The 113,954-nt window shown below is 67.7% G+C and carries 107 protein-coding genes, 2 tRNA genes and 1 riboswitch (1 of these 110 running past the window's edge); of the genes, 61 read left to right on the top strand and 48 right to left on the bottom strand.

Translation table 11 applies throughout. The annotated features are described in order from the left end of the window. Together ABZ004_RS19885 and ABZ004_RS19880 are read right to left on the bottom strand one after the other, a co-directional pair. Window positions 1–364 carry the 5' end (the start) of an ABC transporter ATP-binding protein gene (locus ABZ004_RS19885; RefSeq protein ID WP_355681449.1) on the bottom strand. The gene continues 1,400 nt to the left of window position 1, outside the view, so 364 of the gene's 1,764 nt are visible here — the first part of the coding sequence; it begins with the start codon at window positions 362–364; its stop codon lies off the left edge, out of view. Window positions 365–476: 112 nt separating this feature from the next. Further along, window positions 477–1,442 carry a helix-turn-helix domain-containing protein gene (locus ABZ004_RS19880; RefSeq protein ID WP_355681447.1) on the bottom strand — a complete coding sequence of 322 codons (966 nt, stop codon included), beginning with the start codon at window positions 1,440–1,442 and terminating at the stop codon, window positions 477–479. A gap of 274 nt (window positions 1,443–1,716) precedes the next feature. On the opposite strand from ABZ004_RS19880, the gene ABZ004_RS19875 reads away from it, so the two are divergent. The 3 genes from ABZ004_RS19875 to ABZ004_RS19865 all read left to right on the top strand — a co-directional run bounded on the left by ABZ004_RS19875 (window position 1,717) and on the right by ABZ004_RS19865 (window position 7,995). After that, on the top strand, window positions 1,717–5,469 hold the full coding sequence (locus tag ABZ004_RS19875; protein ID WP_355681445.1) for a S8 family peptidase: 3,753 nt from the start codon (window positions 1,717–1,719) through the stop codon (window positions 5,467–5,469). A gap of 69 nt (window positions 5,470–5,538) precedes the next feature. Beyond that, window positions 5,539–6,951, top strand: coding sequence for an MFS transporter (locus ABZ004_RS19870; RefSeq protein WP_355681443.1), 1,413 nt, complete (start codon window positions 5,539–5,541; stop codon window positions 6,949–6,951). A gap of 60 nt (window positions 6,952–7,011) precedes the next feature. Beyond that, entirely contained in the window at window positions 7,012–7,995 is a 984-nt protein-coding gene (locus ABZ004_RS19865; protein WP_355681441.1) for a winged helix-turn-helix domain-containing protein, read from the top strand. Here ABZ004_RS19865 and ABZ004_RS19860 read toward each other — a convergent pair. Next, a complete protein-coding gene (locus ABZ004_RS19860; protein ID WP_355681439.1) occupies window positions 7,992–9,023 on the bottom strand; it encodes a (p)ppGpp synthetase in 1,032 nt (343 codons plus the stop codon). The genes ABZ004_RS19865 and ABZ004_RS19860 overlap by 4 nt on opposite strands. 51 nt (window positions 9,024–9,074) lie before the next feature. Between ABZ004_RS19860 and ABZ004_RS19855 the strand changes: the two genes are divergently transcribed. Both ABZ004_RS19855 and ABZ004_RS19850 read left to right on the top strand, forming a co-directional pair. After that, window positions 9,075–9,488, top strand: a complete 414-nt coding sequence (locus ABZ004_RS19855; protein ID WP_355681437.1) for a class I SAM-dependent methyltransferase — start codon at window positions 9,075–9,077, stop codon at window positions 9,486–9,488. A gap of 127 nt (window positions 9,489–9,615) precedes the next feature. Continuing rightward, on the top strand, window positions 9,616–10,809 hold the full coding sequence (locus ABZ004_RS19850; RefSeq protein WP_355681435.1) for an ATP-binding protein: 1,194 nt from the start codon (window positions 9,616–9,618) through the stop codon (window positions 10,807–10,809). A 4-nt stretch (window positions 10,810–10,813) separates the two neighbouring features. On the opposite strand, the gene ABZ004_RS19845 is transcribed toward ABZ004_RS19850, so the two are convergent. Further along, window positions 10,814–11,788, bottom strand: coding sequence for a hypothetical protein (locus ABZ004_RS19845; RefSeq protein ID WP_355681434.1), 975 nt, complete (start codon window positions 11,786–11,788; stop codon window positions 10,814–10,816). 299 nt (window positions 11,789–12,087) lie between these two features. Between ABZ004_RS19845 and ABZ004_RS19840 the strand changes: the two genes are divergently transcribed. The 5 genes from ABZ004_RS19840 to ABZ004_RS19820 all read left to right on the top strand — a co-directional run bounded on the left by ABZ004_RS19840 (window position 12,088) and on the right by ABZ004_RS19820 (window position 16,681). Further along, window positions 12,088–12,882 carry a DUF3152 domain-containing protein gene (locus ABZ004_RS19840; RefSeq protein WP_355681432.1) on the top strand — a complete coding sequence of 265 codons (795 nt, stop codon included), beginning with the start codon at window positions 12,088–12,090 and terminating at the stop codon, window positions 12,880–12,882. A 59-nt stretch (window positions 12,883–12,941) separates the two neighbouring features. After that, window positions 12,942–13,814, top strand: a complete 873-nt coding sequence (locus ABZ004_RS19835; protein WP_355681430.1) for a hypothetical protein — start codon at window positions 12,942–12,944, stop codon at window positions 13,812–13,814. A gap of 59 nt (window positions 13,815–13,873) precedes the next feature. After that, window positions 13,874–14,467, top strand: coding sequence for an alpha/beta hydrolase (locus tag ABZ004_RS19830; protein WP_355681428.1), 594 nt, complete (start codon window positions 13,874–13,876; stop codon window positions 14,465–14,467). A 21-nt stretch (window positions 14,468–14,488) separates the two neighbouring features. Then, window positions 14,489–14,604, top strand: a riboswitch (TPP riboswitch). Continuing rightward, window positions 14,598–15,962, top strand: a complete 1,365-nt coding sequence (locus ABZ004_RS19825; protein WP_355681427.1) for a cytosine permease — start codon at window positions 14,598–14,600, stop codon at window positions 15,960–15,962. (Overlaps the previous riboswitch by 7 nt.) Before the next feature lie 38 nt (window positions 15,963–16,000). Next, window positions 16,001–16,681 carry a class I SAM-dependent methyltransferase gene (locus tag ABZ004_RS19820; protein WP_355681425.1) on the top strand — a complete coding sequence of 227 codons (681 nt, stop codon included), beginning with the start codon at window positions 16,001–16,003 and terminating at the stop codon, window positions 16,679–16,681. Between the two features lie 251 nt (window positions 16,682–16,932). On the opposite strand, the gene ABZ004_RS19815 is transcribed toward ABZ004_RS19820, so the two are convergent. Together ABZ004_RS19815 and ABZ004_RS19810 are read right to left on the bottom strand one after the other, a co-directional pair. Then, window positions 16,933–17,502, bottom strand: coding sequence for a methylated-DNA--[protein]-cysteine S-methyltransferase (locus ABZ004_RS19815; protein WP_355681423.1), 570 nt, complete (start codon window positions 17,500–17,502; stop codon window positions 16,933–16,935). Further along, window positions 17,495–17,989 carry a sigma-70 family RNA polymerase sigma factor gene (locus ABZ004_RS19810; RefSeq protein WP_355681421.1) on the bottom strand — a complete coding sequence of 165 codons (495 nt, stop codon included), beginning with the start codon at window positions 17,987–17,989 and terminating at the stop codon, window positions 17,495–17,497. The genes ABZ004_RS19815 and ABZ004_RS19810 overlap by 8 nt, the downstream gene beginning before the upstream one ends. 675 nt (window positions 17,990–18,664) lie before the next feature. On the opposite strand from ABZ004_RS19810, the gene ABZ004_RS19805 reads away from it, so the two are divergent. The 5 genes from ABZ004_RS19805 to ABZ004_RS19785 all read left to right on the top strand — a co-directional run bounded on the left by ABZ004_RS19805 (window position 18,665) and on the right by ABZ004_RS19785 (window position 23,463). Continuing rightward, complete coding sequence (locus ABZ004_RS19805) at window positions 18,665–19,219, top strand: flavin reductase family protein (protein WP_355681419.1); 555 nt, start codon at window positions 18,665–18,667, stop codon at window positions 19,217–19,219. Between the two features lie 97 nt (window positions 19,220–19,316). After that, entirely contained in the window at window positions 19,317–20,393 is a 1,077-nt protein-coding gene (locus ABZ004_RS19800; RefSeq protein WP_355681417.1) for an ABC transporter substrate-binding protein, read from the top strand. Beyond that, window positions 20,390–21,241 (top strand): ABC transporter permease, encoded by an 852-nt coding sequence (locus ABZ004_RS19795; protein WP_355681415.1) that lies wholly within the window; start codon window positions 20,390–20,392, stop codon window positions 21,239–21,241. Before ABZ004_RS19800 ends, ABZ004_RS19795 begins: the two co-directional genes overlap by 4 nt. Next, the gene (locus ABZ004_RS19790) at window positions 21,217–21,957 is read left to right on the top strand and encodes an ABC transporter ATP-binding protein (protein ID WP_355681413.1); all 741 of its coding nucleotides are present in this window, start codon (window positions 21,217–21,219) and stop codon (window positions 21,955–21,957) included. Before ABZ004_RS19795 ends, ABZ004_RS19790 begins: the two co-directional genes overlap by 25 nt. Window positions 21,958–22,122: 165 nt before the next feature. Continuing rightward, on the top strand, window positions 22,123–23,463 hold the full coding sequence (locus tag ABZ004_RS19785) for an LLM class flavin-dependent oxidoreductase (protein WP_355681411.1): 1,341 nt from the start codon (window positions 22,123–22,125) through the stop codon (window positions 23,461–23,463). A 156-nt stretch (window positions 23,464–23,619) separates the two neighbouring features. Here ABZ004_RS19785 and ABZ004_RS19780 read toward each other — a convergent pair whose 3' ends face one another. Beyond that, window positions 23,620–24,597 (bottom strand): zinc-binding alcohol dehydrogenase family protein, encoded by a 978-nt coding sequence (locus ABZ004_RS19780; RefSeq protein ID WP_355681409.1) that lies wholly within the window; start codon window positions 24,595–24,597, stop codon window positions 23,620–23,622. 768 nt (window positions 24,598–25,365) lie between these two features. On the opposite strand from ABZ004_RS19780, the gene ABZ004_RS19775 reads away from it, so the two are divergent. The 3 genes from ABZ004_RS19775 to ABZ004_RS19765 all read left to right on the top strand — a co-directional run bounded on the left by ABZ004_RS19775 (window position 25,366) and on the right by ABZ004_RS19765 (window position 27,879). After that, window positions 25,366–26,217 (top strand): glycerophosphodiester phosphodiesterase family protein, encoded by an 852-nt coding sequence (locus tag ABZ004_RS19775; RefSeq protein ID WP_355681407.1) that lies wholly within the window; start codon window positions 25,366–25,368, stop codon window positions 26,215–26,217. Window positions 26,218–26,442: 225 nt separating this feature from the next. Then, window positions 26,443–26,859, top strand: a complete 417-nt coding sequence (locus ABZ004_RS19770; protein ID WP_355681405.1) for an ATP-binding protein — start codon at window positions 26,443–26,445, stop codon at window positions 26,857–26,859. A 51-nt stretch (window positions 26,860–26,910) separates the two neighbouring features. Then, on the top strand, window positions 26,911–27,879 hold the full coding sequence (locus ABZ004_RS19765; protein ID WP_355681403.1) for a DUF5926 family protein: 969 nt from the start codon (window positions 26,911–26,913) through the stop codon (window positions 27,877–27,879). A gap of 226 nt (window positions 27,880–28,105) precedes the next feature. Here ABZ004_RS19765 and ABZ004_RS19760 read toward each other — a convergent pair whose 3' ends face one another. Continuing rightward, the gene (locus tag ABZ004_RS19760) at window positions 28,106–29,305 is read right to left on the bottom strand and encodes an arginine deiminase (protein ID WP_355681402.1); all 1,200 of its coding nucleotides are present in this window, start codon (window positions 29,303–29,305) and stop codon (window positions 28,106–28,108) included. Between the two features lie 224 nt (window positions 29,306–29,529). Between ABZ004_RS19760 and ABZ004_RS19755 the strand changes: the two genes are divergently transcribed. From ABZ004_RS19755 to ABZ004_RS19735, 5 genes are all read left to right on the top strand, one after another. Beyond that, window positions 29,530–30,132, top strand: coding sequence for a dihydrofolate reductase family protein (locus tag ABZ004_RS19755; RefSeq protein WP_355681400.1), 603 nt, complete (start codon window positions 29,530–29,532; stop codon window positions 30,130–30,132). 449 nt (window positions 30,133–30,581) lie between these two features. Beyond that, the gene (locus ABZ004_RS19750; RefSeq protein ID WP_355681398.1) at window positions 30,582–31,259 is read left to right on the top strand and encodes a DUF559 domain-containing protein; all 678 of its coding nucleotides are present in this window, start codon (window positions 30,582–30,584) and stop codon (window positions 31,257–31,259) included. A gap of 91 nt (window positions 31,260–31,350) precedes the next feature. Continuing rightward, a complete protein-coding gene (locus ABZ004_RS19745; RefSeq protein WP_355681396.1) occupies window positions 31,351–32,109 on the top strand; it encodes a glycosyltransferase in 759 nt (252 codons plus the stop codon). Then, window positions 32,106–33,674 (top strand): DUF2029 domain-containing protein, encoded by a 1,569-nt coding sequence (locus ABZ004_RS19740; protein WP_355681395.1) that lies wholly within the window; start codon window positions 32,106–32,108, stop codon window positions 33,672–33,674. Before ABZ004_RS19745 ends, ABZ004_RS19740 begins: the two co-directional genes overlap by 4 nt. 10 nt (window positions 33,675–33,684) lie before the next feature. Continuing rightward, window positions 33,685–33,999: a cupin gene (locus ABZ004_RS19735; protein WP_355681393.1), complete on the top strand. Its 315-nt coding sequence runs from the start codon at window positions 33,685–33,687 to the stop codon at window positions 33,997–33,999. Window positions 34,000–34,003: 4 nt separating this feature from the next. Here the strand turns inward: ABZ004_RS19735 and larC are convergent, their stop codons facing one another. Beyond that, on the bottom strand, window positions 34,004–35,278 hold the full coding sequence (larC, locus tag ABZ004_RS19730) for a nickel pincer cofactor biosynthesis protein LarC (RefSeq protein WP_355681391.1): 1,275 nt from the start codon (window positions 35,276–35,278) through the stop codon (window positions 34,004–34,006). Then, complete coding sequence (gene larB, locus ABZ004_RS19725) at window positions 35,275–35,991, bottom strand: nickel pincer cofactor biosynthesis protein LarB (RefSeq protein ID WP_355681389.1); 717 nt, start codon at window positions 35,989–35,991, stop codon at window positions 35,275–35,277. The genes larC and larB overlap by 4 nt, the downstream gene beginning before the upstream one ends. 98 nt (window positions 35,992–36,089) lie before the next feature. Here larB and ABZ004_RS19720 point away from each other — a divergent pair, with 98 nt between their 5' ends. After that, a complete protein-coding gene (locus tag ABZ004_RS19720) occupies window positions 36,090–36,605 on the top strand; it encodes a DUF4446 family protein (protein WP_355681387.1) in 516 nt (171 codons plus the stop codon). 63 nt (window positions 36,606–36,668) lie between these two features. Here ABZ004_RS19720 and ABZ004_RS19715 read toward each other — a convergent pair whose 3' ends face one another. Continuing rightward, window positions 36,669–38,255 carry a diacylglycerol kinase family protein gene (locus ABZ004_RS19715; RefSeq protein WP_355681385.1) on the bottom strand — a complete coding sequence of 529 codons (1,587 nt, stop codon included), beginning with the start codon at window positions 38,253–38,255 and terminating at the stop codon, window positions 36,669–36,671. 105 nt (window positions 38,256–38,360) lie between these two features. On the opposite strand from ABZ004_RS19715, the gene serS reads away from it, so the two are divergent. Together serS and ABZ004_RS19705 are read left to right on the top strand one after the other, a co-directional pair. Continuing rightward, on the top strand, window positions 38,361–39,635 hold the full coding sequence (serS, locus tag ABZ004_RS19710; protein ID WP_355681383.1) for a serine--tRNA ligase: 1,275 nt from the start codon (window positions 38,361–38,363) through the stop codon (window positions 39,633–39,635). Continuing rightward, the gene (locus tag ABZ004_RS19705; RefSeq protein ID WP_355681381.1) at window positions 39,632–40,432 is read left to right on the top strand and encodes an HAD family hydrolase; all 801 of its coding nucleotides are present in this window, start codon (window positions 39,632–39,634) and stop codon (window positions 40,430–40,432) included. The genes serS and ABZ004_RS19705 overlap by 4 nt, the downstream gene beginning before the upstream one ends. A 158-nt stretch (window positions 40,433–40,590) precedes the next feature. Here ABZ004_RS19705 and ABZ004_RS19700 read toward each other — a convergent pair whose 3' ends face one another. Further along, complete coding sequence (locus ABZ004_RS19700; protein ID WP_355681379.1) at window positions 40,591–41,145, bottom strand: WhiB family transcriptional regulator; 555 nt, start codon at window positions 41,143–41,145, stop codon at window positions 40,591–40,593. A gap of 555 nt (window positions 41,146–41,700) precedes the next feature. Here ABZ004_RS19700 and ABZ004_RS19695 point away from each other — a divergent pair. After that, window positions 41,701–42,507, top strand: coding sequence for an HAD family hydrolase (locus tag ABZ004_RS19695; RefSeq protein WP_355681377.1), 807 nt, complete (start codon window positions 41,701–41,703; stop codon window positions 42,505–42,507). 57 nt (window positions 42,508–42,564) lie between these two features. On the opposite strand, the gene ABZ004_RS19690 is transcribed toward ABZ004_RS19695, so the two are convergent. Continuing rightward, a complete protein-coding gene (locus ABZ004_RS19690) occupies window positions 42,565–43,173 on the bottom strand; it encodes a bacterial proteasome activator family protein (protein ID WP_355681375.1) in 609 nt (202 codons plus the stop codon). 39 nt (window positions 43,174–43,212) lie between these two features. Further along, a complete protein-coding gene (locus ABZ004_RS19685; protein WP_355681373.1) occupies window positions 43,213–43,740 on the bottom strand; it encodes a CGNR zinc finger domain-containing protein in 528 nt (175 codons plus the stop codon). 25 nt (window positions 43,741–43,765) lie between these two features. On the opposite strand from ABZ004_RS19685, the gene ABZ004_RS19680 reads away from it, so the two are divergent. Continuing rightward, a complete protein-coding gene (locus ABZ004_RS19680) occupies window positions 43,766–43,933 on the top strand; it encodes a hypothetical protein (RefSeq protein WP_355681371.1) in 168 nt (55 codons plus the stop codon). Window positions 43,934–43,942: 9 nt separating this feature from the next. Here ABZ004_RS19680 and ABZ004_RS19675 read toward each other — a convergent pair whose 3' ends face one another. The 4 genes from ABZ004_RS19675 to ABZ004_RS19660 form a co-directional block, all read right to left on the bottom strand. Continuing rightward, the gene (locus ABZ004_RS19675; RefSeq protein WP_355681369.1) at window positions 43,943–46,636 is read right to left on the bottom strand and encodes an FtsX-like permease family protein; all 2,694 of its coding nucleotides are present in this window, start codon (window positions 46,634–46,636) and stop codon (window positions 43,943–43,945) included. Window positions 46,637–46,649: 13 nt separating this feature from the next. Beyond that, a complete protein-coding gene (locus ABZ004_RS19670; protein ID WP_355681367.1) occupies window positions 46,650–47,369 on the bottom strand; it encodes an ABC transporter ATP-binding protein in 720 nt (239 codons plus the stop codon). Beyond that, window positions 47,366–47,938, bottom strand: a complete 573-nt coding sequence (locus ABZ004_RS19665; protein WP_355681365.1) for a PadR family transcriptional regulator — start codon at window positions 47,936–47,938, stop codon at window positions 47,366–47,368. Before ABZ004_RS19665 ends, ABZ004_RS19670 begins: the two co-directional genes overlap by 4 nt. A gap of 74 nt (window positions 47,939–48,012) precedes the next feature. Then, a complete protein-coding gene (locus tag ABZ004_RS19660; RefSeq protein WP_355681364.1) occupies window positions 48,013–48,585 on the bottom strand; it encodes a TetR/AcrR family transcriptional regulator in 573 nt (190 codons plus the stop codon). A gap of 80 nt (window positions 48,586–48,665) precedes the next feature. Here ABZ004_RS19660 and ABZ004_RS19655 point away from each other — a divergent pair, with 80 nt between their 5' ends. Beyond that, complete coding sequence (locus tag ABZ004_RS19655) at window positions 48,666–49,082, top strand: VOC family protein (RefSeq protein WP_355681362.1); 417 nt, start codon at window positions 48,666–48,668, stop codon at window positions 49,080–49,082. A 303-nt stretch (window positions 49,083–49,385) separates the two neighbouring features. Here the strand turns inward: ABZ004_RS19655 and ABZ004_RS19650 are convergent, their stop codons facing one another. The 3 genes from ABZ004_RS19650 to ABZ004_RS19640 all read right to left on the bottom strand — a co-directional run bounded on the left by ABZ004_RS19650 (window position 49,386) and on the right by ABZ004_RS19640 (window position 51,477). Continuing rightward, on the bottom strand, window positions 49,386–50,363 hold the full coding sequence (locus ABZ004_RS19650; protein WP_355681360.1) for an NAD(P)H-quinone oxidoreductase: 978 nt from the start codon (window positions 50,361–50,363) through the stop codon (window positions 49,386–49,388). A gap of 287 nt (window positions 50,364–50,650) precedes the next feature. Beyond that, window positions 50,651–51,193, bottom strand: a complete 543-nt coding sequence (locus ABZ004_RS19645) for an NTP transferase domain-containing protein (protein ID WP_355681358.1) — start codon at window positions 51,191–51,193, stop codon at window positions 50,651–50,653. A 35-nt stretch (window positions 51,194–51,228) separates the two neighbouring features. Beyond that, entirely contained in the window at window positions 51,229–51,477 is a 249-nt protein-coding gene (locus ABZ004_RS19640; protein ID WP_355681356.1) for a MerR family DNA-binding transcriptional regulator, read from the bottom strand. 47 nt (window positions 51,478–51,524) lie between these two features. Between ABZ004_RS19640 and ABZ004_RS19635 the strand changes: the two genes are divergently transcribed. The 6 genes from ABZ004_RS19635 to ABZ004_RS19610 all read left to right on the top strand — a co-directional run bounded on the left by ABZ004_RS19635 (window position 51,525) and on the right by ABZ004_RS19610 (window position 57,506). Continuing rightward, window positions 51,525–52,316 carry a carbon-nitrogen hydrolase family protein gene (locus ABZ004_RS19635; RefSeq protein WP_355681354.1) on the top strand — a complete coding sequence of 264 codons (792 nt, stop codon included), beginning with the start codon at window positions 51,525–51,527 and terminating at the stop codon, window positions 52,314–52,316. 57 nt (window positions 52,317–52,373) lie between these two features. Continuing rightward, entirely contained in the window at window positions 52,374–53,435 is a 1,062-nt protein-coding gene (cobC, locus tag ABZ004_RS19630) for an Rv2231c family pyridoxal phosphate-dependent protein CobC (RefSeq protein ID WP_355681353.1), read from the top strand. A gap of 105 nt (window positions 53,436–53,540) precedes the next feature. Then, the gene (locus ABZ004_RS19625; RefSeq protein WP_355681351.1) at window positions 53,541–54,095 is read left to right on the top strand and encodes a BatC protein; all 555 of its coding nucleotides are present in this window, start codon (window positions 53,541–53,543) and stop codon (window positions 54,093–54,095) included. Beyond that, complete coding sequence (locus tag ABZ004_RS19620) at window positions 54,092–55,345, top strand: cupin domain-containing protein (RefSeq protein WP_355681349.1); 1,254 nt, start codon at window positions 54,092–54,094, stop codon at window positions 55,343–55,345. The genes ABZ004_RS19625 and ABZ004_RS19620 overlap by 4 nt, the downstream gene beginning before the upstream one ends. A 536-nt stretch (window positions 55,346–55,881) precedes the next feature. After that, window positions 55,882–56,634 (top strand): sucrase ferredoxin, encoded by a 753-nt coding sequence (locus ABZ004_RS19615; protein WP_355681347.1) that lies wholly within the window; start codon window positions 55,882–55,884, stop codon window positions 56,632–56,634. A gap of 80 nt (window positions 56,635–56,714) precedes the next feature. Continuing rightward, entirely contained in the window at window positions 56,715–57,506 is a 792-nt protein-coding gene (locus ABZ004_RS19610; protein WP_355681345.1) for a RibD family protein, read from the top strand. Window positions 57,507–57,857: 351 nt separating this feature from the next. On the opposite strand, the gene ABZ004_RS19605 is transcribed toward ABZ004_RS19610, so the two are convergent. The 4 genes from ABZ004_RS19605 to ABZ004_RS19590 all read right to left on the bottom strand — a co-directional run bounded on the left by ABZ004_RS19605 (window position 57,858) and on the right by ABZ004_RS19590 (window position 62,333). Continuing rightward, window positions 57,858–58,451 carry a gamma carbonic anhydrase family protein gene (locus tag ABZ004_RS19605; RefSeq protein ID WP_355681343.1) on the bottom strand — a complete coding sequence of 198 codons (594 nt, stop codon included), beginning with the start codon at window positions 58,449–58,451 and terminating at the stop codon, window positions 57,858–57,860. Between the two features lie 284 nt (window positions 58,452–58,735). Further along, entirely contained in the window at window positions 58,736–59,959 is a 1,224-nt protein-coding gene (locus tag ABZ004_RS19600) for an MFS transporter (protein ID WP_355681341.1), read from the bottom strand. 40 nt (window positions 59,960–59,999) lie between these two features. Further along, entirely contained in the window at window positions 60,000–61,223 is a 1,224-nt protein-coding gene (locus tag ABZ004_RS19595) for an MFS transporter (RefSeq protein ID WP_355681339.1), read from the bottom strand. A gap of 189 nt (window positions 61,224–61,412) precedes the next feature. Next, on the bottom strand, window positions 61,413–62,333 hold the full coding sequence (locus tag ABZ004_RS19590) for an AEC family transporter (RefSeq protein WP_355681337.1): 921 nt from the start codon (window positions 62,331–62,333) through the stop codon (window positions 61,413–61,415). A gap of 175 nt (window positions 62,334–62,508) precedes the next feature. Here ABZ004_RS19590 and ABZ004_RS19585 point away from each other — a divergent pair. Next, window positions 62,509–62,597, top strand: a tRNA-Ser gene (locus tag ABZ004_RS19585). Window positions 62,598–62,787: 190 nt separating this feature from the next. Then, window positions 62,788–62,940, top strand: coding sequence for a hypothetical protein (locus ABZ004_RS19580; RefSeq protein WP_355681335.1), 153 nt, complete (start codon window positions 62,788–62,790; stop codon window positions 62,938–62,940). An 84-nt stretch (window positions 62,941–63,024) separates the two neighbouring features. Here ABZ004_RS19580 and ABZ004_RS19575 read toward each other — a convergent pair whose 3' ends face one another. From ABZ004_RS19575 to argG, 6 genes are all read right to left on the bottom strand, one after another. Continuing rightward, window positions 63,025–64,005, bottom strand: a complete 981-nt coding sequence (locus ABZ004_RS19575) for a hypothetical protein (RefSeq protein WP_355681333.1) — start codon at window positions 64,003–64,005, stop codon at window positions 63,025–63,027. Window positions 64,006–64,934: 929 nt separating this feature from the next. Further along, window positions 64,935–66,158, bottom strand: coding sequence for a serine hydrolase domain-containing protein (locus ABZ004_RS19570; protein WP_355681332.1), 1,224 nt, complete (start codon window positions 66,156–66,158; stop codon window positions 64,935–64,937). Between the two features lie 86 nt (window positions 66,159–66,244). Beyond that, window positions 66,245–66,658 carry a VOC family protein gene (locus ABZ004_RS19565; RefSeq protein ID WP_355681330.1) on the bottom strand — a complete coding sequence of 138 codons (414 nt, stop codon included), beginning with the start codon at window positions 66,656–66,658 and terminating at the stop codon, window positions 66,245–66,247. Between the two features lie 5 nt (window positions 66,659–66,663). Beyond that, complete coding sequence (locus tag ABZ004_RS19560; protein ID WP_355681328.1) at window positions 66,664–67,110, bottom strand: helix-turn-helix transcriptional regulator; 447 nt, start codon at window positions 67,108–67,110, stop codon at window positions 66,664–66,666. Between the two features lie 25 nt (window positions 67,111–67,135). Then, window positions 67,136–67,345 (bottom strand): HTH domain-containing protein, encoded by a 210-nt coding sequence (locus tag ABZ004_RS19555; RefSeq protein ID WP_355681326.1) that lies wholly within the window; start codon window positions 67,343–67,345, stop codon window positions 67,136–67,138. 54 nt (window positions 67,346–67,399) lie between these two features. Beyond that, window positions 67,400–68,833 (bottom strand): argininosuccinate synthase, encoded by a 1,434-nt coding sequence (gene argG / locus ABZ004_RS19550; protein ID WP_355681324.1) that lies wholly within the window; start codon window positions 68,831–68,833, stop codon window positions 67,400–67,402. A 53-nt stretch (window positions 68,834–68,886) separates the two neighbouring features. On the opposite strand from argG, the gene ABZ004_RS19545 reads away from it, so the two are divergent. Further along, window positions 68,887–69,381, top strand: coding sequence for an NUDIX domain-containing protein (locus tag ABZ004_RS19545; RefSeq protein WP_355681322.1), 495 nt, complete (start codon window positions 68,887–68,889; stop codon window positions 69,379–69,381). Here the strand turns inward: ABZ004_RS19545 and ABZ004_RS19540 are convergent. After that, window positions 69,378–70,403 (bottom strand): LLM class flavin-dependent oxidoreductase, encoded by a 1,026-nt coding sequence (locus tag ABZ004_RS19540; protein WP_355681321.1) that lies wholly within the window; start codon window positions 70,401–70,403, stop codon window positions 69,378–69,380. The two genes, ABZ004_RS19545 and ABZ004_RS19540, sit on opposite strands and share 4 nt — an antisense overlap. A gap of 49 nt (window positions 70,404–70,452) precedes the next feature. Continuing rightward, window positions 70,453–71,508, bottom strand: a complete 1,056-nt coding sequence (gene trpD, locus ABZ004_RS19535; protein WP_355681319.1) for an anthranilate phosphoribosyltransferase — start codon at window positions 71,506–71,508, stop codon at window positions 70,453–70,455. Window positions 71,509–71,706: 198 nt separating this feature from the next. On the opposite strand from trpD, the gene ABZ004_RS19530 reads away from it, so the two are divergent. Then, window positions 71,707–72,312, top strand: a complete 606-nt coding sequence (locus ABZ004_RS19530; RefSeq protein ID WP_355681317.1) for a TetR/AcrR family transcriptional regulator — start codon at window positions 71,707–71,709, stop codon at window positions 72,310–72,312. Next, entirely contained in the window at window positions 72,309–73,523 is a 1,215-nt protein-coding gene (locus tag ABZ004_RS19525) for a cytochrome P450 (protein WP_355681315.1), read from the top strand. The genes ABZ004_RS19530 and ABZ004_RS19525 overlap by 4 nt, the downstream gene beginning before the upstream one ends. On the opposite strand, the gene ABZ004_RS19520 is transcribed toward ABZ004_RS19525, so the two are convergent. After that, complete coding sequence (locus ABZ004_RS19520) at window positions 73,476–74,270, bottom strand: glycoside hydrolase family 16 protein (RefSeq protein WP_355681314.1); 795 nt, start codon at window positions 74,268–74,270, stop codon at window positions 73,476–73,478. The genes ABZ004_RS19525 and ABZ004_RS19520 overlap by 48 nt on opposite strands. Before the next feature lie 91 nt (window positions 74,271–74,361). Between ABZ004_RS19520 and sigJ the strand changes: the two genes are divergently transcribed. After that, entirely contained in the window at window positions 74,362–75,234 is an 873-nt protein-coding gene (gene sigJ, locus ABZ004_RS19515) for an RNA polymerase sigma factor SigJ (RefSeq protein WP_355681312.1), read from the top strand. A gap of 3 nt (window positions 75,235–75,237) precedes the next feature. Here sigJ and ABZ004_RS19510 read toward each other — a convergent pair whose 3' ends face one another. Continuing rightward, window positions 75,238–76,032 (bottom strand): aminoglycoside phosphotransferase family protein, encoded by a 795-nt coding sequence (locus ABZ004_RS19510; RefSeq protein ID WP_355681310.1) that lies wholly within the window; start codon window positions 76,030–76,032, stop codon window positions 75,238–75,240. 102 nt (window positions 76,033–76,134) lie between these two features. On the opposite strand from ABZ004_RS19510, the gene ABZ004_RS19505 reads away from it, so the two are divergent. Further along, window positions 76,135–77,421 (top strand): FAD-binding oxidoreductase, encoded by a 1,287-nt coding sequence (locus ABZ004_RS19505; RefSeq protein ID WP_355681308.1) that lies wholly within the window; start codon window positions 76,135–76,137, stop codon window positions 77,419–77,421. Window positions 77,422–77,570: 149 nt separating this feature from the next. On the opposite strand, the gene ABZ004_RS19500 is transcribed toward ABZ004_RS19505, so the two are convergent. After that, window positions 77,571–78,518, bottom strand: a complete 948-nt coding sequence (locus tag ABZ004_RS19500; protein WP_355681306.1) for an SH3 domain-containing protein — start codon at window positions 78,516–78,518, stop codon at window positions 77,571–77,573. Between the two features lie 378 nt (window positions 78,519–78,896). Here ABZ004_RS19500 and ABZ004_RS19495 point away from each other — a divergent pair, with 378 nt between their 5' ends. Together ABZ004_RS19495 and ABZ004_RS19490 are read left to right on the top strand one after the other, a co-directional pair. Further along, complete coding sequence (locus ABZ004_RS19495) at window positions 78,897–79,052, top strand: DUF6131 family protein (RefSeq protein WP_355681304.1); 156 nt, start codon at window positions 78,897–78,899, stop codon at window positions 79,050–79,052. Window positions 79,053–79,222: 170 nt separating this feature from the next. Beyond that, on the top strand, window positions 79,223–79,558 hold the full coding sequence (locus ABZ004_RS19490; protein ID WP_355681302.1) for a YciI family protein: 336 nt from the start codon (window positions 79,223–79,225) through the stop codon (window positions 79,556–79,558). Here ABZ004_RS19490 and ABZ004_RS19485 read toward each other — a convergent pair. Next, on the bottom strand, window positions 79,532–80,947 hold the full coding sequence (locus ABZ004_RS19485) for an MFS transporter (RefSeq protein ID WP_355681300.1): 1,416 nt from the start codon (window positions 80,945–80,947) through the stop codon (window positions 79,532–79,534). The genes ABZ004_RS19490 and ABZ004_RS19485 overlap by 27 nt on opposite strands. A gap of 164 nt (window positions 80,948–81,111) precedes the next feature. Between ABZ004_RS19485 and ABZ004_RS19480 the strand changes: the two genes are divergently transcribed. From ABZ004_RS19480 to ABZ004_RS19470, 3 genes are all read left to right on the top strand, one after another. Then, on the top strand, window positions 81,112–81,480 hold the full coding sequence (locus ABZ004_RS19480) for a YciI family protein (protein ID WP_355681298.1): 369 nt from the start codon (window positions 81,112–81,114) through the stop codon (window positions 81,478–81,480). Continuing rightward, entirely contained in the window at window positions 81,477–82,712 is a 1,236-nt protein-coding gene (locus ABZ004_RS19475; RefSeq protein WP_355681296.1) for an RNA polymerase sigma factor, read from the top strand. Before ABZ004_RS19480 ends, ABZ004_RS19475 begins: the two co-directional genes overlap by 4 nt. Window positions 82,713–82,811: 99 nt before the next feature. Continuing rightward, the gene (locus ABZ004_RS19470) at window positions 82,812–83,516 is read left to right on the top strand and encodes a hypothetical protein (protein WP_355681294.1); all 705 of its coding nucleotides are present in this window, start codon (window positions 82,812–82,814) and stop codon (window positions 83,514–83,516) included. Window positions 83,517–83,575: 59 nt separating this feature from the next. On the opposite strand, the gene ABZ004_RS19465 is transcribed toward ABZ004_RS19470, so the two are convergent. The 3 genes from ABZ004_RS19465 to ABZ004_RS19455 all read right to left on the bottom strand — a co-directional run bounded on the left by ABZ004_RS19465 (window position 83,576) and on the right by ABZ004_RS19455 (window position 86,239). Continuing rightward, window positions 83,576–84,118 (bottom strand): DUF4240 domain-containing protein, encoded by a 543-nt coding sequence (locus tag ABZ004_RS19465; RefSeq protein WP_355681292.1) that lies wholly within the window; start codon window positions 84,116–84,118, stop codon window positions 83,576–83,578. A gap of 50 nt (window positions 84,119–84,168) precedes the next feature. After that, the gene (locus ABZ004_RS19460; protein WP_355681290.1) at window positions 84,169–85,116 is read right to left on the bottom strand and encodes an aldo/keto reductase; all 948 of its coding nucleotides are present in this window, start codon (window positions 85,114–85,116) and stop codon (window positions 84,169–84,171) included. Between the two features lie 133 nt (window positions 85,117–85,249). Then, complete coding sequence (locus ABZ004_RS19455; protein ID WP_355681288.1) at window positions 85,250–86,239, bottom strand: LacI family DNA-binding transcriptional regulator; 990 nt, start codon at window positions 86,237–86,239, stop codon at window positions 85,250–85,252. 333 nt (window positions 86,240–86,572) lie between these two features. Between ABZ004_RS19455 and ABZ004_RS19450 the strand changes: the two genes are divergently transcribed. From ABZ004_RS19450 to ABZ004_RS19400, 11 genes are all read left to right on the top strand, one after another. Beyond that, complete coding sequence (locus ABZ004_RS19450) at window positions 86,573–88,078, top strand: sugar ABC transporter ATP-binding protein (protein WP_355681286.1); 1,506 nt, start codon at window positions 86,573–86,575, stop codon at window positions 88,076–88,078. Next, on the top strand, window positions 88,075–89,103 hold the full coding sequence (locus ABZ004_RS19445) for an ABC transporter permease (protein ID WP_355681284.1): 1,029 nt from the start codon (window positions 88,075–88,077) through the stop codon (window positions 89,101–89,103). Before ABZ004_RS19450 ends, ABZ004_RS19445 begins: the two co-directional genes overlap by 4 nt. Beyond that, window positions 89,093–90,079 carry an ABC transporter permease gene (locus ABZ004_RS19440; protein WP_355681282.1) on the top strand — a complete coding sequence of 329 codons (987 nt, stop codon included), beginning with the start codon at window positions 89,093–89,095 and terminating at the stop codon, window positions 90,077–90,079. Before ABZ004_RS19445 ends, ABZ004_RS19440 begins: the two co-directional genes overlap by 11 nt. After that, window positions 90,076–91,164: a rhamnose ABC transporter substrate-binding protein gene (gene rhaS, locus ABZ004_RS19435; protein WP_355681280.1), complete on the top strand. Its 1,089-nt coding sequence runs from the start codon at window positions 90,076–90,078 to the stop codon at window positions 91,162–91,164. The genes ABZ004_RS19440 and rhaS overlap by 4 nt, the downstream gene beginning before the upstream one ends. A 7-nt stretch (window positions 91,165–91,171) precedes the next feature. Beyond that, window positions 91,172–91,507 carry an L-rhamnose mutarotase gene (locus tag ABZ004_RS19430; protein ID WP_355681278.1) on the top strand — a complete coding sequence of 112 codons (336 nt, stop codon included), beginning with the start codon at window positions 91,172–91,174 and terminating at the stop codon, window positions 91,505–91,507. A gap of 1 nt (window position 91,508) precedes the next feature. Next, the gene (rhaI, locus tag ABZ004_RS19425) at window positions 91,509–92,666 is read left to right on the top strand and encodes an L-rhamnose isomerase (protein ID WP_355681276.1); all 1,158 of its coding nucleotides are present in this window, start codon (window positions 91,509–91,511) and stop codon (window positions 92,664–92,666) included. Then, window positions 92,663–94,693 carry a bifunctional aldolase/short-chain dehydrogenase gene (locus tag ABZ004_RS19420; RefSeq protein ID WP_355681274.1) on the top strand — a complete coding sequence of 677 codons (2,031 nt, stop codon included), beginning with the start codon at window positions 92,663–92,665 and terminating at the stop codon, window positions 94,691–94,693. Before rhaI ends, ABZ004_RS19420 begins: the two co-directional genes overlap by 4 nt. Window positions 94,694–94,705: 12 nt before the next feature. After that, complete coding sequence (locus ABZ004_RS19415; protein ID WP_355681273.1) at window positions 94,706–96,169, top strand: L-fucose/L-arabinose isomerase family protein; 1,464 nt, start codon at window positions 94,706–94,708, stop codon at window positions 96,167–96,169. A gap of 29 nt (window positions 96,170–96,198) precedes the next feature. Beyond that, window positions 96,199–97,977 carry an FGGY-family carbohydrate kinase gene (locus ABZ004_RS19410; RefSeq protein ID WP_355681271.1) on the top strand — a complete coding sequence of 593 codons (1,779 nt, stop codon included), beginning with the start codon at window positions 96,199–96,201 and terminating at the stop codon, window positions 97,975–97,977. Beyond that, window positions 97,974–98,213, top strand: coding sequence for a LuxR C-terminal-related transcriptional regulator (locus ABZ004_RS19405; protein WP_355681269.1), 240 nt, complete (start codon window positions 97,974–97,976; stop codon window positions 98,211–98,213). The genes ABZ004_RS19410 and ABZ004_RS19405 overlap by 4 nt, the downstream gene beginning before the upstream one ends. Before the next feature lie 153 nt (window positions 98,214–98,366). Then, window positions 98,367–102,299, top strand: coding sequence for a family 78 glycoside hydrolase catalytic domain (locus ABZ004_RS19400; protein ID WP_355681267.1), 3,933 nt, complete (start codon window positions 98,367–98,369; stop codon window positions 102,297–102,299). A 6-nt stretch (window positions 102,300–102,305) separates the two neighbouring features. Here the strand turns inward: ABZ004_RS19400 and ilvA are convergent, their stop codons facing one another. Beyond that, on the bottom strand, window positions 102,306–103,598 hold the full coding sequence (gene ilvA / locus ABZ004_RS19395; RefSeq protein WP_355681266.1) for a threonine ammonia-lyase IlvA: 1,293 nt from the start codon (window positions 103,596–103,598) through the stop codon (window positions 102,306–102,308). 231 nt (window positions 103,599–103,829) lie between these two features. Between ilvA and ABZ004_RS19390 the strand changes: the two genes are divergently transcribed. Then, entirely contained in the window at window positions 103,830–104,693 is an 864-nt protein-coding gene (locus tag ABZ004_RS19390; protein WP_355681264.1) for a hypothetical protein, read from the top strand. 115 nt (window positions 104,694–104,808) lie between these two features. On the opposite strand, the gene ABZ004_RS19385 is transcribed toward ABZ004_RS19390, so the two are convergent. The 3 genes from ABZ004_RS19385 to ABZ004_RS19375 form a co-directional block, all read right to left on the bottom strand. After that, window positions 104,809–105,768, bottom strand: coding sequence for an alpha/beta fold hydrolase (locus ABZ004_RS19385; RefSeq protein ID WP_355681263.1), 960 nt, complete (start codon window positions 105,766–105,768; stop codon window positions 104,809–104,811). A 37-nt stretch (window positions 105,769–105,805) separates the two neighbouring features. Beyond that, complete coding sequence (locus ABZ004_RS19380) at window positions 105,806–106,264, bottom strand: hypothetical protein (protein ID WP_355681262.1); 459 nt, start codon at window positions 106,262–106,264, stop codon at window positions 105,806–105,808. Between the two features lie 188 nt (window positions 106,265–106,452). Further along, window positions 106,453–108,012 (bottom strand): LCP family protein, encoded by a 1,560-nt coding sequence (locus ABZ004_RS19375; protein ID WP_355681261.1) that lies wholly within the window; start codon window positions 108,010–108,012, stop codon window positions 106,453–106,455. 233 nt (window positions 108,013–108,245) lie between these two features. Between ABZ004_RS19375 and ABZ004_RS19370 the strand changes: the two genes are divergently transcribed. Next, window positions 108,246–108,335 (top strand) — tRNA-Ser (locus tag ABZ004_RS19370). 45 nt (window positions 108,336–108,380) lie between these two features. On the opposite strand, the gene ABZ004_RS19365 is transcribed toward ABZ004_RS19370, so the two are convergent. From ABZ004_RS19365 to ABZ004_RS19350, 4 genes are all read right to left on the bottom strand, one after another. Further along, window positions 108,381–109,277 carry an LLM class flavin-dependent oxidoreductase gene (locus tag ABZ004_RS19365; RefSeq protein WP_355681260.1) on the bottom strand — a complete coding sequence of 299 codons (897 nt, stop codon included), beginning with the start codon at window positions 109,275–109,277 and terminating at the stop codon, window positions 108,381–108,383. Then, window positions 109,274–109,696 (bottom strand): PPOX class F420-dependent oxidoreductase, encoded by a 423-nt coding sequence (locus tag ABZ004_RS19360; protein ID WP_355681259.1) that lies wholly within the window; start codon window positions 109,694–109,696, stop codon window positions 109,274–109,276. Before ABZ004_RS19360 ends, ABZ004_RS19365 begins: the two co-directional genes overlap by 4 nt. Before the next feature lie 77 nt (window positions 109,697–109,773). Continuing rightward, window positions 109,774–109,977 carry a hypothetical protein gene (locus tag ABZ004_RS19355; protein WP_355681258.1) on the bottom strand — a complete coding sequence of 68 codons (204 nt, stop codon included), beginning with the start codon at window positions 109,975–109,977 and terminating at the stop codon, window positions 109,774–109,776. A 34-nt stretch (window positions 109,978–110,011) separates the two neighbouring features. Further along, entirely contained in the window at window positions 110,012–112,573 is a 2,562-nt protein-coding gene (locus tag ABZ004_RS19350; protein ID WP_355681257.1) for a beta-L-arabinofuranosidase domain-containing protein, read from the bottom strand. 193 nt (window positions 112,574–112,766) lie between these two features. Between ABZ004_RS19350 and ABZ004_RS19345 the strand changes: the two genes are divergently transcribed. Continuing rightward, entirely contained in the window at window positions 112,767–113,780 is a 1,014-nt protein-coding gene (locus tag ABZ004_RS19345; protein WP_355681256.1) for a LacI family DNA-binding transcriptional regulator, read from the top strand. Window positions 113,781–113,954: the final 174 nt, after the last annotated feature.

The raw sequence follows: 113,954 nt of genomic DNA, 5'->3' as shown, positions 1-113,954 counted from the left end.
TCAGCATCGAGCCGAGTTCGGCGGCCTTCCGCGAGATCAGCTGCTGGATGCGGGACGCCGTACAGATCCAGTTGGTCACCACTGCCCGGTGGAAGAACGAGTCGGCGCCGGCCTTGGCCGCGCCCATCCCGAGCAGCAGCAGGCCGGCCAGCAGCAGGTGGGACCAGGACTTGTCGATCACGGCCTGGACGGCGAGGCCGACCGCGACCGGCGCGGCGGCGATGCCGCCGAAGTAGAGCAGGCCCCAGCAGACCGCGACGGCCTGTCCGCGCAATTGCTGATGCTCGAGCCAGAGGATGAGTCGGAGACCGGACCGGGTATCGGGAACACCCGGGTCGGCAAAGGGAATGAGGCGCAGCGACATGACGTCCCAAAGAAGGCATAGATTAAGGGCTTTTGAAAAGGACAGAGCAGCGTTTGAGTGAGCACCTGACCAGGCGTATCCAGCAAGCCTAGGCTCGTCGCGGAGGGGCCCGTCAAACCCTTTTCGGCCCTTGGATACGGCCCTGTTCCACCAGCTGGATCCCGACCGCGACGCCGGCCTGGAACCGGGTCGCGGCCTGCAGTTCGTTCTGCACCCGCTGGATCCGCCGGCCGACCGTCCGCAGGCTGACCCCGAGCTGCCGCGCGATCGCCTGATCCCCCATCCCGGCGGCCAGCAGCGCGATCAGGGTCCGCTCGTCGTCGGGATCGCCGTCGGCGGTCGTCGTCTCGTCCAGGATCAGCGGCAGCGCGCTCTCCCAGACCCGCTCGAACAACGCGATCAATGCATCCAGCAGGCTGCTTTGCGACACCACGAGCAGTCCTGCGGTCTGGGCACGGCCGGTCTGCACCGGCAGGGCGGCGCAGCGGTCGTCGAAGATCGACAGCCGCAGCGGCACGTCGCCGACCACCCGGGCCTCCTCGCCGGCCGCCAGCGACGGGTGCATGGTCGCCAGCCCCTGCTCCTCGACCGCGGCACGGTTGTAGACGATCCGCTGCCGCACCCCCCGCGCCATCGACAGCACCGCGGGCTGGGCGTCGACCGGCTCCAGCGCCTTCCCGTACGGCGGGGTGTCGAGCGCGCGCAGTTCGTACCGGGTCGCGGCGAGCAGCTGGCTCAGCCGCTCGTGCGCCTCGTCGCCCGGCACCACCTCGACCGGCGCGCGGCGGGCCGGATCGGCAGTTGCCCTGTGCAACTGATCGAGCTCGCGGATCCGGGCGGCGGACCGTTCGAGTTCCAGCCGCCGGGCGTCCAGCGCGGTCTGCAGGACCAGGGCCGGCGGGACCGCCGAGAACAGGCCGCCGTCCTCGCGGATCAGCCGGCCGGCCCGCAGCGCAGCCAGCACCTCGGGGAGATCCGGGTGCCGGCCGGCCAACTCGCCGGCCGTGCTGCCGGGGTTGGCGAGCAGATCGGCGTACAGCTCCTCCTCGGCGGGCCCGATCCCCAGACTCTCCAGCATCGGGCCAGGCTATGACCGATTACGGTCAATGGCCTAGACCGGTCTTGCGAACTTCTTTACAGCGTTGGAGGTGCTCGGGGAGTCTCGGCTGGAGCCGGGCCGCCGTTCCACCCAGCCGGCTCGTCGTCGAGAGGAGCCGCCCATGCCTCGTAGCGCCGTCACGATCGTCCTCTGTACCGCATTGATAGCAGTCGCTGGCTCGACAACGTCTGCAGCTTTGCCGCCAGTCAGCTCTGCAGTGGACGGACTCCCTGTCGTCACCAGGCCTACGACAGTGACGCTGGTAACCGGCGACAAAGTGCGGCTGAGCCCAGGTGACAATGGCACGCAGCTCGCGGCCGAACCTGCGACCAGGGCTGATGGCAGCCGGGGCTACGTCCGCGTGACCGAGACCCGCGGGCGCACCCTCGCAGTACCGCGGGATGCGACTCCCTACCTGGCAGCAGGCGTGCTGGACCCAACGCTGTTCGACGTCGGCTACCTGGTGGCGAACGGATACACCGACGGCGAAACTGACAAGCTGCCGTTGATCACCCAGCTCGCGGGGTCAGTACCTGCCGCCAAGGTCCGCAATACTGCAGATGCTGTGCCTGGCGTGGCGCCCACGGCTGAGCTGGGCAGCCTGCACGCGACCGCGGCCGAGGTACCCAAGGACCAGGCCGGATCCTTCTGGGCCGCGATCAGCCAAGGCACCCGGATCACCGCTGCTCGTTCACTGCAACGTGGAGTGAGCAAAGTCTGGCTCGACCGCAAGGTGCACGCTGTGCTCGACCAGAGCGTGCCGATGATCGGCGCACCGCAGGCCTGGGCCGCCGGGTACGACGGGAGTGGCGTCAAGCTGGCTGTCCTCGACACCGGCATCGACCAGAACCACCCTGATCTCAAGGGCCGGGTGACGCTGTCGAAGAACTTCACGCCCGACTCGGATCTCGCGGACGGGTACGGCCACGGCACGCACGTCGCGTCGATCCTCACCGGATCCGGCGCGGCCTCGGGCGGCAAGTACAAGGGCGTCGCGCCAGGCATCCAGCTGATGGTCGGCAAGGTGCTCGACCACACCGGCAACGGCCTGGAGTCCGACGTGATCGCCGGGATGGAGTGGGCCGCGGCAGCAGGAGCCAAGGTGATCAGCCTCAGCCTGGGCGGCCAGGCGCCGGTGGACGAGGCGCAGGACCCAGGTGCGCTCGCGATCGAACGGCTGACCGCACAGACCGGCGCACTCTTTGTAGTGGCCGCAGGCAACGAGGGTAAGGACTCCAGCATCTCCAGTCCTGGCGTCGCCGCTGCTGCCCTGACTGTGGCTTCAGTGGACAAGCAGGACCACCTGGCGTCGTACTCGAGCCGGGGTCCGCTCCCGTACGCCGACCGCGTGGACAAGCCCGACATCGCCGGACCCGGCTCCGACATCGTCGCGGCCCGCGCTGCCGGTACGTCGATGGGCAGCCCGCTGGACGACTACTACACAGCGGCTTCCGGTACGTCGATGGCAACTCCCCACGTTGCCGGGGCTGCCGCGATCCTGGTCCAAGAGCATCCGGACTGGTCGGCCACGCAGCTCAAGGCAGCTCTGATGAGCACCAGCAAGGACGACGGCTACAACGCCTTCCAGCAAGGCGCCGGCCGTGTAGACCTCGCTCGGGCGATCAGCCAGCAGGTGGCCGCGACGAATCCTGCGGTGGACTTCGGCAGGTTGCTGGACTCCGATCAGGCGGCCGTCACTCGACAGGTCGGCTACCGCAACGACTCGGCCGGCCCGGTGACCCTTCGGCTGGAGACCTCGCTGCGTGCCACGACGGGGGCTGATCTCGGTCCCGCGGTGAGCGCTCCGACGCAACTCGTCGTACCGGCTCATCGCACGGCGACTGCCGACGTGGCGCTGGATCCCGCCAAGGCTGGGTCCGGATTGGCGACGGGCGTCGTACTGGCTACTGCTGACGGTCTTCAGGTGCGGACGCCGATCGCGTTGCGGCGCAGTGGCAGGACGTTCCCGGTCCAGGTGACGGTCCGGTCCGGTGCACCGATCCAGTTGGGCGCGACCCTGCATGCGCTGAACGTGGACGACTCGACGATCAGCGAGGTGCCGGGGATGGAGCTGAGTGTCGCTCCCGACCGGCTGAGCGCCACGGTCCGCCTCGAGCTGGCCCCGGGACACTGGTCGATCAACGTCGCCCACGACCGGCTGCTGCCGAACCAGCGGTTGCAGGAGTTCTACCTGACCGAGCCCGAGGTAGACGTGAGCGGGCCGATCGAGGTCGTCCTGGACGACGCGAAGGCGGTGCCGTTCGGGATGACCGTCGACCGGCCGACGCAGCCGCTGAGCGGTGGCATGGTGCTGGACCGGACCACGTCCGACGGCGGAAACTGGCTGATCGAGAATGTCCCGGCCGGTGAGTACACCGATCAGGACCTGTTCGTCACGCCGACCGCCCCCGTGACCCGGGGCAGCCTGGTCACTCGGTTCGACTCCAACCGCGGCACCCCGCGGATCAGGGTGACGGTCGACTCGAAGAATGGCCGGGGCGAGACGATGACGCCGAACTACCGGAGGTATCCGACCGGCGGACTGCACCGGTTCGAGGGGGTCCGGACGAAGCTCGGCATGGTGGACGTGGGCTGGTCCGTCGAACCGGCCGAACTCCAGCGGGTCCGCGGCAAGCTGGTGCTGATGTCGTTCACTTGGATGCACGGCGGCTACAGCTGCGAACTGGATCCGGCGGAGTTGCAGGCGCTGGCCAAGGCCGGTGCCGTCGGAGTGCTCCAGGAGATGGGTGACTGCGCGGGGTATCCGGGGTTCACTCCGCTGGACGACCTGCCGGTGGCCGGTATCGACGCGTCGGAGGGTGTCCGGCTGCGGGAGTTGCTGGCCGCTGGTCCGGTGACGGTGACGCTCGCGGGGACACCGGCCACGCCGACGGCGTACCACTTGGCGGTGGTGCGGACGGGGAGCATTCCGGCCGACCTGAACTTCCGGATCCCGCAGAGCCGGCTGGCTCGCGTCACGAGCAGCTTCACTCCGGACCAGGGACCACGGAACCCACTGGACGGTCAGCTGTGGGTCGGTGCGCGACTGACACCGCAGGAGAGGCACCTGTTCAGCTGGGTGACGTACGTCGAGATGCCGCAGACGCGGCAGGACGTGTACGGACCGATCGAGTCCGGTCAGCAATGGATCCGGCAGGTGTCGTCCGACTACTCGCTGATCTCGATGGAGGACCGACGGACGATCCTGCGGCCGGGCCGGATGCCGGACGAACGCTGGCTCGATGCGCCGCGTGGGATCGGACCGGCCGACGTCCCGGCGAGCGCGACGAACGCCACCGTCATCGGCTGGTGCTTCGCCTGCCGCGACGAGGATCGCCTCACCCTGGTTCCGTCGTACGCCGGTGCCGATCGGTTGCGATCCACGTTGCTCGGGATCCAAGGTGCTTCGGTGCGGCTGTATCGCGATGGCCAGGAGGTTCCCGCCGGCCCACCGGTCGACGGGCAGCCGTCGTACCGGTTGGCGCCCGGCAGAGCGCAGTACAGGCTGACTGTGGACTCTGATCTGGCTACTGGTCCGCAGGCGCGCTTGAACTGGTACACGCACTCTGCCCGGCAGCACAGCGAGTGGACGTTCCAGTCGGGGCATGTGTCCAGTGGTGACATGGGCGGCACCACCTGCATCGCGAACTACGTGGCGAAGACCGACAACCCCTGTGCTCCGCAGAAGCTGCTGTATCTGCGCTACAACCTGCCGACCGACCAGAACAACCAGATACCCCGTGGCGTGGTCCCACTACGCATCACGCCGTACTACGAGCGCTCTGCGCATCCGACCGCTGCTGCGTTCAAGGCGGTCACAGTGCGCGTCAGCTACGACGACGGGAAGACGTGGAGCTGGGTGCCGGGGGCGAACCTGCGTACGGCGTACCAGGGGTTGCTCGTGCTTCCGCGTACTGCGAAGAGCGTCGCGCTACGGGTGGAGGCGACCGACCTGAGTGGCAACGCGATCTCACAGACGCTGCACGATGTCGTGGGTATTCAGTGAACTCCTGAATTCAAGGCCCGGTTGTACAGTCTTCAACGTTTGAACCGGAGACTGTGAAGCGGAGGCTGAGTGGGTGAGCTGACTCGCCGGCGGCGGCTGCTGGTGCTCGGGATCTGCTGTCTGAGCCTGTTCATCGTCGGGCTCGACTCGACCATCGTGAACCTGGCGCTGCCGTCGATCCGGTCCGACCTGACCGCCTCGGTCGCCAAGCTGCAGTGGACCATCGACGCCTACACGCTGGTGATCGCCAGTCTGCTGATGGTGTCGGGGTCGACCGCCGACCGGGTCGGCCGGCGGCGGACGTTCCAGGTCGGACTGGTGCTGTTCGGAGTCGGGTCGTTGCTCTGCGGGTTCGCCCAGAGCGTCGACCAGCTGATCGTCTTCCGGATGCTGCAGGCGATCGGCGGCTCGATGCTCAACCCGGTCGCGATGTCGATCATCACCAACACTTTCACCGTCCCGCGTGAGCGCGCCCAGGCGATCGGGATCTGGGGTGGCGTCGTCGGGCTGAGCATGGCGGTCGGCCCGGTGGTCGGCGGCGTACTGGTCGACTCGGCGGGCTGGCGATCGATCTTCTGGATCAACGTGCCGGTCGCGCTGGTCGCAGTACTGCTCACTGCTTTGTTCGTCCCGGAGTCGCGGGCCGCGGTGGCGCGGCGGATCGATCCTGTCGGGCAGTTGCTGGTGATCTTGTTCCTGGTCGGGCTGACCTACGGAATCATCGAGGGGCGGTCCGCGGGGTGGACGTCGCCGTTGATCCTCGGCTGTTTCGTTGTCGTCCTGGTGGCTGCGGTGTCGCTGGTGCTTTATGAGCGACAGCGTCGGGAGCCGTTGCTCGATCCGCGATTCTTCCGGAGCCTGCCGTTCTCGGGTGCGACGGTGATCGCCGTGTCCGGATTTGCTGCGTTGTCGGGTTTCCTGTTCCTGAATTCGCTTTATTTACAAGAGGCTCGAGGGTTCACCGCGCTGCATGCGGGGTTGCTGACCTTGCCGATGGCGGCGATGACGGTGGTCTTCGCGCCGTTGTCCGGGCGGATCGTGGGCAGTCGCGGGTCGCGGATCCCGCTGGTGATCGCCGGGTGTGCGCTGACGGTGAGCGGGCTGGTGCTGTCGCGGTTGACGGTCGGTACGACGACGCCGGTGCTACTCGTCGGGTACCTGATCTTCGGGCTCGGCTTCGGGATGCTGAATGCGCCGATCACCAATGCGGCGGTGTCCGGGATGCCGCGCGCTCAGGCGGGTGTCGCGGCCGCGATCGCCTCGACCAGCCGGCAGGTCGGTGCGTCGCTCGGCGTCGCGATCGTCGGTACTGTCCTGAACGCCCGGCTGACGAGTGCCTTCGAGACCAGCTTCGTCCCGGCGGCCCGGCTGTGCTGGTTCATCATCGCCGGCTGCGGTTTGCTGGTCCTGGTTCTCGGCCTGATCACCACCACCGCCCGGGCCCGGGCCACGGCCGCCAAAGTTGCCATCGAACTCTCTTGACATGCTGTTACCGTCCGGGCTTCCATCGGCCTGACGTCGACACGCAGGACTGGGGACTGGATGCTTCGGATCATCTTCACCGAGCGCGACCTGACCAAGGTGCGGCTGGCGGCAACTCCTGACCCGCTCTGGGAGATCACCAACAGCCTCGACCGTCTACAGACCCGTCGCGGCCGCTGGGCCTACGCGAACTGGTACCGCTCCACCCAGGAAGCCCTGACCGAGGACCGCGACCTCCACGCGATGGTCACCGACCTGCTTCTCCCGCTCTTCCCCCGCGCCGCGTACTTTCCCGACTTCCTCACACCGCCGGCGGCCCTCGACGGACTCGACGCCGGCATCGAGGCGATCCTCGCCACTCCCCAGGAGCGAGTCACCAGCGAACTCAAGACTCTGGCTCTTGTGCATCGCGCTCCTGTGTTCGGCAAGCGCCTGGCTTCCGGGGAGATGCGTGGTGAGCTTGGCGCCGCTCTGCGGACCTACTACCAGAAGGTGATCGAGCCGCAGGACGACAACATCCAGGAAGCCGTCGAGGGCGACAGGCAGCTGCGGTCGCGAGCACTGGTTCGCGGTGGCGTCGATAAGTTGCTCAAGAGCTACTGGCCGCTGATGCGCTGGCACTACCCGGTGCTGGAGGTGCAGTACCCGTACGACCGAACCCTGCACCTCGGCGGCCGCGGCCTGCTCCTCTCCCCGTCGTACTTCTGCTGGCACTACCCAGTAGCGCTGGCCGACGACGACCTGCCGCCAATGCTCAGCTATCCCTTGTTGCACAAGGTGGAGGGCGACGCAGATCCAGAGCGACCGTCAACAGCAGCACTGCTCGGTACTACGCGAGCGGCGGTTCTCCAGGCGACCAGTGAAGGGCTCACGACTGGGGAGATCGCCAAACGCGTGGGGATCGGTGCACCGACCGCCAGTCACCACCTGACCGTGCTGCGCGACAGCGGGCTGATCGCGAGTCAGCGCAAGCAGACCTCGATGCTGCACATCCTGACTCCACTCGGTGCAGCCCTGCTCCGGCAAAAGCCGCGCCCGCGCTAAGGGCCCTCTAGTAAACCGCTGCGGACCAGTGCCTTGTAGCGGCCGCGGAGGATCTTCTGGCGACGCTCTTCCTCCGGGAACAGATCCACGTACTCCGTGCCCTTCGCCGCCAGCAGGTCGTCGTCCAACCGGCGTACCGTGCCTGCGGGGAACCTGTGTGTCATGGCAGCCTGCACTGCAGCACTGTCGATCCCCTGGAGCAGCTCTGTCAGCTGCTCCTCCGTGGTGACTCCCAGCTTGGCCAGGATCCCGAGGATCCATGCGTAGTGGTTCGTCTTCGCGTGGGGCGCGTCGGGGTAGCGCCTGGTCAGGTACGTGGTCAACGTGCTGGTCGTGAGATCCATCGGCGCCGCGTCGGGCTCGGCAGCCGCCAGCTCGCGGTACAGCTTGTCGATCTCGGCGAACTCGTTGTCCGCCAGCTCCATCAACGCGGCCGCTAGCAGGAAGCGCCGGTCGAACTCGGGCTTGCGGTCCGGCGGGATGTCCAGCTTGTACCGGATGTCGTGCTCGAACTCGGCCCACGCGTGCTGGACCGCCGTACGGACCTGGATCTCCATCGTCAGGTTCTTCAGTACGGCGTACTCCGGCAGCTCGCGACGGTGCGCGTTCAGGCGGACCAGGTAGTGCTTGCTCGCATACCCGAAGGCGCCCTGCGCCCGCGTGTGCGCGCCCATGTCGGTGTGCTCGACGATCTCGAACTCGGACTCGATCACCTCGCAGACCCGGTCCACCGCCTCGACCAGGAAGGTGATGATCCGGGCCGCGACCAGATCGGTGATCTGCTCCAGCGGATCGTCGTACTTCGGTTTGCTCGGATCGTCCGGATGCGGCTTCGACGCCTTCGCGAGGAACGACTCGGGATCCTTCGCCCGCGCCGTCGCGCTCAGGTAGTTGATGCCCTCCTCCTCGCCGATCAACTCGTTGATCAGCGCTTCCAGCTTCCGCGCACCCCCGACGTACTGCTGATGCGTCCGCTCGTACTGCGCAGCGGCCTGCACGGTCCACTCCCGCACCTCAACCCCGCCCATGCGCAGACCTTAGTGCGCCCGGAGGCCCTTTCGCGCGGAAGACTCCACCAAATGACACGCTTCTCCGACTGGTCCGGCTACATCGCCCACACCACCGGCAGTCCCCCGAAGCCCCTCTACCACCGCGCCCTCGCCCTCTTCGACCGTCCCGGCACCGCCGTCGACCTAGGCTGCGGTGCTGGCAACGAGACCCTCGACCTCCTCCATAACGGCTGGTCAGTCCACGCCGTCGACTCCAGCGAAGCCGCTATCCGGACAGTCACCGAACGTGCCACGAGCGCAGCCCTTCCTGCTCGGGACACCTGGGCGGAGTTGCCGGAAATCAGCGTTCACCCCGAGTACGCCGTACGGGAGCTGTTTCGGGGGTGGCAGCTGGAGCACTTCGACGAGGTGGAGGAGGACGGCAAGTCTTTCGGCGGACCGAAGCACTGGCATCTGTACGAAGTGATCGCCGCTAGGGCTTGATGTGGGTGTCTAGTGAAATCTAGCAAAAATGCTAGATAGGGGTGATCTTTGAGAGAGAAGCGACACGCTCTGCGGGTGGCTAGCGAAATCTAAGGAAAACGCTAGACGCGCTCATACAGTGGAATGCATGGATCCGATCCGGAATCCCTATGCGCCCGGCGCCGGTCAGCGGCCTCCTGAGCTGGCCGGTCGCGACACCGAGGTCCGGCAGTTCGAGGTGGTGCTCGAACGCGTCGCCGCCGGCCGGCCCGAACGGAGTCTGGTGCTGTCCGGACTCCGCGGCGTCGGCAAGACCGTGCTGCTGAACACTCTGCGAAGTCAGGCGATCAAGCGCGCCTGGGGTACCGGCAAGATCGAGGCTCGCCCCGACCAGAGCATCCGGCTGCCGATCGCGCAGGCGATGCACACCGCGATGCGCGAACTCGGGCACCGGCACCGTGACGACGACCGGGTCGACCAGTTCAGCGCCGTACTGAAGGCCTTCGCGCTCCGCACCGCGCAGAACGACCGCAAGGGCATCCGCTGGCACCCGCCCGTCGACGTCGCCGCCGCGAAGGGCCGCGCCGACTCGGGCGACCTCGAGATGGACCTGATCGAACTCTTCACCGACGCCGCCGACCTCGCCGGTGATCTCAGCGTCGGCGTCGGGCTGTTCATCGACGAGATGCAGGACATCAGCGCCGATGACCTGTCCGCACTCTGCGCCGCCTGCCACGAGATCTCGCAACAGAGTGCCCCGCTCGTCGTCGTCGGAGCCGGCCTGCCACACCTCCCCGCCGTACTGTCCGCCTCGAAGTCGTACTCCGAACGCCTCTTCCGCTACATCCGCGTCGACCGCCTCGCCCGCGAAGCCTGCGACCGCGCGCTGATGGTCCCGGCCGAGAGTGAGGACGTCCGGTACGACGAGGAGGCGCTCGACGAGCTGTATGCGCAGACCGACGGCTACCCGTACTTCGTCCAGGCCTTCGCCCACGCCACCTGGGACCACGCCCCCGCGAGCCCGATCACCATCAAGGACGTCGCCGTCGCCGCCCCCGAAGCCTCCCGCGAACTCACCGTCGGCTTCTTCGGCTCCCGCTACGAACGCGCGACCCCGGCGGAACGCGAGTACATGCGCGCCATGGCCGAACTGGGCATCGGCGTGGACGACGGCCCCGTCCCCACCGCCGAGGTCGCCACCACTCTCTCCCGCAAACCCCAATCCCTGTCCCCAGCCCGGGACGGCCTCATCAAGAAAGGCCTCGTCTTCTCCGCCGAACGCGGCACGGTCGCCTTCACCGTCCCCCACTTCGGCAAATTCCTCCGCACCCGCACGGCTTGATCTGTCAGGCGGGGAACTGCCAGGAGGGCATGCTCAGAGCCCACAGCGTTTCCAGGGGTGCGTCGGCGTACTCGCTGTCCAGGTCGCCGTGCAAGGAGCGTTCCCAGACGAGGGCTCGGGCGACCTTGCCGATCCAGCACGCCAGCTCGAGTTCGGCGAGCAGGTCGGCCGGGTCCCCGAACACCTCGAGGTAGGCGTCGCGCGGACGGCGTACCCGGTCGTCGTCAGGACCGACCTCGAGCAGCTTGGTCAGCCCCACCAGCGGGATCAGCATCGTGCTGAACGCGTGCGCGAGCACGCTGTCGCCCCAGTCGTAGAACCGCACCGGGCCACCAGGACGGCCGAGAATGTTGCTGCTGTGCAGGTCGTTGTGATCGAGGCTCGCCCGGTCCGGCAGGTCGGCGCAGCGTGCAATGAACTCCTGACGCTGCCCTGCCACCCACGCATGCCGCTCCCGCGCCTCCTCGTCGCCCTTCGCGGCGACGTAGCGGCCGGTCGCCTCGAGCGCCTCGTCGAACCGCTGCGGCATCACCGCCGGACGCATGTCGGTGACACCCGCCGCGAGCAGATCCTCGGCATGCGGCATCAGGTCGAGCTGCAGTTCCGCGTACTGCGGAAGTACGCGCGTCATCACCTCGGACAGGTCTTCTTCACCCAGCTGTTCCCGCAGGGTGGGACCGCCGTCCGGCAACAGCACCCAGCCGCGCTCGACGTCGACCGCGATCGGGTCCAGCACGAACTGCGGCACGATCGTCGCCAGCAACCGGTACAGCGGCACCTCGAACACCGTCTCCGGCCCAGGCGCCTTCAACCAAACCGTCCCCGCGCTGGTCTCCGCGCGCAACACGGTCCCCCACGCCCGCACCCGCGGCTGACTCACCTCACCCGTACGCCGCAGCCCCGCAGCCCCCAGCTGCTCATCGAGCCACCCCCCAGCCCGCCCAAGCCATTCCCCAGAAGTCCAAGTAGCAGCATCCACCCCAGGACCATCCCACAGCATCCAACGCAAGCACCTGCGGTTTATGTCCGAACGGGCAATCCAACGAGACCATGGTGCGATGCACAGAGGACCGGAGTTCATGACCGGCGAATAAACCGGGAGCCCCGCCGTCGGCGAGGTCCTCGCATCGATGTACGACAGCCTGGTCGCGGCCCTGCGCCCGGACGCGATAGTTGTCCAGGGTGTGACTGTCGAGGAGACCTGCGAGCTCCTCGTGGCGGCACTCGCCTGAAGCTGCCCTTTTGGGAAAGGGTTTGGAGTGGATAGGGTCGTTGACCATGGCTACCGGGCAGCGGCGCAGGGCCGGTGGGCGGCACAGCCGGCGGCGGTCTTACCGGGCGCAGTGGTTCTCGGTGACAGCGGTGGCGGTGCTCGGAGTGGTGATGGTGCTGCACCCGGAGGCCGGGCGGGAGCAGAATCTGGCGGCTCAGTTCGGGGACCGGGAGGTGGTCGTCGACGTACCGGTGCCGACGGCAACGTTCACGATGCCGGGGCGGCCGGCGCCGACGTTGACCCGGCCGCCGAAGGAGTCGAAGCCGAACGTCACCGTGTCGACCGGGCGGCTCGGCATCGTGGCCGGCTCGAACAAGGCGACCGGCGTACGGGACAAGCTCACCTATCGGGTCGAGATCGAGGAAGGCCTGTCGTTCAATCCCGCGCTCGTCGCGGCCGCGATCCACAAAACGTTGACCGACGCGCGCGGCTGGCAGGCGGTGCACCCGGTCAGCTTCGAGCGGACGGACCAGGCAGACGCCGACCTGCGCGTCATCCTCGCCACGCCGACGCTGACGGACAAGCTGTGCCTACCGCTCGACACCGGCGGTGAGGTCTCCTGCCGGGTCGAGGACCGGGTGGTGCTCAACGCGAAGCGCTGGATGTACGCCGTACCGGCGTACGCCGGCCAGGTCGACCTCTACCGCAGCTACCTCGTCAACCACGAGGTCGGCCACGCACTAGGCCACGGCCACTCCACCTGCGCCGTGAAGAACACTCCGGCGCCGGTGATGATGCAGCAGACCAAGGGCCTCGGTGGTTGCCGGCCGAACGCCTGGCCGACGATCAAGGCCACCTGAAGCCTCCGCCGTGAGAACCTGAGAGCAGCAGCGAGTCAGGCCGAGCCGAGGGAGCAGCGATGTCGTCACCGGAGTTCCCCACCTACGGGCGCGGCGACGACCCGGACGAGCCCGAGTCGAAGCACTACGCCCAGCCCACGCCGTACGGCAGCAACACCCCGTACTCCGCTCCGCCCGGCCAGCAACCGCCTCCCCAGCAGTACCCCGGCCAGCAACCGCCTCCGCAGTACCCGGGCCAGCCGCAGTACCCAGGGCAGCCTGGTCAGCCACAGCAAGGCCCGTACGGCGAGCACCCCGGCTACGTCCAGCCGCCCGGCTACGTGCAGCCACCTGGCTACCGCCCCGGCCACCCGTACGGCACTCCCGCGTACCCGGAGCACCACGAGCTGCCGTCGTACGGACGCGACCAGCTACCCGCAGTACCGCGCGACCCCCGAGCAGCACGCGTAGTCCTGCTCGCCCTGATCATCGCCGCCGTCTACGGACTCCTGGTCATCTCAATCCAGCGCGTGTCCATCCGTGAGATCGCCCAGCTCCCCGGCTCGCCCCTGAACCACCCACTGCGCACAGATGTCATCGACACGATCGGCCAGCTCCTGATCATCCTGATCGGCGGCGTTGCGCTCGGCATGTGGCTGCGCGACCTGATGCACCGCCGCAAGGTTGGCCGCGACCCCGACGCAGTCGAGATCGTCGGCCTCGGTCTGGTTGGCCTGTCGCTGATCCCGCTGTTCATCTGGTTCGTCATGGTGCTGTCCACCGGCATGGGCTCGATCGACGACAACCTGGATCGCCTACCCACGGCGTACGGGTGGGGCGGTCTAGGCCTGCTTATCCTGGCCGTCGGCTTCGCCTTCGGGTACCGCGAGTTGCGGCCCGACGTCTCCAACCCGGTCGTCCAAGCCGCCCCAGACCGCCCGCCCTGGGAATGACAGCACCCGTCGTACTGGTGCCCGGGCTAGGCCTGGGACCGGAGTCCTATGCACCCACAATGGCGCACCTGGACGCGCAGTACGACGTGATCACGCTTCCTGGGTACGGCGAACGCGCAGCGCGAGGTGATGACCTGAGCACCACAGCACTGGCCGAGCGCCTCGCAGTACAGATCAAGGAGACTCCAGCTGTCCTGGTAGGTCACTCTGCGAGCTGCCAGATCGTAGTAGCCGCTGCAGTCGCGCATCCGGAGCTTGCCAAAGCACTGGTACTTGTAGCGCCGAGTGGTGATGTCACTGCGTCGACCTGGGCGACACTGGCTGCCCGGTGGGTGCGCAGTGCCGTCTGGGACTCACCTGGCCTCGTTCCGAGGCTGAGCCGCCAGTACTTCCGCACTGGCTTCCCCACAATGGCACGGGCGATGGAAGCAGCGCGTCACTACGACCTGGCTGCTGCTGTACGGGAGCTCAGTACGCCGACAGTCGTCGTACGGTCGAAGCACGACCACCTGGCGCCGCCGCAGTGGGTGCAGCAGCTCGCCGACAAGGCCCATGGCGAGGCCTGGACCTTGCCAAGTGGGTCACATATGCCGGTGCTGACCAACGGCCGGGACTTGGCAGCGTTCATCGGCAGGTGTATACAAAGCGACTGACGCGTTATCGTTGACGAAGTAACAAACCTCCGCGGGAGCTCGCACCGTATTGCGGGCTGAGAGGGCGACAAGCAGGGTCGCCGACCGCCTGAACCTGACCGGGTAATGCCGGCGTAGGGAGCAGGTCACCATGACCTCTACTGCAGTGCGTGACGTCCAGAACAGCACCGAGGCGCCACTGGTCCTCACTACCGATACCCCGCGCACGCTTGGGTTCCTCGACCAGTTCACTCTCTGGGGCAACTTCGGGATCTCGCTGTTCGGTCCGGTGACGGGTGCGCTCGTCGCGGCGTACACGGGCTCGCTGGTGAAAGGCCTGCTTGCTGTAGTGATCGGCTGCGGCATCGGCGCCCTGGTGGTCGGTGGTGCAGCCGTCTTCGGCTCGCAGACTGGTGCCCCGGCGATGGTCAGCCTGCGCGGACTGTTCGGGCGGCGCGGCTCGGTGGCGCCGACAGTACTCAACATCGCGCAGAACATCGGCTGGGCGACCATGGAGATCATCGTGATCTCACAGGCCGCGGTAGCGGTGACCAGTGAGCGCTGGCGATGGGTGTTCGTCGTACTGGCTGGTGTGATCGCCACTGCGATGGCAGTGCGTCCGCTGGGCAGTGTGAAGCTGCTCCGCAAGTTCATGGTCTGGCTAGTGCTGATCGCGTCTGTCTACTTGTTCGTCGCGGTGCTCAGCAAGCCGGTGCACTCCCTGCCGCAGGAAGAGGTATTCGGCTTCTGGCCCGCTGTTGACCTAGCCGCCGCAGGCGTCGTCTCCTTCGCACCACTCGCCGCTGACTACACGCGCCACTCCCGGACGAACAAGGCAGCCTTCGCCGGATCAGCACTGGGCTACGGCATAGCAGCGATCGTGTACTACGCGTTGGGCGTGCTCGCTGTCGCCACACTGCAGACCAACAGCACCGACGTGATCACCGCACTCGTCACCTTGCCTGCTGGAGCAATCGCGTTGTTCGTCTTGCTCGTGGACGAGGTCGACGAGGCGTACGCGAACGTCTACTCCACCACGATGGCCGCGCACAACCTGATCGGTCACATCGATCGCCGCTGGATCTCGGTCGCCATCGGCGTACTGGCCACCGGGCTTGCCCTGTTGGTTGACCTGGGCAACTACACCCAGTTCCTCTACCTGATCGGCTCGGTCTTCATCCCCTTGTTCGCCGTCGCGATCGCGGACTTCTTTGTGGTCAGGAAGATGCGCTGGGACGTTTCCGACACCGCGCGGTTCCGCTGGCAGCCCACGCTGGCCTGGGTCTTCGGCTTCGTCGCGTACCAGCTGGTGAACCCGGGCACGGTCAAGGGCTGGTCGCCGTTCTGGCTCGACCTGCAGGGCCGGATCTTCAACGGGCACGCGGTTCCGGGCTGGCTCGGCGCCACCTACACGTCGATCGTCGTATCGATGCTGGCGGCAATCGTTTTCGGCCGGCTCGGGCGGCAGTACCGGCCGGCCGAGGAGGGAACTGTCGGGTCTCGATCTGGTACCTGATGCTGACAGTGGCCCGGCGGGCCCGGGATACTTGCGCAATGCTGAATTCTGCACTGCGCAGCCGGGCCGAGTACGAAGAACTCGGGGTCGAGGGGCTCGCCAGTCGCACCACGCCCGAGCGTGACGCCGCCGTCGTCAAGGCCGTCGAGGAGCTCCTCGAGGGTCGCGAATCCGTCCTCGACCTGTGCTGCGGCTACGGCCGGGTCAGCCTGCCGCTCCGCCGCGCCGGCAAGGTCGTCCGTGCCCTCGACATCTCCCCGAACCTGATCCAGGCCGGTCAGGCGAAGGCCGCCGAGGAGGAGCTGTCGATCGATTGGGCGATCGGCTCGATGACGGACCTGCCGTACAAGTCCGACTCCTTCGACGCGGTGATCTGCCTGTGGACCGCCTTCCACGAGCTGTTCGCCGAGGACGAGCAGATGTCCACGATCTGGGAGATCTCCCGCGTACTCCGGCCAGGCGGGCTCGCGATCATCGAGGGACCCATCTGGGGCCCCGCCACCGCCTCGGAGATCGCCAACGGGATCCGCCAGGGTCCCGAGCATCGCATCGTCACCACCGAACACTTCGGCACCAGCAGCGTCCACTTCATCCACGACGAAGCCAGCTACGCCCGCCTCTGCACCGCCGCCGGCATCGAGGACTTCAAGGTCTACAAACGCGAATGGGGCGGCCGTCGCCGGCTCATCCTGGAAATCCGTCAACCCACCAACGCCTAGCCCGTACTACGGGGTCTGGCAAAGGCTGGCCGGACATTTCAAATATCTCCGAAATATCCGGTCTGGGTCAGCAGTTGTCTATTGACTGTTGCTATGGGCAACTGAGGGTTCTGCCAGCGGCCGGGCTCTGGAATCGCTGACACCTCAGCAATTCCGGCGTCGAGCAAGAAGAGGCAGGTCCCCACTCCACACTGGGGGCCTGCCTCCTCAATGGATTCAGTGTAAATCCTCGATCGGCGCCGGAAGAAAACTCAGCTTTTCGATTCGAGATTCAGCAGAAAACGTTTCGCGTCCAGCCCGCCTGCGTATCCGGTCAGGTTTCCGTTCGCGCCGATCACCCGGTGGCAGGGCAGCACGACGCAGAGCGGGTTCGCGCCGAGCGCCGTACCGACTGCCCGGGCTGCCTTCGGCCGGTGGATCTCGCTCGCCACGGTGCCGTACGTCGTCGTACGGCCGTAGCTGGTGTGGAGAGGGAGATCGCTGAGGACGAGTCGCTGGAACGGGGTGGCCAGCGTGAGGTCCACCTCGAGGTCGAACGAGTGCCGCCGGCCGGCCAGGTATTCGTCCAGCTGGCGGCGTACGTCATCCAGTGCGCCGGGCTGCCGCAGTACGCGGGGAGAGATCGCCCGGGCCAACCGGTTCGTCATGGTCTCCTCGTCGCCGAACGAGCTGGCGACGACCTTGCCCGCCGCGACCGCCAGCAGCAGGGTGCCGATCTGGGTGTCGTGCAAGGCGTAGGCGACGTCGGCGGTGGGCAACACCGGCGGACGGGCGGTAGAGGGTGTGGCGAGGCGGCTCAGCCGGCGCTCGAGATCAGTCATTTCGTACTCCGAGGTTCTTGCGCAACGTTGCGAGCGCATCGCTGACGAGTCGGCGGGATGCGGCGGGCGTGGTGTCCAGAGCGGCGGCCACGCCATGGTGGTCCAGGTCGCCGACGTATTTCAGCGTGACAGCGATGCGCTGCCGCTCGGGCAGCTCGTTCACGGCCTGCCAGAGCTCGGGGTCGGGCCATTCGGCGGCGTCCGGCCCGTCCACGGCGATCGGCGGAGCGTCGTCGAGGGGTGTCTGTGGTTTCCGCGCCCGGTGGACATCGGTCGCACACCGCGCGGTGATCGTCAGCAACCAGCTCCGCAGGTTCTTGGCCGACTTCAGCCCGGAATAAGCCGCAAACGCTTTCTCCCACGCCCGCTGCGCCACATCCTCCCCGTCCACCGGCCCCGCCAACGCCCGCGCCAACCGAATCACGTCCCGCCAATGCTCATCCACCAACACCTGAAACGGCGGCAACTCAACCCGCTCCAAAACCATCACCCCAGTACAACGCACCACCCCACCACCTTGTGACCCCCCACCCCACACACCCACCCCGCGCACCCGCCCCGCGCACCCACCCGCAGACACCTCCCGGCGCACCCCACCCGGCACCCCCATCCCGCACACACCTGCCGGGCACGCCCCACCCGGCACTCCTGGCCCCGGACCCCCTCCAGCCCTGCACCCCCAGTCCCCATCCGACCTCCGTTCCCCACCCGCCCCAGCTGGGCCTTGCTGCCTCCGCCTTGGCAAACCCGACTGATGCATCTCCTTTGCCCTCCTCGTTCGTCCTCCGCGGTTGTCTGCAACTGGTGGGTGTGTTGTTTCGGGGAGTGGGCAAATTCGGACAGGTGTTTCGGATGGCGAGATTGTCTAGTTATTCAGTCGACTTAGGTGAGACAGTGATTGACATGACGACGACTTCGGCCTGGAACCCCGGTGGCGCACCGCTGCCGGTGCTGGTCAGTCGTCTGCTCACCCGCCGCCGCGTCATCGACCAGATGCGCACCTCCAGCGCCACCTGTCGCTGACGACCGCAGTACCGGCCGCCGACTAGGCCGTACGCCGAACAGTGGCCCTCCGAAGGCCAGTTGAACCCCACCTCCGCCCGGTCGCGGTGCTCCTGCCTGTCCGCTGCCGGTCGTCCCTGCCCCGTCCAGAGGGAGAGACATGTCCGTCCACGCGCTCGATCCTGCCCAGAACACCCGACTATCCGTGGTCCCCGACCGCCTCGACGAGAAGTCTGTCGACGCAAACGTTTTCCGCTCGGTGTTCCGCCGCCACGCCGCCGGCGTCGTGGTGATCACCGCCGACGCAGGCCACGGTCCCGTGGGATTCACGGCGACCTCGCTCGTCTCGGTCAGCCTGCTGCCGCCGCTGGTGTCGTTCTCGATCGCCACCACTGCGTCCAGCTGGCCGACGATCAACAAGGCCACCAGCTTGGTGATCCATTTCCTGGACGCCGAGCAGCACGAGATCGCCGGCCGGTTCGCCACCAGCGGCATCGACCGGTTCGCCGAACCCACCCGCTGGTCCCGCCTCCGCACCGGCGAACCCGTCCTCGACGACGCCCCGAGCTACCTGCGCGGCCTGGTCGAGCACCGCTTCTCGGTCGGCGACCACCACATCGTCGTGGCCCGCCTGGCCACCCACGCCGAACGCCGCGAACACGACCCTCTGCTCTACCACGACGGCCGCTACGCAACCACCGACCGTCCCAGCTGACCGACCACGCAGTCATCGTCGCCTGCAGCTTCACACCGCCTGCCTCGCCGGGCATCGAACATCTTCTATCAGCGCCTGATCTGAGAGGGACTCCGCCATGTCCACCACCCGAAACATCCGCCGCACCCTGCGAGCCGGCGCGGTCGCGGCGGTCGCCGTGACCGCGGCCCTGCTGCTGGCCGGCTGCGGTGGCGACGCGAAGGCCGGCGCAGGCCCCAAGCTCGCCCTCGACGCCGCGCTGCCGACCACCGTCCCGGACGGCACCAGGATCGTCGTCGGCGATCCGACCACCCAGAAGGCGCTCGAGCTGTCCGGCCAGCTGGACAAGGTCTCGAAGTACGTCCAGTTCGCCAACCTCAGCGGCGGTCCGCAGACCATCGAGGCGTTCCGGGCGCACGCGCTCGACGTCGGCGCGGTCGCCGAGATCCCGTCGATCCACGCGACCTGGACCGGGCTGCACGTGAAGATCGTCGCCTCCAAGTTCCGGCAGGACCCGATCAACCACCCGATTTACGAGTTCGGCATCGCCCCCGGCGTGAACGTCAAGACGCTCGCCGACTTCCGCGGCAAGAAGATCGCCTTCAGCCCAGGCCAGGCCCAGGGCGCCCTGGTACTCAAGGCGCTCAAGAAGGCCGGCCTGACCAAGAACGACGTCAAGCTCATCGAGCTCCCCAGCACCGGCGACGTCTACGTCAACGCGCTGGCGGCCAAGCAGGTCGAGGTCGCCCCGATCGGCGGCGTCTCGATCAAGCGCTACCTCACGAAGTACGGAAGGGACGGCGGTACGACGATCCAGCACGGGCTGCGGGACGACGCCGGTCACCTCTACGTCCAGACCGAGTCGCTGGAGAACGCCGGCAAAGCCGCTGCGATCCGCGCGTACGTCGCCGCCTGGGGTGTCGCCCAGGACTGGATCGACAAGCACCCGAAGGAATGGATCGCCGGGTACTACGTGAAGGACCAAGGCCTGTCCGAAGCCGATGGCCAATGGCTCGTCGACAACGCCGGCCGGCCGGACATCAGCGCCGACTGGAGCGCCGCGATCGCCCGGCACCAGGAGACCATCGATCTGCTCGCCGCCGAACTCGACAAGCCGGTGATCAAGGCCGCCGACCTGTACGACCTGCGCTTCCAGTCCGTGGCGACCGACGCGATCAAGGCGGCCGCGAAATGAGCGGCTCGCTCGCGACGCTGACCGGCGTACGGGCCGGTGAGCGCGAGCAGACGGCAACGCCCGTACGCCGGCGCCGCCGACTCGGTCCGGGGAAGCCGATCAGGTTCGGCGCAGCCATCGGCCCGGTACTCCTGCTGGTGGTGTGGAGCATCGGCTCCGCCGTCGGCTGGCTGGACCCGCGGGTCCTCTCGGCGCCCTGGACCGTCGTCACCACGACCGGCGACCTGATCGCGGACGGCCGGCTCCAGTCGAACCTGCTGACCTCGACCCAGCGCGCCGCGGCCGGTCTCGGTCTCGGCATCGTGCTCGGGGTCGTGCTCGCGCTCCTGTCCGGCCTCAGCCGGATCGGCGAGGCGGTCCTCGACGGACCGATCCAGATCAAGCGAGCGATCCCGTCGCTGGCCCTGCTGCCGCTGCTGATCCTCTGGCTCGGCATCGGCGAATCGATGAAGATCACCACGATCACCCTCGGCGTCTTCGTACCGATCTACCTGCACACCCACAACGGCCTGCGCACGATCGACAGCCGATACGTCGAACTCGCGCAGACCGTCGGCCTGTCCCGCTGGGAGTTCGTACGGAAAGTCGTGTTGCCGGGCGCTTTGCCGGGTTTTCTGCTCGGTCTCCGGTTCGCGGTGACCGCTGCCTGGCTGTCGCTCGTGGTGGTCGAGCAGATCAACTCCACCAGCGGTATCGGCTACATGATGGAGCTGGCCCGCACCTACGGACAGACCGACATCATCATCGTCGGACTGGTGCTCTACGGAGTGCTGGGGCTGCTCTCCGACGGTGCCGTCCGGTTGATTCAGAGGAGGGCGCTGACATGGCGACGCACACTGGCGGACTGACCACCACACTCACCCGCAGCACCCGCGGCCCGGCCGTCGAAGTACAAGGCCTGGTACGCCGGTACGCCGACCGCGTGGTGCTCGACGACCTGGATCTCGAGATCCAGCCTGGTGAATTCGTTGCCCTTCTGGGCAAGAGTGGCTCCGGCAAGAGCACGTTGCTCAGGGCACTGGCCGGGCTCGACCACGGAGTCGCCGGCAGCGGTGACCTCGTCGTACCGGAAAACGTTTCAGTTGTTTTCCAGGACTCGCGATTGTTGCCCTGGGCCCGGGTTCTCGACAACGTCGTACTCGGTCTGCGAGGAGCTGAGGAGCGCGGGCGGAAGAGTCTTGCCGAAGTCGGGCTCGAAGGGCGTGAGAAGGCGTGGCCGAGTGAGCTGTCCGGTGGTGAGCAGCAGCGGGTCGCGCTGGCGCGTTCGCTGGTACGCGAGCCGGAGTTGTTGCTGGCCGACGAGCCGTTCGGTGCGCTGGATGCCCTTACCAGGTTGAAGATGCACGTGTTGCTGCGGAAACTCTGCGCCGCCCACCAACCCGCCGTACTGCTCGTCACGCACGACGTCGACGAGTCGATCGTGCTCGCCGATCGGGTGATCGTGCTCGACGAAGGCCGCATCGTCGCCGAGGAATCGATCGACTTGGCGACTCCTCGCTCGCCCGCAGATCCCGGCTTCGCCGCTGTCCGTTCCCGCCTTCTTGACGCTTTAGGGGTCCTGTGATGGTCGTGCTTTGGCGCTTGCGGCGCCCAGGCACGCACCTCGCGGCACTGGAGGAGCATCCACGATGCTCCGCATCGAGGACCCTCCTCCAGCACCGCGATGCACGCACCTGACCACCGCAATCACTCAAACCACAACCATCACAGGACCCCTGGGAGTATCGCTATGACCCGGCAGTTGCACCTGAACGCGTTCCTGATGAGTACCGGGCACCACGAGGCGTCGTGGCGGCTGCCGGAGAGTAACCCGACCGCGAACACCGATGTCGCGCACTACCAGAACCTGGCGCGGATCGCGGAGCGCGGGAAGTTCGACTCGATCTTCTTCGCCGATTCGCCGGTGTTGTTCGGCAATGTCGGCCGGCGTCCGGCGGGGTCGCTCGAGCCGACCGTGCTGCTGACCGCCATCGCGGCGGTCACCTCGCGACTCGGGGTGATCGCGACCGCCTCCACGACGTACAACGATCCTTTCAACCTGGCCAGGCGATTTGCGAGCGTCGACCACGTCAGCGGCGGCCGGGCCGGGTGGAATGTGGTGACAACGGCCGGGCCGGAGGCGGCGAAGAACTTCAACCTCGCCGACCAGCCCGCGCATGCCGAACGGTACGACCGGGCAGCCGAGTTTCTTGAAGTTGCCTTCAAGCTCTGGGACTCCTGGGAGGACGACGCGACGCTGGCCGACAAGGAGTCCGGCGTCTGGGGCGACAACGACAAGGTGCATCCGATCGACCACGTCGGCCGGCATTTCCAGGTCCGTGGCCCGCTGAACCTGCCCCGGTCGCCGCAGGGCTACCCGCTGATCGTGCAGGCGGGCTCGTCCGAGGACGGCAAGGGTCTGGCTGCTCGGTACGCCGAAGCGGTCTTCACCGCGCAGCAGACGCTGGAGGATGCGCAGGAGTTCTACAAGGATTTGAAAGCCCGTACTGCGGCCGTCGGGCGGGACCCGGAGGGGATCAAGATCCTGCCCGGCATCGTCCCGGTGATCGGCGGGACTGTTGAGGAGGCTTTGCAACTCGAGCGCGAACTGGACGAGCTGATCCGGCCTGAGTACGCACGGGATCAGCTGGCCAAGACGCTCAAGCTCAAGCCGGAGGACCTGCCGCTCGACCAGCAGTTGCCGGCCGACCTGCCGGACGAGGACGAGATCGAGGGCGCGAAGAGCCGCTACACGTTGATCGTCACCCTCGCGCGACGGGAGAAGCTGACCGTCCGCGAGCTGATCGGGCGACTCGGTGGTGGCCGTGGGCATCGAACCTTCAGCGGTACGCCGGAGCAGGTGGCCGACGCGATCCAGGACTGGTTCGACGCCGGCGCCGCCGACGGCTTCAACATCATGCCCGCCGTCCTACCCTCCGGCCTGGAGGCTTTCGCCGACCACGTCGTCCCAATCCTCCAACAGCGCGGCCTCTTCCGCACCGAATACACCGGCACGACATTGCGCGACCACTACGGCCTCCCACGCCCAGCCGGCCGCACGGCGGATTCGTTGCAGGAGGCAACAGCTTGAGGAACGCTCTCGCCGCCTCCTGGGCGACGGGGAGTGCGTCGAGCGGCTCGGCGATCCTGGCCAGCTGAACGGCGAACGTTTGCGTGTTTTCCGCCCCGGCCGATAGCGGTCGGCCGGGGCAACTCAGAGCTTCCGGCGTGCCGGGGCGATGAATTGTCAGTTGACGCGGACGACGAGTTTGCCTACCGCTCGGCCATCCTCCATCACCTGGTGGGCTTCGGCGATCTCTTCCATCGCGAAGACCCGGTCGATGCGGATCGGTAGCCGGCCGTCAGCGACCAGGTCGACGTAGCGCTGGAACGCCTCGGCCGGTAGGTCGCTGCTCTCGCCGCCGTATGCGGTGAGGCGGACACCGTTCGGCAGATAGCCGATCGGGTAGAAGTCGGGGATCGTCCACGCGTCACTCAACATGCCGGTGAAGCAGACGGTTCCGTGAACCGCGGTCGCCTTCAGCGTGTCCGGAAGCACGTTCGTGCCGACGAGCTCCAGCGCCGCGTCCACCCCGTCCGGAAACAGTTTCCGCACGTTTTCCGCGATGTTTCCGTCGTCGAGCAACGGATGGTCGACACCCAGTTCGCGCAGCACGTCCAGCCGGTCCGGATTCCGCGTCGTCGACAGCACGGTCAGCCCGAAGTCCTTCGCGAGAACGGCGGCCGCGACGCCGACCGACGACGTACCGCCACGCACTAAAAACGTTTGCCCTGCTTGGATCCCGAGTCCGGTGTGCAACGACCCATGAGCCGTCTGCAGCATTTCCGGCAGCGCACCAAGCGTCGCCCAGTCCAGGTTGGTCTCCACCGGAATCACCGAGCCGGCCGGCACCACCGTGTACTCCGCATAACCACCGTCGTACTGCCGACCCATCCCGCCCATCATTGCCACCACCTGCTGCCCCGGCGTGAACTCACCACCCGGTGCCAGATCCACCGTCCCGGCAGCCTCGATCCCCGGAATGATCGGAAACTTCGCCCCCGTCGCCAATCCCGCCCGCAGGTGATACTCCGACCGATTCAGCCCGAACGCCTCCACCTTGATCCGAACCCATCCCACCGGCGGCTCCGGCACCCCCACCGTCGAAACCCGCAGTTCCCCCGCCGCCACCGGCCCCCCGAGCACCACCGCACGCATCTCCATCCCCCCATCCTCACCCACCCGGTCAGGCCCCGATGCCTCGCACACCACCCGGGGATCTGGACGAGCACCCGGGGATCTGGACAAGCAACCAGGGGTGCGGAAAACCGGGGTGTGGAAGCAACCGGGGGTGCAGACAAGCAACCGGGGGTGCGGACAAGCAACCGGGGATCTGGACAAGCAACCAGGGGTGCGGAAAACCGGGGCGTGGAAGCAACCGGGGGTGCGGACAAGCAACCGGGGGTGCGGACAAGCAACCGGGGGTGCGGACAAGCAACCGGGGGTGTGGACAGGTAACCGTGCGTCTGGACAGGGCATACCTTGTCCCAGCCCTCGTGATGGTGTCCGCACCTCCGCGATGCTGTTCGGGCCCCCGTGATGCTGTTCGGACCCCCGCGTTGGTATCCCAACCGCACGGGTGTCCGGACCCTGTGGTGGTGGTCGGGGCCCGTGGTGGTGTCCGGACCACTGCGGGGACGTCGGATCCCGGTGTGGTGTTCCGAGTCGGTGGTGGTGTTGGGACCCCTGGTGATCTTCCGAGCCCGTGGTGGTGTGTGGGGCGTGGGTGGTGTGTGTGAGGCGGCGTGGGTGGTGTGTGTGAGGCGGCGTGGGTGGTGTGGGTGGTGTGTGAGGGGGCGTAGGTGGTGTGGGTGGTGTGTGAGGGGGCGTGGGTGGTGTGGCGGGGGGAACTGGTTGGTTGGTGGGAGGCGTGGCTGTGGGGGGTGGGGATGGGGGCGTGCCAGAGTTCTCTGTATGGGGAGACGCCCGAGAGTGGTGGCCCATCGGGGGGCGAGTGAGGTCAGTCCCGAGCACACGCTGGCGGCGTACCGGCGGGCGGTGGAGGCGGGCGCGGACGGGCTCGAGTGCGATATCCGGCTGACCGCGGACGGGCACCTGGTGTGTGTGCACGACCGGCGGATCGAGCGTACCTCCAACGGGCGTGGGGTGTTGTCGACGATGAGCCTCGAGGAGCTCGACAGCTTCGACTGGGGTTCGTGGAAGAACCCCTGGGCCGAGCTGGACGACGAGGCCGACCTGCCCGACGCGGACATGACCAAAGTTCTCACGCTCGAAAAGCTGCTGGCGACCGTTCACGACGCCGGCCGCCCGCTCGAGCTGGCGATCGAGACGAAACACCCCACCCGGTACGCCGGTCTGGTGGAGCGCCGCTTGATCGAGATGCTCGACCGCTTCGGCTGGGCGCACCCCAAGGTCGGCTCCGAGTCCCCGGTCCGGGTGATGAGCTTCTCCTGGCTCTCGCTGCGCCGGATGCGGGTGCTGGCGCCCGGTCTGCGCACGGTCCTGCTGATGGACCGGGTGCCGCTGCGGTTCCGCGACGGCTCGCTGCCGGCCGGCGTCTCGTACGCGGGTCCGAGTCTGGAGATCGTCAGCGCGCACCCGGAGTACGTGGATCGCGCGCACAAGCACGGTCACCAGGTCCACGTCTGGACGGTGAACACCGAGCAGGACGTCCGGCTCTGCCGCGACCTCGGCGTCGACGCCCTGATCAGCGACCACCCCGAAATGGCCCTCAAGACCCTCGCCGAGGACCCCGCGGACGCCCCCGCCTACGCGGCCGAGCACCGCCGCCGGCTGATGGACCGGCTCCGGCGCGGCCGATAGCCGGTTGCGGAGTGTCTCCAACCCGCAAGAGATCGACGTCCAGCTGCGTAATCAGCTGAATGCAGGCGGTTATTGCAACGTTCAATTCGGGACTTTATATCTCGGTTTCTCACCTAAACGTGTGATCTTCGGCGCCGCTATGTAACGGAATACCAAAGGGTGTTTTCACAGCTCCGATCGGGGGCAGAAGTGGTAGTGCTGTTCCTTTGACTGAGGAGACCCTGCTTGTCCTCTGCGACCTTGCCCGCCGACGTGAGTGTTGTGGACGTCGTACTGCCGCACGAAGTGTCTGCGGTAGCAGATGCCCGCCGCCGACTGGCCGGCTATCTGAAGCGGTACCGGGTCGCCGGCAACGCCTGCGACGACGCGCAATTGGTGCTGTCCGAACTGCTGTCGAACGCGATCCGCTACGCCCCCGCACTGCCGGCCGGTGAGGTCCGTGCCACCTGGTGGATCGACAAGGCCGGTATCCACCTCGAGGTGACCGACGGCTGCGGCGAGACCGAACCGCACCGGATCAGCGAACCGCACCCGGAATCGATCGGCGGCCGCGGCCTGGCGATCGTGGACGTGCTCACCTCCGACTGGGGCGTCCGTACGGCGAAGGCCTGGCGGACCGTCTACGCCGTCGTCCCCAGCTGAACCAGGCTGCCGAACTAACCCTCTCCCGGGAGTTGCTGCAAGACTGCGGCCATGGGAAAGAAGTCGCGCGTTCGCGCCAAGAACACCACGACCGTCACGCTGGACCCGGCCGACCTCGTCGACGTCGGCCCGCGCGAGCCCTGCCCGTGCGGTTCCGGCAAGCGGTTCAAGCAGTGCCACGGCCGCGAGCAGGCCCAGGCCGCGGACAGCTTCGTGGTCCGGCCGTTCGAGGGTCTGCCGGCCGAGTGCGACCTGATCGCGTTCCGCGAGATCGTCCCCGCCGGTACTGCGGAGGTCACGCTGACCGGCGAGCACGGCGGCAAGACCGTCAACCTGGTCACCCTGCTGCCGATGGCGATGCCCGGTCTGGTCCGCGACGACGAGACGATCTGGATCGGGATGCAGACGCACGCCTCGTCCGGCGACCCGAGCCGCGACCTCGGCCACGCGATCACCGCCGCGCTGCACACCGAGCCCGGCAACCCGATCCAGCTCGGCGACCTGCTCAAGGACGGCCCGCGGCTGCAGGACCTGATCGACACCTCGAAGCCGATCGAGGTCAAGGTGCACGAGGGCTTCGACTACTGGGTCGGCGAGAACGTCGAGGACCCGACCGGCGAAGTGGCCGCCGGCCTGGAGCGGGCCAACGCGGCCGCTTCGCCGACCGTGCGACTGGAGTCGGCCGAGGCGGCGTACTGGACGCAGATCGGCGACCGCCGGTACCTGCGCTGGGTGCTGCCGCACTCGGAGGACACCCTGCTCGACGCGCTCGCCCGGCTGCACGCGGCCGGCTCGTCGGCGCTGGTCGACGGGAGCCGCCTGATCGGCTCGTTCCGGGCGCTCGGCGTACTGGCTCCGGTCTGGGAATTGCCGGCCGATGCCGAGGCCGCGGACCTGGAGAAGCCGGTCGCGGAGTTCGCGGTGGCGCTCGACAAGGCGCTGGCGACGGAGGCGGCGCTCACGCACGAGGAGCGGGCTGCTCGTGCGGGTCTGGCGAGTCGGCAGTTGACGATCCGTTAGAGAATGAAGTCTTTTCAAAGCTGTGAGTGACAGACAAAGACCCCCTCACCGACTCGGTGAGGGGGTCTTTTCACGTGGACGGCCCAAGTCCTGCTGACGGGGGAGCAACAGGGCCTGGGCCTAGGCATGAAGAGTACTCATAACCCGGCCGGACGACAACCCCCGACTTCACTCCGCGTGTCGGCCACCTCACCAGGCCCTGAAATCGATCTCAGAGCCGGCTTTCTCAGACGTCGGTCAGCGGATCCCGCAGTACCGGACAGGACATGCAGCGCGGGCCGCCGCGGCCCGAACCGAGCTCCGATCCGGAGATCCGGATGACCTCGATACCGGACTCCTCGAGCCGCGCGTTGGTCTCCACGGTCCGCTCGTAGGCGATGCAGACCCGCGGTGCCAGCGCGAGGGTGTTGTTGCCGTCGTCCCACTGTTCGCGTTCTGCGGTGACCGGGTCGAGGCCGGTGTCGATCCGCCGCAGGGTGTCGATCCCGAGCGCCTTCGCCGCGGCGACCAGGAACGGCTCCGACTCGGCGACGTGCAGTTCCTCGCCGTCGGTGGTGACGGCCAGCGCGCGCATCTCCTCGGCCATGTTCGGGTACATCAGGACGGCGTCGACGTCGACCATCGTGCAGACGGTGTCCAGGTGCATCGTCGCGCGCTGCTGCGCGATCGGTACGGCGAGGACGGTGTGCGCCAGATCCTTCGCGAACACCCGCCTGGCCAGCCGCTCGACACCGGCCGGCGTCGTCCGCTCGCCGACACCGACAGCCAGTACGCCGGGGCCGAGGGCAAGCACGTCGCCGCCCTCGACGTGCTCGAGCGTGTGGTCGTAGACCTTGTCAGCACCGGCGAATCGCGGGTGGAACTTGTAGATCAGCTCGGTCAGCTGGGTCTCCCGGACCCGGGCCGGCATCGCGAGCGAGGTGACCGCGACCGAGCTGGAGATCCAGACGCTCGAGTCGCGGGTGAAGAGCAGGTTCGGCAGCGGATCGATCAGGAAGTCCTCGTCGGCGAGCAACGAGGTGACCAGGCCACCGGCCCGTACTTCGTCGTTCCGTACGCCGGCCATCAGCGCCTCGGCCAGGGCCGCCGGGTCGAGCGCGGTCAGCGCGTTGCGGAGGTAATCGCGCAGGGTGTCGCCGAGCCGGAGATCCTCGATCGCGCCGTCGACTGCCGCCGTACGGGCGTCCGGGTGGTTCAGCGCCTCGGTCAGCAGTACGCCGAGGTACAGCACCTCGACGTCGCGGTCGCGGAGGGCGTGCGCGAACGCGTCGTGCTCGTCCTGCGCGCGGCCGACCCACGGGATGCCGTCGAACAGCAGCTTGTCGTTGTTGCGCGGAGTCAGTCGCCGCAGCTCGTTGCCGGGCCGGTGCAGCATCACCGTCCGCAGCGGCCCGACCTCGCTGTCGATGCCATAAGCCTCAGTCATGCCCCTGCCCTCTCGTCGACCCGTCGTCCCACCAAGCTACGGCAGCCCCGCTGGGACCGCCGTGATTCTGTCTGATTGTCCGACAATTTTCGCCGAACGCCAATTCGTCGGCCAAGGGGCGGGGGATATCGGCCAGGTGGCAGATGTTCCGGGGTCTGCCCGCCGACAGGATTGTGGTCAAGAGGACGCCGCGAAGGAGTCCCACTCACCGAAGGAACACCGAGATGAACCAGCAGAACTCCCGCACGGTGACCGGCAACATCACGCTCTCGCTCGACGGCCGGATCAACGGTGCCGGCGGCGACTACGACATGAGCTGGATCGTGCCGCACGCCATCACCGAAGGCGCCCGCGACCACATGACGCGGGTGACCAGCACCGCCACCACGGCCCTGCTCGGCCGGAAGAACTTCGAGGGCTTCGGTGGCTTCTGGCCGGCGGTCGCCGACGACGAGAACGCCGCGCCGCAGGACCGGGCCTTCTCGAAGTGGCTGAACGAGGTCGAGAAGGTCGTCTTCTCGACCACGCTGACCGAGTCGCCCTGGCAGAACTCCCGGATCGTCAACGCCGACCCCGCCTCCGTGGTCAAGCAGCTCCGCGCCGAACCCGGCGGCGACATCATCGTCCTGGCCAGCAGCAGCGTGATCCGCGATCTGCTCGCCGCCGACGAACTCGACCGCCTCAGCATCACCCTCGCCCCCGAACTCGTCGGCGGCGGCGCCCGCCTCTTCGAAGACGGCCTCCCCACCACCTCCTGGCACCTCACCGACTCCACCCCCACCGAGTCCGGCGCCCTCACCCTCCTCTACGACCGCACCCGCTCCTGAGACATTCGAGCCCAAGCTCGACCCATCTCTCCCACAAGCCCTTCGACCCCCGCGACCCCGCTCGCCCAGCTCTCGACAGGCGGCCCGCCCAGTCTCCCCAGGTGAGTTGCCCATATCGCCCAGTCTCCCCAGGCGGCCCGCCCAGTCTCCCCAGGCGACTTGCCCAGATGCTCACGGCGGCCGGTATGTCGAGGGGTGACGGTGAGTCGGGCCGGTATGTCGAGGCGGGCTGGTCTGGGGTGGGGTGGGGGACCGCGAGTCGGGGTGGGTGGTGCTGGGAGTCGGGTGGGAGTGGCGTCAAGCGGCAGGATTACGACCGGGTGCTGAAGCAACGCAACTTGCTGTCGGAGGCTCGGTGTGTGGAGCCGGGGCCGGACGGGGTTATCCACAGTTTGAAGATTGGGTGCCGGAAAAGGCCAGGAAACGGGTTTGTTCTAGGCCATGGAGAAATGGCAGCTGGAGCCTGTGCTGCCGCGTTGCATCGAATGGACTTGCTCGGCGGTCCGCCGTCCCGACCTGTCCTGGTCCGGCCGGTGGAGATCGGTGCCAACGGAAAACATTCCGGTACGACGGCGGTCCGGATCGCCCGGCTGCCAGAGGCGCATCTGACCCGTGTGGACGGTTGGCCGGTCACCACTGTCGCTCGTACTTTGGTCGATGTGGCCCGTCGTCAGGGCGAACGCTGCGCCGTCGTCGCTGGGGATGCGGCACTCAGAATGGGTCTCGATCTCGCCGGCCTCGACCGGGTCCTGGCCGACTGCTCACGCTCGCCGGGCATCCGCGCGGCCCGCGAGATGCTGGCGCTGTGCGACAGTCGAGCCGAAAGTCCGTTGGAGTCGTTGACCCGACTGGTGCTCGACCGGGGCGGCATTCCTCGACCCACCCTGCAGGCCGAGATCGGGGAGTTCCGGGTGGACTTCTGCTGGCCGTCGGCGCGCTTGATCCTCGAGGCGGACGGCAAGTCGAAGTACGCGGAAGCCTCCGATCTGTTCCGTGAGAAACAGCGGGAAGACTGGCTACGGTCAAAGGGATACCGGGTGCTGAGAACAGATTGGCCCGAGGTGTTCAACCGAGAGGCGTCGCTCTGTCGCCGGGTGGCGCACGCGTTGATGGAAGCGGCAGCTTGACGAACCTCCTGATCGTTCGAAAGGAGGAGATATCCACAGGGGGTGGTGCTGAGGCGGAGGATCGGCTGGGGAACAACTAGGCTGCGGTGCTGTGTCCGGTACTGATCTGCCTCCCGTCGAGCCCGTGAACGGTGCTGTCGCCTGTGTGATTCCGGCGAAGGACGAGGTCGAGCGGATCGCCGCGACCGTGGCCGCGGTGCAGAAGATCGCCGGTGTGGACCTGGTCGTCGTGGTCGACGACGGGTCCACCGACGGCACCGCGGCGGCCGCCGAGCAGGCCGGAGCGGTCGTCGTCCGGCACGAACAGAACAAGGGCAAGGCGGCGGCGATGGAGACCGGGGCGGTGGCGGTGGCGGAGCGGGACGGTGCCCGCGCACGGCATCTCCTGTTCCTCGACGCCGACCTGACCGACACCGCGACCGGTGCCGAGCCGCTGATCGAGCCGGTGCTGGCCGGTCGTGCGGACATGACGATCGGTACTCTCCCGGCCCAGATCCGCGCCGATGGCAGCAAGGCCGGCGGTCACGGATTCGTCGTACGGCTTGCCAGGTCCGGGATCGAGCAGGCGACCGGCTGGGCGCCCGAGCAGCCGTTGTCCGGCCAGCGCTGTCTGACCCGGACCGCGTTCGACGCCGCGCTCCCGCTGGCGAGTGGCTTCGGCGTCGAGACCGCGCTGAGCATCGACCTGGGCCGCAAAGGCTTCCGCATCGTCGAGGTCCCGATCGACGTCCGGCACCGCGCCACCGGCACCGACCTGCGCGGCCAGCTGCACCGCGGTCGCCAGTTCCTGCACGTACGCCGGGCGCTCGCCGCCCGCAGCGCGCTGCCATCGAGGAAGCCACTCCCATGAGCACCGAGCCGTTGAGCACCGGGCAAACGGTCGATCCCAAAGCACTGAAGGACGGTCGCCGCGCGGTCGCTCTCTATCTCGCCTCGACCACCCTGATCGTCGCCGCCGGCCTGCTCGGTCCGTCCGTTGTGGTGCTGACGTTGACGAACCGGCACGCCTGGCTCCCGTCGTACTGGTGGAACACCAAGCCGAACGACTGGCTCGTCTCGGTGATGATCTACGTCGCGATCCTGCTCGGCGGGTACGGCGTCTGGCTCGCCGCGAAGGCGCTGAAGAACGGCTGGGCCCCACGCGTCAGCCGATTGGTTGCCCTTGGCATCGGTACGACGGCGGCCATCACCCTGGTGCCGCCGATGGCCTCCGGCGACGTGCTGATCTACGCGGCGTACGGGCGGATCATGTCGCTCGGCGGCAACCCGTACACGACCGCGCCGGCCGACACGATCCGGCTCGGCTACGACCCGGTGATCGCGGCGACCGAGCGGCCCTGGCAGGGCGCGAAGAGCGTCTACGGCCCGATCGCGACCTGGATCCAATGGTTCGCCTCCTGGGTCGGCGGCGACTCGATGCAACTGACCGTCTGGATGCTGCAGCTGTCGGTCGCGATCAGCATCATCGTGACCGGACTGCTGCTGCTCAAGCTGGTCGGCAAGAACCTGCCGAACCAGCGCCGCGTGGTGATGATCGGGATGGCCAACCCGCTGGTGCTGTGGGCCGTGCTGGCCGGTGCGCACAACGACGCGATCGCGGTGATGTTCGCGGTGTTCGCGCTGGTGCTGTTCCGCAAACACGTGTTCTGGGCCGGGATCATGCTCGGCGTGGCCGGCTGTACGAAGCTGTCGATCGGCCTGGTCGGCGTCGCGATGCTCTGGTCGCTGCGCGCGGACCGGCGCCGGGCGATCTACTTCTGCGTCGGCGGCGCGGTCTCGATGGGCGGTCTGTACTCCATCGTCGGCCTGCAGGCGTTCCAGCAGGCCAGGTCGCAGACGTCGTTCATCTCGACCGGTACGCCGCACAAGGTGATCCTGAGCCTCTTCGACCTGTTCCTCCCCGGAGCCCTGGTCCGCACGCTGCTCGCGATCGCCTCGTGGGTCGGGCTGATCCTGGTCGCGATCCTGCTCTCCCAGGTCTTCCCGAAGTCGCTGGTGCCGCAGACACACCCGGACGACCGTACGCCGGACGCCATCCGCTACACCGCGATCTACGCGATCGCCTGGCTGCTCACGGCGATGTACTCGCTGCCCTGGTACGACCTGATCGCCTGGGTCGCGCTGGCCGCCGTCGCGTCGTCCAAGGTCGACAAGCTGATGATCGTCCGTACGACGATGCTCGCGATCGCCTACGTGCCCGGCCGGGACCCCAATGCCCGTCAGGTGGCGGCGTCGCTGTCCGATTCGCTGGAGTGGTTCAGCGCCCGGTTGCGGGACACGATCTGCCCGGCGATCGAGCTCGGCGTACTGATCGGCCTGATCATCTGGGCCCGCCGCGGCGGCGCCAAGTGGTGGCCGTACGAATGGCCCAAACGCAAAGCAAAGGCTGTGTCGGAAAAGGCCGCAGCCCACTAACATCGGCCGGATGAAGCTGTCAGGGGCGGGTGTTTTCCAGAAGGCGGAACCGAATCACTTCGCGGAACATCTGCGGACCGATTCGCTGTCGGTGGGGACGTATTCGCTGCTCGCCGGTGCGGTCGACGACCAGGCGCCGCATCACGAGGACGAGATCTATGTGGTGACCACCGGCCGGGCGACCTTCGTGACGCCGAGCGGTTCGGAGCAGATCGGCCCCGGTGATGTGCTGTTCGTTGCCGCCGAGGAAGAACACCGCTTCGTCGACATCACCGAGGACCTGGCCCTGCTCGTGTTCTTCGCCCCGCCGTACTCGGGCCGCTGAGAAGCTAACTCCAGAGATCGTGCCCGGCCGCGATCGCCTTGGCCAGCACGTTCTTCACCGGTCGCTTCAGCACCGTCGCTGCCGCCACGACATCGTCGTACTCCGGTTGCACGTTGACCACCTGGCCGCCGTACCGCGCGATCTTCACGTGGATCCGCTGCCCGTCCACATCGACACTCGCGAACTCCCGGTCGGCCGCGTGTTTGCGGATGTCGAACTCGCGCAGCCCGATCGCGGACGTCTCGGCGAGGATCACCGCGCGGACGACCTCGGCGTTCGGCCGGCTGACCAGCACCGACAGGGTGTGCGCGGGCCGGCCCTTCTTCATCAGGATCGGGGTCAGCCAGGCGTCCGCCGCGCCCGCCTCCATCAGCCGCGCGAGCACCTGCGGCCAGATCCGCGGATCCAGGTCGTCGACGTTGGTCTCGTAGACCAGCTCGGTCCCGGGCTGCTCGATCGTCTCGCCGATCACCACCCGGACGATGTTCGGCACCTCGATCGGGTCCCGCCCGCCCGCACCGACGCCGGTCTGCTGGATCCGCATCGGCGGCATCAGCCCGAACTCGTCGGCCAGCGTGGCGAGCAACGCGGCCCCGGTCGGGGTGGTCATCTCGTACGGCGCGTTGCCGCCGACCACCGGTGCCTCTGCCTCGGAAAGCAGATGCAGTACCGCAGGCCCCGGCACCGGAATCCCACCGTGCTGCCCGCGAACCTGACCGCCGCCACCGAGCGAGATCGTCGACACGACAACGCGGTCCAGCTCCAGTGCCACGGACGCCGCCGCGACTCCCACGATGTCGGCGATCGCATCGAGCGCGCCGACCTCATGGAAGTGCACCGCATCCGGCTCCACCCCATGAGCCGAAGCCTCCGCCCGAGCCAGCCGGGCAAACGTATCCAACGCCCGATCCCGCACGGCGTCGTTCAGCCCAGCCGCCTCGATCAACCCCCGAACCTCAGCCCAGGTCCGGGTAGCCCCGCCAGCCGCCGAATGTCCGTGCCCATGACCGGCATCACCGTCATGTCCATGTCCATGTCCGTGCCCGTGTCCAACTTCAACAGCAGGACCTTCAGGGTGTAGCTCGCCGTTTACTCGGACTGACGCCTTGGTGGCGGCGATCTGGTGGCGGCTGGTTTGTTCGACCGTGACCGACAGCGAGGCGTCCACGGCGCGGACCGCAGCATTTACGACCTCGCGATCCGCGCCGGCGCTCAGGAACGCGCCGAGCAGCATGTCTCCGGACGCTCCGGCCGAACAATCGATCCACGCGACCCTCATGAGGGCTTCACCTCGGCCGGCGCCGCCCTGCGCGCGACCCGGGCCGCGAACACCCCGGCCCCGAACCCGTTGTCGATGTTCACCACGGTCACGCCCGGCGCACACGAGTTCAGCATCCCGAGAAGCGCAGCCACCCCACCGAACGAAGCGCCGTACCCGACAGACGTCGGTACTGCGACCAGCGGCACCCCGACGAGCCCGCCGACCACACTCGGCAGCGCACCTTCCATCCCCGCCACCACGATCAGGCAGTCGGCCGCGTCGAGCCGCTCGCGGACCGCCATGATCCGGTGCAGCCCGGCAACGCCGACATCGGTGATCAGGTCCACCGAGGAGCCGAACACCTGGACGGTCGTCGCAGCTTCCGCCGCCACCGGAGCGTCCGACGTACCGGCTGCGACCACGGCCACCGTGCCCCGTAGTACCGGCGCTGAGCCGAGCACCGCAGTACGGCCGATCGGATCGACCACCGCGTCGGGCAGCGCGGCAGCGACAGCCGCCTGGGCCTCTTCGGTCAGCCGGGTCGCGAGGACGGCGGTGCCGGGGTGGGTCTCGTGCAGGGTGCGGAGCAGTTCCACGACCTGGGACGGCGTCTTACCGGCGCCGTAGACCACCTCGGCGTCGCCGGTACGCTCGAGGCGGTCGGTGTCGAGCCGGGCGTAGCCGAGATCGTGCACGCCTGGTTGCGGACCTGGGTCAGGCAAATGAGTCACGTCGCGAATCTACGTGGCCCAGCAGGAAATCGCCGATTCGGACCTGTCATTCGTACGCAGCGCACCCGGTTGACCACGCAGGCATTAGGCTCCAGGTCGTGTCTTCGACGTTAGCCGATGCTTTCGGAATCGCTGCTCTGTTCGTGGCGGTGCTTGCCCTCGTGTTCGCCATCCAGGCGCTGCGAGCGCAGTCCGGTGCTCCCAAGACCGCCCAGAAACTCCCCGCGACGCCGGTCCAAACGCTTGAGCAGCCGGAGCCGCAGCCGCAAGAGCCGCAGAAGCCTGGCACGGTGAAGTCTGAGCTGCGGAGGCTGAGCAAGGAGCTGGAGGACGCCCGCAACGAGATGCGGGAGACGCTCCAGCACCTCGCGGTGGTCCGGTACGACGCGTACGGCGACATGGGCGGCCGGTTGTCCTGGTCGATGGCGCTGCTCGACGACAACGGCGACGGCGTCGTGCTGACCTCGATCAACAGCCGGAACGATGCCCGCTCCTACGCCAAAGAGGTGGCCGGTTTCCAGAGCGAGTCCAAGCTCTCACCGGAGGAGGAAGAGGCGATCGAGACCCTCCGCAAGGAGGCCTCGCCCGCGCTCGAAGACCCCGACCACCGCTGACCAGGGGTCACCGACGCTTGGAGTACGACCGGCGCTGGGTCGCTCATCGGTGCTGAGCAGCTGTCATCGGCGTTTGGGGACTCGGACCACCAGTGAGCCCGGTTCGACCTCGGCGGTGAGTGACCGGCCCATCCCGATCCCGTCGCCGTCGAGCTGACGCTGGACGTCGACCGCCGCGGTGATCTCCACCCTCCGCCCGGTGAACCGCTCGAGGTACATCTCGGTCCGCTTGGTCCGCGTCATCACCCGCCAGAACACCAGCGGCCACTGGGTCACCCGGCGCGGCGCGATCACCACCACGTCGATCAGGCCGTCGTCCGGCCGGGCGTCGGGCAGCAGCGGGATGTTCGCCTGCAGCATGCCGACGTTGCCGATCACCACGGTCCGGACCCGGCGCTCGACCGGTTCGGCGTCGTCGAGCCGGATCCGGACCTGCACCGACGGGTGGTTGATGTTGCGGGCGGCGGAGACCAGGTACGCCGTCCAGCCGATCTGCGCCTTCAGGTGCGGCGGCGCCTCCGAGATGATCGCGGCGTCCAGCCCGAGTCCGGCCATCACCGCGAACCGGTCGGTGTCCAGCCCATCGCCGGAGACCGTGACCAGGTCGATCCGGCGGTCCCGGCCTTCCAGGATCCGCTCCAGCGCGTCGTCCAGGTCGAGCGGGATGTGCAGGTTCCGGGCCAGCAGGTTGCCGGTACCGGCCGGGATCACGCCGACCGGGATGCCGGTGTTGGCCAGCGCGGCGCAGACCACCCGGACGGTGCCGTCGCCGCCGGCCACCAGGACCAGGTCCGGGTCGTGCTCGATCGCGCGCTTGGCCATCGCGTTGCCGGCGTCGTCGATCCGGGTCTCCAGCCAGAGCGGTTCGTCGTACCCGCGGACCGACAGCGACCGGGTCACCTTCCGCCGGAACGCGACCCCGTCACCGACCTTGATCGGGTTCACGATCACCGCCGCGCGCGGCGGGGCGGCAGAGCCGTCGGTGACCGCCCGTCGACGGCGCCGGCGGAGGCCGGGACGCAGGCCGAAGCCGATCGAGGTGGCGGTGAGGATGGCCAGGCCGAGCGCCCAGCCACCGAGGACGTCCGAGACGTACTGCACGTTCAGCACGACCCGGTCCACCGAGACGATCCAGACCACGGCGATGACCGGCAGGGTGACCAGCAGCCGGAACCGCCGCCGCCAGCCGCGGACGGACGGCAGGACGACCCCGAGCGCGCCGGCCAGTACGAAGGCCGCGGCGGCATGGCCGGAGACGTAGGACCAGCCGTCGGCCTCGACCAGCATCTGCGCCGGACGCGGCCGGTCGAAGATGTGCTTGACGGCCTGGGCCAGGCCCAGTTCGGCGCCGGCCGTCACCACCAGCCAGACCGCCAGCAGGCGAGCCCGGCGATGCCAGAAGTAGGCCGCGACCACCACGATGATCCCGCGCGCGGTCCACGGCACCGAGACTGCGGAGACCACCTGCCAGAACTGGACGACGTTCTGGTGCACGGCGCCGTACTCCGCGACCTCGTCGGCCACCGACAGGTCCCAGCGGCGCAGCGGCGGCCAGTCGCCGAAGACCAGCAGGGTGATGATCGTGAACGGAAGCACCCCGAGGACAACCGTGAGCGCACGGCCGACCTGCGTGGGTGGATGATGGTTCATCGCCCGCTCGAAACCCCCTCGAAAACCCTCTGATGATGACCTGGTGCCAGCTCATCATCCCGAATACACTTCGCCGCCCGGGACACGCCCCGATACCCTCGCTGTGTGATCGATGCCAAATTGCTCCGTGAGAACCCCGATGTCGTCCGTGCGGCCCTGACCAAGCGCGGCGAGAGTACCGACCTGGTGGACCAGGTCCTGGCGGCCGACGGTGATCGTCGATCGTCCATCGCGGCGTTCGAATCGCTGCGCGCCGAGCAGAAGGGGCTCGGCAAGCAGGTCGCCCAGGCCAAGGGCGACGAGCGGGCCGCGCTGCTGGAGCGCACCAAGGCGCTGTCGGCCGAGGTGAAGGCGACCGAGGCCGCCGCGAACGAGGCCGAGGCGCGCTTCGACCAGCTCTCCCGCGACCTGCCGAACCTGGTCTCCGACGAGGCCCCGGTCGGCGGCGAGAAGGACTTCGTGGTCGTCGAGGAGATCGGCAAGCCGCGCGACTTCGCCGCCGAGGGCTTCGAGCCCCGTGACCACCTCGAGCTCGGCGAGCTGCTGGGCGCGATCGACATGGAGCGCGGCGCGAAGATCTCCGGCGCCCGGTTCTACTTCCTCAAGGGCGTCGGCGCGCTGCTCCAGCTCGGCATGCTCCAGCTGGCGATCGCCCAGGCGGTGGAGAACGGCTTCACCCCGATGATCACGCCGACCCTGGTCAAGCCCGAGGTGATGGGTGGCACCGGCTACCTGAACGCCCACGACGACGTCTACCGCCTCGACGAGCCCGAGCTCTACCTGGTCGGTACGTCGGAGGTCCCGCTGGCCGGCTACCACATGGACGAGATCATCGACGTCTCGAACGGTCCGGTCCGGTACGCCGGGTGGTCGTCCTGCTACCGCCGGGAGGCCGGTTCGCACGGCAAGGACACCCGCGGGATCATCCGCGTCCACCAGTTCGACAAGGTCGAGATGTTCTCCTACTGCAGCCTCGAAGACGCCGCCGCGGAGCACCAGCGGCTGCTCGGCTGGGAGAAGGAGATGCTGGACAAGATGGAACTGGCCTACCGGGTGATCGACACCGCCACGGGTGACCTGGGCACCTCGGCGTACCGGAAGTTCGACTGTGAGGCCTGGGTGCCGACCCAGGGCGCCTACCGCGAGCTCACCTCGACCTCGAACTGCACCGACTACCAGGCGCGCCGGCTGAACATCCGGCACCGCGACGAGGACGGCAAGACCCGGCCCGTCGCGACGCTGAACGGGACGCTGGCGACCACCCGCTGGCTGGTCGCGATCCTCGAGACGCACCAGCAGGCGGACGGTTCGGTCCGGGTGCCGGCCGCCCTGCGTCCGTACGTCGGCGGCCGGGACGTGCTCGAACCGGTCGGCAAGTGACCGACGGCTGGCGGCCGAAGGCCGTTGCGCTGGATATCGACGGAACGCTGATCGATCACGACGAGCGGATCTCGCCCGCCGTGATCGACGCGGTCCGCCGGGCGGCCGCCCAGGTGCCGATCATCCTGGCCACCGGCCGGGCGTACCACACCACCAAGCCGGTGGCTGAGCTGCTCGGGCTCACCGACGGATTCGTTGTCGCCAGCAACGGTGCACGGACCGTCCGGTTCCCGTCGGGGACGGCGATCGACGAGCGCACCTTCGATCCGACGACCGTGATCGCCTCGGTGCGCAAGCATGCGCCGAACGCCCGGATGGCGGTCGAGGAGCACGACAACGGCCGGCACGGGTACCGGGTGACCGCGCCGTTCCCGGACGGCGACCTCGGGAAGCAGGCGGTGGTCCGGGTGGTGCCGGACGCCGAGCTCGCGCCGGAACCCGTGACCAGGTTGATCATTCGCGACCCGGACGCGTCCGAGGCGGACTTCGTGCAGCTCGCCGAGCGACTGGGGTTGCACGGGGTCAGCTACTTCGTCGGCTGGACGGCCTGGCTCGACATCGCACCCGAAGGGGTCGACAAGTCGACCGGCCTGAAGGTCGCGCTGGCGCAGTACGGACTGGACTCGGCCGACCTGGTCGCGATCGGTGACGGACGCAACGACATCGAGATGCTCGTCTACGCAGGACTGGGCGTCTCGATGGGTTCGGCACCCGACGAGGTGAAGGTGGCCGCCGACGAGGTGACCAAGTCGGTCCAGGACGACGGTGTGGCCGCAGTTCTCAACCGCTGGTTCTAGCAGTACGGCGAAAATCCTCGCCAGCCTTTTCGTCCTGATGCAATAGTTCCCCGGACGTGCCGAAGGCCCGGATCACCTGCGACTGCAGGGATTCGGGCCTTCGCTGCTGATAGTCCGCTGGCGGGCCGAGTATCAGGGGGCTTTGTTCAGTTCAATTGTCAGGCGACGCGGGTCGTGCCGGGTCGTGGCGCCTGGCAGGGCTGGTCCACCACGGCGTCGAACGCGTCCAGGACGGCGCTCAGCTCCGGGCGGCGACGCGGGGCCTTGCTGGCGGGGCTCTGGCCGCGCCGGGCCCTGCGCAGGTGACGCTTCACCGTCGACAGCGAGCATCCCAGCCGCATGGCCAGGGATTCCAGGCTGTCACTCGGGTACTGCGTCCGCAGCCGCAACACTTCTTCGTGGCTGACCGGGCGGCGCGTTCCGCGGGCTCCGGCCAGTTGGTCGAAGTCGTCGGCCTGCACCTCGACGTCGAGCAGATTGCGCATCGACCTGCGCTGTGCCGCCGTGGTGCCGGCGACGAAGCCGCTGACATCGTGCTCCGCAACGGCGCTGAACAGGCAGTCGGTGAACAACGGGCAGGACGCGCAGAGCGTCTTGGCCTCACGGACCAGCTGGTCGTAGCGCTCCCTGGTCCGCCGCGTCGCGGAGGCGGGCGGCGGGTCTTCCATCAAGCGGTGCTGGAAAATGTCTGTCCGGGCACTGCAGCCGGTCATGGCCCCTTCCATGATGGAAGATGTGTCGACAGCCGCTCGGGAGACGCTGCTCCCTTGCCCCGCTATCGTGGCGCTGCTGACAGTCATCGTGGCTCCCCAAGTTCCAGGACTCTGTGAACGAACGGTGAATGACGTCCGAACAACGAGCCCACTAGCTGATGGACCGACCCCTCTGTTGCCGACCCACCCTGTCGACCGGCGCTGGACGCACCGATCCATTACTGTTGACGTCGCTGAAGTGGATTTGGTTGCACCAAATTCAGCATCAGTTCCGCGACGCTGTTTGCCGGGATGGGGCTGCACCAGATCCTTCGATCCGGAACAGGCGTACGACGCGGTTGAATCGCCCCCGGTTCCCCGCTAGCCACCGCATGAAATCACGCAGAAACCCTGCTGTGCATGGGAACTAGCTGCCTTTGCAGCATCCTGCCGTAACGGTCTGATGACGTTGTTCAACGGTCAACCAGATTGCATGGAAAGCGATGTCCAAATGCTTGCGCCAAGGGCCTCCGGGAGGGTATTAGAGCACCCGCGAGAACCGGCTACGGTGGGCCCGTGTCCGCGCAACGTTCCACCCGCCCACCGTGTCTGATCGCGACCGATCTTGACGGAACCTTGATACACGACGACCGGTCCATCTCGCCGCGCACCAAGGCCGCGGTGCTCGCGGCCCAGGCCGCCGGAAGTGTTTTCGTGATGGTCACCGCACGGCCACCTCGCTGGCTGCACGACCTGGCCGACCTGGTCGGCGACCACGGCGTCGCGATCGTTGCCAACGGCGCCATTCTCTACGATGTCGTTCAGCGCAAGGCGATCCGGACCCGGCTGATCGATCCGGCAGTCGCGCTCGAGGTGGCGACGGCGATCCGGCAGGAGATTCCCGAAGTGGAGTTTGCCGTTGAGCGATCGAGTCGTTACGGACAGGAACCGAGATACCTGAATCGCTGGCCTACTCCGGACGACACGTTGGTCGCCGAACTCGAAGAACTGCTGGCCGAGCCGGCCGCGAAACTGCTCGTCCGGCACCCCAGTTGGCACTCCGACGACCTACTGGCCCGGATCGATCCACTGGTACGGCATCGCGTCGCCGCCAGCCACAGCGGCGGCCACAGCCTGGTGGAGATCGCCGCGAGCGGTGTCTCGAAGGCGTCCATGCTCGCGGATTTCGCTGCAGAACAAGGGATCTCGGCCGCCGACACGATCGCGTTCGGTGACTCGCTGAACGATCTGCCGATGCTCGCCTGGGCCGGCACCTCGTACGGCGTGGCGAATGCGCACCCCGAAGTTCTGGCGATGGTGGATGTGATCTGCCCGGCAAACAACGAGGACGGTGTCGCCACCGTCCTCGAAGAATTTTTCTGAAAGCGCTACGAATGCTTTGTTTATCGCGTCAATTCAAACCGCTACAGCTGCCCTGAATTACAGGTACATCCCGCCGCTGCCGGGGCCGTCGGTATTGCCGGCCTGCGGAGCGCCCGGGAACTGGCCGTCCTCCGGTGGCAGCTGCTGACCACCAGGTAGGGCGCGGCGCATCGACTCGAGCTGCTGCCGGGCGGCCATCTGCTGGGCGAACAGCGCGGTCTGGATGCCGTGGAAGAGTCCCTCGAGCCAGCCGACCAGCTGGGCCTGCGCGATCCGCAGCTCGGCCTCGGTCGGCGTGCTGTCGTCGGTGAAATCGAGACTGAGCCGTTCCAGCTCCTCGACCAGCTCCGGCGCCAGGCCGCTCTCCAGCTCCTTGATGGACGCCGCGTGGATCGTCTTCAGCCGGTTGCGGGATGCCTCGTCGAGCGGCGCCGACTTCACCTCGTCGAGCAGCTGGCGGACCATGTTCGCCACCCGCATCACCTTGGCGGGCTGCTCGACCAGCTCGGTCACCGAGCGCGGCTCGTCGTCGCGCTCGTGGTCGTCCTCGGAACGCGGCGGCCCCTCGACGGCCATGCCGTCCGGACCGACGATCAGGACCTTGCCGTCCTCGGTCTGGGCGCCGGCCATCGGCATCCCCTGGCTCTCGCTGCTGCTCTCACTCATCTGCCCATCCTAGGACCCCGTACTACGGGCCCCGACGGCCTAGTGCCTGGAGCGATGGCGGCGGACGGCGTCCCGGTTGGCGCAGGCGGGGCTGCAGTACCGCTGCCGCCCGCCGCGCGAGAGGTCGGCGTACACGTTGTCGCAACCCTCTGTGCTGCAACGGCCCAATCGAGTGATGCCGCGGCCGGCCAGGTGCAACGCCGTACCGGTGCTGATCAGGGTTGCGACAAGGCGCCCGACCGGGACGTCGTCGGGGCGGTAGTGCATGTGCCACCCGTCGCCCGCGTGATTGGTCAGCCGCGGATGCTCGGTGTACTTGGCGAGCATCTCGTTGGCCAGCCTCACCCGCGTCTCGTCGTCCGGTGCGTCGACCACCGCGAGCCACTCGTCCAGCGCCACCTGTACTGCGGCCAGATCGGCCTGCGTCACCGATCGCGTCCGGACCAGGCGGCTCTCGACGCCGCTCTCCTCGCACCGCTCGGCTAGCTCGGCCGGCGTACGGGCCGGGTTGGTGACCAGGTTGACGGCGAGCAGGACCGCGTCGGCGCCGTAAGGGTTGAGATGCACAATGGCATTACAGCACGATGGACTCATGACCACCACATCAGAACCCCATCGGCACCGCTGGAGCGTCGAGTCCGCCCACCGGGTGAGTGAGGGCCTGCTCGTCTACCAGCGGTGCGACTGCGGACAACGACGGATCGCCAGTACGCCGGCGTACCCGGTCGGCTACCCCGGGCTCGCCACCATCGATGCCTGAGGCAACTAATCAGTCGATCCGGGCCACCATCGGGAGCCGGGAGCGGGTCAGCAGCCAGGCGAGTAGGCCGGCGGCCAACGGCACCACGGTGACGATGCCGCCCAGCTCGCGCCACGGGATCGCGAAGTACGGCGAACCGAAGGCGACCCGGGCGGTGTAGCCGTACAGGGCACCGACGAAGACGCCGAGCAAGCAACCGAGTTCGCCGATCAGCCAGGCCTGGGCGGCAGCGAGATTGCGGCGATGCCGCGGCTTCGCCCCGATCGCACCGAGTGTCGCCAGGTCGGCCCGGCCCTCCGCTGCGGACAGCGCGACGGCGATGGCGACCCCGAGCAGCGTTACCACTCCGGCGACCGACAAGAGGATCAGCATCACGGTATCGGCCGGGCTCTCGTAGCCCTTCTCGATCTTCAGCGCGTCCTCGGAACCGAGGAAGTTCATCGCGTTCGTGAGCTCGTCCTTGGTGGGTTCGCGGGTCAGGGCGAGGTGCGTCTCCTGAACGCTGATCGTGCCGAGCGTCTTGGCGAGATCGGCGGAGACCAGTGCCTGCCGGTCGAAGGCCGCGAGTTCGTGGGACGGCCGGAGTTTGCTGACCGGCAGCTGCTTGGACTTCACGGACGGTTGGTCGGCCCAGGTGCCGAGCTGAGCCTGGCCGCCGTCGAACCCGGTCGACTCGACGACGAGCTTGCCCGCCCGGAGGTCGTTGGCCACGCCGGCGCCGTTGCCGCCGAGGCTCGCGATGAAGTCTGGATCGACCGCCAGCAAGGGCACTGCTGCCATGTCTCTGTCCCGACCGGCGACGCCAGGTGGGAAGGCGACCAGGGGAGGTGTGAAGACGAACTGGCCCTGTCGCTCGGCTCGGGCGTCTGCTGGGCTGACGGGTCCGAGCCGGCTGATGCTCTTGGTCGGCAACGCGTCAGCCACGTTCCGCTCCAGCGCCGAGGTCCAGATCACGGTTCCGGTCCCGGCGCCGGAGTTGAGGGTGCCCGCGTTGTCGCCGTTGTAGCGGACGATCGCGTCGCCCTCCCGGCCGAGCGGTACGTAGTTCTTGGCCGAGGCGGCGTACGAGTTCGCCATCGCGAAGGCCATCGCCGCCGTGGCCGCGACCGACATCATGATCGCGGCGGCAGCCGGACCGGTGCGGTGCCGGTGGCGTGCGGCGTCGCGGAGGGCAAGCCGTCCACTCAGTGGCAGCGCCCGGCCGATCGTGGCGGCCTTCGCGATCAGGTTCGGCAGCACCCAGACCAGTCCGATGACCACGCTGGTGATCCCGAGCAGGATGAGCGCGATCGGCGTCTCCGGCGTGATCCCGCCTTTGTAGTACTCGGGGTGAGCGGCCGCCTCCTTCAGGTATTGCTGGTAGACGGCTGCCATCCAGCTGGTGCCGAGCACGACCGCGCCGATACCGGCACCGACCATGATCAACGCCGGCCGCCGCAGCCGTACTCCGGTCCCGCCGGCAGCGAACCGCCCCGCCAGTGCAGCCATCGGCGGCCGCTTCGCCGCGGCACGAGCCGGTACGACGGCCGCCAGCAACCCGGCGATCGCACCGATCGCGCCGATCACGACGAGCCGTCCGACCGGGAAGTCCCAGGCCAGGATCAGCTGTCCGAAGAGTGTTTCCCACAAGGGTTTCCCGGCGATCAGCGTGATCGCGGCCACCGCGATGCCACTGCCGGACCCGGCCAGGCCGATGACGATCCCCTGGGCGATGACGATGCGGCGGATGTCGGCCGGGGTACCGCCGGTTGCCACGATCAGCCCGAGGGTGCGGGTCTGCCGACGGGCGCTCACGGCGAACGCCGTACCGGCCAGAAGGACGATCTCGAGGACGCCGAAAGCGACGACCAGCGCCACCACGGCCATTCCACCGCCGTCGTAGGTGTCTTCGAAGCCTGGTGGTGGGTCGACGATGACGGCCCGCGGTGTGAGGACCACGCCCTGACCGGCCAGTTTCCCCTGCAGGGCTTGAAGATCCGTACCCGCCGGAAGACTCGCCACGTACCGCAGCTCGGAATCCGTGCCCTGCTTGGTCAACGCCGATCCGGGCGGCGCCCAGATCGATCGCTCCTGGGTGGCGGACGGACTCTTGGTGATGCCGACCACCTTGTAGCTGGGGCCGTCCAGCACCGACACCCGTGCGGCCGGCTCGAGCTTGCCTCCGGCCAGCAGGCCGAGATGTTTCGCCAGCTCGGGGCTGAGGGCAACTTCATCGGATGCCTTGGGCAACCGTCCGTGGTCGAGACGGTAGGAACCCGCCGACAGGCCGTCGGTGCCGTCGACGAGGATGACCGGATAGGAGGCAGCGGCCGAGCCGGTGGTTCTGAGCGTGGTCGTGCTGACGACGCCGGTCCGAGCGGCCAGTTTCGAACCTGGCGGGAGAAGCTGCGCCAGATCGACCTTGCCGGGATCGCGCTGGTCGTCGAGGGTCGAGTCCTGGGTGTAGGTGTAGCCGCCGTCGATGACTTGCCGGAATTCGCCGGGGTCGAGCGTCCGGTGGATCGTCACGACGACCTGCGCGTCCGCCCTGCCGATCAGCTCGGTCGCCAGCGGTTCGCCCTTCGGCGACAGGCTGGGCGTCACGATCGCCAGGAAGGCGGCGGCCATCACCGGCACCCCGATCAGGGCCGCGATCAACGCGGTGCGGCCGGGCGAGCGGAGCGCCGTACGGCGGGCGATCTTGAGCGCTGGTCCCCAGGACATCAGTGGCCCCTCGTCATGGTGCCGTCAGCAGCACGTCGGCGTCCGGCAGCGGGCCGGCCTGGCCTACCAGGACACCATCGCGCAGGTAGACGACGCGATCCGCCCAGGCGGCGTGCCGGGCGTCGTGGGTGACGAGGACGCCGGCGATGCCGTGCTGGTCGCAGCGGTCGCGGAGCAGTTGGAGGACGGCCTCGCCGGTGCCGGAGTCGAGGGCGCCGGTCGGCTCGTCGGCGAGCAGGATCCGTCGGTCGCCGACGATGGCGCGAGCGATCGCGATCCGCTGCCGCTGGCCGCCGGACATGTCCTCGGGAAACCGGTCGGCCAGCTCGGGGATGGCCACTTCCAGCAGGGCTGCTTCGGCATACTTGCGCGCAGTACGGGCACGGGCACCGTCCAGTTCGAGGGGCAGGGCGACGTTCTCGACCGCGGTCAGGGCGGGGATCAGGTTGAAGTCCTGGAAGACGTAGCCGATCCGGCGCCGGCGCAGGGCCGCGACCGCGTTCCGGCTGAGCGTCGTGATGTCGTTGCCGTCGATCAGGATCTCGCCGCTGGTCGGCTGGTCGAGCCCGCCGGCGCAGGTGAGCAGGGTGGACTTGCCGGAGCCGGACGGGCCCATCACGGCGACCAGCTCACCGGCCGCGACGGCCAGGTCGACGCCGCGGAGCGCGTGCACAGCCTGGTCGTCGGTGCCGTGCTGCCGGGTCAGCCGGCGGATGTCGAGTATGACGTTCATCGTCTGACCCCCGGGTCGATGTTCAGCTTGGTGCCTTTGGGTAGCTGGGTCTTTCCGTGCTGGGCGAGCATCGACTCGCAGTGGTCCAGCCAGCGGATCTCGGCCTCGGCGGAGAAGATCATCGACTCCAGCACCAACCGCCAGGAGATGTCGCTGTCCTTGCTCTGCCGTTTCAGCCGGGTCAGCTCCTGCAGCGCCTGCATGGTGGAGTTCCGCTGTCGCTGTACGACGGCGGTCACGTTCACCCCCGGTACGGCGAGCGCGAGGGCGAGCTTGATCGCCAGCTCGTCGCGCGGCCGGGACTCCCGGGTCACCGGCGTCTCGAACCAGCTGGTCAGCTCGGCCCGGCCCGCCTCGGTGATCTCGTACATCGATCTGCCGTCGCCGTCCCCCTCGCCGTGCGCGGCCGCGACCAGGCCGTCCCGCTCGAGCCGGGTCAGGGTCGTGTAGACCTGCCCGATGTTCAGCGGCCAGGTCGTCCCGGTCGCCGCCTCGAACTCCCCGCGCAGCTGGTAGCCGTACTTGGCCTCCGCCCGCAACAGGGCCAGCAATCCGTGCTTGATCGACATAGATACTGAGTATGCATACTCGGTATCCGCGGGTCAATCTCCGGGCTGCTCCGGGCTGCGCTGGGCTGCTCGGGCTATTCCGGGCGGACCAGGCGGTGGACGATCCGGGTGGTGACGGCGTCCACGTCGTACGGGCGGCCGGTGCCGGGGGTCAGCTGGTCCAGCACCAGACCGTCGAGCGCGAAGTGCAGGAGCCGGACCTCTTCGGCGCCTCCCGGCAGGCCGGCCTGGACGTGGAACGAGACGTCCAGGTCGAAGCCTTGGCGGAGGGTTCGGGCGAGGATCTCGTGCAGGCCTGGGTTGCGTGCGGCTTCGAGTCTTAGGTCGAGCAGGGCGAGAGTCAGTTCCGGTCGACCGAGGAGGCGCTCGACGATGTAGCGCACGTAGTCGACGACCAGGTCGATCCCCGGCTCACGCTCGGCGAGGGGTGCGAGCACCGCTTCGTCGGGGGCGAGACGTTCGAAGATCCGCTCGCCGAGAGCGCCGAGGAGTGCGTCGCGGGTGCGGAAGTAGTTCGATGCGGTGCCTGCGGGGAGGCCTGCGGCGGCGTCGACCGCGCGATGGGTCAGACCGCGGGCTCCGGACTTCGCCAGTACGGCGAGGCCGGCGTCGGCCAGCTGGGTGCGGCGTTCCGAGTTCTTGGGCACGTTGACAAGCATAGCAGTGGTCGACTACAACTGTCGTGGTTAACAACGACAGCTGTAGTAGTTCGTTCTTGAGGAGTTCTATGCAACCCGCAGCTTTCGGTGCCACCGTGGTCACGTCCCGGCCCGCGGAGGTCGCCGCCTTCTATGTCCAGCACTTCGACCTGCAGATCACCATCGATCTCGGCTGGTTCATCTGCGTACGCCGCGGCGATGCGTCCTGGGAGCTCGCGATCACCGAACGCGGGCACGCCTCGGTGCCGCCCGCGGTGTCTGCCCTGAAGGACAGCACCAACATCTTCGGCTTCATCGTCGACGACGCCGACAAGGTCGCCTCAGCCCTCACCGAAGCAGGCGTATCGCTGGAGACCGAGGTCGTCACCGAGCCCTGGGGTCAACGCCACTTCTTCGTCCGAGACCCCGAAGGCACCTGGCTCGACGTCATCCAGCTGGTAGCACCGGACCCGGACTGGCTCGCCGCCAACATGCCCACCTCCTAGCAGATGCCCGCCCCTCGCCGGTCGCGGTCTCCTGCGGGGTCCGCCTCGCCCGTGGCGGCTCGGTCGAACCTCGCCACCGACCGCCGCCAACTCACCGCGCGGGCCGGGCGGGTGCCCGCCTCGCCGGTGCCCAGTGGTTCCCGGCCCCGGTGGTGCCCGGCCCCGGTGGTGCCCGGCCCCGGTGGTGCCCTCGCGGGGGTGCCCGGCCCCGGTGGTGCCCTCGCGGGGGTGCCGGCACCTTGCGAATCCGCTTTCCCCTACCTGTGAGCGAACGGAGGAGCCGGCGTCTTCGTAGTACGGGCTTCAGAGGGTGAGGAGGACTTTGCCGATCTGGGTGGATTGTTCCAGGGCCTCGTGGGCCTGGGCGACCGCGGCGAGGGGGAAGGTGCGGTGGACGATCGGGCGGACCTTCTTGGCGGCGACGAGCGGCCAGACGTGGCCGACCACCTCGGCGAGAATGCGGCCCTTGTCCTCGACCGACCGGACCCGCAGGCCGGCGCCCGTGATGGACCCGCGGCGACTCATCAGCCGGCCGAGATCGAGTTCGCCGCGGGTGCCGCCCTGCATGCCGATCACGACCAGCCGCCCGTCGTACGCGAGTGACTTCACGTTGTCCTGCAGGTATTTCGCGCCCATGATGTCGAGGATGACGTCGGCGCCGGCCTTGTTCGTCGCCTCGCTGACCACCGAAGCCCACTCGGCTTCCTTGTAATTGATCGCCACGTCGGCACCGAGTCGCGTACAGAAATCCATCTTGTCCGTACTGCCGACCGTGCACAGCACCCGAGCACCGTGCGCGACCCCCAACTGGATCGCCATCGTGCCGATCCCGGACGCGCCACCGTGCACCAGCAGCGTCTCGCCCGCCTTGAGATGTGCACCCATGAAGATGTTCGACCACACCGTCGCGACCACCTCGGGAAGCGCGGCGGCGCTGATCAGGTCGACGCCATCCGGCACGGGCATCACCTGCGGAGCCGGTACGACGACCTTCTCCGCGTACCCACCGCCGGCGAGCAACGCGCAGCACTCGTCCCCGACCGACCAGCCCTCGACCTCGGCACCGACGGCCGAGATCGTCCCGGACACCTCGAGCCCGATCGTCCCGGGTGCACCGGGCGGCGGCGGATAGTTCCCCTGCCGCTGCAGCAGATCGGCCCGGTTCACCCCGGCCGCGACGACGTCGATGACCACTTCGTCCACCGCCGGCGTCGGATCCGGAATCTCACCAATCGTCAGAACCTCGACCCCGCCCGCACCCTCACAAACAACAGCTCGCATACCGCCCACCGTACTGGTTCCGGCTGCCCCGGCGATTCCCCGTCAACCGGTCAGCGATTCCCCGTCACCCCTCCAGCGATTCGGCGATCGCCATCACCTATCGAGCCCCCGCAACTGCGATAGCTCCCACCAATCACCCGGTCCGGACCGCCACACCATCAGTACTCCGGCCTTCGCCGCCGACTCCGGGCTCTCCCCGCCGACTCCCGCCTGAGCGGCCGCGATCGGGCGCCTTCGACCCTCGGTGAAGCGCAGTACTGATGGCGTGGCGGTCCGGGCGAGCGGTTTCAGGGTGGAGTGAGGTCGGTCCAGGTGTCGGCGTCGTTGGCGGCGGGAGTGGGGTCGCTCCACGCGAGGTCGAGTCCGGCGAACAGACGGCGTACGGACTTGTTCTGGGGATCGCCGATCGTGTCGAGGGCGGCAGACAACGCCGTACGCCGGTACGCCGCGGCGAGCCATTGCTCTCGACCACCGCTGTCCCGCAACCCGAAGCCGTCATGCTCCCCGACTCCCGCGACAATCTCCGCGACCTCGACCTCGGTCAGCCACGGCAGATCGCACGAAACCACGACCACCACAGGCGATCCGCCCATCGCCAACCCAGCGGCGATCCCCGCCACCGGACCACCCGCGGGCGGATCCTCGATCGCCCACTCAACTTCCCGGCCCACCGCGCGACGCGGCCCCACCACCACTGTCGATCGCGCCGAACTAGTTGCCCTCAGCACCCGATCCAGCAGCGTGACCCCGTCGACCTCGACCAGCGCCTTGTCCACACCCCCGAACCGCGCCGACGCACCCCCCGCCAACACCAATGCATCAAACTCCACCTGAGCAGTCTCCTCCACGTGACCTGAGGCACTGATCAAGACCCGCTTCGCCGGTCGGGTGAGGCGACCGTGAGCGTCGGCGGAGAAGGTTGGACAGTGCAGGCGGTTCGGGTCAGTCGGCCGGCATCATCGCCGCCCGGCGGGCTGTCAGCTGTTCCAGCTCCTCGGCCGACAACCGTCGGCTGCAGCAGCCCGATCGCGTCGTAGTGGTGCAGCGATCGCACGCTGAGTCCGGTGGCCTTCGCGAGCTCGCCGATCCGCCACGTCCTGGCGTCGATGTTCATGCGTCGAAGCTAGGTCCTGACGCCGGGTGAGGTGCAACCATGGAGTTGTGAAGATCGCTGTGGTGCAGACCGCCAGTTCGCAGGACAAGGCCGCCAATCGCGAGCTGGTGGCGCGGTTCGTCGCCGATGCCGCGCGGGACAAGCCGGACCTGGTCGTCCTGCCGGAGGCGATGATGGCCGACTTCGCCGACGGCGGCGGATCGGTCGGGCCGCCGGCCGAACCGCTGGACGGCGAGTTCGTCAGCATGCTCCGCAAGTGCGCGGTCGAGCACGGTACGGCGATCGTGGCCGGCATGTTCGAGCGCAGCTGCGACGAAGCACGCCCGTACAACACGCTCCTCGCGGTCGGTCCCGACGGCGAGCTGCTCGGCGCTTATCGCAAGATCCACCTGTACGACGCGTTCGGGTACCGCGAGTCGGACCAGCTGACGCCGGGCGACGTCGCGCCGGTGGTGGTCGAGATCGCGGGGCAGAGGGTCGGCCTGATGACCTGCTACGACCTGCGCTTCCCCGAATTGTCGCGAGCGCTGGTCGACGCGGGTGCCGAGATCCTCGCCGTACCGGCTGCTTGGGTGCGCGGTCCGCTCAAGGAGCACCACTGGACCACACTCCTCACGGCCCGCGCGATCGAGAACACCTGCTATGTCGCCGCGGCGGCCCAGAACGGCAAGAAGTACTCCGGGCTCAGCCAGATCATCGATCCGCAGGGCATCGCGATCGCCGCCGCGGGTGAGGCCGACGGCCATGCCACCGCGATCGTCAGCGCCGAGCGCCTCGCCAAGATCCGCACCCAGAACCCGTCCCTGCAGAACCGTCGCTACACAGTCACCCCGCGTTAACCTCCACAACCAGTACTACGCTCGCCCGCGCCAGGTCGTACGGGTTAGCCTCCTGGGGTGACGGATCGGGTGGATGGGTTCGACCTGGAGCATCACGGTGACCTCGAGGTCGGAGGTGGGCTGGTCGACCTCGCGGTGAACGTCAGAGCCGGTACGCCGCCGGCCTGGCTGCTCGATGAGATCACCGCCGGCCTGACCGACCTCGCGTCGTACCCACGCCAGGATGCCGCCCTCGCCGCTCTTGCCGCCCGGCACGGGTGTGCGCCCGAGCAGATCCTGCTGACGGCGGGTGCCGCCGAGGCATTCGTGCTGATCGCGCGAGCGTTCCGGCCGAAGCACCCGGTCGTCGTGCACCCGCAGTTCACCGAGCCGGAAGCGGCACTCCGCTCGGCCGGTCACCTGGTCGACCGCGTCGTACTGCGCCCCGAGGACGGCTTCGTCCTCGACCCGCGCCTGGTGCCGGCCGATGCTGACCTCGTTGTCATCGGCAATCCGACCAATCCGACCTCGGTTCTCCATCCCGCCGACGAACTGCGCGAGCTCGCCCGCCCGGACCGGATCCTGGTGGTCGACGAAGCCTTCATGGATGCGGTGGCGGGCGAACCCGAGTCGTTGGTCGGTGCCTCGATTCCAGGGCTGGTGGTGATCCGGAGTCTGACGAAGACCTGGGGGTTGGCGGGGCTGCGGATCGGCTACGTTGTCGCGGCCGCTGGGCTCATTGAGCAGCTGGCCGCAGTACAGCCGCATTGGCCGGTGTCCACTCCTGCGCTTGCTGCGGCGATTGCTTGCAGCAACGAGCGGGCGATGGCGGAGTCCGCTGCGGCTGCTCTTGAGTTGGACCGGCAGCGTGCGCATCTGCTGGCGGGGCTCGGGGTTGGGCCGGGGGTTGGGCTTGGGCTTGGCGAAGGCGTTTCGACGTACGGCGTACCGCGGGGGCCTTTTGTGCTTGTGCACGTTGAGGGTGCGGCGGCGGTCCGGGAGGCGTTGCGGGAGCGGGGTTATGCGGTTCGGCGGGGGGACACTTTTCCGGGGCTCGGGCCGGACTGGTTGCGGATCGCGGTTCGGCCGGAGGAGATCACGGACGGGTTCCTGAATGTCTGGCGGGATGTGTTCGGCTGATCGGTGCCGAACCGAGTGCTCGCTGTAACTCCGGAGGGGGTTTAGTCCCGGTCTACTTTGCGCACAAGGGAGTACACCGAAGCACTTCTCGAAGGGAGCAGCATCATGGGCATTGAGGGTGACGACATCACGACCTCGTCCGGCGACGGCGAAGGCCTGGCCGACGGCGGTGCGACAGCTGGTGCGCACGACGGCGGTGCCGATGGTGGCGCCGACGGTGGCGCGTCATACGGCTCGGGTGGTTCGGGTGGCTCGGATGGTGAGGGACTTGCTGACGGCGGGGCAGCGGCCGGCGCACACGACGGTGGTGCCGACGGCGGCGCGGAGGGCCCCGCGGACGGCGGCGCTTCCTCTGGTGTGAGCGACGGCGGTGCTGACGGCGGTGCTGACAGTGGAGCGGAAGGCCCTGCTGATGGCGGCGCTTCGGAGGGCGTGAGTGATGGCGGTGCTGATGGTGGCGCCGAAGGCCCCGCGGATGGTGGGGCTTCGCAGGGTGTGAGCGATGGCGGTGCTGATGGTGGTGCCGACAGTGGTGCGGGTAGCGATGGCAGCGCTGACTCGGAGGGTCCTGCTGACGGCGGGGCTTCGGAAGGTGTGAGTGACGGCGGTGCTGATGGTGGAGCCGACGGCGGAGCGAGCGAGGGCTCCGGAAGTTGGTGACTACACAGCCGGAGGCCGGGCAGCAGTCGTCGGACGGCAGCCCGGCTCTTCGACGGTGTGTGCGCGGGGACCTCGAGGAGTTCGCCAGTAGCTACTGGGGTAGTCAGGCACTGCTCTCGCCGGCTCCGGACATTCCGGCCGACGGCTTCGCCGACCTGTTCAGCCTGGCTGCCGCGGACGAGTTGCTGTCCCAACGCGGTCTCCGTACGCCGTTCCTTCGGATCGCCAAGAACGGCACGGTTGTCGGCGACAACCAGTTCACCGGTGCCGGCGGAGTCGGTGCGGAGATCGGTGACCAGGTACGGGACGACAAGGTCGCTGCACTCTTCGCCAGTGGACACACGGTTGTGCTGCAGGCCCTGCACCGAACCTGGCCGCCTCTGGTCGACTTCGCTACTCAGCTGTCGGTTGAAGCCGGGCACCCGGTGCAGATCAACGCGTACATCACACCGCCTGAGTCACAGGGTTTCTCGGCGCACTACGACGTACACGACGTCTTCGTACTCCAGATAGCCGGTGAGAAGCACTGGACTGTCCACGCACCGGTCCACGTCGACCCACTGCGCAACCAGCCCTGGACTGACCACTCCGCTGCTGTCGCTGCAGCGGCGCGCGACCGGGAGCCGGTGATCGACGCCGTACTGCGGCCTGGCGACGCGCTGTACGTACCACGTGGCTTCCTGCACTCCGCGAAGGCTCTCGGCGGAGTCAGTGCACACCTAACCGTCGGTCTGCACACTCTCACTCGGTACCTCCTCGTGCAGGAGCTAGCCGCGCTTGCTGCGAACCAGGCTGATCTGCGCACTGCACTGCCGCTTGGGTTTGACTCTGGTGATCCTGCTCAGGTCGCGCAGCACTTCGAGAAGGTGCTGCCCCTCCTGGTCGAGCAGATCCAGTCGACGTCGGCCGAAGAGCTCGCGGTTCGCCTACGTCGCCGTACCTGGTCCGGCAACCGCCCAGCACCACTAGGCCCACTCGCCCACGCTGCAGCGATCACATCCCTTGCAGTCGGTACGACGGTTCGCCTGCGCACCGGTCTTCGCTATCGGCTCGTCCCTGGTGATCCGGTACTGCTCCAGCTGTCCGATCGCACCATCTCGTTGCCAGCAGCAACAAGCGAGGCCGTCGCGCGACTCTGTTCGGGCGACGAGGTCCGAGTCGGCGACCTACCAGGCCTGGACGAGGCCGACCAGTTGGTCGTAGTACGCCGCCTGATGACCGAGGCAGTAGTAGTCGCAACCCCCCACTGACCCTGGCACCCACCCCCGCCCGACCTGGTGAGACCCCACATGACCGACCCGGCGACTCCACACCACGACCCGGTGACACCGGACGACCGCCCGGAGACACCCCGCTTCCGCCGGCCCCGGAGACCTCCGCTTCGGCCGACCTGGAGACGCCCGCTTGCGCCGGTGGAGTCGCCTGGGACTGATTCGGTGAGAGTGTATGACCGAGCCGGTGGCGGCCGATGGGGACGCCTGTGACTGAGTCGAGGTACCAGCCGGACACCGGCTGCGCGGCCTCAGCCGAACAACGCGGTGACTCGTTGATGGCCTCAGCCCCACCGGCCCAACGCTGGCTCCTCATCGAGTCCCGATCCCCCTGGCCCCGAGACGCCCTGACCACCCTCGCCGAATCCGATGACGTGGCTGCGAAACCTCCAGGTGGGCCGGGGGGTGTTTCCCCGGCATCGCCAGGTGGGCTGGGGGTTGAGGTGGCGCGGTTGTGTCGGGAGGCGGGAATTCGGCCTGTGCTGATCCGGCGTTACGGGCGGATCGATCGGAGCGTGCCTCGGCGGTGGGGGTTGGTCGACAGCCGGCCCGGGCAGGAGTCGATCCGCTGGGGTGAACTCTCGGCGGACGAGCAACTGCTGGATGTGTTGGCCGGTCGCCTTATCGGTGAGCCGAGTAGAGAACCGATCTATCTCGTCTGCACGCATGGGCGCCACGACGCCTGCTGCGCCGTACGCGGTCGTCCGGCAGCCGCAGCCCTCGCCGCTGCCTATCCCGACCGGACCTGGGAGTGCAGCCACGTCGGCGGCGACCGCTTCGCCGCGAACGTGGTGCTCCTTCCGCACAGCCTCTTCTACGGCCACGTACCGCCGTCGCAGGTCGTCGATCTCGTCAAGCGGTACGACGAAGGCGTGATCGTCCCCGAGTACTACCGAGGCTCAGGCGCCTTCCCCGCGCCCGTCCAAGCAGCCCAACACTTCGCCCGAGCAGCCGGCCACTCCCGCGGCGTCACAGCCCTCCACCCCGTCACCGTCCGCCAATCCGCCCCCACCCACTGGCAGATCACCCTCGCCACCCCCGAAGCCAACTCCCTCGCCACCCCTGAACCCAACTCCCTCGCGGCCCCCGAAAACGACTCCGCCTCCGGCCCGGACTCCATCACCGATCCCGAGCAGGCCGGCAACCACGTCCTTCAAGTTGAGGTCGCCGCTCACACCGTGAGCGTCGACGCTCGGATGACATGTGCGGCGCGGCCTCCGGGGCATGTTCGTCAGTACACCCTCGAGTCCGTCCTCACCCGACCCTGATCCAGTCGGGGATGCGGCGGTCTGTCGGTGGGCGCTGGTAGGTCTGGTGGTTGCCGTCCAGGGAGCCGAGGGAGACCGTGATGCAGCAGCGACCGCGTGTGGTGGTGAGTGTGGGGGCGAGCGTCGATGGGAAGGTCGCGCTCACCCGGGACGCGCTTTTGATGCACCAGCCGAGTACGGATCTCTGGGCCGCGATGACTCCACCTTCCGCCGACCCGATCCCGGTCGACATCATCGAAGTGGTCAAACAGCAGTACGGCTGCAACGCGATCCTGGAAGGCAGCGGCAGCCTGGTCACCGAGGACGAGATCCCGTCGGAGCTCCCCGCCTTTGACGGCGACCCCGCCGGCCTCTACCAACACTTCCTCCCACCCGACATCACCGGACAACCGTCGCCGCCGCACATGTGGTTCCCCGTTGTCGACAGTCGTGGACGAGTGCGCTGGACCGAGGACCATGAGAACTGGGACGTGCTGGTCCTGGTAGCCCGGTCCACTCCGCCCGCCTATCTCGCCTATCTCCGCCGCCAACACATCTGCTACCTAGTCGCCGGCGAGGAGCGCGTCGATCTGACCCAGGCGATCACCGCGATGGGCACCGAACTCGCCATCACCTGCGTACTCTCAGCTGCAGGCGGCGGCCTCAACGGCGCCCTCCTGCGGGCCGGCCTGATCGACGAACTCCACCTGACCCTGGCCCCAGCCCTCATCGGCGGACTAGGCACCCCCTCGATCATGGACGGCCCACCCCTCACCCCAGGCGAGCCCCCCACCCCCTTGCAGTTGCTCTCAGTCCACACCGACACATCCGGCTCAGTCCGCCTCCATTACGCCGTCCCCGGAAGCTCCCCCAACAAGGCGCAAACCCAGTGACCGCCTGGACGGCTCCAACCCCAGCAACCCCTCGGCCGCCGGACTAGCGTCGGCGGAGGAGGAACGCATCCGCTGGTCGTGGGGCGCGGCACCAGACGACCGAGGGATGGGCGAAGCAGAACCGGCGCCTGGACGGGTGGAGGCCCAGTAACCCGCGTGGACTGGTCGAAGCTCAGCGATCGCGCGTGGCGGGTGGATGCCGAGCGATCCCGCGTGGGCGGTGGATCACGAGCGATCCCGCGTGGGCGGTGGATCACGAGCGATCCCGCGTGGGCGGTGGATCCCGAGCGATCTCGCGTGGCGGGTGCAGGGACGGGTGATTTTTGGCGGGCGAGGGCGTGGGGCTGGTGGTTAGGGGATGGGGGTGTCGGTGGTGTGGGCGGCGTAGAAGTGGGATTGGCGGGTCATGATTTCGCGCATAGGAGTACCTCGGGGGACGCCGTAGACGGTGCCGGGGAAGTCGAGTTCGCGCTGGATCGCCCAGAGTTCTTCGTGCCGGTCGGGCGAGAAGAGCTGGGCCGGGTCTCCGACGGCGATCCAGCCGATCGGCAGGACCGTGCCTGGTTCCAGCCGCGAGTTGACGTGGAGCACGCTGTTGATCCGCAGTTCGGAGCCCGCGCAGGCCACCGAGCCCGGGAACAACGCGGCACCCGTGGCGATGAAGACCTCTTCCTCGACCGTGGCGCCGTTCACGTGTGCGTGTGGACCGACCAGGACCGCGTCCCCGATGAGCGCGGGATGGTCCGCCCGGCCGCGCACCAGGGCGTTCTCCATCACCACACTGTTCTCTCCGAGGTGGACCTCGCCGTTCTCCGCGGTCAGCACGGCGCCGTGCAACACCCTGCTGCCTTCGCCCAGGACGACTGCTCCACAGAGCACTGCCGACGGAGCGACGTAAGCGGATTCGGGCACGACCGGTCGCCGGCCGCGGTGTTCGTACAGCATCAGCTCACCCTCTCGTTCTGCATCACCTCAGATCTCGTCATTGTCGGTCGGAAGGCGGAAGGATCCACAGCCCGGGCCCTCACTGCCCGGACGGCCGTCGTCCGGAGCGGCCGTCCACGTCAAACGGTGGGAGGTTCGGCCAGGAGGACGAAGGTTCTGGGTGGCAAGTGCTGGGATCCGCGAGCTACAAGATGGACATTAGAACACCTGTTCGAGCGACGCAAGAATCTCTGACAAGTCAGCCTGTCGCCCGATTCAGGCGTCCCGAGGACCTGGAGAAGACGCTATCGGTCGCGACCGACAGCCGCGTCCGGAAGCACCCGCTCGAGCGCGACGATGGTGCCTGCCGCGACCAGGGCCAGCAGTGAGATCGCGAGCCACGGGAACTCACGTCGTACCTCGAAAAGCTGGGCGAAGAAGCCCGGCGCCAGCACACTCGCGAAGGTGAAGGAGTACTGCCAGTACGACAGGTACTTCCCATGCCCCACCTTCGGCGCAACAGCCGCCGCTAGTGCATTGCCGGTCGCAGCATGCAGCACATCAGCAAAGGCGAACACCATGGTCGCCAGCACCAGCCCCGCCACGACCAGCCCGTCAGGCAGGTGGAGCAGGCCGGCCATCAACACGCCCCAGACCACCCACAGCAGCCCAGCCAGCACGAGGACGTGGGTCTTCCGCCGCTTCTCGGTATGCCGCACCACGAGCGTCTGCCCGGTTGCCAGTACTACAGAGATCGCCGCCAGCAGGACACCGACGATCCACTTCGGAGCAGGCAGCGCCTCGGTCACGTAGACCGGCAGACCAACCCCCATAGTCATCGTGCACAGGGCAAGGATGGTGTTGGCGCCGATCAGCACCAGGAACGCCTTGTCCTTGCGTAGCAAGGGGGCGCCCTGGTTCGCGTCAGCGTCCGCAGTACGGGAGTGGGCGACATGCAGCCTCAGCAGCAGGACGCCGGCGAGGAAGAAGGTGATCGCGTTGACCGCCATGGCGATCAGGAACGGCCGGTCGCCGTCGAAGGCCAGCAATGCACCAGCCGCGAGCGCGCCGAGTCCGAAGCCGGCGGCCTGCATCATGCCGCCCAGCCCGAACCACCGGTCGCGATCACCCGGGTCGGAGACATCGGTTAGCAAGCTGAAGATCGCCGACCAGAACACGCGCTGCCCTGTCGTCATGACCAGGGCACAGAGGAACAGCAACCACAGCGAGCGCCCGAAGAAGAAGCCGACGAACGCCAGACCCTGGGCGAATTGTGCACCGATCACCAGGTTGCGTGGGCCGACCTTGTCGATCACCACACCTACCGCGGCGGGTGCGGCGATCGAGAAGAGCGTTGCGACGGTCAACAGCACACCTGCGGTGCCTAGCGGCAGGTCGGCCACACGGACGAAGTACAGAAGCAGCAGCGGACCGGCGCAGCCGCCGCCGAAGGAGTCGATCATCAGAGCGGCGAGCAGTGGGAACCGGCCGCGGATGGTCGGCAGGCCGAGGGCCGAGGCTGTGGGCATGAGGCGAAGACAGTAGCAAGGCCCGGCCAGTAGCAAAACCCTATTTGGCTCGCACAGACACCTGCCGCAAAGGCCGCCATGCCACTGCCGTCACAGCAACCATGGCGACGAACGCGACCGCGAACGGCGCTGTCAGACCGAACCGCTGTGCCAGTAGTCCGCCCAGCAAAGCCCCGATTGCCGCACCGCCGACAGAGGCGAGCATGTAGACACTGTTCACTCGCCCCAACAGTGCGTCAGGAGTAGCGAGCTGCCGTGCGGTCGTCGACACGATGCCCCACACAACAGCGTGTACGCCGAACACGGCCATCGTCGTACCGGCCACCCAGGGGTTCCGCGTGAGCGCGAGGATCAGGTGCACTGTCGTCTCGATCACCAGCCCTACGCGCAGCAGGGTGAGACTGCCGAAGCGTGGCTCGAGCAGGTGATAGACGGGCATCCCTGCGACCGCCCCGATCGCTCCAGCAGAGATCAACAGCCCGTACTGCGTATCGCTCAACCCCAGTCGCTCCCGGGCGAACAGTACCCAGGTCGCGAAGGCAGCGCAGAAGGTGATGTTCATGACCAGGATCGTCCAGGCGAGGGTGCGTACGCCCGAGTGGTTCCAGAGCCAGTGGATGCCTTCCCGGACTTCGGTCCATAACGCAGTACGGACTGTCGGGACGTCCCGTGGCCGACTGGTGACGCGGGAGATCAGGGCAGCGGCTGCGGCAAACGTGACTGCGTCCAGGACGAGCGGGACGCCGTTGCCGAGGGCGAAGAGGAACGCTCCGATCGGTGGACCGCCGAGCTGGCCGAGGACCGTGCCGGTCGCGAAGAGCCGGGCGTTTGCTTTACCGAGTTGTGTTTTCGGTACTGCGCCGACGAGGAGAGCGCTGGCCGCATTGTCGGCGAGAGTCTCCGCAGTACCGAGTAGGAACAGCGTCAGATAGATGGCCCACAAGGGTGAGTGGTGGAGCAGTACTGCGAGTCCGAGTGCGCCTAGGACGACGCAGCGGAAGGTATCGGCGGCAATGATCATCCGTCGCCGGTCGAGTCGGTCCGCCAGCGCTCCGCTGAACAAGGCGAACAGGAGCCAGGGGAGTTGCTGGATGAAGGCGGCAGCGCCTACTGCGGCGGGTTGATCGGTGATCGAGGCCACCAGCAGCGGCCCGGCGGCGACCATGGCGCCGTCGCCGAGATTGGAGATGGCCGTGGCCGGCCAGATCTTGCGGAAGTCCTTGCCGAGTTCAGCGGGCAGGACTGTGGACAGGAGGGATCGCATCGGAGCTCCAGAGGGCATGGCGAAGGACAGGACGGGCGACGTCGCACAGACGTCACCGAACGCCCGGCCTCGTGGATCAGCGACTACTGATCAGCGAGTGGACCGGACGGCGTGGGCCTTGTCCTCGGATGGCCTGGACATTGTTCCCACCTCCGTTCCCTGCTCTGGTGTGCGATCACACTAGCTGGCCTAGGCGATCAGTGCAGTGACAATTAGTACTACGGGGACGCTGGCGATCGTGCTGACGAAGATGGCGTCCCGGGCGAGCAGGGCGCCCCTGTTGTAGCGGGAGGCGATGACGAAGACGTTCTGCGCTGTCGGAAGCGAGGAGAGCACAGTGACGGCCAGTAGAGCTTCAGTGTCGAGACCGATGAGGAAGCGGCCGATCAGGTACGCCGATAGTGGCTGCACCAGCATCTTCAAGCCGACCACGAGTCCTAGCTGCCCAGCGCTGACGCCGCGGCCGGGCAATGGGCCTAGCCGCAGCGATACGCCGTACGCGAGCAGCATTGACGGGACTGCCATCCCGGCCACTAGCTCAAGTGGGTCGTTCAGTACTTGCGGGAGGCGTACGCCGGAGATCGCTAGCGCGAGTCCTAGTGCGGAGCCGACGGTGATGGGGTTCTTGAAGGGCCGGGCGAGCACAGCGCCGACCGAGAGGCGAGTGGGGCTGACTGCGGCGTCCAGGAGGGTTAGTACGAGGGGCTGGAGAACCAGGAGCTGCAGTAGGAGCAGTGGAGCAACCAGGGCGGCGTCACCGAGGACGTAGGCCGCGATGGGGAGGCCTAGGTTGCCGGCATTCGCGTACGCCGAGCACTGGGCCGCGATGGTCGTGGTGGCGAGGTCTTCGCCGCGTATGACGCTCACGGCAACAATCACCGCCACGGACACCACCACTGCACCGGCCAGCGCGACCACGTTGCCGGAGAAGACCGCACGCAGATCGCTGGACTCCAGCACAGTCAGCAGCAGCGCAGGACTCGCCACAAAGAACGCCAGCGTCGACAACGTCCGCTGCCCCGCCTCGTCGATGATCCCCAGGTGCGCGAGCAGAATCCCCAACCCGATCAGCAGCCCGATCGTCGCGAACCCGACGAAGACCCCCTGCACCCCACCACACTATGTCCAGACCAACTGACCCTCCCGCACCGGTCCACTCCTCGACCTCCGGACACCGACCGCGGCCTTGAAACCGGCACGGCCGATGATCACCGGCACGGGTACTCCGCGCCCGCCCGCGCCCGGCGCGCTATCCTCGACCCTCGGAGCCCAGATCCACGCTCCTGGAGGGTTCGCATAGTGGCCGAGTGCGCTGGTCTTGAAAACCGGTATTGCGGGTGACCGTAATCGTGGGTTCGAATCCCACACCCTCCGCCTGCAAGGCCAGTGAACATGCCCTCTGACCTGCGGGAACGTAGGTGCAGAGTGAGGTCGTCTGTTGTCCAGCCCGGTTCGGGCAAGTCCGGCCAGACCCAGCCGACCACGGTCATTCGGGCCCTATATAGGCCCGCACGGGCCCTATACGGGCCCGCACCGCCCAAGCCCACCCCGCCAAAATCCCCGTATGTGGTCCTGGCTCGCCGCCGCCGCCCCGTACGTCTGGTGGCGAGCAACGGCGATCGAAGGCCACCGGGTGGCCGTGGTGATCTGGGATCGCACCGCGGACGACTCGGACACCACCGCCCCGCGCACTGTCCCCCGCCGGCGCTGGGTATGACCGACAAAACGAGAGGCCTGGCTCCGATTCACGGAGCCAGGCCTTTGCTTACCGGGCCGGGCCCAGGTTGAACAATCCGGCAATTTACGGTGTGTAGATGGAAGCCTGCAGATTCGCCGACGTGTAGGTCGCGTCGATGAACACCATCCCCGTGACCGGCTCGCCGCTGTCCCATTGATCGTTCTGGTTGGTGTCTTTGTAGGTGAGTTCGCTGATCGTTCCCCGGGCTTGAACGGTGCCGTTCGAATGGGTCTTGAAGACCGGGCCGCCGGAGTCGCCAGGACGGACCGTGTTGGCCGTGCACCAAACCCGGCCCGGCCCGTCGAAGTCCGCGTTGGTCATGACCGTACCGAACCCGCCGAGCGACGTCAGGCCCGTGTAGGCGACTGTCTCACCGGGCTGGCTCACGGCGGCGTCGACGACGGTGCGTTCCGCGAACCCGCCGGTGGAGAGGTGGACCCAGACGCTGGCGTTGAAGGAGGTGTTGGGTGCGGCCGACAGCAACGCCACGTCGTTGTTGCCCCCGCCTAGCAAGGCTGCCGTCCCCAGCCGGCGATCGTTGTGGTACCAGGGCATGTACAACGGGCCGCAATGCCTCGCAGTACTCCCGTACACGACACCGGTCGCCCACATCTTCCAAGCGAAGCCCAGGGTGCACCTTTTACTCGAGTTGTAGATAAAGTTCCCGGCGGTCCAGCCGCCCGCGTCCGCGTCCGGTGAGCCGGCGGCGGCGACAACACCGCCATGGACGACCTCGGCGAACGGCCGCACCGCCGCTGGGATCGAGTCGTGGACGGCCTCGACGTTGCCGCTGACGAGGAAAACGACAGTCCGCTCGCCCGGGTAGATGGCTTTGATGTCGCCGGCATGTTCACCAGCCCACGTCGCACGGGTCTTCCAGAGTTCGCTGACGCGGTCCGCCGCCTGCCGCACGGTGAAACTGTGCTTCGCCGTCGCCTCGACAGCGAACGGATCCGCAGGGGCGGTACCCGCCGCGCTGACGGGCGACAACGCGGCTCCTACCAGGACAGCGGCGCTGACCACTGCTGACAGTTTGGGTCTCATCACAAGGTCTCCTTAGCTCATAGACACCGACAGGCTGGCAAAGAGTCCTCCCGCCGACGAGAGAGCCAGGAAAACTTGCAGCTATTGGCAGGGAGTTTGAACGGTCTGCGGTAAGCGTTTGCAGGCGCCTCTTTTCGTACCTAGGGTGGCTGCCAGCGACCAAGGGATGAGCAAATGACGAACCTCGCCCTTTCTACGCTCGGCTGTGCGGGCGCGCCGCTCGATCATGTCCTCGCCTTTGTCAAGGCCAACGAGATCGGCGGCCTTGAGCTCAGGACTGCGGACGACGAGTTCACGCATGTCGGCCTGCGCAGCGCAGCGTCGTACGCTGCGGTCTCGGATCGAGGACGCCGGGCTCGAGATCCTCGCACTCAGCAGCTACGTGAAGCTCTGCGCCGTCGAGGAGCAACCCCTCGAAGCCCACCTCGAACTCGCCGCCGACCTGGGCGCCCGCGGCGTCCGCGTCTTCCCGGGAGACCCGAGGCCTTCCCCTTGCCCAGCGCAACGTCCCGCCCGCCGGACATACGAAGACCCGCCAGCCGAGTGCTGGCGGGTCTTCGGGTTCGGGGTACCGGCCCGTTGCCTGCTACATCGATCACGCACTAAGGCTGTTACGGACAGGCTGGTCAGGTGCCGCCGGCCTCCTGCCCCGGCTGCAGACGGTGCGCGCCGCTGCGGACGCAAGCCTGCGCATGCGGCCTGATCTTGCCCGAAAACAGCACCGACGGGCCCGATACGGGCCCGCAAGCAGCCCGGGGAACACTTCGGCGCGATGTTTTCGCAGGTCAGAGCAATATCCTCAGTTGGTCTTGAAAACCGGTATTGCGGGTGACCGTAATCGTGGGTTCGAATCCCACACCCTCCGCTTTGTGATCGACGACAGCCGAACCCGACGACTCGTGGGTTCGGCTGTCGTCATTTGCGGTGGGTCAGTCGTCTAGGGACTGGTAGAGGGTGGTCCAGAAGTCGTGGATCAGGTGGGCGGGGGCGGGGACGGTCATTCCTACCTGGGTGAGGAGGATGCCGGTGAGGTGGTTGGTGGGGTCGGCGTAGGTGGAGGTGCCGGCGCCGCCGTCCCAGCCGAATTGGCCGATGGGGGCGTAGTCGGCGCGGTATGTGCGGACCGCCATGCCCATGCCCCAGCCGCCGTGCTGGCCCTGGCCGTGGGAGATGTGGACGTTGTCGGTGGCCATCGCGGTGCGGACGGCCAGTTGCTCGGCGTTGAGGCGGTTGGTGGTCATCAGCTCGACGGCTGCCCGGGACAGGATTCGCTCGTCGCCGTGCATCCCGTGGTTGAGCAGCATCTGGAAGTACGCGTTGTAGTCGTCGGCGGTGGAGACCAGTCCGCCGCCGCCACCCTGGAACGCCGGCGGCTTGCTGTGCCGGCCGCCTTCCGCCGGATCCCACACGTGGAACTCCCCGGTCTGCGGGTCGGGTGCGTACAGCGGCGGCAGCCGGTCGATCTTGTCGGCCGGTACGTCGAAGCCGGTGTCGTTCATCCCCAGCGGCTCGAAGACGCGCTCCTGCAGGAAGGTCTCGAACGACTGACCGGTGACCCGGGCAACGAGTACGCCGAGGAGGTCGTTGCTGATGTGATACTGCCAGCGCTCACCCGGCTGGTACATCAGCGGCAACTCACCGAGCCGCCGCATCCACTCGTCCGGCTCGGGCATCGGCGTCGGCAGATCGGGGGTGAGACCTTGAGCGAAGATCTCGCCCATGATCGGCGTACCCAACGACGTCATGTCCATGCCGAGCCCGAAGGTCGAGGTCAGCAGATCCCGGACGGTGATCGGCCGCCGGGCCGGCACAGTGTCGTCGAGTGGGCTGTCGATCTGCCGCAGCACCTGACGGTTGGCGAGCTCCGGCAGCCACTGCTCGACCAGGTCGTCCAGCCGCAGCTTGCACTCGTCGACCAGGATCATCGACGCCGCGATCGAGACCGGCTTGGAGGTGGACGCCATCCGGAAGATGGTGTCCCGCTGCATCGGAGCACCGCCGTCGTGCCGCATCGTTCCGAGAGCCTCGACGTGCGTCTGCCCGCCGCGGCTGACCAGCGCGACGAGGCCCGGAATCTTGCCGGACTCGACGTGCCGGCTCAGGACCTCGCGCAGTCTGCGCAGTCCGGTCTCGGAGAAGGCGTTGTTCGACATCGTGTATCTCCCCACAGTGATCCGTTGTTGCGATCACCTTGGTGGAGCACCCTGACACGCCCCTGACACGCCTCAGACGGAGAAAGTCAGGAGGGGATCTCCTGGATACGCAGGAGGTTGCCGGCGGGGTCCCGTACGGCGCAGTCGCGCACGCCGTACGGCTGGTCGGTGGGCTCCTGGACGATCTCCGCGTCGCTGGCCTGGACCTTCTCGAAGGTGTCGTCGAGATCCTTGGTGGCGAGCAGCATTCCGCCGTACGTGCCCTTGGCCATCATCTCCGTGACGACGCGGCGCTCTTCCTCGGTGATGCCCGGGTCGACCGCCGGCGGGTGCAGGACGATGGAGGTGCCGGGCTGGTCGACCGGGCCGACGGTCAGCCAGCGCATGCCGTTGTAACCGACGTCCTTGCGGAGCTCGAAGCCGAGGATGTCGCGGTAGAAGGCCAGGGCTGCGTCCGGGTCGTTGTGCGGCAGGAAACTCGCGTGAATGGTGATGTCCATGTCAGTCACGATAAGTGCGCGTCGACCGCAGGCGCTTCTTGATTCCTGATCGGTCTGGTCACTTGTTTCGAGAAGTACGACGGCATCCCCTCCGTCGCGGTGCCCACCTGGCGCCGGTAGACGCTCGGCGAGACGCCGACCAGCTCGGTGAACCGGGTGCTGAACGTGCCGAGCGACTGGCAGCCGACCGCGAAACAGACGTCGGTCACGCTCATGTCTCCGCGTCTGAGCAGCGCCATCGCACGCTCGATCCGGCGGGTCATCAGATACGAGTACGGCGCTTCGCCGTACGCCAGCTTGAACTCGCGACTGAGGTGACCGGCCGACATGTTGACCCCGCGCGCGAGCGCCTCGACGTCGAGCGGCTGGGCGTACTCCCGGTCGATCCGGTCCCGCACGCGGCGCAGCAACGCGAGGTCGCGCAGGTGCTGCGCGTCGGCCGGGTTGCTCACCCTCGAATCGTGCCACGCGCCGGTGCTAGCAGGCCATCATCTTCTGGATCGCCTGCCGGCTGACGCCCAGCTCGCGGGCGATGTCGGACTGGGACACGCCCTGATCGAGCAGGCTCTGCATCAGGTCGCGACGTTCGATCGCGAACTGCCGGGCCAGCCGGGTGTGGTGGATCGCCTGCTCACGCGCCACTTTGATAGCGTCGAAGGTCTGCTCGTACGCTGAAAGGTTCGCCATACCGACCAGTTGACAACCAGGGGTTGTCGGTTGTCAACCCCTGGTTGTCAAACGTCAGTCGGTGCCGAACTCCATCGCGGCCCGGTCGAGCAGCTCGTCGTCGGGGTCCACCTCGCCGCGGGAGGCGATCGCGTCGGCGCCGCCCTCCGGCATCTCGCCGATCAGCTGCCCGGTGCCGAGCAGCTCCGCGTGCGCCGTACCGATCATGCCCAGGCCGACGTACTGCTCGAGCTTGGCCCGGGAGTCGGCGATGTCGAGGTTCCGCATGGTCAGCTGGCCGATCCGGTCCAGCGGGCCGAACGCGGAGTCCTCGGTGCGCTCCATCGACAGCTTGTCCGGGTGGTAGCTGAACGCCGGACCGGTCGTGTCGAGGATCGAGTAGTCCTCGCCCCGCCGCAGCCGCAGCGTGACCTCGCCGGTGATCGCCGCGCCGACCCAGCGCTGCAGCGACTCCCGGAGCATCAGCGACTGCGGGTCGAGCCAGCGCCCCTCGTACATCAGCCGGCCGAGCCGCCGGCCGTCGTTGTGGTACGCCGCGACGGTGTCCTCGTTGTGGATCGCGTTCACCAGCCGCTCGTACGCCGCGTGCAGCAGCGCCATCCCCGGCGCCTCGTAGATGCCGCGGCTCTTCGCCTCGATGATCCGGTTCTCGATCTGGTCGGACATCCCCAGCCCGTGCCGGCCGCCGATCGCGTTGGCCTCCAGCACCAGGTCGACCGCGGTGGCGAACTCCTTGCCGTTGATCGTCACCGGCCGGCCCTGCTCGAAGCCGATCGTCACGTCCTCGGTCGGGATCTCGATCGACTGGTCCCAGAACTTGACGCCCATGATCGGCTCGACGGTCTCGACGCCGGTATTGAGCTGCTCCAGCGTCTTCGCCTCGTGCGTCGCGCCCCAGATGTTGGCGTCGGTCGAGTACGCCTTCTCGGCGCTGTCGCGGTACGGCAGGTCGTGCGCGAGCAGCCACTCGCTCATCTCCTGCCGGCCGCCGAGCTCGCCGACGAAGGCCGGGTCCAGCCAGGGCTTGTAGATCCGCAGCTTCGGGTTGGTGAGCAGGCCGTACCGGTAGAACCGCTCGATGTCGTTGCCCTTGTACGTCGACCCGTCGCCCCAGATCTGGACGTTGTCCTCGAGCATCGCCCGGACCAGCAGGGTGCCGGTCACCGCGCGGCCCAGCGGGGTCGTGTTGAAGTACGCGCGACCGCCCGACCGGATGTGGAACGCGCCGCAGGTGAGTGCGGCGAGACCCTCCTCCACCAGCGCAGCCCGGCAGTCGACCAGCCGGGAGATCTCGGCGCCGTACGCCTTGGCGCGACCGGGGACCGAGGCGATATCCGGCTCGTCGTACTGGCCGATGTCGGCGGTGTACGTGCACGGGACGGCGCCCTTGTCGCGCATCCACGCGACCGCTACCGACGTGTCGAGCCCTCCGGAGAAGGCGATGCCGACCCGCTCGCCGACGGGCAGGGATGCGATGACCTTGGACATGAGGATAAGTATGCACTCCTCTGCATGATCATGCAAACCGCTAGGTTCGTGCCATGGGTTTCGAGGGCTCTTATCTCTGGCGGCTGCGGCAATCGGTGGGGAATCAGCTGTTGCTGATGCCGGGTGCGCAGGTCGTGGTGGTGGACAGCGAGGAGCGGGTTCTCTTCCAGCGCCGCGCCGACTCCGGCCAATGGGAGTTCCCCGCGGGGGCCGCGGAACCGGGGATGAGCTTCCGGGACACGGCTGCGGCGGAGTTGTTCGAGGAGTCGGGCCTGCGGGTGAAGCCGGACGACCTGATCCCCTTCGCGTCCCTCTCGGATCCTGCCTTGCACCTGATCACCTACCCCAACGGCGACCAGGTGCACTGCTTCGCGCTCTGCTTCGAGGCGCGCGTGTGGACCGGCGACCTCAGCCCGGGCGCGGACGAAGTACGAGAGGCTCGTTTCTTCGAGCCTGGTGAGTTTCCAGAGCCGCTGCAACCACAGACCAAGGCGGTTTGGGACCTGTACTGCGTATTTCAGGCGACCCAGGTCTTCCAGGCCTGCTAGCTGAGGAGTTCGACGAGCTGAGCCATTTCGCTTGGTGGGTCGATGACCGGTTGGATGAGGAGTTCGTCGATGCCGGCCTGTTCCAGGGTGGCGATGCGGGCCGGGAGCTCGTCGCGGGTGCCGACCAGCGCCAGGGTGTTCATCAGCGAGGGCAGGATCAGGTCCCGGTCCTGCGATGAGATGCGGCCGAGGTAGTTGGGGTAGAGCTTGAGGTGCCGGTCGGATGCGGTGGGGGTGGTGCCGCGCCGGTCGAGCAGTCGCTGCACTGCTCCGCGTTCCTCGGGGCCTAGTTGGTCGGCGAACCTGGGAACATCGGCGGCGAAGGCCAGCAGGGACAGCACGAGGTGGCCGGTCGCGTCGCGGGCGGCGTCGCCGGCAGGGTCTTCGTCCTCGTCGAGCACGTGCAGCGCGGTAACGAGGTAGGAGTCAGCCGGGGAGTCAGAAGCCCGTGCCTGATGCAGCGCCCGCCAGGCATTGGGGTCGAGCAAGCCAAAGGAAATCAGGCCGGTACTACGGCGCCCGGCGACGGCGGCCGCCTTCGGTCCAAGCGCAGCCACCACGAACTCGATCGGGTCGGTCGTGTTCACGTGCGCCCCGCTGTGCAGAAACTGGATGTCACGGACCCGATCACCTTCGCGGTACTCCGTCGACCGTCCCGCACAAAGGTCCTGCAATGCCGCGGTGAACTTCTCAAGGGTGGCCGCCGTGGTCGGCGGCATCCCAACAGTGCGCCGGGCGGTGTTCCCCGTTCCGACTCCGCAGCGGATCCGTCCTGGTGCCAAGGCGTTGAGGCTGGCCAGCGCACTCGCGGCAGCCGGTGCCGACCGCAACGCCGGCGAAGTCACCCCGAGGCCAAGCTTGATCCGGCGAGTCGCCTTCGCGCACAGACCCAACGCGACAAAGGGATCGCCATGCACCAGCGGACTGTCGATGACCCAAAGACTGTCCAGCCCCAACTCCTCGGCCTGCACAGCAAGCTCGTCCACCCCGGGTGAGGCGGCGACCACAACACCTGCACGCATCTGAACCTCCCAAGGCCTCCAGCCTGCCAGGTCCCGGCGGTGGGCTCCGTCACTCCCGGCGTGCGGCAGTTGCCCAATGGTGCAAGGTGGTTTCGGCTTGGTCGGTGTCGATGGCTTGGGCGCAGCGGGTCAGGTGGGTGGCGAGTTGGTCGGCTAGCGGTTCGGTGGTGAGGGTGGTTGTGGTGAGGGCTGCGGCGGCGTTGAGGAGGACGGCGTCGCGGATCGGGTTCCGTACGCCGGTGAGTAGGCGGCGGAGGATTGCCGAGTTGGTGGCGGCATCACCACCTCGGAGTTGAGCAGGTGGTGACAGCGGGATGCCGACGTCGCGCGGGTCGAAGGTTGTCGGCGTACAGGTGCCGTCTCGGACGATGTAGACCTGTGAAGTTGTGGTCGTGGTGAGTTTGTCGAGACCGTCATCACCTCGTACGACGAGGGCCGTGGTGCCGCGGGCCGCCAGGGTTTCGGCGATGACCGGTTGGAGGCGGGCCTCGGCGACGCCGACGAGTTGATGCCGGGGGTGTGCCGGGTTGAGGAGTGGGCCGAGGACATTGAAGGCCGTCGGTACTGCGAGGTCGCGGCGTACTGCGGCGACGTGGCGCAAGGCCGGGTTGAAACGTGGAGCGAACAGATAGGTGATCCCGGCCGCCGCGGCGATCGCAGCGGCTCGAGCAGCCGGAAGATCGAGCGGGATGCCGAGTTGTTCGACGAGATCGGCCGATCCACCCGTGCTCGATGACGCCGCGCGGCCGCCGTGTTTGACGACGGTGGTTCCGGTGGCGGCGACGACGATCGCGGCCAGGGTCGAGAGGTTCGCGGCGCCGGTGCGGTCGCCACCCGTGCCGACGATGTCGACGAACGTCCCCGGGATCGTGACCGGTGACGCGTGGGCGCGGAGGGCGTCCGCGAGTGCGCCGAGTTCGGCGGCCGACTCGCCCTTGGCCCTGAGGGCGATCAGGAAACCGGCCACCTGCGCAGCGGACGCGGTTCCGCGGACGAGGTCGTCCATCGCCCAGAAAACGTCTGCCGTGCTGAGATCCTGGCCGGCCAGCAGGCTGGAGATCAGCCCGGCCCAGGTGCGTTCCGTCGTCCGGAAAATCGTTGCCATCGGCAATCCTCGGGGGATGGGGCGCCCCGGCGAGGAAACACGAACGGCTGCCTCGTCGAGGCAGCCGGTTGGGTTCGCGCAGGAAGAAGGGGCCGCCTAGTCGACGGGCCACCAGTTGCTCATGCGCGTGATCACGAGAGCGACCATAACATCAGATCCGCCTTCCCGGACAGCGAACACCGATGTACTGTCGTGAACATGAGTGTTCACCGAGGCTCGCCGCGGGCGGCAACCAACGCACCGGCGACTGCTAGGCCGATCCCCGTCGACATCCGCGACGGCACCGACGTCCGCGGTGACCGCCTTCTCGACACTGCGGCCGGGGTCCTCGCGAAGGATCCGGCCGCCTCGCTGGGGCAGATCGCCGTGGCCGCGGGGATCGGCCGGACGACACTGCACAAGCAGTTCCCGACCCGGCACGACCTCCTGGTGGCAGTCGCCTCCCGCGCGCTCGATATCAGCGAAGCGGTGATCGCCGCCGCGCCGGCCGACCCTGACCCGCTCCGGCGAATGGTCGCCGATCTGCTGCCCTTCGGCGCCTACCTGACGCTGCTGACCGCACAGCCCGAGGTGTTCGCCGACGACGCCGTCACCGCGCGGACCGATGCGCTGGCCGCACCCATCACCGCGATCGTCGCCGGTGCCGGGACCCTTCGCCCCGGCGTACCGGAGTGGTGGCTCGTTCGGTCCCTGCACGCGCTGCTGTTCACCGCGTGGGATCTGGTGCAGGAGGGCTGGCTCGCGCCCCGGGACGCACCGGACCTGGTCCTGTCCACCTTCACCGGAGGAGTGCTGACGCGATGACGGAAGTGTTCGAGCCGTTGTGGTCCCTCTCCGGGCAGGACGATCCGTATCCGATCTACGAACGGCTCCGCGCCGGCGGCCCGATCGTCGGCGCCGGTGTGGAGTGGGTGACCACCGATTACGCCGTCTGCAACGCGATCCTGCGCGACCGGCGGTTCGGGGTGCGGGCGGCCGGCGATCCGGGACCGAGCTCGGAGGACACCTCGGGCAACAGCTTCGATCTGGGCTTCCTCGAGCGCGAACCACCGGATCACACCCGGTTGCGCCGGCTCGCGGCGCCGGCCTTCCGGCCGAAGATGATGACCGGGTACGCCGAGCGGATCGCGGAGTTCACCCGCGACCTGATCACCGGCATCGAGCGCCGGGCCGTGACTGAGCCGGATCGTCCGTTCGACCTCATCGCCGACTTCGCCGCACCGCTGCCGATCGGCGTGATCACGACGCTGATGGGGATCCCGGACGCGGACGTCGACCGGTTGTCGCGGCACGGGACCGTGGTCGGTTCGGCCTTGTCGGGGATCGACGGTCCGGCCGAGGCGGCCGCGCTGGCCGCCGCGAACGCCGAACTCCGGGAGCTCTTCAGCGAACTCATCCCGCTCCGGAAGGCGCACCCCGGCGACGACGTGATCAGCTATCTCGTCGCCGCTTCGCCGGACGGCATCACGCCGTACGAGCTGCTCACGACCGCTCGGCTGCTGCTGATCGCCGGGTTCGAGACGACCGTCAACCTGATCGGCAACGGGATCGGGGCCCTGCTCGATCACCCCGCTCAGTGGGAGCTGCTCGGCGCCGAACCGGAGCGCGCGGCCGCCGCCGTCGAGGAGGTCCTGCGCTATGCGCCGCCGGTGCAGAACACGAGCCGGATCGCCCACGAGCCGGTGACGGTCGCCGGTGTCGACCTGCCGGCGGACAGCTGGGTGATGCTGATCCTTGCCGCCGGCAACCGGGATCCCGGAGTGTTCGACGATCCCGCTGTCTTCGACATCACCCGCCCGAGGCAGGCCGAGAATCTCGCTTTCTCGAGCGGCATCCACTACTGCCTGGGCGCCCCACTGGCCCGCCTCGAAGCTCAGGTCGCCTTCGCGGAACTGGCGACCAGGTTGCCGAAACTGCGTCGCCCGGTGCCCACCGGCTTACCCGAGGACACCCCGAGTTGGCGGTCGTCACGCGTCATCCGCGGCTACGCCAAGTTCCCGCTCTTGGCCTCCTGACAGGGACCGGCCGCGGATGTGGTCGATGACGAACTCGGGAGTGTGGTCGGCGGGGCCGTCCCAGTCGGGGAAGTCGAAGACGGCGAGCATGAGCTGCATCGGGTACGCCGGTGGGCTGGGGCAGGTCCGGACGAGTTCGCCGTCGACCAGGAAGTCGGCGCGCTCGGGCGACCACTGCACGGCGTACGAGTGGAACTGCTCGATGTCGAGCGGCAGCCGGACGGCTTCGAAGTCCTCCGGCACGGAAACGTCGCGGAAACTGTGCAGTCCCATTCCGACCTCGGCGGAAACTTTCCGCACGGATTTTCCGAAGATTTCCGTCACGCAGATCTCCGCGCAGCGCTCGGGCCGGTCCTCCAGTCCGACCAGCCAGAGCGCGACCATCGAGCGCGGTGAGACAACCGCCCGGGCACGCAACTCGATCTCGCCGTACTGCGGGGTCCAGCCCCAGAACGGCTCCTGCTCCTCGCGGACGAGCTGGTCTGCACGGAACGGCTGTTGCCCGATCGTGCTCCCGACCGGGCCCGAGAAACTGCCCGACTGGATGGCCGAGACGCGGAGGGCCGGCTGGTGATCATCAGCACACCACAGGCCCTGGTCCGGTGGGATGCTCAGGTGCAGACAGGAGTCCTTCAGCTCGTACGTCGCGGCCGTTTCCGCCCTGGAACTCCACTGCGGCAGGTAATACGGCGACCAGACGCCGAGGTCGAGCTCGTCGCCGTCGAAGTCGTCCACGAAGTCCGTCACCGTTAATCATCAGCACGCCGGCCGGACCTGTCACATCATGGTCCAACGCATCGTCAAGGTGTTGACGAACCACGACAGGAGATTGTGACCAGTGCAGCAAGCCGATCAACTCGCTGACCAGTTCGAGACCCACCGCGCCCAGCTGCGCTCGGTGGCCTACCGGATGCTCGGCTCGCTCAGCGAGGCCGAGGATGCGGTGCAGGAGGCCTGGCTGCGGCTGAACCGGTCCGACGTGAGCGAGGTCGCGAATCTCGGCGGCTGGCTGACCACGGTTACCTCGCGGGTCTGCCTCGACATGCTCCGCTCGCGCAAGTCCCGGCGCGAGGATTCGCTCGAGGTGCACGTCCCGGATCCGATCGTCGGCAAGCTCGACCCGGAGGAGGAGGCGGTCCAGTTCGACGCGATCGGGCTCGCGATGCTCGTCGTCCTCGACACCCTCGCGCCGGCCGAGCGGCTCGCGTTCGTCCTGCACGACATGTTCGGCGTGAGCTTCGACGAGATCGCGGAGATTGTCGACAAGTCGCCTGCCGCCACCCGGCAGCTCGCGAGCCGGGCCCGGCGGCGGGTCCAGGGTGCACCGACCAGTGACCGCGACGCCGGCCGGCATCGTGAGGTGGTCGACGCCTTCATCGCCGCCTCCCGCAGCGGCGACTTCGAGGCCCTGCTCTCGCTGCTGGATCCCGAGGTCGTACTCCGTGCCGACGCCGGCCTGGCGGCGGACGACATCAGCGGCCCCGCGCACTCGAAGCTCGTTCGCGGCGCCCTCGCCGTCGTCGAGCAGGCTCTGACGTTCACCAAGATGGCGCCGTACACGAGGCCGGCGCTGATCAACGGCACCGCGGGCACCATCACCGTCGTGAACGACCGGCTGATGGGCGTCATGCACCTCACCATCACCGGCGGCAAGATCACCGAGATCAACATCCTCGCCGACCACGCGCGACTGACAGCCCTCCCTGCCTGATCGTCAGGCGAGAAGCGCGACCAGCCGATTCGCTTGTTCTACGGGCGTTTCGGGTGGATTGCGGTGCGCCGACGGACCGCCGGGGCGGAGGAGGGTGAGCCAGAAGATCGCCCACAGCCTGCGGGCGGTCAGCAGTCGTAACGGGTCGACGGGGAAGCGGCCGAGGAAGGCAGACCAGTCCGTCTGCCGAGCGGAGAGGTGCTCCACCAGAGTCGCCAGCTCGACCGCCACGTCACTGACACCGGCGTCCTCGAAGTCGACGATTCGTACGCGCTCGCCGTCCCAGAGATAGTTCGCCAGATTCGGGTCGCCATGGCCGATGACGCTGGCTGAAGGCTCCAGCAGGAGGTCAGGTCCGTCGGCCAGCCATTCGGCAGCCGCGAGCCGAGCTTCTTCGACTACGCCCTCAGCGCTGAACGCGTGAATGTCTCCACGGACTCGCTCGATGAGGACGGGAAGCAGACCTGGCAGTACGCCGTCTGTCGGCAATGACCACAGCGTCCGCAACGCATCGGCAAGTCCATCCAACTCGGCCGGGGTAAGAACGCCGACCAAGGAACGCCCCGGAACTACGGACATGAGCAGCGAGGGTCCGCCGGCGAGCTGTCGCGACGGCTCGGCGATGAGCTGCGGCGACGGGGCGGCGATGAGCTCCAGCGGGGCTGGCACGAGATCCGGGGCTTGCGCGGAGATCGCGCGCAGTGCGGCCCACTCGCGTAGGTGTTCTTCGCGTTCGGTCGACACGTACGTCTTGGTGACCACCGCGCCTTCGATGCTCACCGAGTGTGTCTGCGTCACCCGGTGGACGGTATCCGAGAAAGAAAATTCTGGAGAGGGTGTCAAGAACGCCGCCGGCTCTTCGACGTCTAGGTGAGGACCGAGACAGCGAAGGAGTGCGGGATGAGCGTGCAGGCGGTTGTCGAACAAGGCATCGGGGCGGCCGAGGTTGTCGCGGGGCTGCTCGGGAACGGGTTCAACGGCGACATCCACCGGCCGGGCGACGCGGAGTACGACGTACTGCGGCGGTCGGTGGTGCCCACCTTCGAGTCGCGGCCGGTGGTGGTGGCGGAGGCGAACGGGCGGACCGACGTACAGGCTGCGGTGCGGACTGCGCGGGAGCTCGGGTTGCCGCTCGCGGTCCAGGCGACCGGGCACGGGACCAGGATTCCGGCCGACGGCGGGATTCTGCTGCGGACCTCGGCGATGACGTCGTTGCTGATCGACAGCGAGCGGATGATCGCGAAGGTCGGGCCGGGGACCCGTTGGGGTGCGGTGATCGACGCGGCCGCGCAGTTCGGGCTGGCGCCGCTGGCGGGATCTTCGCGCGACGTGGGCGTCACCGGGTACACGCTCGGTGGTGGGGTCGGGTGGCTGGCTCGCAAGTACGGGTTCGCGGCCGACAGCGTCGTACGGGCTGAGGTCGTCACTGCTGACGGTCGGGTTGTCACTGCATCGGCTGATGAGCACCCGGAGCTGTTCTGGGCGATCCGCGGCGGCAGCGGCAACTTCGGGATCGTCACGTCGCTCGAATTCCGGCTGTACCCGGTCCGCCAGGTCCACGCCGGCATCCTGTACTTCGGCTTCGACCGCGCGGCCCAGATCCTCCGGCACTACCGCGACTGGACCGCCACGATCCCCAACGAGCTGAGCACCGCCGTCGTCCTCACCCGTACGCCGGACGGCCGGCGCGCGGTCGCCCTCAAGGTCCTGTACGCCGGGGAGGCGGACCTGGCTGAGCACATTCTGAAGCCGCTCCTTGCGACCGCGGGGCCGCAGCTCGCGGGCGAACTTCGCACGATGCCGTTCGGCGAATCAGCGATGGGCGGAACGCCGGCCCGCTACCTGGATCTCGTCGACACACTGCCCGATGATCTGATCGATCGCCTGGTCGCGCTGCCGGATGCCACCGTCGAGATTCGCCACTGGGGTGGCGCGATGGAGCACCCTGGTCCCGGCGCCGGGCCGGTCGGTCACCGCGAGGCGACGTACTCGCTGATCATCGACCAGGAGGTTCCAGAGCTGGCCGACGTACTGCGAACCACCGGCCGCACCTTCGTGAACTTCCTCGCCGACCCGAGCCGCACCGCGACGGCGTACTCGGCGACCGACTACCGCAGGCTGCGCGAGGTCAAGCGCACCTACGACCCGACCAACTTCTTCCACCTGAACCACAACATCCGCCCCTGAACCACAAAAACACACGAGAGACGGGCTCGCCGACGGGTCCGGGTTCGGGCGGAGGGCGGTCCGGGGCATGGGCCGCGGACCCGTCGGCGGTGATCTACCGGCACCCGTCGGGGGTGAACCCCGACGGGTCGGCGTACTGCGCGTGCTGACTACGCGGTGCCTGAGTTGCCGTAGACGGTGACGTGGATGTGGTCGTAGTGGTTCGCGGTGGTGCTCCCGCGATCCTCCATCGCCCGCCAGCCTTCGCTGCTGCGCTGGACCGTCCAGATGTGCTGCTGCCAGATCAGCTGGCTGACCCCGAGCTCCTTGCGGTGCGCCTTCAGCCAGTCCGCGATCTCCTGGCCCTTGGAACCGCTGACCATGACGTCGAGCGCGTGACCGGTGGAGTGCTCGCTGCCGCTGTCGCCGCTGCGCAGGCCGCCGTACTCGGTGACCGAGGGGAACAGGTTGCAGATCGCGCGGTGCACCCGGATCGCGTCCTGGGTGAGGCCGTCCTCGACAGCGGAGCCCGACTTGCAGGCCGCGGCCGAGATGCCGCCGCCGGCTTCTTCGACCGGCTTCGTGGCGGCCAGGTACTGCGCCTTCACCCAGCGGGCGGCACCGTCGCGGACGATCTGCGCCCAGATGCCCTGGACCTGACCGGTGACCGAGACCTTGCTGCCCTTGGGGAGAACCGTGAGGAGCGTCTGTCCGGGAGCGGACCAGACGTTCACATCGGTGGTGGTGAACTTGCTGCCGGTGACCTTCGGCGGTGCGACCGGGGCGTTCTCGGAGGCGCGGGTCTTGGTCGATCCGGGCTTCGGGATCGGTGCCTGCTTCTTGAGGTGCTTCGCGACCGGCGTGGTGGGTGCCTGGCTCGGCAGATCGAGCGGCGGCCGGAGTGCGTCCCGGCTGGTCTGTACGTCGCGCGCCAACTGCAGGGGAGAGCTGGCGACCGGTACATCCGTCGAGGGAGCGTGGTCTGGGAAGGCAACTGCCGACCCGGTGGCCATCAAGGCCACTGCCGCACCGGGGATCGCGACCTTCACGATGCCGGGGTAGACAACCTGGCGGCGCGGTTGACGGTGCCGCGCCTGTCTATGCCGTCCTTCAGCCACTGGACCACCCAATCTGCCGAGATCAAAACGTTATCGACCGGAGGAGTCAAGCACAGATCCCGGCGGGTCTCACAACTGAGGCCCGTTTTTAACGGATTACGTACATCGCGCACGCTCAGCGGCCTTCATTCGAGCTGATTATCGGGCGATCTGTTCGACTGCCATGGACGCGCTGACGGACAGCACCGGGCCAGCCGGAAACGATCGGTAGCGGCGAGGTCACGGAAGGTGTCGCGGCCTTCATCGGAAAACGTCTGCCGGTTTTTCCGTGGCAATGAACCGTACTGAGCGGTAGATGATTCAGCTCGTTTCAAGGTGGGCACCAGAGTTGGGCGCCGCCCATTCCCCGCCCGGGCGGCCTGCCTAGAAGGAGGCTTCATGCTCATCCTCGGACTGATCCTGCTGTTACTGGGATTCCTGCTCCACGTCCCGGTCCTGTGGACGATCGGAATCATCCTGCTGATCGTCGGAGCCGTGCTCTTCCTGCTCGGATCCACCGGCCGCGCTGTCGGCGGCAGACGCCATTGGTTCTGATCGCCAGAGTTCTGATCGTCTGAGTGCAGTACGGCAGAACGAGCGGGGGCCCCGCGAGTCAGGTGGCTCGTGGGGCCCCGTCGGCTCTGCTCAGCGAATCTCGAGCACCGCGCGATCGTCGCCGTGCTCATTTTCCGGGTGAGGGCATGCAGTCCGGCTACGATGCGACGGTGAATTACCTCGTGCTGATCTACGGGCAGGATTCGCCGTCGGAGGACGCGTGGCAGGCGGTGCGCGAGTTGACGTTGCTGAAGGACGAGTTGGCCGGGACGGGTGAGCTGGTCAGTTCGGAAGGGCTCGCGGTGCCGGCCGAGGGCAAGGTCGTCCAGGTGCGCGAAGGCGTCCAGGTGGTCACGGACGGCCCGTTCGGTGAGGCGAAGGAACAGTTGGCCGGCTACTTCATGGTCGACGTCGCCGACGACGAGCGCGCCCAGCAGGTTGCCGGTCGGGTCTCCGCCATCGTCGGCGATCGCGTCGAACTACGCGGCGCTGTCTTCCCCGACTGATACCAGCTCCAACTTCTCGGCCGAGCGAGCGATGAGCAGACTCGTCCCGATCAGGCCGACCGCCACAAACGCCCAGCAGGCAGCAAAACCAACCCGGAAGCCATCGGTCATCGCGACCGGTGACGATCCCGTGGTGTTCGAGACGGCGACGGCGGAGAGTACGGCGATGCCCAGCGCGCCGCCGGTCTGGAAGCATGCGTTCTGCAGGCCGGACGCGACGCCCGCATCCTCCCCGGCGACATCGCTCAGCGCCGCGATCGCCCCGGCGACGCACCCGGCGCCGAGGCCGGCTCCGAAGATCGTCAGTCCCCAGAACGCCACTTCGAAGTACCCGGAATCCACCGTGACCCGGCTCATCACCGTGGCGCCGATCCCCGCCAGCACCAGCGAGCCGGCCGCGACCGGGCGCAGACCGATCCGCGTCACCAGGTTCTGCCCGACCATCGACCCGATCACCGCCAGTGCGGCGAGGACGGCAGACATCAGCCCGTACTTGATGGCCGAGGCTCCGAGCGCCAATTGCGCGTACTGCGTGTAGATGAAGTTCAACCCGAAAGCCCCGGCTCCGAAGGCGATCGTGATCAGGTTGCCGCCGACCACTGCTCGCGACCGGAAGATCCGCAACGGCAACAGCGGAGCAGCCGACCGCTTCTCCACCGCGACGAACGCGGCGAACAGCGCGACGGAGAGGACCGCCAGCAACGTGGTCCGGCCCGCCGACGACGCGGGCGCCTGAATCACGGCGTACACAAGGACGATCAGTGCCGCTGTAACCGTGATAGCACCAGCCACGTCGAAACCGCGGCGCCCCGGCCCACGGCTGTCCTTCAGGACAAGTGGGGTCAGTACTGCGACCAGCAAGCACACCGGCACGTTGATGAAGAAGATCCACTGCCATCCCAGCCCATCAGTCACGGGCCCGCCGACCAGCGATCCCGCAGTACCGCCAACTCCGCTCACAGCGCCCCAGATGCCGAGCGCCTTGTTCCGCTCAGCTCCCGCCGGGAACGTGTTCATCACGATGGACAGCGCACTAGGAGCCAGTACGGCGGCCGCGATCCCCTGCAACCCTCTGGCGAACACCAGCGCGTCGCCGCTCCACGCGAAGCCACACAGCAGCGAGGACCCCGCGAACATCAGTACTCCGGCCAGGAACACCCGCCGTCGGCCGAGCAGATCCGAGATCCGGCCACCGAGCAGCAGCAACCCGCCGAACATCAGCGCATATCCGCTGGGAACCCACTGCACGCCACCGGCGGAGAAGGTGAGATCGCGCTCGATCGACGGCACCGCCACCAGCACGATCGAGGCGTCCAGGATGATCATGAACGCGGCGAGGCAGAGCAGCGCGAGCGCGAACCAGCGCTTCGGATCCGGCGTATTCGACATGACGCGAGGCCTTCCGTACTCCGGGCGCCCGGGCTGGGCACCTTCTTGCGCGAGACGTCGGACCCGGCCGCGGCGACTCGACAAAACTTGTCGAGAACAGAGCCACCAGTTCCGACGTACCCGGTGAGAGAGGGTCGCAACGAACCCTTGAGACCGTCAGGATGGTGACCGTGAAGTACATGCTGCTGATCTACAGCAACGCGGAGAGCTGGGCCGCCCTGTCCGCCGAACAGCGCGAAGGCCTCGGCCGGGCACACGCCGAGCTGACCCGGGAACTCACCGAGCAGGGCCTGCTGGTCAGCTCGGCCGGGCTCGCCGACCCGATCACCACCCGGACCGTGGTGGTCCGCGACGACGCCCTGACCACCACGGACGGCCCGTACGCCGAGGCGAAGGAGCACCTCGCCGGGTTCTACCTGGTGGAGTGCGACACCATCGACGAGGCGATCGATTATGCCGCGCGGATGCCGGACGCGAAGTATCTGGCGGTCGAGGTACGGCCGGTGATGGATATGTCGGGGCTGGAGATGTGAGCGACTTCGAACTGCTGCTGCGGGAGCAGACCCCGCAGGTCCTGAGTGCGCTGGTCCGGCACTACGGGCACTTCGACCTGGCCGAGGAGGCCGTCCAGGAAGCACTGCTCGCCGCCGCCCAGCAATGGCCGGTCGAAGGCGTTCCGGACAATCCGAAGGGCTGGCTGATCCGGGTCGGTTCACGGCGGCTGATGGATCTGCTCCGCAGTGATACGGCCCGGCGCCGGCGCGAGGAGAACGCGGCGAACCTCGCGGCGCCGGAGGAGTTCGTTGCCCCAGGCCCCGAAATTGACGACCTGGCCGATCGGGACGACACGCTCACTCTGCTCTTCCTGTGTTGCCATCCGGCGCTGTCCGCCGCTTCGCAGATCGCCCTGACGCTGCGGGCGGTCGGCGGTCTGACGACGGCCCAGATCGCGGCGGCGTTCTTGGTGCCTGAGGCAACGATGGCGCAGCGGATCAGCCGGGCCAAGCGGAGTATCAAACAAGCGGGCAGCTCCTTCGAGTTGCCGCCCGAGGCCGAGCGGGATGCCCGGATGGGCGCCGTACTGCACGTGCTCTACCTGATCTTCAACGAGGGCTACACGGCCTCGTCCGGCAGCGATCTGCACAGCGCGGAGCTGACGACCGAGGCGATCCGCCTGGTCCGCGGCGTACGCCGGCTGCTCCCCGATGACGGTGAAGTCGCCGGCCTGCTCGCGTTGATGCTGCTGACCGATGCGCGCCGCCCGGCCCGGACCGACGCGGCCGGCGGGCTGATCCCGCTCGCCGACCAGGACCGCTCGCTGTGGAACAAGGAGGCCATCGCCGAAGGCGAGGCGCTGGTCACCGACGCGTTGGCGCGGACCCAGCTCGGTCCGTACCAGGTCCAGGCGGCGATTGCTGCGGTCCACGACACCGCCGAGCGGTCCGAGGACACGGACTGGCCGCAAATCGTCGCGCTCTACCAGGTGCTCGAACAGATCTCGGACAACCCGATGGTCACCCTCAACCACGCGGTCGCGGTCGCAATGGCCAGCGGCCCGAAGGAGGGGCTCGCCCTCCTCGAGCCGCTGGAGGCCGACGGCCGGCTCGCAGATCACCACCGGCTGGAAGCGGTCCGCGCCCATCTGCTCGAGATGTCCGGCGACCTAGCCGGTGCGCGCGAGAGCTACCTCCTCGCCGCCCGCCGGACCACGAGCGTCCCCGAGCGCGACTACCTGCAGTCCAAGGCCGACCGACTCAATCCCTGACAGACAGTCCGTCTCCCTGCTGCAATCGCTGAACCGGCTCAGCCCTTGACAGGCCAGGCCGAGGTCGCGGTGAGGCGGCAGGTGTGTCAGGTTTGAGGGGTGGATCTCACCAAGGCCGCCGTCCTTCGCGAGTTGCTGACCGGCACCGAACTGGCCGGCCGGACGACCTCGTTCGCGCACTCGCTGCGCAGGTTCACCACCCGCGTCGGTGGGCTGATGCTCTTCGGTCCACCCGAGGACGAGCCCTGGCATCTCACCGCCCACCTCGACGACGAACTCCACCGCGCCGGCGTCGAGGACGTCCGTCCGTCCCTGGTCCGCTGGGCACCGCCGCCCGATGCCCCACCGCATCTGGCGATCGGGCTCGACCGGCTCCGCGACGCGGGTCGCGGCGAATCCCTGCTGGTGGTGGCCGAGCAGACCCCGGCGGACGCGCTGCTCGAACGGATCGACGCCGTACGCCGTCGTGGTACGACGATCTTCAGCATCTCCGACGGCAACAAGGACCTGGCCGACCTCAGCCACGAGTCGCTCGTCCCCGAACTCCTGGTGCCCGCGACCTTCGGCACCGGCTGGGTCAGCCACCCGGTCGGCCAGGACCAGCAGGTCGACCACGACGAACCGGATCACGGGCGCCACGCCGTACCGGAAGAAACCCTGACTGCACTCCGTGACGCGGTCGCCGGCTTCGAGATGACCCAGCACCTGGTCAGCCTCGCCGTCGCCGACGACGACGTCACCCAGTCCGCTTGGCGCCGCCGCCTCCGCACCCTGATAGAACGCCTCGGCGGCGAACCAGCCTGACCGCTCACCGGTCGATCGGCCCGGCGACCTGAGGCGTCCGCGGCCCGGCGTACGGACTGCTAGTCGGTCAGGAAGAGGGCGGCGAGGCGCGGGAAGCGGTCGCGGAGTTCGTCGTTGTCGTCGAAGTCGAACTGCTCACCGGCCGGTACGTCGTCGACCTCGGCGCCGGCCGCTTCCCAGTAGCCGGCCTCACTTCCGGTCGCCGACTCGTACGCGCCGACCGCGACCCCGAGCATGCCCTCGCCGTCGAAGCCCTCGAAGTCCTCACCGAGATCCTCGTCGACCACATCGGCCAGCGAGTCCGGATCGGCGAGCGCCGCCTCCCAGACCTCCTGGCCTTGAGCGACCAGCCAGCCGCGGAAGAAGTCGAACCCGTCGTCCGAGGCGCCGCCGTTGATCAGGTACGCCGCGCCCCACAGATCCCACCGGTACGCCGCAGCCTGCAGGCGCTCGAATTCCGCACCGAACTCGACGATCTCGTCGGCCGGCAACTTCCCGAGCGCGTCACCCAACGCGTCCGCGACTCCGTCGGGGTCCGCGACCGTGTCGTCGACCTCCGCCCGCGCCGCCTCCACCAACTCCCAGAACCTTTGACCATCCACCCCCAAATCGTGGCACGAGACCCCGGCCATCAGGAACCGCTTCGGCCGAATTACCAGGCTTGGTCGAGGGAGGTGCGGGTTTCTGGGGGGAGCGTCAGGTGGGCGCCGGCCAGGGCGGTGGTGAGGTAGGCGGGGGTGCTCATGCCGACGATGGGGATGATCGAGGGGGTGCCGCCGATCAGCCAGGCGAGGACGACCTCGCTGCGGGTGACGCCGAGGTCGGCAGCGGCCTTGCTGAGGGCTTCCAGGCGGCGGGTGGTGCCGGGGTGGTCGAAGGCCTGGTGGAACGGGCGGTCGGCGCGTTCGTAGCCGCCGGACATCAGCGGGCTGTAGGCGAACAGGTCCTGCTCCGGGTTGCGGTCGGCGTAGTCGAGGACCTCATCGGTGATCCAGCCGAACCGGTGGTCGTGCGCCTGGTCGCGGACGAACGGTCGCGGCTGCAGGTAGGAGTACCGCAACTGCAGGGCAGACGGTCCCATCACGCCCTGCTCGAGCGCGAGTCCACGGGCCCGCTCGACTCGCCAGAGCGCGAAGTTCGAGAGTCCGATCCGGCCGATCGTGCCGGCGGCCGCGTGCTTGCCGAAGGCGGCGACGGTCTCTTCCTGAGGCGTCTCCAGGTCGTCGCGATGTGCCCAGTAGAGGTCGATGTGGTCAGTCTGCAAACGACGCAACGACGTCTCCACAGCAGCGTCGATCGCCTCGGCAGACAGACCTTCTGCGTGCTCCGGGAAGCTTCCCGGCCACAGTGGTTCACAGCCGACCTTGGTGGCGAGCTTGACCCGATCCCGTACGCCGGGCCGCTGAGCGAACCAGCGGCCGAGAAGTTCCTCGCTCTGGCCGCCGTGGCCGCTCGGGTCCTGCCAGAAGGCGTAGCAGTTCGCAGTGTCGATCCAGGTGCCACCCGCGTCGACGAACGCGTCGAGCAGGTCGAAGGAGGTCTTCTCGTCGATCCGGGTTCCGAATTCCATCGCGCCGAGGGCGATCCGCAAATCAGTCATGCCACCACCCTCGGACCTGGAGCGCGCTCCAGGTCAACCCCTAATTCCCGCCGGTCGAGGTCGGACGACCACTTGTTCCGGCGGGTCGAGGTCCGACGACCACTTGTTCCCGCGGGTCGAGGTCCGACGACCGCTAGTTCCCGCGGGTGGAGGTTCGGACGACTAGTTCGGGGGTGAAGGTGACGCGTTGGTGCTCGTGGTCGGGGTTGCCGGACTCGTCGAGCAGGAGCTCCGCCGCCGTACGGCCGAGTAGTTGGCGTGGTTGCCGCACCGACGTCAACGGTACGGCGGCGGCCGCGGCGAACTCGATGTCGTCGTACCCGACGATTGCCAGATCGTCCGGCACCCGCAGTCCGAGACTCACGCATTGCTGCAGCAATCCCAACGCCAGCAGGTCGTTCGCACAGAAGGCGGCGGTCGGGCGCCGCGCGGCCGGGAGTCCGGCAAGTCGTTGCCCAGCGCCCCTGCCTTCGGCGACCGTCAACGCGCCGGTGACCAGGTCGACGAGCTCCTCACCGGAACGGCCGGCCTTTTCGAGTGCGCGGCGAGCGCCCGCGCGACGGTCGGTGACCTGGCCGATGTTGTTCGGTCCACCCACGAAGGCGATCCGTTCGTGGCCGAGCTCCAGCAGATGGCTCAGCGCGATCTCGCCGCCGAACACGTCGTCGACCGCGACCGAGCAGTGCTCGCCGTTGTCGATCGACCGGTCCACCACGACCACCGGCGTACCGCGGGCCGGCAGGTTGCTGAGCCGCGCCGAGTCAGGATCGACCGGCGTGATCAGTACCCCCTGGACCCGTTGCTGCTCCAGCAGATCGAGGTAGTCGGCCTCACGCCCCGCGTCCTCGTTGCTGTTGCAGAGGAAGACGGAGAGCCCGGCAGCCCGTGCAGCCTCCTCGACGCCGCGGGCGACGTCGGTGAAGAACGGGTTGCCCGCGTCGAGCATCAGGTAGGCGAGGATGCGGCTCGAACCCGCCCGGAGCTGCCGGGCCGACTCGTTCCGGACGAAGCCGAGCGACTCCATCGCCGCCTCGACCTTGGCCCGCGTCGCCGGACTGACCATCTCTGGCCGGTTGAGCACATTCGACACGGTCCCGAGCGAAACCCCCGCAGCAGCCGCCACATCCTTCACCCCAGCCGCAGCCCGGATCCCGACAGCCGACCTCGCCCCAGACGCGGTTGTTCCCCCGGCTGACCGCGTCCCGGAGGCGGGCGTTGCGCCGGCGGCGGCACGCGTTGGCCGGCCGTGGTCCGCCGTGCCGCTGGATGCCATTCGAGCCTCCCGGTTTGAAACGTGACAGCTGACGAAGCTTACCCCGCTTCCCCCGCTCCGAGCCGTCCTTCCACCGATTCCCCGAGCGCAGACTCTTGACGCCCACCAGCGGTCGCCCTTACCTTCATGCCATCCATTTGAAACCTTTCAGAAACAAGCGCCAGACGATGAGCGGAGGCCACCGTGCGTGAGGCGACCCCCCTGCTGCGGCTGCGTGCGGTATCCAAGTCCTTCGGCGCCGTCGCCGCCGTCCAGAACGTCTCCCTCGACCTGTACGGCGGGGAGGCGCACGCTCTGGTCGGCGAGAACGGCGCCGGCAAGTCGACCCTGGTGAAGATGCTGGCCGGCGTGCATCGTCCGGACGCCGGCACCATCGAGCTGGACGGCAACCCGATCGAGCTGACCGGCCCGGCCGACGCGAAGGCGGCCGGAATCGCGGTGATCTACCAGGAGCCCACCCTGTTCCCCGATCTGTCCGTCGCGGAGAACATCGCGATGGGCCGCCCGCCACTGGGTCGTTTCAAAACAGTCGACCGTACGGCGATGCTTCGCCGGGCCGCCGAACTCTTCCAGCGGCTCGGTGTCGCGATCGACCCGGCCCGCCCCGCGCGCGGTCTGTCGATCGCCGACCAGCAGCTGGTCGAGATCGCGAAGGCGTTGTCGGCCGAGGCCCGCGTCGTCGTGATGGACGAGCCGACCGCCGCCCTGACCGGCGTGGAGGTCGAGCGCCTCTTCGCCGTCGCGCGATCCCTGCGTGACGACGGCGCCGCGCTGGTCTTCATCTCGCACCGCTTCGAGGAGATCACCGCGTTGTGTGAGCGAGTGACGATCATGCGCGACGGCAAGCACGTCCCGACCGACCTGCTGACCGAGGTGACCGTGGACGAGATGGTCCGCCGGATGGTCGGCCGCGAGCTCGGCGCGCTCTTCCCCAAGCAACAGGTCGACCCGGGCGCGGTGGTGCTCAGCGTCGAGGGTCTGAGCCGCGATCCGGTGTTCGCCGACATCTCGTTCGACGTACGGGCCGGTGAGATCGTCGCGCTCGCCGGGCTGGTCGGCTCCGGCCGGTCCGAGGTGGTCCAGTCGATCTTCGGGGTCGACCCGCGCGACGCCGGCACGGTCAAGGTGCTCGGCAAGAAGCTGAAGCCTGGCTCACCACGGCAGGCGATGGCCGCGGGCGTCGCGCTCGTCCCCGAGGATCGTCGCCAGCAAGGTCTGGTGATGGAACTCTCGATCGAGCGCAACGTGACCCTGCCGCGGTCGAGAGCCCTGTCCCAGTTGGGTTTTCTCACCGGCAGCAGTGAACGCCGTTCGGCGGCGGAGTGGACCAAGAAGCTGAAGACCAAATACGGCCGGTTGAGTGACGAGGTCGGCACGCTGTCCGGCGGCAACCAGCAGAAGGTCGTGCTGGCCAAATGGTTGTCGATGGCACCGAAACTGCTGATCGTCGACGAACCCACCCGAGGCATCGACGTCGGCACCAAGGCCGAAGTGCACCGGTTGATGTCCAGCCTCGCCGCGGAAGGTGTCGCCGTACTGATGGTCTCGTCCGAGCTCCCCGAGGTCCTCGGAATGGCCGATCGCGTCCTGGTGATGCGCGAAGGCCGCCTGGTCGCCGAGCTGGACCGCGACCGCGCGAACGAGGAGTCCGTGATGTTCGCCGCGATGGGTCAGGAGGCCACCCTGTGACCGCCGTCGAACTGCCCGGCGGCGTGACCGCCCGGCGGTCCTCCCTCGATCTCGTACTCCGGGCGCGCGAGCTCGGCATCGTCCTGGCCCTCGCGGCGCTCGTCCTCGTGACGACGCTCTCGAACCACCGGTTCCTGTCCGGCCAGAGCATCCGGGACATCCTGCTCGGCACCGCGATCCTGGCCGTGCTGGCGGTCGGCCAGGCCGTGGTGGTGATCACCCGCAACATCGACCTGTCGGTCGGATCGGTCCTCGGCCTCAGTGCCTTCACCGTCGGCACCCTGCTCCGCGATCACCCAGGCCTGCCGGTCGTCGGCGCCCTCCTGATCGGGGCAGCCGTCGGAGGCTTCTGCGGAGCGGTCAACGGAATCCTGGTCCGCTACGGCAACGTCCCCGCCTTGGTCGTCACCCTGGGCACGTTGTACGTCGTACGCGGCATCACCTACTTCTGGGCCGGCGGTCAGCAGATCAACGCGGACGAGCTGCCCAGCGGATTCCTCGACTTCGGCAACGCGACCCTGCTCGGAATCCCTTACCTGGTGTGGATCGCGATCCTGGTGCTGGCGGTGACAGGCGTCGTACTGCGGAGCTACCGCGTCGGGCGCGAGCTCTACGCCATGGGCTCCAGTCCGCAGGCGGCGAAGCTGGCCGGGATCGCGGTCGGTCGGCGGACCATCGGTGCCTTTGCTGTCAGCGGAGCCCTTGCGGGGTTGGCGGGAGTGCTGTTCGCGGCGAGGTTCGGCACGATCGACGCGGCGGCCGGCACGGGGTACGAGCTGAATGTCGTGGCCGCGGTGGTGGTCGGTGGGGTGGCGGTCTTCGGTGGGAGCGGGTCGGTCTGGGGCGCTGCGTTGGGAGCGTTGCTGTTGACAACGATCGGCAGTTCCCTCGCGGTGCTGGAGATCAACCAGTTCTGGCAGCAGGCGATCGTCGGCGGCCTGATCCTGCTGGCGATCGGCGCGGACCGGCTGGTCGCCGTACGGGTCGCAGCACGCCTGAAGAAGCGAGGCTCCCATGTCCATTAGTCGCTTCGCGAACTGGAACGTCGCGATCATCGCGGTCACCGTCGTCGTCCTGATCGTTGCCTCGGGCACCGTGGACAACTTCGGCACCGCGCAGAACTTCGGCTTCCTGATCCTCGACCTGTTGCCGATCGCCTTGGTCGCGTTGCCGATGACGCTGGTGATCGTCACCGGCGAGATCGACCTCTCGGTGGCCAGCACACTCGGCCTGTCCAGCGCGGTGATGGGCTACCTGTGGAACGCGAACCAGCCGATCGAGACGATCATCCCGCTCTGTCTGCTCCTCGGTGCGGTGCTCGGCGCGATCAACGGCTTCTTCGTCACGGTGCTCGGGCTGCCCTCGCTGGCGGTCACGATCGGCACCTTGGCGCTCTACCGCGGCCTGGCGTTCGTCGTACTGGGTGATGGTGCGGTCGCCGACTTCCCCGCGCAGTACACGGACTGGGTGACCGGCAACATCGGCGGTACCTCGATCCCGAACGTGCTGATCATCATCGTCGTACTGGCCGCTGTCTTCGGAGTGATCCTGCACGCCACCCCGGTCGGCCGCGCCGTGTTCGCCGTCGGCGCGAGCGAGCAGGCCGCCCGGTTCGCCGGAGTCCGGCCCGGTCGGCTCAAGTTCTTCCTGTACGTCGTCAGCGGCCTCGTCGCCGGTCTCGCCGGAGTGCTCTGGACCCTGCGCTACTCCAGCGCCCGCGCCGACAACGGAGCCGGTCTCGAACTCGCCGTCGTCGCGGCAGTCCTGCTCGGCGGCGTCTCCATCTTCGGCGGCAAGGGCGCACTGCCCGGCGTCATCGCGGGCGTTCTCCTGCTGGCGTCGTTGCAGAACGCACTCCGTCTGTCCGATGTCTCGAACGAGGCGCTCAACGTCGTCACCGGCGTACTGCTCATCGTCTCGGTTCTCGCACCAAATCTTGCAACAGCCGTTCGCAGCTCCCTGCAGCGACAGCGCCACCGCTCTGAAAGGACCCAACCATGACGTTTCGCATCTCCCGCCGGATGGCGGTACCGCTGTCGGCGGTAGCCGTCGTCTCGCTTGCGCTGACCGCCTGCGGTGGCGGTACGACGAAGTCCAGCAGCTCGAGCGACACGGCCGGCGGCGGCGCCACCACGGCGGCCAAGGCCGACCCGAACGCGCCGCTGAAGGAAGGCCTCAAGATCGCCTACCTGCCCAAGCAGCTGAACAACCCCTACACCGACGTCGAGGTCGGCGGCGGCAAGGTCGCGGTCGGTGAGCTCAAGGGCACCTACAAGCTGGTCGGCCCGAACGATGCGAGTGCGTCGTCGCAGGTCAGCTACATCAACACGCTGATCCAGCAGCAGCAGGACGTGATCGTGGTCGCGGCGAACGACCCGAACGCGGTCTGCCCGTCGCTGAACCAGGCCCGCAAGGCCGGCATCAAGGTCGTCTCGTTCGACTCCGACGCCTCGAAGGACTGCCGGGACGCCTTCATCAACCAGGCGACCACGCAGGGCATCGGCGAGAGCCTGGTGAAGATGGCGAGCGAGCTGGCCGGCGGTTCCGGTGAGATCGCCGTCCTGTCCGCGACGCCGAACGCGACCAACCAGAACTCCTGGATCGCGGTGATGAAGACCGAGCTGGCCAAGCCGGAGAACTCCAAGCTCAAGCTGGTCAAGGTTGCCTACGGCAATGACGACGACCAGAAGTCGTTCACCGAGGCACAAGGCCTGCTGCAGTCGTACCCGAATCTCAAGGTGATCGTCTCGCCCACCACGGTCGGGATCGCCGCCGCCTCGCGGTACGTGAGCGCCTCGTCGTACAAGGGGAAGGTCGCCATCACCGGGCTCGGGCTGCCGAACCAGATGCGGCAGTACGTCAAGGACGGCACGGTGAAGAAGTTCGCACTCTGGAACCCGGCCGACATCGGCTACCTGGCGGCGTACGCCGGTGCGGCGCTGAAGTCGGGCCAGATCACCGGTGCCGAGGGCGAGAAGTTCAAGGCCGGCAAGCTCGGCGAGTACACCGTCGGCGCGGCCGGCGAGATCGTGCTCGGCCCGCCGACCGAGTTCACCGCTGCGAACATCGACAAGTTCAACTTCTGAGGCCTTCGTGAATCGCTACTGCTTCTGCCTCCAGGTCCGGCCCGACCGGCTGGACGAGTACGTCGAACGCCATCGCACCGTGTGGCCGGAGATGCAGGCCGCGCTGCGGGAGTCCGGGTGGCACAACTACTCGCTCTTCCTCCGTGATGACGGCCTGCTCGTCGGGTACGTCGAGGCCGACGACCTGGAGGCGGCGCAGAAGGCGATGGCCGCGACCGAGGTGAATGCCCGGTGGCAAGCCGAGATGACCGAATTCTTTACTGGTATTGACGGTCGGCCGCCGGACGAGTCGTTCCTGCTGCTGCCGGAGATCTTCCATCTGACCCCGAGTTCCGAGGACTGATATGACCAGCGTGACTGATGCCCTTAGCCGTCAGGAGATCGAGCTGCCCTCCTGGGCGTTCGGGAACTCGGGCACCCGGTTCAAGGTGTTCAGCCAGCCCGGCGTACCGCGCTCGCCCGAGGAGAAGATCGCCGACGCGGCCGTCGTGCACAAGTACACCGGCGTCGCGCCGAGCGTCGCGCTGCACATTCCGTGGGACCAGGTCGACGACTATGCCCGCCTGTCTGCCTTCGCCAAGGAGCAGGGCGTGCGGCTGGGCGCGATCAACAGTAACGTCTTCCAGGACGACGACTACAAACTCGGCAGCGTCACCAACCCGGACCCCCGCGTACGCCGGAAGGCGACCGATCATCTGCTCGCCTGCGTGGACATCATGGACGCCACCGGCTCGCGTGATCTCAAGCTGTGGTTCTCCGACGGGACCAACTATCCTGGCCAGGACGACATCTGGGATCGCCAGGACCGGCTCTCCGCGGCGCTCCATGAGGTGTATGACCGGTTGGGTGACCACCAGCGGATGCTGTTGGAGTACAAGCTCTTCGAGCCGGCCTTCTATACGACGGACGTGCCCGACTGGGGTACGTCGTACGCGCACTGCCTGGAGTTGGGGCCGAAGGCAACGGTTTGCATCGACACCGGGCATCACGCGCCGGGGACGAACATCGAGTTCATCGTCGCGTTCCTGCTGCGGGCGGGAAAGCTCGGGGCCTTCGACTTCAACAGCCGGTTCTACGCCGACGACGACCTGATGGTGGGGGCGGCCGATCCGTTCCAGCTGTTCCGGATCATGAACGAGATCGTGCGCGGGGACGCGTTGGATCCGGATCGTGGGATCGCCTTCATGCTCGATCAGTGCCACAACATCGAGGCGAAGATCCCGGCGATCATCCGGTCGGTGATGAATGTCCAGGAGGCGACCGCGAAGGCTCTGCTGGTCGACCGCGATGCTCTGCGGAAGGCTCAGGCCGAGGGCGACGTGCTGGCGGCGAACGCCGCGCTGATGGATGCCTACAACACCGACGTACGGCCGTTGCTGGCTGATCTCCGGACTGCTCAGGGACTGGATCCGGACCCGGTCGCCGCCTATCACCGCAGTGGGTACTTCGAGCAGATCAGCAAGGACCGGGCCGACGGCCAGCAGGCTGGATGGGGAGCATGAGCACAGCGGACGAACTGGTTGCGCGCAGCAACAGGCTTGGCGCCGACCCGCGGAACACGAACTACGCGGGCGGAAACACGTCTGCCAAGGGCACTGCTGTCGACCCAGTCACCCAGCAGCCGGTCGACCTGGTCTGGGTGAAGGGCTCTGGTGGCGACCTTGGCACATTGACAACCGCAGGCCTCGCTGTACTCCGGCAGGATCGGCTCAACGCCTTGGTCGATGTCTATCCGGGCGTCGACCGTGAGGACGAGATGGTCGCGGCCTTCGACTACTGCCTGCACGGCAAGGGCGGTGCCGCACCGTCGATCGACACCGCGATGCATGGTCTGGTCGACGCGCCGCATGTCGATCATCTGCATCCTGACTCGGGTATCGCGCTCGCCACCGCAGCTGATGGCGAAGCGTTGACCGCCGAGTGCTTCGGCGATCGCGTGGTCTGGGTGCCTTGGCGCCGGCCTGGATTCCAGCTCGGGCTGGATATCGCCCGGGTGAAGAAGGACAACCCTGCCGCGATCGGCGTGATCCTCGGCGGCCACGGCATCACGGCTTGGGGCAACACGTCGGCGGAGTGCGAGGCGAACTCGCTGGAGATCATCCGGACGGCCGAGCTCTTCCTGGCGCAGAACGGGAAACCTGAGCCGTTCGGGCCCGTCGTACCGGGGTTCGAGGCCCTTCCCGAGGGCGAGCGTCGCGCGCGGGCCGCCGCGTTGGCGCCGGTCATCCGTGGCCTCGCGTCGACGGACAACCCGCAGGTCGGTCACTTCAACGATTCCCCGGCGGTGCTCGAGTTCACGGCCCGCGAGCGACTCGCGGAGTTGGCCGCGCTGGGTACCTCGTGCCCGGATCACTTCCTGCGGACGAAGGTCCGGCCGCTGGTTCTCGACCTGCCGCCGTCCGCCTCGATCGAAGAGGCCACGACCCGGCTGCGGCAACTCCACTTGCAGTACCGCGAGGACTACGCGGCGTACTACGACCGGCATGCGCAACCGGACAGCCCGCCGATGCGCGGGGCGGATCCGGCGATCGTGCTGGTGCCCGGCGTCGGCATGTTCAGCTTCGGCAAGGATAAACAGACCGCTCGGGTCGCCGGGGAGTTCTACGTCAACGCGATCAACGTGATGCGCGGGGCCGAGGCGGTCTCGACGTACGCGCCGATCGACGAGAGCGAGAAGTTCCGGATCGAGTACTGGGCGCTGGAAGAGGCGAAGCTCCGGCGGATGCCGCCGGCGAAGCCGCTCGCCACCCGGATCGCTTTTGTCACCGGTGGCGGGTCGGGGATCGGGAAGGCGATCGCTCTGCGCCTTGCTGCCGAGGGCGCGTGTGTCGTCGTGGCGGACCTCGACGCGGCCGCGGCCGACGCGGTCGCCCAGGAGATCGGCGGCCCGGATCGCGCGATCGCGGTCGGCGCCGACGTGTCCGACGGGGCGGCGGTCGAGGAGGCGATGCGGACCGCGGTGCTGGCGTTCGGCGGGGTCGATCTGGTCGTCAACAACGCGGGTCTGTCGATCTCGAAACCGTTGCTCGAGACAACGGAGAAGGACTGGGACCTGCAGCACGACGTGATGGCCAAGGGCTCGTTCCTGGTCTCGCGGGCGGCCGCGAAGATCCTGATCGACCAGGGCATCGGCGGCGACATCGTCTACATCTCCAGCAAGAACGCCGTCTTCGCCGGTCCGAACAACGTCGCGTACGGCGCGGCGAAGGCCGACCAGGCGCACCAGGTGCGACTGCTCGCCGCCGAACTCGGTGAGTACGGCGTACGGGTGAACGGGGTGAACCCTGATGGGGTGGTTCGAGGGTCCGGGATTTTTGCCAAGGGCTGGGGTGCGCAGCGTGCCGCGGTGTACGGCGTACCGGAGTCCGAGCTCGGGGCCTTCTATGCGCAGCGGACGCTGCTCAAGCGGGAGGTGCTGCCTGAGCATGTGGCGGCGGCGGTCTTCTCGCTGGCCGCTGGAGACCTGTCGTTGACCACCGGTCTGCACATCCCCGTCGACGCCGGTGTAGCCGCCGCCTTCCTGCGCTGAGAGGAGCCTGTTGTGTGGAGCACTGATCCCAGTCGCTCAGTTGACGGTGGCGGGTTGCTGCCGTGGGTCGAGCCGCGTAAGACCCGGATCGGTCTGGTGGCCGGCGGGCTTGGCGCGTACTGGCCTCAGTTCCCTGACCTGCTTCCGCAGTTGCAGGCGTCGGCGCGACGGGTGTCGGAGCGGTTTCAGGAGCTGGACTGCGAGGTTATCGACGTCGGCTTTATCTCTGATGCTCAGGAAGGCGCTGCGGCTGCGGAGAAGCTCCGGGTTGCGGACTGCGACCTGATCGTCGGCTTCCTGACGACGTACATGACGGCGTCGATGCTCGTCCCGGTCGCGCAACGCAGCGGTGCGCCCGTGCTGCTGCTCAACCTGCAGCCGACCGAGTCGATGGATCACACGACGTTCGACACCGGTGCGTGGCTTGCGTACTGCGGTGCCTGCCCGCTGCCCGAGATGGCGAACGCCTTCGAGCGCTGCGGGATCGACTTCCGGTCGGTCTCCGGGTACGTCGAGGACGAGCGCGCCTGGGACCGGATCGGGCGCTGGGTGCGAGCGGCCGGCGTACGGGCTGCTCTTCGGCATGGACGCCACGGTCTGCTCGGGCATCTGTATCCCGGGATGATGGACGTGATCACCGATCCGACGCTGGTCTCCGCGCAGCTCGGCGGGCATGTCGAGATCCTCGAGATCGACGACCTGCGGGTTCGGGTGGAGAAGGTCACCGATGCGGAGACCGACGAGCGGATGAAGGTCGCCCGGGAGATCTTCACGCTGGACGACTCGGTGGTCGAGGACGACTTCCGGTGGGGTGCTCGGGTCTCGGTCGCGCTCGATCGGCTGGTCGAGGACTTCCAGCTCGACACGCTTGCCTACTACCACCGTGGCCTGGACGGCGAGACGCACGAACGGGTCGCGGCGGGGATGATCCTCGGTGCTTCTTTGCTGACTGCTCGGGGTGTGCCGGCCGCGGGGGAGTACGAGCTGCGGACGTCACTCGCGATGCTGGTGATGGACAAGCTCGGCGGTGGCGGCTCGTTCACCGAACTGCAGGCGCTGAACTTCCACGACAACGTGGTCGAGATGGGTCACGACGGACCGGCGCACCTCGCGATCAGCTCGGCCAAGCCGTTGCTGCGCGGGCTGGGCGTCTACCACGGAAAACGTGGGTGGGGAGTTTCCGTGGAGTTCGACGTCAAGCATGGGCCGGTGACGACGCTCGGTCTCGGACAACTCCGGGACGGGACCTTCCGGCTGATCGCCTCCGAGGGAACCGTCGTACCGGGGCCGCTGCTGCAGATCGGCAACACCACCTCGCGCGTCGATTTCGGCTGCGACCCGGGTGAGTGGACCGACGCCTGGTCTGCTTCAGGAGTAGCCCACCACTGGGCGCTCGGCACCAGCCACCAGGTGAAGAACCTCGAAGCCGTCGCCGATCTCCTCCACCTCGACCTCAGGGTCGTCGCGCCGCGTTGAGCGGACCGGACGATGGAGAGGAGACGCGGATGAATCTCAGGCTGGCAGCAGTAGACCTCGGCGCCTCGAGCGGGCGCGTAATGGTCGGCGAGGTAGGTCCTGCGGTCCTGGAGCTGACCGAGGTCCACCGCTTCTGGAACGGACCGGTGGAGGTTGCCGGCACCCTCTACTGGGACATCCTGCACCTCTACCGCGAGATGCTCACCGGCCTCGCCAAAGCCGGACCTGTCGACGGCATAGGCATCGACTCCTGGGCAGTCGACTACGGACTCCTAGATGCCAACGGCAAGCTCCTCGGCAACCCCGTCCACTACCGCGACTCCCGCACCACCGGAAAAACAGAAAACGTTCGCCGGAAGATTTCCGAGGCCGACCTCTACACCATCACCGGCCTCCAGCACCTCCCCTTCAACACCCTCTACCAGCTAGCCGCCGAACCCCTCCTTCCCCAGGCGACCACCCTCCTCCTGATCCCCGACCTCCTCACCTACTGGCTAACCGGCTCCATCGGCGCCGAAGCCACCAACGCCTCCACCACCCAGCTCTACGACCTCCACCACCAAACCTGGAGCACCGCCCTAACCACCCGCCTGGACATCCCCGCGACCCTCCTTCCCCCCATCCACCAACCAGGCCACCTGATCGGCCCCCTCCTCCCCACCGTCGCCGCCGAACTAGCCCCACCCACCCCCACCCCACAGAACACACCCGCCCCCGCCACCCCCGAGGTGGCATCTGCTCCCGCGACCCCGGATGGGACGTCCGCTTCCGTGATGCCGGCCGGGGCACCTGCCCCCGCGACCTCGGATGGGGCACCTACGTCCGCGACCCCCGCGGGGACACCTGCGCCCGCGACCCCGTCGGGGACACCTGCGCACGCGACCTCGGATGGGGCACTTACGTCCGCGACCCCCGCGGGGACACCTGCGCCCGCGACCCCCGCGGGGACACCTGCGCCCGCGACGCCGGCGGGGACACCTGAGCCCGCGACCTTCGCTTCCTCCATCTCTGCGGTGATCCCGGCTCCCGCCGCCCTCGCCGGGACGCCGGTGATTGCGGTGGGGTCGCATGACACGGCGTCTTCGGTTGTTGCGGTGCCTGCGGTTGATGATCGGTTTGCGTACATCTCCTCGGGGACCTGGTCGTTGGTCGGCCTGGAGCTTGCCGAACCGGTTCTCACCGAGGAGGCGCGGCTGGCGAACTTCACCAATGAAGGTGGGGTTGATGGGACGATCCGGTTTCTCAAGAACGTGATGGGGTTGTGGATCCTGCAGGAGTGTTTGCGGGAGTGGGACACAGACCTGGAGCGGGTGCTTGCCGAAGCAGCCGCGGCACCGGCGTTCGCAGTACTGATTGATCCGGACGATCCGACATTCCTTGCTCCAGGCAACATGGTGCGGAGGATCAGCGAGTACTGCGGTCCAGATGCGCCCACCTCGCGTGGAGCGATGGCGCGTTGTGTGCTGGAGAGTCTCGCGCTGGCCTATCGCCGGACGTTGCGGCTCGCCCAGCAGATCGCCGAGCGTGAAGTCGAAGTCGTCCACGTGATCGGCGGGGGATCGCAGAACGAACTTCTCTGCCAGCTGACCGCGGACGCCTGCGGGCTTCCCGTGCTGGCGGGTCCGGTCGAGGCATCCGCGCTGGGAAACGTGCTGGTGCAGGCACGCGCGCTCGGTGCGCCACTGCCGGATCTGACCGCGATGCGCGCGCTGGTTCGCGCCACCCATGAGTTGCGGCGGTATGAGCCGCAAGGCAAACCGGCCGACTGGGACGCCGCCGAGTCCCGGGTGTTCGGAGGATCACCATGACCGTTCTGCAGCACGAAACGTTCCCGCGCAGTCGCACCGTGCACCGCGAGATCTCCCACGACGACCTGCAGCTGCTCCGCTTGCTGGCCACAGGCCTCCCCGTCGACGCGGTCGCCCGCCGCCTCGACCTGTCCGAACGCACCGTCCGCCGCCGCACCCGCGCCGCCTGCGACCGCCTCGGCTTCGGCACCGCCGTAGAGGCAATTGTCTGGGCCGCCCGCCGAGGCCTCCTCTAGTCCCCCACCTCACCCAACTCCGCTTTCACACCCACCCCGCGCCCACCACCCCACCCCCAGCCCACCTCGCCGCGGCCTCAGCCGTGCCTGCTCTCATCCCACTGCTCTGAAGCACCCCTGCAGAACCGCCCATCTCTGTGAGGAGTTCCGCCCATGTCTCTTCGCTCTCGTTTGACCTGTTTGCTGGCAGCCGTTGTCCTGGTGACACCGTTGCTGCCGGCCACTGCCGCACCGCCGGGAATGGCGTGTGCCGAGGTCTCGAACCTGAAGACCAACAGCCTCACCAACCCACTCGGCATCCCAGCCGCAGCGCCGAGACTCAGCTGGCAGCTCGACGGCGCCCGTCGTGGCACCACCCAGACCCGCTACGAGATCCACGTCGCCTCGACTGCGGCCAAGACCGCAAAGCCCGACATCTGGAACAGCGGCGTCGTCGCATCCGATCGCTCGGTGGACGTCACCTACGGCGGCCCCGCACTCACGCCGTACAAAGCCTACTACTGGACTGTTCGCGTCTGGGACGACACCGGTACTGCGTCCAGCTGGGCTCCGGTTGCGACCTTCGAGACCGGTGCGCTGCAACCGTCGGACTGGCGTGGCGACTGGATCGGCGCCGACAACCAGCCAGGTGCAGAGTGGACCGACTACACGATCGACACCGACCTGACGCTGACCAAGGACGCGCTCGGCATCTTCTTCCGCTCTCGCGGCGCAGCGGCGTACATGTGGCAGCTCAACCAGCTGACCGATGATCACCCGCTCCTGCGACCGCACGTCCGAGATGCCAACGGCAACTACTCCGTCCTCGCCGAGATCCCGCTGAACGTCAATCTCAAGCAGCAACACCACCTGCGGATCACCATCGCCGGCCAAACCATCACCACCTCGATCGACGGTACCCAGGTCGACCAGCGCCAGCGGTCCGACCAGAACCAGCCCGGTCTGGTCGGCTTCCGGACCAACGGTGCCGAGGAAGGCGTGGTCCACAACCTCAAGGTCACCAGCGCATCCGGCCAGGTCCTCGTCGATACCGCCTTCGCGCCCGGCGACCAGACCTTCCCCGACGGAACGCTGACGACCAACGGCCTGCAGGTCAAAGGAAACACCGACCTGATGCTGCCCGGAAAGGCGATTCCGGTTTTCCGCAAGGTCATCTCGTTGCCAAAGGCAAAGAAGATCACCATGGCCCGGATGTACGGCGCCGCCCAGGGAATCTACGAGCTCAGCCTCAACGGCAAGAAGGTCGGCGACCAGGAACTCGCCCCGGGCTGGACGGACTACAACCACCGGATCCAGACCCAGGCGTACGACGTCACCAGCCTCCTCAAGTCCGGTGCGAACACAATCGGCGCCGAGGTCGCGAACGGCTGGTTCGCCGGCAACGTGGCGATGTTCGGCCCCAACAAGTACGGCAACCAGACCGCCTTCACCGCGCAACTCCGGGTCAAGTACGACGACGGCACGGAAAACGTTTTCGCTACCGACTCCAGCTGGCAGACCGCACCAGGCGCAGTACAGACCGCTGATCTCCTCAACGGCGAGTCCTACGACGCAGGCCGTACGCCGACCGCCTGGTCGCCCGTGCAGATCCGGCCGAGCGCGACCGACAAGCTCGAGCCGCAGACCGACCAACCAGTGCGAGTGACCCAGCAACTACAAGCCAAGGCGATCGCATCCCCGACGCCCGGCGTCTACCTCTACGACCTCGGCCAGAACATGGTCGGCGTCTCCAAACTCACCCTGACCGGCACCCCCGGCCAGACAGTGAAGATCCGGTACGGCGAGGTGCTGAACCCCGACGGCACCCTCTACACCGACAACCTCCGCTCGGCGAAGGCCACCGACCGCTACACCTTCGCGACCACCGGCCCGGAAACCTACCGGCCGCGGTTCACTTTCCACGGTTTCCGCTACATCGAGCTGAGCGGCCTCGCCACAGCTCCACCAGCCTCGGCGGTCACCGGCGTGGTGATGGGCACCGACGGCGCCCAGACCACCACCTTCACCACCAACTCCGCACTGGTGAACAAGCTGCACAGCAACATCGTCTGGGGCCAGCGCGGAAACTTCCTCTCGATCCCGACCGACACCCCGGCCCGCGACGAGCGGATGGGCTGGACCGGTGACATCAACGTGTTCGCCCGGACGGCCGTCTACAACCTGGACTCGCAGGCCTTCCTCACCAAATGGCTCCAGGACCTCCGCGACTCGCAGAACGCAGCCGGCGCCTACGCAAGCGTTGCTCCGACCGTGCCGAACTCCTTCGACGGCGGACTCGGAAACGCAGGCTGGGCCGACGCCGGGGTGAACGTGCCTTGGACGCTCTGGCAGGCCTACGGCGACACCGCAGTGATCCGCCAGCACTACGACTCGATGCGCCGGTACGTCGACTATCTCGCGGCCAGCTCGACCAACTTCATCCGCGGCGGCGGTGACTACAACGACTGGCTCAACCTCGACGATCCGACACCGACAGAGCTGATCGGTACGGCGTTCGTTGCCAAGGGCGCCCGTCAGCTCAGCCAGATGGCGGCCGCGATCGGGAACACGGCCGACGCCACGAAGTACCAGAAGCTGTACGACGATGTCCGGAACGCCTTCATCGCAAGGTTCGTCGCGGCCGACGGCAAGGTCGGTTCGGACAGCCAGACCGGCTACATCCTCGCCTTCACCAGCGACCTCATCCCGGCGGACCGAACAGCCGCGGCCGGTCAGCACTTCGCGAACACGATCCTGCGCCGCGACACCCACCTGTCGACCGGTTTCCTCGGCGTCGACGGACTGCTCCCGGTGCTCACCAAGATAGGTCGCTCCGACCTCGCCTACCAGCTCCTACAGAACACGTCGTACCCCTCCTGGGGCTACGAGATCGGCAAGGGCGCGACCACCGTCTGGGAGCGCTGGAACTCGATCAACCCCGACGGAACCTTCAACGACGTCGGCATGAACTCCTTCAACCACTACGCGTACGGCGCGGTCGGCGAATGGATGTATCGCACGCTCGCCGGCGTCTCCGCAGCCGAACCGGGCTACCACAAATCGCTGATCGCCCCGGTCCCCGGCAACGGAATCACCACCGCCGACTTCGGCCTCCGAACGAGGTACGGACGCGTGGCGAGCAAGTGGCAGCAAACCGCCGAAGGCGGGCTGACCCTCGAAGTGACGGTGCCCGGCAACACCACGGCAACGGTCAGGATCCCAGCACTCAACCCCAGCCTGATCACGGAAAGCGGCAAGGCACTGAGCCAGGCCGACCACGTCTCCGGGGTCGTCGACGAAGGATCCACGGTCGCGATGACCGTTGCCTCGGGCACCTACAAGTTCACCGTGAAGCCGCCGCCGATCGTCCTCACCTCGGCCGCAGCCGCACCAGCAGAGGGCGAACCCGGCACCACCACAACGGTCTCTGCGGTAGTCCGCAATCAATCGAGTACAGCGATCACCGGCCGCCTCGAGATCGGTACGCCGACCGGCTGGGCGACCCCGGCTCCGACCGAAATCACCTTGGCGGCAGGCGCCGAGCGGACCCTGAGCGTCCCGGTCAACACACCCTTGGCCGGGAACGCTGCACCGGTCGATCTCACCGCCCGCTTCGTCGATGCACAGGGTGAGCTCGCCTCGGCGCGCGTGCCGTTCACGGTGACGCAGTCGCTGACCCCGGCCAACGCCATCGATTACGTGGATCTTGGCGACGAAGGATCGGAGTCAGCTCATACGTTGACTGCTGCGGCATCATCGGGAACCAGCGTCGAAGCCGAGCGGACCAGACGGTACGCCGGGATGAACATCCCCGGCTCCTGGTTCGAGTTCAACCTCAACATCACAGCCGGACAGCCGTTCGCGCTAAGACTCGTAGAGACCTACGACCATGCCCAGGTGAAGGACTACCAGGTCATCGTCAACGGCACCCCCGTCCACCATCGCGTCATGAATAAACCCGGCGCCGGCCTCTCGACGTACCAACTCGTCGTCGACAACCCAGCCCTACTGACCGGCTCCACCGTCCGTGTCCGCATCCAACACAACGACACAGCGTCCGGCTACGACCCGTCGCTGGCGGACGTGTGGTCCCTCCCGATCACCTAAGGAGCTCTAGATCAGATAGCGGAACTCCGCCGAGTCCGGCTTGATGCGCTCGATGTCGAGCGGGGCGGCCTCCATCCGGTCCAGCAGACCGGGGAGGTCGTCCGGCCGGCTGATCTCGAGCCCGACCAGGGCGACCCCGGTCTCCCGATTGTTGCGCTTCACGTACTCGAACAGCGTGATGTCGTCATCCGGCCCAAGCACACCGTCCAGGAACTGCCGCAGCGCACCGGGCTCCTGCGGGAAGCTGACCAGGAAATAGTGCTTCAGCCCCTCGTAGATCAACGAGCGCTCGACGATCTCGCCGTACCGGCTGACGTCGTTGTTCCCGCCCGACAACAGGCAGACCACGGTCTCGCCCGGCCGCACCTCGACGCCATGCCCCAGAGCCGCCGTCGACAAGGCTCCCGCGGGCTCGGCGATCATCCCGTCCGTCTGGTACAGCTCGAGCATCTCGGAGCAGACCAGCCCCTCGGGCACCGACAACATCTCCACGCCAGCAGCGGCGACCAAGGGCAAGGTGGCGTCACCAACCCGGCGTACCGCAGCGCCATCCACAAAACTGTCCAGCTGCGGCAGAGTGACAGGCTCGCCGGCAGCCAACGCAGCAGCCATACTCGCCGCCCCAGCAGGCTCAACCCCCACAACCCGTACGCCGGGGTGCCGCGCGGCGAGCCAAGTCGCCACACCGGCCACCAGACCGCCACCACCCACCGGAACCACCAGTACGTCGGGCGCCCGGCCCAGCTGCTCGACGAGCTCCACTGCGACGGTGCCCTGGCCCGCAACGGTTCTCGGGTCGTCGAAGGCCGGAACCAGCGTCGCTCCGGTCTCGGTCGCCTCCGCGAGCGCTGCCGCGGCCGCATCGTCATAGGTGTCACCGGTGACGATCACCTGGATTTGATCGCCCCCGAGGGCGGCGATCCGGTCGCGCTTCTGGCGGGGCGTCGTCCGGGGGACAAAGACGCGACCATGCACATCAAGCGTGTGACAGGAATACGCGAGTCCTTGGCCGTGATTGCCCGCACTGGCGCAGATGACACCGGCTTTTTTGGAAACCTCATCTAGCTGCGCAATCAAGTTGTAGGCGCCACGCAGTTTGTAGGAACGGCCGATCTGGAGGTCTTCGCGTTTCAGCCACACGTCGGCACTGATTCGCTCGGACAACCGCAGGTTGCGCTGCAACGGAGTACGGAGTGCTACCCCGTCCAAGCGCTGGACAGCGGCCTCGACAGCGGCCGCGTTGACCGGTCGAGGAGCCGAATCAGTCGCTGAATCTGCATCTGCATTACTGCCCTGCATGTGCTTCCTTCCCGTGCATCTGCACGATTCCTACCATTTCGTTCACTGCACAAGACGCGCTGGGTCCAAAGTACGGACCCTTGGACAAGGTTGCGCAACAAGGTGCTTTTTTCAGGCGTGAAACAGGCCGTTACTGGGCAGTCTAGTTTTCATACGCTCACTCGGTGTAACGCCCAGGGTCCTGGACGGGATGAGCCGAGTAAACCGGTCAACGGGGACTGGAGGGCAGCTATGGAATCGATTCCGTTCAGTCTGTGGGGAGACGCGCTGTGGTGTGGTCAGGAAGTCGTGCGGGAGGCGCCGCACGAACAGGCGATCCGAAGCCTGTTCCCTGATCCCATCCCGGCGCGAGGAGCAGATCTGGACACGGACGCGGATCTCGTCCCGGAACCGCACAACCGTTTCGATCCGCGCTCGATCGCAGTGCGGGTCCAAGGCAGGACCGTCGGCTATCTGCCGAGGGAAGACGCGCACCGGTACCACCCGGTGCTTTCGGAGTTGGTGGCACAAGGCCTGCAACCGCAGGTGCCGTGCCATTTGTGGGTGAGTGAGTGGGAGCCGGCCGACTGGGAGGGCAAGAGCGACGGCACCGAGTTCCATGCCAGCGTCGCGGTCGCCCTCGGGCAGCCGCACATGCTGGTGCCGGTCAACCTGCCACCACCCGGGAGTTACCAGCTGCTGCCGATGGGCAGCGGGATCGTCGTACCGGGCAGTGAAGTGCACCCGGACGTGCTGGCGCCGTTCTTCCGGCCGGAAGGAGAGTGCTGGGCGTACGCCACGATGCACGCGGTCGAGGAAGAGGACGCGTTCGCCGAGCGGAACCGGATCGTGGTCGAGATCAGGCTGGACGACGAACCTGTCGGCCGGCTCAGCACCCGGCTCAGCGCCGAGTTCCTGCCGGCCATCCACTACCTGGCCGACATGCGCGCCGAGACGGCCGCCCGGGTCACCGTGCGCGGTGACCGAGCAGCATCGGAGGTGATTCTGTACGCGGCCCGGAGTCATGACCTGCCGGCCACCTGGCCGGACGGTCTGACCCGATCCCCAATCGCTTCTCCAGCCTGGCACTACTGGGCCGGTAAAGAAGCCAACTGAGAGCGGTGCTTTTCATGAGGCCGAAACAGGCTACCGGACGCGCAGTACTCACCAACCAGGTGGTGGCGGGTGATGCGGGTCTACCAAAGGCTCGGGCGGTGCCGGCAGATCGGCGTCAGAGTTTGGCGCCGATCTGCTGGTAGATCTCGTCCATGGCGCCGGGGAGGTCGTCGTGGCCGAAGTCGGGGTAGAGACGGAGCTCCTTTGCCGAGGTGAGCTTGTTGTACGCCGCGTACTGGGTGGACGGGGGACAGACCTCGTCCTCCAACCCGACGTACAGGGTGACCTCCGCCTGGATTCGCGGCGCCAGGTGCTGCACGTCGATGTAGCCGAGGGTGCTGAAGACCTCGTCCTCGCGCAGGTGGCGTGGATCGCGCTTGCGGAACCAGGTGGTGATCTCGTTGTACGGATCCGTGTCGAGGTTCAGCTTCCAGGCCCGCTGGTAGTCGGTCAGGAACGGGAAGACGCTCGCGGTGTACTTGATCTCCGGGGTCAACGCGGCCGCGACCAGGCTCAGCCCGCCGCCCTGGCTCCAGCCGGTGGTGGCGACGCGGGTCTCATCGACCTCGGGCAGGCCGCGGATGATGTCGGCCAGCCGCCGGGTGTCGAGGAAGACGTGCTTGTAGAGCAGGCTGTCCGGTCCGCCGTCGAGGCCTTGGACCAGGTGGTTGCGCAGCGAGAAGCTGTTCGGCTGCTGGGAAGGGGTCCGGTAGGCGACCTGCTCGCGGACATCCAGAGCGGCGATGGTGAACCCGCGGGCGGCGTACGGGATCAGGTCGATCCACTTCGGCTGCTCACCGCCGTACCCGTGGAACATCAGTACGGCCGGTCCGGTCGGGTTCGTCGGGCGGATCACTTTCGCGTGGACGCGGTAGCCGCCGGTGCCGTTGAAGTAGAGGTGCTCGGCGCGCGCGAACGGCAGCGGGAAGTCCGTTGCCGGCTCGAAGACGGTCTCCGGGTCGGTGCCGGCCAGTTCGGCCAGCGCCTTCTCCCAGAACTGGTCGAAATCGTCCGGCCGAGGGTTGGTCCCCTGGTAGGCGATCAGTTCCTCGTACGACATCTCGAACGACAGCACAGCCGGGCTCCCAAGGTTCAAGCGGATGAATCGCTTGTCATTCTGCTTGATCCGCCTCGTCCGGGGCAGTGCCGTCCCAGATTGTGTAGCCGTGCGCCTGGTTCAGCCGGTCCCGGAGGTCCGCTTCGAGCTTGTCCGCCTTGCCCGGGGCGAGCCAGCGGAGCGGGACCAGGATCGTCCCGTCCTTCTGCTTGGTCCGCAGCGCGACCGCCGGGCCCTGGGTGGTGTCGACCCGCCCGACCTCGGTGATCTCGTCCCAGTCGGTCTTCAGGCCCCGTACGGCGACGGTCTCGGCACCCGTTCGGAGCAGGATCGGCGGGAACGCCAGAATCCACAGACCGCCCAGCACGACCAGCCCGCCCAGGGTGGCGAACACCACGACCACCACCTCAGGCAGCCCGACGGCCCAGACGATCGCGGCCACCCCGAGGATGATCAGTCCCGCGGCCGGCACCCCCACAAACCGCCCAGCCCGCATCCGGTACGTCGTACGCATCCCCCAAGGATCTCAGCGCCCACCGCCACACCCCCGACCGGGTGTCCCCACCCCCCACTCCCCGCTCCGGCGGTCCAGATCCCGCAGGTCCGGACACCTTCCCGGGACCCGGGACAAGGCGTGCCTTGACCCCACCCCCGAGTAGGCGTCCCCACCCCCGCCGAGCGCCTTCCCTGGGTTTGGGAAGGTCAGCCCTTCGCCGGGTGGTAGGCGCACGCGTCGTTGAGGTCTTCCGTGCCGCCCGCCGGGGGCTTCACCGTCGTCGTCTTGGTGCTGCCCGGCTTCTTCGTGGGCGTGGTGGACGGGGTCGAGGCGACCGGCTTGGTCTTGGTGGCGAGCGCGTTCTTGACGATCTCGCGCATCGCCTCGTAGTCAGGGTTCTTCCCGGTCGGGAAGTTCTTGTTCTTGTCCAGGTCCACGTTGGACACGTTCGCGCCCTTGACCTTCATCCCGAGATCGATGAACGCGGGCAGGATCTCCTGCGGGATGTCGGTGCGGAGCAGCTTCTTGCTCGCCGAGGCGATCTGCTGGTACTTCGTCACCAGCGCCGTCGGGTTCGCGCTGTTCACGATCGCGTGGATCGTGCAGCGCTGCCGCTCCTGGCGCGACGGGTCGCTCAGCCCGTACCGGCCGCGGGCGAACCAGAGACCGTCGTGCCCGTTCAGGTGCTGGTTCGGACCCGGCTGCAGGTAGCGGCTGGGCAGCGTGTCGTCGGCCGAACCCGGACCGCGGTAGTCGCCGCCGATCGGCACCTTGTAGTTGATGTTGACGGTGATCCCGCCGAGCGCGTCGATGATCTGCTCGAAGCCCTGCAGGTTGACCTGCATGTAGTAGTCGATCTTGAGGCCCATCGCCTCGCCGACCGACACCTTCAGCACGTCCGCGCCCTCGTTGTCCGAGGGGCCGAGGACACCCGGGTGGGCCAGCGGGAGGTTCCGGTACATCGCGTCCAGGTAGAACTCGGGCTGCTCCACGTTGCCCTTGCTGGGGTCCCAGAAGCCTTCCGGGTAGTACTTGTGCAGCGGCGAGTCCTCGGGGAACGGCATCCGCATGAAGTTCCGGCTCAGCGAGATCAGCTTCGTGTCACCGGTCTTGGTGTCGATGCTGGCGACCATCACCGTGTCGGTGCGGGTGCCCTCACGGCCGGCGCCGTCGTCCGCGCCGAGCAGCAGGATGTTCAGTCGCGGAGTGTTCGCCCAGGGGTCCTTCTTGTTGACCTTCGGCCGGGTCGCGCTCTTGGAGTTGCCCTCGGACTGGAAGACGTTGCCGACCAGGTCGCGCTGCGCCATCACGGTCTGTGCGGCGACCGTGGTCGGGACGGCGATGCCGAAGCAGATCAGCCCGACGAACGCGGAACCGGCCAGCCGGCCGACATGGCTGACGCTGACCGGGCGGAGCAGCTTGTGCGAGGAGACCACGATCCAGATCCAGCAGAAGCCGAGCAGGACGACGACCGCGGTCGCGATCAGCAGCCGGCTCGGGTCGACCGCGAGCTCCACGACCGAGTCGCGGTGGGTGAGGCCGATGTACGCCGCCAGGCCGAGCAGGCCGACGCTGAGCGTGATGATGAACGCACCGAGCTTGGTGCGGCCGCCCATCACGAAGCCGGAGCCGGGGATCAGGGCGCTGATCAGGGTCAGCCCGATGGCCTTCGAGGCCGTCCGAGCCCGGTGCGCCTTGTGACTGCGACGTGACCGGCTACCTTTCGGCGCGGACCTGCGTCCAGCTGCGCGAGTACTCCGCGACATGGCTCCGTTCCCTGATCGACGACGTGGCGGCGATACCGTTCCTGCTGCAGACCGGCCTCGATACATCAGACGCCGCTACTGCCTCCTCGGTTGACTCCCGACCCCCGTCGATTCTCGCCAGATTACAGGGCGCCAGGGCGACACTCCCAGCCAGTCCGTCCCCCACTTTGCCGCTGGCCCGGTTCTCCGGATAGTCTTTCTCTTCGTCGAGCCCCTTGCCGGGGTCCGTCGGAGGAGGCGTCGCCTAGTCCGGTCGATGGCGCCCGCCTGCTAAGCGGGTTGAGGGTAATCCCCTCTCGCGAGTTCAAATCTCGCCGCCTCCGCACACAAGAAGAAGGCCCCGAGCCACGCTCGGGGCCTTTCTCGTGTCAATCCAGCAACTTGGCTGCCTCAGCCAGCCTTTCGACGGAGCGGGGTGTGACCGGCTCCACAGCGGCGATCAGGTGGTCGACACCCAACTCCCGGTAGTCGCGGAGCGCGGCCGCCAGCTCCTCGACCGTCCCGTCGATGGCTGTCGCGCTCGGCTCGTCGATCGCCGGCTGGTCCGGATCCCGCACCACGATCCCCACCGTCCGAGCCACCGCGTCCTCCGGTCGCCCGCTCGCGTCGGTCGCTACCTTCAGCTCTGCCAACCGCTCCTTCACCCGCTCGTCCACCGCCCCGAACCACGCCGTGTTCCACGCGTCCGCCCACTGCGCCGTCAGCTCCAGCATCTTCGGCCGCCGCGCCGCCACCAGAATCGGGATCTCCCGCTCCGGCGCCGGCACCACCTCGGCGTCCCGCACCTGGTGGTACTTCCCCTCGAAGCTGAAGTTCTCCTTCCGCAGCAGCCGTACGACGATCTCCAGCCACTCCGCGAACCGCCCGACCCGGTGATCGGTCGGCAACCCGAACGCCTCGTACTCCGGGTCGTGCCATCCCGCACCCACCCCGAGAATCAGCCGCCCACTCGACACCACATCGAGCGCCGCCGCCATCTTCGCCGTCAACCCCGGATCCCGGAACGACGCACACAGCACCATCGTCCCGAGCTCGATCCGCTCCGTCACCGCGGCGACCGCACTGAGCAGCGTCCACGCCTCATGCATCCCGTACGTCCGGGGATCGTCCCCACCCGGTCGATACAGGAAATGGTCCGCCAGCCACACCGAGTCCAGCCCGTTCGACTCCACCGCCAAGGCGATCGCCCGAATGTCGGCCCAGGTCGGCACGCCGCCCTCGGGCCCTTCGTTGTCGCCGACCGGAAGCATCACACCGATCTTCATGCGCCCTCCACCCACGGTCCGACCCCGCCGATCTTCTCGACGGTGATGTGCGTGATGAATCCCGGCGGGTAGTCGTCACCAGGCAGGAAGTCCGCATCCGGTCCGAGATACACCTTGGCCAGCTCTCGCAGCTTCTCCACCGCGCCACCTTCGGTGATCCGCGCCGTACCGGTGATCACCAGATACTCGACCAGCCCGTGCTCGTTCACATGATCGGTCTCGAACGAGAGCGCCACCCGCCCGTCCCGCCGGATGTTCTTCACCTTCCGATGCTCCGGAACATGCGCGGCGACGATCTCGTCCCCGTCCAGCCCCACCCAGATCACCGAAACCTGCGGACTCCCGTCCGGATTCACCGTCACCAGATGCCCCAACGCATCCGACTCCAACACCCCACGCGCACTCTCCGGTATCACCATGCCGGCCAACCTACGCGCCCCCACCCCCAGCCGCAGCCCCCTCCTGTCTGCCCTCGGCGGAACCATGCACCCACCACCTACCGACGGAGAACATCCCGAAGAACTGCGGCCAAGTAGCCGAGACCGAGACCCACCGCGGCCGCGAGTGGCGATCCGAAGATCGCCGAATCCGTCCACTCCTCGCCGCCCACACTCCAGGACAACACCAGGTTCGCCAGGACCAGAATCCCCGCGCCGGACAAGGCCCACCGCCCGCGTCGCCCGTGCCTGGCTGAATCCATCCGAGAGACTCTACCGACCTGAGTCGCGAACCCCTCAGCTGAAAGTGAGGCTCAGGATCCCGCCTGAGAAGGTCGGGCGCAGCACAGCCTCAACCCGGAAGCGTTGGGCGTACACGGGTGTGAACTCCACATTGTTGAAGGTGTCAGTCAGTACGCCGTACTGCGTGGGTTGGTCGACCGGTCGCCAGGTTTCTCCGTCCAACCACAACACCCGCCACGTCGCGGGCACCCGGCACTGTCCGGCACCCGTGTCGTCGAACCAGTACACCGAAGCCCTCGAGATCTCCCTGCTTTCTCGTAGGTCGTACTCGATCCATTCCGTCGTCCCTCTCCGGTCCCACCAGGTGAACCGCGGAATCGACTGATCCGCGGACGATCCCGGATCCCGCCCGTCATCAGCCGCCTCGAGCGAGTCCCCGTCATTCACATGCGAGGCAGTGATCCTCGTCCGTCGCCGCCATTGGATGCCGTGCGCATCGACCGTCGGGAACGAGCTGATCCTCAACCGGGCCGCACCCATCGGAATCAAGGTGACGTCCTCGACCGGCTGGTTCGATCGTGCCGGACTCGGTTGCATCAGCCCGACCACGTGCTCGCTGTCGGTCTCCCACTCGGGAATCCGTCGCGCCTTCGCCTTGAGCTGCAGCGGAGTCCCTTGATGGGTGAACGGATTGGCCCCAGCAGGAACAGTTCGCCGTACGACCTCGTACGGCGTACCGGCGACCAGGCCGTAGTTCCACGGGGTCGTCGGGTAGACAGCGAGCTCGGGCCATTGCTGGGTGCCGCCGATGACCTCGTAGCGCTCGCCGATCGCGAGGGAGTAGGTGAGCGGACCGCGGTCCACCGAAATCGTTTTCTGATTTTCCGTCCAGAGTCGAGTCCTGACCCGCATCGGCAACACCAACTTCACGCGGTCGCCCGGGTGCCAGGTCCGGTCGAGTTTGACCCAGCCGCCCTGCGCCTTGGTCGAGAGGCGGGCCGAGTTCACCGACACCGAGTACTCCGACGCCCAGCCAGGGATCCTCAGGTAAAACGGAAAACGTGTGCTGTGCCGCGCCTGCACGGTAAAGGTGATCGTCTCGTCGAACGGATACTCGGTCTCCTGCACGACACTGACCTCGGTCCCGGCCCCGGGACCCACCCGAGCGGTCACCTTGCTCGCGGAGTACATGGAAGCCGCCAAGCCGTTGTCCGTCGTCGCCAGCCACAGCTCCTGCACGTAGTACGGCCAACCCATGCCGTAGTTGTGCGGGCAGCAGCGGTACTGATGCACGCCGTACTTGTAAGCCTGCATGGCGAAACCGTTCTGGAACTGCCCGTGCTTCACCGTGTCGTCAAGCTGCACGCTGTTGGCGCAGGTGATGTAGTGCATGACCTGCTGGCTCGGGTCGTACGACGCGGGCAGCAGGTTGAACGCGAGTTCCTCACAGCGATCGGTCCAGTCCGTGTCCCCGGTGAAGCGGGTGAGCATCTCGAACGTATGCATCAACTCGACGATCCCGCACGTCTCGAACCCCTGCCGCGGATCGCCGAACCCCGGCCGCGAGTTCTCGTCCCCGGCGAATCCGCCGCCCGGGAATTGCCCGTACAACCCCATGATCGTGTCGTAGTTCCGGTACGTCGCCGCGCGATACTTCCCGTCGCGCGCAAGAAGCCCGTACTGCAAGGGTTCCCGGAACCCCTGCGCCAGATTCACGTTGTGCCAGGTGGGGATGCCATCGGTGTAGTCGGCCGATCCGGCGTGCATCTTGTGAACGAGGTCGAGCAGCCAGGAATCGCCGGTGCGGTTGTAGAGCCAGTACGCGCTGTCGATGTTGTCGCCCCACCGGAACGCGCCCCATGAGCGGTTGAAGACTTCGGCCGGCTGCGTGTTCTGGAACTGCAGATAGCGGGTCATGAACGGGATCACCCGCTCGTCCCCGGAGTACTCGTACCAGGACCGGAACGCTGCCAGCAAAGGCATCCCGGGCCAGAAGTCAGGCCCGCCTTCCAGCGACGTCCGCAACCGCTCTGGCCCGAACCAGCCGTCCGGCGCCTGAGTATCGATGATGCCGTGGATCCATCGCTCGGTCTTCGCCAGTACTGCGGGGTCGCCGGTCACGTACCCGAGATCGCCGAGGCCGCGGAGCCAGTACGGCAACTCTTCCCAGGCATCCTTCGCCGCATCGACCCAGCCGTTCGTTTCGTAGACGAGGAAGTCGGAGATCTCGTCGTACCGGCCGCAGAGTCCTCGCACCTGCAGGTCGAGCTGTTGCGCCAGCCAGCCGCGCGGCTCGATCGCCCCCGGCGGCAACTTCTGGAACGGCACCGGCTGCAACGGAGCCTTGTTAGGAACGTAGTGCCCGCCGCGAGTAGCAGGCGGACCCACGGCCGAGCCGGAAGTGCCGACGCCGGGTGAGCCGGAAGCGCCGCCCGTCGAGCCGGACGCGCCGACCACGCCAGAGCCGGACGTGCCGACGCCGGCGGCGCCGGGAGCGCCGGCAGGTTCGGCGGCGTTGGCTGGGGAGGCGGTCATGCCGGCCGCCAGGCCGGCGGCGGCGAGAGTGAGACTGAGGAAGTCACGACGGGGCATCCCTTCGGCAGGGGAGTCAGGCATGGCAGGTCCTCTTTCGCGTGATGTGAATGGGCGGGGCATCACACAGGGGACGGAAAAACCGCAAACGTTTTCCGTCCTGACAACGTAAGACCACAGCGCGCCTCCGTCAAGACCAGGCCCTTGTTCTGTAAGGGTTTCCGGCCATTTCCTGCTACAGTCGTCCGCACGTTGGCCGACGGCGAAAGGAAAGGCATTGGCGAACAGAAAGCCGGTGCCGGCGAAGCAGGTAGCGCGGATCCTGGATGTTGCCGCGCTGGCAGGCGTGTCCGTCGGCACTGCTTCGAAAGCGCTCAACAACACCGGTCAGCTGAGCCCCGCCACCCGTGAACGCGTACGCCGAGCGGCCGACCAGCTCGGCTTCACCCCGGACACCCGCGGCCGAGCGCTGCAGTCAGGACGCACCTATACGGTCGCCCTTCTCACCACCGACAGCTCGGGAAGATTCAGCAACCCGATCATGCGCGGAGTCGAGGACGTCCTCAGCGCCGGCGAACTAGCGACCATCCTCTGCGACACCCGGGACGACCCACTCCGCGAGCAGCACTACCTGCGTTCACTCGTCGCCCGCCGCGTCGACGGAATCGTCGTCACCGGAAGACGCACCGAGCCGCGCCCGCCCATCGACGTACCGCTACCGGTCGTCTACGCCCTTGCCGCGTCGACCGACCGCGCCGACACCTCGGTGATCGTCGACGAGCAGCAAGGCGCCGCCTCCGTCGTCGATCACCTGCGCGGCCTCGGGCGGACCAGGATCGCCCATGTCACCGGCCCCGTTCATCACCGCTCGGCGGCCGAGCGCGCGAGCGGGGTGGTCGATCATGCCGGCACGCTCTTCGCCGCCGGCGAGGTTCTCTTCGGCGACTGGAGCGAGCAATGGGGCCGCCAAGCCACCGACCAACTCCTCCGCAGCCACCCCGACCTCGACGCGATCACCTGCGGCAGCGACCAGATAGCCCGCGGCGTCTGCGACCGCCTCCGTGAACTCGGCCGATCCGTCCCCACAGACATCGCCGTCACCGGCTACGACAACTGGCCAGTCATGACCCAAGCCAGCCGCCCCCCACTCACCTCAGTAGACCTCCAACTCGAAGAACTGGGCCGTCAGAGCGCCCAACTGCTCCTCGACGCAATCGCCGGCACCCGCCGCTACGGCACCCTCGAACTCCCCACCCGCCTGGTCCCCAGAGAGTCCACCCTCGGCACCTGACCTGCGACGGGACCAGCGCGGCACCCTGACAAAGGGACCAGCGCGGCTCCCTGACAAACGTCGTGGGGCCCGGGGGGGGGGGTGCGGGGGGGGCGGGGGGGGGCGCGGTACGGCTGGGGAATAATTATTCAGCGGGGCCAGATTGTTTTCATATATATGTATATTTTTTTCGGG

Origin of the sequence: Kribbella sp. NPDC006257 (genome assembly GCF_040613535.1) — a bacterium.
GTDB lineage: Bacteria > Actinomycetota > Actinomycetes > Propionibacteriales > Kribbellaceae > Kribbella.
Note: the sequence above shows the minus strand (reverse complement) of the source record. Positions and strands in the feature narration are given on the sequence as shown.

Coding starts and splice junctions, on each gene's coding strand:
- ABZ004_RS19880 (WP_355681447.1), bottom strand. CDS start 1,442: ATGCTGGAGAGTCTGGGGATCGGGCCCGCCGAGGAGGAGCTGTACGCC.
- ABZ004_RS19865 (WP_355681441.1), top strand. CDS start 7,012: ATGCTTCGGATCATCTTCACCGAGCGCGACCTGACCAAGGTGCGGCTG.
- ABZ004_RS19860 (WP_355681439.1), bottom strand. CDS start 9,023: ATGGGCGGGGTTGAGGTGCGGGAGTGGACCGTGCAGGCCGCTGCGCAG.
- ABZ004_RS19855 (WP_355681437.1), top strand. CDS start 9,075: ATGACACGCTTCTCCGACTGGTCCGGCTACATCGCCCACACCACCGGC.
- ABZ004_RS19850 (WP_355681435.1), top strand. CDS start 9,616: ATGGATCCGATCCGGAATCCCTATGCGCCCGGCGCCGGTCAGCGGCCT.
- ABZ004_RS19840 (WP_355681432.1), top strand. CDS start 12,088: ATGGCTACCGGGCAGCGGCGCAGGGCCGGTGGGCGGCACAGCCGGCGG.
- ABZ004_RS19835 (WP_355681430.1), top strand. CDS start 12,942: ATGTCGTCACCGGAGTTCCCCACCTACGGGCGCGGCGACGACCCGGAC.
- ABZ004_RS19830 (WP_355681428.1), top strand. CDS start 13,874: ATGGCGCACCTGGACGCGCAGTACGACGTGATCACGCTTCCTGGGTAC.
- ABZ004_RS19825 (WP_355681427.1), top strand. CDS start 14,598: ATGACCTCTACTGCAGTGCGTGACGTCCAGAACAGCACCGAGGCGCCA.
- ABZ004_RS19820 (WP_355681425.1), top strand. CDS start 16,001: ATGCTGAATTCTGCACTGCGCAGCCGGGCCGAGTACGAAGAACTCGGG.
- ABZ004_RS19815 (WP_355681423.1), bottom strand. CDS start 17,502: ATGACTGATCTCGAGCGCCGGCTGAGCCGCCTCGCCACACCCTCTACC.
- ABZ004_RS19810 (WP_355681421.1), bottom strand. CDS start 17,989: ATGGTTTTGGAGCGGGTTGAGTTGCCGCCGTTTCAGGTGTTGGTGGAT.
- ABZ004_RS19805 (WP_355681419.1), top strand. CDS start 18,665: ATGTCCGTCCACGCGCTCGATCCTGCCCAGAACACCCGACTATCCGTG.
- ABZ004_RS19800 (WP_355681417.1), top strand. CDS start 19,317: ATGTCCACCACCCGAAACATCCGCCGCACCCTGCGAGCCGGCGCGGTC.
- ABZ004_RS19795 (WP_355681415.1), top strand. CDS start 20,390: ATGAGCGGCTCGCTCGCGACGCTGACCGGCGTACGGGCCGGTGAGCGC.
- ABZ004_RS19790 (WP_355681413.1), top strand. CDS start 21,217: ATGGCGACGCACACTGGCGGACTGACCACCACACTCACCCGCAGCACC.
- ABZ004_RS19785 (WP_355681411.1), top strand. CDS start 22,123: ATGACCCGGCAGTTGCACCTGAACGCGTTCCTGATGAGTACCGGGCAC.
- ABZ004_RS19780 (WP_355681409.1), bottom strand. CDS start 24,597: ATGGAGATGCGTGCGGTGGTGCTCGGGGGGCCGGTGGCGGCGGGGGAA.
- ABZ004_RS19765 (WP_355681403.1), top strand. CDS start 26,911: ATGGGAAAGAAGTCGCGCGTTCGCGCCAAGAACACCACGACCGTCACG.
- ABZ004_RS19760 (WP_355681402.1), bottom strand. CDS start 29,305: ATGACTGAGGCTTATGGCATCGACAGCGAGGTCGGGCCGCTGCGGACG.
- ABZ004_RS19755 (WP_355681400.1), top strand. CDS start 29,530: ATGAACCAGCAGAACTCCCGCACGGTGACCGGCAACATCACGCTCTCG.
- ABZ004_RS19750 (WP_355681398.1), top strand. CDS start 30,582: ATGGCAGCTGGAGCCTGTGCTGCCGCGTTGCATCGAATGGACTTGCTC.
- ABZ004_RS19740 (WP_355681395.1), top strand. CDS start 32,106: ATGAGCACCGAGCCGTTGAGCACCGGGCAAACGGTCGATCCCAAAGCA.
- ABZ004_RS19735 (WP_355681393.1), top strand. CDS start 33,685: ATGAAGCTGTCAGGGGCGGGTGTTTTCCAGAAGGCGGAACCGAATCAC.
- larC (WP_355681391.1), bottom strand. CDS start 35,278: ATGAGGGTCGCGTGGATCGATTGTTCGGCCGGAGCGTCCGGAGACATG.
- ABZ004_RS19715 (WP_355681385.1), bottom strand. CDS start 38,255: ATGAACCATCATCCACCCACGCAGGTCGGCCGTGCGCTCACGGTTGTC.
- ABZ004_RS19700 (WP_355681379.1), bottom strand. CDS start 41,145: ATGACCGGCTGCAGTGCCCGGACAGACATTTTCCAGCACCGCTTGATG.
- ABZ004_RS19690 (WP_355681375.1), bottom strand. CDS start 43,173: ATGAGTGAGAGCAGCAGCGAGAGCCAGGGGATGCCGATGGCCGGCGCC.
- ABZ004_RS19680 (WP_355681371.1), top strand. CDS start 43,766: ATGACCACCACATCAGAACCCCATCGGCACCGCTGGAGCGTCGAGTCC.
- ABZ004_RS19675 (WP_355681369.1), bottom strand. CDS start 46,636: ATGTCCTGGGGACCAGCGCTCAAGATCGCCCGCCGTACGGCGCTCCGC.
- ABZ004_RS19670 (WP_355681367.1), bottom strand. CDS start 47,369: ATGAACGTCATACTCGACATCCGCCGGCTGACCCGGCAGCACGGCACC.
- ABZ004_RS19665 (WP_355681365.1), bottom strand. CDS start 47,938: ATGTCGATCAAGCACGGATTGCTGGCCCTGTTGCGGGCGGAGGCCAAG.
- ABZ004_RS19655 (WP_355681362.1), top strand. CDS start 48,666: ATGCAACCCGCAGCTTTCGGTGCCACCGTGGTCACGTCCCGGCCCGCG.
- ABZ004_RS19650 (WP_355681360.1), bottom strand. CDS start 50,363: ATGCGAGCTGTTGTTTGTGAGGGTGCGGGCGGGGTCGAGGTTCTGACG.
- ABZ004_RS19640 (WP_355681356.1), bottom strand. CDS start 51,477: ATGAACATCGACGCCAGGACGTGGCGGATCGGCGAGCTCGCGAAGGCC.
- ABZ004_RS19625 (WP_355681351.1), top strand. CDS start 53,541: ATGGGCATTGAGGGTGACGACATCACGACCTCGTCCGGCGACGGCGAA.
- ABZ004_RS19610 (WP_355681345.1), top strand. CDS start 56,715: ATGCAGCAGCGACCGCGTGTGGTGGTGAGTGTGGGGGCGAGCGTCGAT.
- ABZ004_RS19605 (WP_355681343.1), bottom strand. CDS start 58,451: ATGCTGTACGAACACCGCGGCCGGCGACCGGTCGTGCCCGAATCCGCT.
- ABZ004_RS19600 (WP_355681341.1), bottom strand. CDS start 59,959: ATGCCCACAGCCTCGGCCCTCGGCCTGCCGACCATCCGCGGCCGGTTC.
- ABZ004_RS19595 (WP_355681339.1), bottom strand. CDS start 61,223: ATGCGATCCCTCCTGTCCACAGTCCTGCCCGCTGAACTCGGCAAGGAC.
- ABZ004_RS19580 (WP_355681335.1), top strand. CDS start 62,788: ATGTGGTCCTGGCTCGCCGCCGCCGCCCCGTACGTCTGGTGGCGAGCA.
- ABZ004_RS19575 (WP_355681333.1), bottom strand. CDS start 64,005: ATGAGACCCAAACTGTCAGCAGTGGTCAGCGCCGCTGTCCTGGTAGGA.
- ABZ004_RS19570 (WP_355681332.1), bottom strand. CDS start 66,158: ATGTCGAACAACGCCTTCTCCGAGACCGGACTGCGCAGACTGCGCGAG.
- ABZ004_RS19565 (WP_355681330.1), bottom strand. CDS start 66,658: ATGGACATCACCATTCACGCGAGTTTCCTGCCGCACAACGACCCGGAC.
- ABZ004_RS19555 (WP_355681326.1), bottom strand. CDS start 67,345: ATGGCGAACCTTTCAGCGTACGAGCAGACCTTCGACGCTATCAAAGTG.
- argG (WP_355681324.1), bottom strand. CDS start 68,833: ATGTCCAAGGTCATCGCATCCCTGCCCGTCGGCGAGCGGGTCGGCATC.
- ABZ004_RS19545 (WP_355681322.1), top strand. CDS start 68,887: ATGGGTTTCGAGGGCTCTTATCTCTGGCGGCTGCGGCAATCGGTGGGG.
- ABZ004_RS19540 (WP_355681321.1), bottom strand. CDS start 70,403: ATGCGTGCAGGTGTTGTGGTCGCCGCCTCACCCGGGGTGGACGAGCTT.
- trpD (WP_355681319.1), bottom strand. CDS start 71,508: ATGGCAACGATTTTCCGGACGACGGAACGCACCTGGGCCGGGCTGATC.
- ABZ004_RS19530 (WP_355681317.1), top strand. CDS start 71,707: ATGAGTGTTCACCGAGGCTCGCCGCGGGCGGCAACCAACGCACCGGCG.
- ABZ004_RS19525 (WP_355681315.1), top strand. CDS start 72,309: ATGACGGAAGTGTTCGAGCCGTTGTGGTCCCTCTCCGGGCAGGACGAT.
- ABZ004_RS19505 (WP_355681308.1), top strand. CDS start 76,135: ATGAGCGTGCAGGCGGTTGTCGAACAAGGCATCGGGGCGGCCGAGGTT.
- ABZ004_RS19495 (WP_355681304.1), top strand. CDS start 78,897: ATGCTCATCCTCGGACTGATCCTGCTGTTACTGGGATTCCTGCTCCAC.
- ABZ004_RS19485 (WP_355681300.1), bottom strand. CDS start 80,947: ATGTCGAATACGCCGGATCCGAAGCGCTGGTTCGCGCTCGCGCTGCTC.
- ABZ004_RS19460 (WP_355681290.1), bottom strand. CDS start 85,116: ATGACTGATTTGCGGATCGCCCTCGGCGCGATGGAATTCGGAACCCGG.
- ABZ004_RS19440 (WP_355681282.1), top strand. CDS start 89,093: ATGTCCATTAGTCGCTTCGCGAACTGGAACGTCGCGATCATCGCGGTC.
- rhaS (WP_355681280.1), top strand. CDS start 90,076: ATGACGTTTCGCATCTCCCGCCGGATGGCGGTACCGCTGTCGGCGGTA.
- rhaI (WP_355681276.1), top strand. CDS start 91,509: ATGACCAGCGTGACTGATGCCCTTAGCCGTCAGGAGATCGAGCTGCCC.
- ABZ004_RS19420 (WP_355681274.1), top strand. CDS start 92,663: ATGAGCACAGCGGACGAACTGGTTGCGCGCAGCAACAGGCTTGGCGCC.
- ABZ004_RS19410 (WP_355681271.1), top strand. CDS start 96,199: ATGAATCTCAGGCTGGCAGCAGTAGACCTCGGCGCCTCGAGCGGGCGC.
- ABZ004_RS19405 (WP_355681269.1), top strand. CDS start 97,974: ATGACCGTTCTGCAGCACGAAACGTTCCCGCGCAGTCGCACCGTGCAC.
- ABZ004_RS19400 (WP_355681267.1), top strand. CDS start 98,367: ATGTCTCTTCGCTCTCGTTTGACCTGTTTGCTGGCAGCCGTTGTCCTG.
- ilvA (WP_355681266.1), bottom strand. CDS start 103,598: ATGCAGGGCAGTAATGCAGATGCAGATTCAGCGACTGATTCGGCTCCT.
- ABZ004_RS19390 (WP_355681264.1), top strand. CDS start 103,830: ATGGAATCGATTCCGTTCAGTCTGTGGGGAGACGCGCTGTGGTGTGGT.
- ABZ004_RS19380 (WP_355681262.1), bottom strand. CDS start 106,264: ATGCGTACGACGTACCGGATGCGGGCTGGGCGGTTTGTGGGGGTGCCG.
- ABZ004_RS19375 (WP_355681261.1), bottom strand. CDS start 108,012: ATGTCGCGGAGTACTCGCGCAGCTGGACGCAGGTCCGCGCCGAAAGGT.
- ABZ004_RS19365 (WP_355681260.1), bottom strand. CDS start 109,277: ATGAAGATCGGTGTGATGCTTCCGGTCGGCGACAACGAAGGGCCCGAG.
- ABZ004_RS19360 (WP_355681259.1), bottom strand. CDS start 109,696: ATGGTGATACCGGAGAGTGCGCGTGGGGTGTTGGAGTCGGATGCGTTG.
- ABZ004_RS19355 (WP_355681258.1), bottom strand. CDS start 109,977: ATGGATTCAGCCAGGCACGGGCGACGCGGGCGGTGGGCCTTGTCCGGC.
- ABZ004_RS19350 (WP_355681257.1), bottom strand. CDS start 112,573: ATGCCTGACTCCCCTGCCGAAGGGATGCCCCGTCGTGACTTCCTCAGT.